Origin of the sequence: Streptomyces sp. NPDC026673 (genome assembly GCF_040638135.1) — a bacterium.
Lineage (GTDB): Bacteria > Actinomycetota > Actinomycetes > Streptomycetales > Streptomycetaceae > Actinacidiphila.
Genome location: NZ_JBEZXR010000039.1, coordinates 1 through 81,852, shown reverse-complemented (window position 1 = coordinate 81,852; position 81,852 = coordinate 1). Strand labels below are relative to the sequence as shown.

The following is an 81,852-nucleotide window of genomic DNA, read 5'->3' as shown; positions in this document are numbered from 1 at the left end:
ACAACAAATACACGTAAGTGTCCAGAACGCCCACCCCTACGACCCCGCCCCCTCCGTCTCGTAGCGCGCCTGATCCCCGGAGGGGGGTCAAAGGGCGGTCCGGGGCTGGCGCACGTGCCCAACTCACCCCCACCGGGTCAGGCACCCCGGGGGTACCGCCCAGCGGTAGCTGGGGGACGCAGGGGGCGAGGAAGCGGTCCGGGGTTGCCGCGAGTGCGCAACCGAAGCTCACCGGGTCAGGCGGACCCATGGGGGTGCCGCCCAGTGGTAACTGGGGAAGTGCGGAGTGAGGGAGCGGTTCGGGGTTGCAGCGAGTGCCCTGCTGAACCCCCTCTGGCCGTCGTGCGCGTCAACGACCGGAGGGGGTGTGGCGGGCTGCTCCCCCTGGCCGAAGGCTGGGGGGGACGAGCGGTGCGCGCGGCGCCCAACGATGTAGGGCAGCGCCGCGAGCGCCGAGGTGGGGGTACCCCCGGCCGGAGGCTGGGGGCGTACCCCGGCGCGGCACCGACCCCGAGACGAGCCCAGCGCAGGCCCGCACCGACCGCGCCGGATGGGGGCACCCCCGGCCGAAGGCTGGGGGAGGGCGGGCGGGCGGGGAAACCCCAACATCAACCACGACGCACCCGCACACGACAACCGGGCCCGCACAGACGCACCCCGGGCACCCGCTACGCGGAGGCCGTGCGGACCCGCAGGGCGCGACGCAGGTCGTCGAGCTGGTCGGCGAGGCGGCGCCGCAGCGCGGGACTGGGGGCGGGGTCGCCCGAGCGCAGGCACTCCTCGCCCAGTTCCAGGACCTCGGACTCCACGACGGGCACGGGGAAGGCCCAGCGGCCGGCGGCGTCGGCGAGGGCGGGGCCGCGGCGGGCGGCGACCGCGACGGCGGCCGGGAAGTAGCGGGGCACGTACTCCCGGACGAGGTCCAGCTGTTCGGGCTGCCAGAAGCCCTGGGCGGTGGCGGTGAAGAGGTAGTTGGACAGCGTGTCGCCCTCGAACATCCGCGCCCAGGCGGCCTGCTTCGCCTCGGGGTCGGGCAGCGCGGCCCGGCAGCGGGCGGCGCCCTCCTGGCCGGTGGCGCTCGGGTCGCGGTCCAGTTCGGCGGCGACGTCCTCGGCCGTGGCCGCGCCCAGGACGCTGAGCCGGGTGAGGATCTGCCAGCGCAGCTCGGGGTCGAGCGCGGGACCTCCGGGCAGGGTCCCCTCGGTGAACCAGCCGCGCAGGGCGGCGGGGTCGGCGGTGGCGGCGATCAGCTCGCGGGCCGCGGCCAGCCGCAGTCCCGGGTCCTCCCGGTTCAGCAGGTCGCGGGCGAGGTCCTCCAGGGTGGCGAGGGCGCCGGGGCGCTCGGCCGCGGGGAGGTAGCGGTCGGCGATCTGCCCGCGGGCGAAGCCGAGCACGCCCTGCACGACGGCGATGTCGGTCTCGTGCGGCAGGTGCGCGCGGGCCACGTCGAGGTAGGCGGCGGGCGGGAGTTCACCGTCCCGGACGAGGTCGCGGGCGGCGTTCCACACCAGGGCGCGGCTGAGCGGGTCCGGCAGTCCGCGCAGCGCGGCGACCAGGGTGTCCCAGGACCGCGCGTCGAAGCGGATCTTGGCGTACGTGAGGTCCTGGTCGTTGAGCAGCACCAGGTCGGGGCGCGGGCCCGGGCGGGCGCCGGAGGCCTCGCCGTTCGCGGGCACGTCGGTCTCGAAGCGCTCGCGCAGCACCAGCTGGGCCGGGTCGGTGTCGGCACGGTCGTACGCGGCGACGGAGATGCGGTGCGGGCGGCCGCCCTCGTGCGTCACGTCGAGCCGCCAGCCGCCGTCGGCCGCCACCGGAACGGGGGTGAGCGTGTCGACGCCGGTCGTGCGCAGCCAGCGGTCCGCCCAGCCGTGGACGTCGCGGTCGGTGGCGCGGGAGAGGGAGTCGATGAAGTCGGCGAGCGCGGCGTTGCCGAAGCGGTGCCGTGCGAAGTGGTCGTTGATCCCGGCGAGGAAGTCCTTGCGGCCGAGCCAGGTGACCAGCTGGCGCAGCGCGGACGCGCCCTTGGCGTAGGAGATGCCGTCGAAGTTGAGCAGCGCCGAGTCGGTGTCGGGGACGGCCTCCGGGGCCGGCGCGACGGGGTGGGTGGAGGGGCGCTGGTCGGCGTCGTAGCCCCAGCCCTTGCGCGCGACGGCGAAGTCGGTCCACGTGCCGGTGAAGCGGGTGGCCTCGGAGAGCACCTGGTAGCCCATGTACTCGGCGAAGGACTCGTTCAGCCAGATGTCGTCCCACCAGCGCAGGGTGACGAGGTCGCCGAACCACATGTGGGCCATCTCGTGGGCCACGACCATGCCGCGGGTCTGCCGCTCGGTGTCGGTGACGGCGGAGCGGAAGACCATCTCGTCGCGGAAGGTGACCAGGCCGGGGTTCTCCATCGCGCCCGCGTTGAACTCGGGGACGAAGGCCTGGTCGTAGGAGTCGAAGGGGTACGGCTCCTCGAACAGCTCGTGGTAGCGGTCGTAGCAGCGCCGGGTGATGTCGAAGAGCTCCTCGACGTCGGCGTCCAGGTACGGGGCGAGGGAGCGGCGGCAGTGCAGGCCGAAGGGCAGGCCCGCGTGCTCGGTGCGGACCGAGTGCCAGGGTCCGGCGGCGACGGCGAGCAGGTAGGTGCTGATCGGCGGGGTCGCCGCGACGCGCCAGCGGCCCTCGGCCTCCCCGGTGCGCTCGGCCACGCCGTTGCCGAGGACGGTCCACGCGGGCGGCGCGGTGACGGTGACCTCGAAGACGGCCTTCAGGTCGGGCTGGTCGAAGGCCGCGATGACGCGCTGCACGTCGTCCAGGAAGAGCTGGGTGTACAGATACGTCTCGCCGTCCGCCGGGTCCGTGAAGCGGTGCATGCCCTCACCGGTGCGGGAGTACCGCATGTCCGCCTCGACCCGCAGCTCGTGCGGGCCGGCCGCGAGCCCGGTGAGCGGCAGCCGGTTGCCGTCCAGGGCGGCCGGGTCCAGCGGCCGCCCGTCCAGCACGGCGCTGTGGAGGGCGGCTGGTTTCAGCTCGACGAAGGTGTCGCCGTCGGCGAGGGCGGTGAACCCGATGACGGTGGTCGAGCCGAACACCTCGTCGCCGCGGGTGAGGTCCAGGTCGACGGCATAGTGCCGGACGGCGATCTGCCGGGCGCGGGTCTCGGCCTCGGCACGTGTGAGAGCAGGCATGCCGTCATGCTCCCTCATGCCCCGTCCCCGGCGCACGGGGGTTCCCCGCGGTCCCCGATCGCGCGGACCGGGCGTAGGGGCCGCCGGGCGTCCGGTCCCGGCGGGCCGTCAGGTGAAGATGCCGCGCGGGAGGGTCATCGACACGAGCCAGGACGGCAGGTCCACCGTCTCGTTGATCTTCAGGTCGCCCGCCACGCTGCAGAGCGTGTAGGCCTCGTGCAGGCTCAGTCCCTGGTCGCCGGCGAGCCAGTCGACCATGTCCCGGACCGCGTTCTTCGCGTTCTCCATCAGATCCGGTCCGGTGCCGGTCGTCTGGTAGTAGCCCTGCGCGAGCATCTCGTCGGTCATGGCCAGCTGGGTCGGGTCGGCGGCGGGCACGACGGCCCGGGGACCGGCGATCACGGTGTCCGGGATCACGCCGAACCGCACCGTGACGGCCATGAGCGTCTCGATGGCCGTCCCGGTCACCTCTCCGTCGCCCTGCGCCATGTGCCCGTCCCCGGCGGAGAACAGCGCGCCCTCGGCGTAGACCGGGATCTGGATCCGCGTTCCCTTGACGAGCTGCCGGATGTCGGTGTTGCCGCCCATTCCGCCGCTGACATCGGGCGGGAAGGTGCGGTACATGCCCTTGCGCAGGGGTGCGACGCCCATGATCCCCATGAAGGGCGCGACGGGGATGCGGGCCTGCCGGCCGGTGTCGGCGCCGGTGAACGTGGCGAATCCGGTGGTCTGGCCGCGCTCGAAGCCGAACAACTGGATGAACGGGGCACCGCTGTTGTAGGGCTGGTCCTCCGGCAGTGCGCCGGCGGCCGGTCCGGGAGTGGGGTCGCTGAACTGGGAGGCCTCGCTCCAGGGGGCGAGCGGGGCGAGCAGTTCGGGGCGCAGGGATCCGAAGAGGCCCAGGGCCGGACTGACGACGACATAGCCGAAGTCCACGAGGGGGGCGACGTCCAGGACCTCGACCTCGAGGATGTCGCCCGGCTTGGCGCCCTCCACCTCGATGGCGCCGGTGAGCGGATGAACCTTCCCCAGGTCGATGGTCAGGGTCGCCTCGGGAGTCATCGTCCGGGCCGCGGCGCCGATGTCCAGGGCGTCGCGGCACAGCAGTTGGACGACCTCCCCCGGCCGTACCGTGGTCACCGGGGACAGGTCCCGGTTCCACCGGTTGTGCAGTACGCGGCCGAACCCGTCCACGACCTTGTCCCCGTCCGGTCCCGTCGTCACGTCCGGGCTGCCGGAGCCGGCGACGTCCATGCCGCCGACCGCTCCGCCGCCCGCGGCCAGTGCCGACAGCGCGGCCGCGGCCGGTCCCGCGGAGGCCTGCTGCACCAGGCTGCCGGCGCCTGCGGTACCAGAATGCACGAAACACATCGCGGCCTCCCGTGGCCCTGCGTTCCGGGTGCCCGAGGCGACCCGGCCGACGGGGCATGACCCGGGGTCCGCCGGACGACGCCCGCGGCGGTGGCGCACCAAATGCCGCGGCGGCGAGAGCGCTCGGCGCCGTCGTCCGATGCGGGGACAGCCCCGCTCTTCACGATCCTCCGCCGGAAATACCGCGGCAACCGGGACGGCGGCGCGGCTCAGAAGGCGCGGACGGCGGTCGCGTGCACGACCAGCATCCCGCCGGGCCGGCCGCGGTCGCGGTGGCCGCCGTGCCCCCGTTCTCCGCCGCAGGTGACGAGCCGCAGGGCGGGCGCGTCGCCGTCCGTGCGCAGGGCCGCGGCGGGGAGGGAGTGCCGGGGGACCTCCTCGACCCGCGTGACCGTGAAGCGGGCGCGGCTGCCGTCGCGGCGGGTGACGACGACGGTGTCGGCGGGGCGCACCGCGTCGAGGTCGCGGAAGACCGCGCGGCCGCGCCGGCCGTCGCCGTGGCCGACGATCACGGAGGTGCCGGTGTCGCCCGGCGCGGCGCTGCGGTCGTACCAGCCGGCGTAGCCGCCCTGCTCGGCCGCGGGCGTCTGGAGGGTGCCGTCGTCGGTGAGCCCGAGGTCGACGACGCGGGCGTGGACGCCGGCGCTGGGGATGTCGATGCGCACGGGGGTGTGCGCGGCCGGGTCGGAGGCGCGGGCGGAGGTGCTGCCGTGGACGATGGCCGCCGCGCTGCCCTGCCCCGCGCGGGTGACCGCCCAGGTCGCGGCGGCGGCCACGGCGAGGAGGACGAGGGCGAGGACGTTGATGCGGCGGTGCGTCATCCTCATCCCCCGCTCACCCGGCTCACCTCGGGCGGACGGCGTAGAGGACGCCGCCGACGCCCGCCACCAGCAGGAGCGCGCCGGTCACGGCCGGGCCGGGAAGGCCGGCGGCCCCGTGGACACCGGCCGCCCGGGCCGCGACGACCGCGAGGATCGTCGCGAGCGCCGCACAGCAGACGGCGACGGCGGCGATCCGGGCGGAGGCGGTCCTGACGGTTGCTGCGGGGGCGGCACAGGCGGCGGACATGGGGCGGGGTCCTTCGGGCGGGGACGGTACGGACGCGGTGGCCGGCCGCCGGGCGACGGGCGGGCCGGCCACGGGTCCACGCTACGGAGCGCGGGGGCCTGCCCGCCTCCCCCGACCGTCCGGTTCCGTATCAGCCGAAAGTATGGTCCCGGCCGTGGATCTTGCGTCCAGAGGAGGACGCCGGGCAGGCTCGGCGGATGATCGCCACTCTGCAGTGCACCGTGATCGACTGCCCGGACCCGACGGCGCTCGCCACCTTCTACCGGGGGATCCTCGGCTGGGAGCTGGACGCCGAGGACCCCTCCTGGGTGACCCTGACGGCCCCGAACGGCACCCGGATCGCCTTCCAGGAGGTGCCCTTCCACCGGCCGCCGCGCTGGCCCGACCCGGAGCACCCCCAGCAGTTCCACCTCGACTTCGACGTCCCCACCCGCGCCGACGTGGAGCGGGCCCACGAGGAGGTCGTCGCACTCGGCGCGTCCTTCCTGCACGACAGCGGCGGGCAGCGCAGCGGCTTCCGGGTCTTCGCCGATCCGGCCGGGCATCCGTTCTGCCTCTGCTACGGGCAGACCCTCGGACCCGCCGGCGCGCAGTGAACGGCGGGCCGGAACGCCCGGCGACAACGGCGTGGGGCGACGCGTAGGCTCGAAGCGTCGGACCCGCTGGGGGGAGGCGCCGTGACCGAGCCGTCGGCCAGCCCGATCGAGCACGGCTTCCCGCACCTGGAGAAGGTGCGGGCCGCCCTGACCGCGCTCTACCGGCGGCTGTCCTACGACACGGTGAGCCGCTTCCCGGCGAGCGTGCGCCCGGAGGCGGTGGCGTTCCCCGCCGACGAGGACCTGCACCTGGGCGCCCAGCGCGTGGCCCGGGCGATCGTGCAGCACTTCCGGCTGCCGGAGGCCCGCATGGTGGTCAGCTTCCGGGACATGGTCCACGCGGGCAACGTCGAACTGGCCGCCGGACCCGAGTACTTCGTGGAGCTGCACGCGCGCTTCCGGGACGACCGGCGCGATGTGGGCGCGGTGCTGGCGCACGAGGTCATGCACGTGTATCTGCACCGGCTCGGCCTGGAGTACCCGGGGGTGCGGGAGAACGAGATCCTCACCGACACCGCCGCGGCCTACCTGGGCGCGGGCTGGCTGCTGCTGGACTCCTACCGGGAGGAACCGGCGCTGCGCGGCGAGCGGCTGACCATGGCCGCGTCCAAGCTGGGCTACCTCACCCCGGAGGAGTTCGGCTACGTACTGGCCAAGCGCGCACAGGCCTTCGGCGACGACATCGAGCCGTGGCTCACCAGCCCCCGGGCCCGGGAGGCGTACCGGGCCGGGCTGCTGGTCGCCGAGGCCGATCTGCGCCATCCGCCGATGGTCGGCTGCGGCTGGGCGGGCCGCCGCCGCTACGCCCACGACCGGCGGCGCGGCACCGCGTACCCGGCCGCCGGCTACGCCTTCGAGGGCGGCGACCCCCAGCGGGTCTCCTTCCCCTGCCCCACGTGCCACCAGCGGATCCGGGTGCCGGTGCGGGGCCGGGTGAGGGCACGGTGCGGGCTGTGCCGCACCGTGCTGGAGTGCGACACGTGATCAGCCGGTGGCAGGGGCGACCTCGCGCAGGAAGTCCAGCAGCGCGGCGTTGACCTCGGCCGGGCGTTCCTGCTGCGTCCAGTGGCCGCACCCGGGCAGCACGACCGGTTCGCGCAGCGTCGGGTGGAGCTGCCGCAGCGCCGGGATCAGCTCGCACATCCCCGGGAAGCCGTACACGATGTCGCGGTCGCCGGTCACGTACAGGGCGGGGACCGCGAGGGCGGCGCCGGCCCAGGGCGCGGTCAGCCGCCAGTTGCGGTCGAGGTTGCGGTACCAGTTGAGCCCGCCGGTGAAGCCGGCGTCGGTGTACTCGGCGGCGAAGGTGTCGAGGTCCTCCTCGGTGAGCCAGTCCGGCAGTTCCTCGGGCTCGCCGACGAGGTCGAGGAAACCGCCGCCGGGTGGGACGAGGGGCTGGGCCGGAACCGGGTCGTTGGCCGGGTTGTCGCCGCAGGCTCCGTACAGGAAGCGGCGGAAGGTGGTGCGCGGGTCGGCGGCGAACTCGGCGTCGGCGACCCCGGGGCGTTCGAAGTAGTTCCAGTAGAACCGCCCGTCGTACAGCTCCCGCATGGACCGCAGGGGCGGTGTGTCGCCGCTGCGCGGGGTAGGCGGGACGCTGAGACCCGCGACGGCGCGCACGACGTCGGGCCGCAGCAGCGCGCTGTGCCAGGCGACCGGGGCGCCCCAGTCGTGGCCGACGACGACGGCGCCGCTCTCGCCAAGGGCGTGCACCAGTCCGATGACGTCGCCGACGAGATCGAGGACGGTGTACGCGTCGACGGCCGCGGGCCGCTCGCTGCGGGCGTAGCCGCGCTGGTCGGGGGCGACCACGCGGTAGCCCGCGGCGGCGAGCGGCGCGAACTGGTGCCGCCAGGAGTACCAGCACTCGGGGAAGCCGTGCAGCAGCAGGACGAGCGGGCCCTCGCCCTCCTCGGCGATGTGGAGCCGGATTCCGTTCGTCTCGACGGTGCGGTGTTCGACCATGGCGGTCAGGCTATGCGGGGCGTTCGGCGGGACGGCCGGGGCAGCGCGCGGATCACGCCGAACGGAGTACGGCCCGCGCGGATGGCGGGGCGTTGCGGGCGCTTTGACGGGCCGTCACGGCGGGCCCGGCCGCGAAGGAGCGGGCCGTTCGGAGCGCGCCGGAAGGCGCCGGGGCGTCGGGGGTGCCGGGCCGCCGGACTGCCGGGTCGCCGGGACCCGTCACGGGGTGACGATCGGGAAGTCCTGGTCCGCGCCGTCCAGCAGTCCGACGAGGGTCGCGACCACCTTCAGGTCGCCCTCGTGCTCGACGCCCTCGAAGCGGCCGCCCGCCAGCAGCCGGTGCAGCTCGGGCCGGGTGAGGGTGAGCGTCAGGTCGGCGTGCCGGACCCCGGGGCGCCCGTCCTGGGTGGAGAAGTAGGTCAGCGCGCCGTTGGAGAGGGTCAGGTGCCAGGTGCGGTGCTCGTCGGTGAGGCGCCAGTCGATGGTCAGGTGGGTGTCCCAGGCCTTGGGGCCGTTGACGCGGATGGCGAGGGAGTCGATGAGCTGGTCGACGGTGAGGGCCGCCGTCAGCTCGGCGTTGGCGATCACGACCGGGGTCCTGGTGACGCCCTGCCGCAGCTCCTGTGCGCCCATCAGGTAGAAGTTGCGCCAGGGCCCGTTCTCGCAGCCGTGCCCCAGGCGCTCGTAGAGGACGGCCAGTTCCTCCGCCGCGGGGGCGTGCCCCGGGTCGGCGAAGACGGCGTGGTTGAGCAGGGTGACGGCGAAGCGCAGGTCGCCGGCGTCGGCGTACTCCCTGGCCTTGGCGACGGTCGCGTCGGTGCCGCCGAGGCAGTCCACGTAGCGGCGGGCCTCGTCGGCCGGGGGGTGCTGCCACAGATGGGCCGGGTTGCCGTCGAACCAGCCCATGTAGCGCTGGTAGACGGCCTTCACGTTGTGGCTGAGGGAACCGTAGTAGCCGCGGTTGGAGTTGAGCCGTTCCAGGGCCGGGGGCAGGCTCAGCTCCTCGGCGATCTCGCTGCCGGTGAGGCCCCGGTTGATCAGCCGCAGGGTCTGGTCGTGGAGGTAGGCGTACAGGTCGCGCTGGTGCGACAGCAGCCGGTGGATGGCCTCCCGGCCCCAGGTGGGCCAGTGGTGCGAGGCGATCACGACGTCGGAGGCGTTGCCGAAGAGGACGAGGGACTCGTTGAGGTAGTGCGCCCACAACCGGGCGTCGCGGACCTGCGCGCCGCGCAGGGTCAGGACGTTGTGCATGGTGTGGGTGGCGTTCTCGGCCATGCACAGGACGCGCTTGGCCGGGAAGTGGAAGTTCATCTCGGCGGGGGCCTCGGCCCCCGGGGTGAGCTGGAAGATGATGCGGACCCCGTCGATCGTCTCGTCCTGGCCGGTGCGGGTGACGTGGACGGTGGGCGGGATCAGGGTCACGCTGCCGGTGGAGGCGGTCTGGCCGAGGCCGCAGCCGATCTGCCCGGCCGGGCCCTTGGGCAGCTCGGAGCCGTACATGTAGACGGAGCGGCGGGTCATCGCGGCCCCGGCGTCGACGTTCTCGCTGGCGGCGTGGTCCAGGAAGCCGGACGGGGCGAGGACGGGGACCGGGTCGTGCCCGTGCGGCAGCACGCCGCGGGCGCCGCCGAAGTGGTCGACGTGCGAGTGGCTGTAGATGAGGGCGGTGACGGGGCGGTTCCCGCGGTGCTCGCGGTAGAGGGCGAGGGCGGCGGCCGCGCACTCGGCGGAGCGCAGGGGGTCGATCACGACGACTCCGCGGTCCCCCTCGACGAGGGTCATGTTCGACAGGTCCAGGCCGCGCACCTGGTAGATCCCTTCGACGACCTCGAACAGGCCCTGCTTGGCGGCGAGCCGGCTCTGCCGCCACAGGCCGGGGTGCGCCGTGTCGGGGCAGGGGCCGTGCAGGAAGGAATACGCGTCGCCGTCCCAGACCACCCGGCCGGTGCCATCGGTGACGCGGCCGGGGGTCAGGGCACCGAGGAAACCGCGTTCGGCGTCGGCGAAGTCCGTCGTGTCCTCGGATGCGCCGGGTGCGAGAGCCGTCATGACGACACAATGTCAGCGTTTAGCCCGTATTGTCACGTTCATGTGCGCCACCAGCGGCGCAGTACCTCCTCCGCGCGTTTGCCGTGCGGGCTGTACGCGAGCCGGGCCGGGGTCTCCCCGCTGTCCGGCCAGTCGTCCCACATCCACCAGCACACCCCCGCCCACCAGCGCTCCCCGTCGAGGGCGGTGAGCAGCGCCTGGTACGCGGCCGCCTGCTCGGCCTCCGCGGGCTGCCGGCTGACGGTCCAGGAGTACGGCGCCGTGGTCGCCCCGCGCTGGCTGACATAGCCGGCCTCGGTGAACAGGATGCGGCGGTGGTGCCGGGCGGAGTAGGCCGCCAGCTCCCGGGTGATGGGCCGCCAGGCGGCCCCCAGCCGGCGGGCGTCGGCGGTCGGGCGCTCGGCCAGCGGCCAGTAGGCGTCGACGCCGATCAGGTCGAGGGCGTCCCAGAAGGGGATCCGTTCGTACTCGTCGTAGTTGGCGGCGTAGACCAGCGGGCCGGCGTAGGCCTCCCGGACGGCCCGGATCACCGCACGCCAGCGGCCGCCGTCCCGCGACGTGCCGGCCAGTTCGGTGCCGACGGAGAACCGCTCGACGCCGAGCCCGTCCGCCAGTTCCGCGTAGTGGGCGATGAAGCGGGTGTACGCGGCGAACCACGCGTCGCGGTCGGCGGGCCTGATGCCGGCCCGGTCGCCGCCGCCGGTGAGGTCGACATGCGGTTTGAGCAGCACCTTCAGTCCGGCGGCATGGGCCCTGCGGATGATCCGCCGCAGGCTCGCGTCGCTCGCGGTCTCCTCGGTGGTGCGCATCGAGGCGTCGTGGACGCCGGATTGGTACCAGGTGGGAGTCAGGGACACCCATCGTGCGCCGGTGGCGGCGATGCCGCGCAGATAGCGCCCGGCGGCGGGGCTGTCGTAGTCGCCCGCGGACCAGGAGGGCAGCGCGATGCCGTGGATCCGCTCGTCCGCCGCGGCCCCGGGCCGGTCGCCGGGGCGGCCGTCCGGGCGGTCCGCGGGCCGGGCACCGGTGGTGGTGCACCCCGCGGTCAGGGCGAGGACCGCCGCCGCGACGGTCGCGGCGGCGGTCCTCCCGAACAGGGTCATCCGGCGGTCGCGGGGCTGACGAAGGTGTAGCCCAGGGCGCGGATGCCCTCGACCGTCTCCTTGAGCGGCTGGACCGGGTAGTAGGGGTGGTAGAAGAAGCTGGCGAAGCCGTCGCGGACGGCGAGGTTCGCCTTGGCCGAGGCGATCAGGTCGGCGGGCAGCCGCGCCGGGTGGTTGTTGTAGGCCTCGGGCTCGTAGTTGCCGATGTTCTCGGGCAGCACCTTGGTGCCGTACACGTCCTTGACGACGTAGGGGAAGAACTGCCCGATGAAGCGGTTGGGGTCGTTCGTGCCGCCGCCGAGGGTGCCGGAGAAGTACAGCGAACGCTCCAGGCGCGCGGTGTAGTTCTGGGCGAAGACCTTGTAGTCGGTCGCCGAGGCCGCGTAGTGCGGGGTGGTCCAGAGCTTGGGCACCGGCAGACCCGCGAGGGCGAACTGGGTGAGGCTGAGGGTGACCCGGGACTGCGCCCACAGGGCGGAGTCGCCGGCGACCGGGCCGTCGTAGACCACGTTGTCGGAGGCGTCGACATGGGCCCGGTAGAACTCGAAGTCGTCGCCGGTCACGCCGTTGTAGGGATTGGCGGTGGTGCCGTTCTGGTGGGTGTAGCCGTGGTTCATCAGCACGGCGCCGTGCTGGAGCATGTACTTCAGCGTGGAGACCAGCTGGGGGCGCTGCGCCAGGGTGACGGTCTGCGCCCGGCCGTTGTTGTAGGTGCCCTTGGGGTCGGTGTAGACGGGGATGACGTTGATGCCGTAGGGGATCTGCTCCGCGGCGAGGTAGTCCGCGATGGCGCGCAGCTCGGCGGGGTCGGAGTTGGGGCTGATGTCCTCCAGCCGCAGCATGGCCCGGTGCCGCTCGGCGGTGGCGGGGGCGAGCGAGTCGAAGAGCAGGTCCTCGAAGGCGATGATCCGGTCGCTCTCGGAGACGTAGGCGAAGGGGATCTCACCGATGTAAGTGAGGTTGGCCGAGCGCACGGCCCACGGGAAGTCGGTGCCGGTGCTGGTGTCGCGGGCGGTGGCCAGCTGCGTCACGGCCGGGTAGCCGGGCCCCGTCGCGATGTTGGGGCGCAGCACGCCGCCGTCCTGTCCGGCGGGGATCTTCCGGGTGAGGGTCTGGTTCTTGTACGTCACCTGCGTGACGGTGCCGACGCCGCCGTTCGCCTCGAAGTACGACGTGGTCGGGTCCCAGCCGTACTTGGCCTGGAACTGGGCGGTCCCGGTCGCGTTCGCCAGCGACCAGATGTTGTCGGCGAGCCAGGTGACCGGGCGCGTGGTGGTGACCACGTCCTGGTAGAAGGCGGCGGGGATGGCGTCGGGGACGGCACCGCCGTAGTAGGTGGAGCCGATGTAGAAGGTGGCCGTGTACTGGTCGACCATGCCCGCGGTGTACTGCGAGACGGGCTTGGCGGTCACCGTGCCGAAGTGGCCGCCGAGGTTGGCGGCGGCCATGGCGTACAGCTCGCCGAGGTGCCCGTAGGGGCCCGCGGTGTCGTACAGGACGAGCGCCTTGGTGCCGGCGTCGGCGGCCGCCGCGGCCCGTTCGGGCCCCGCGGCCAGTGGGGCGCGCGCGCCCGCCAGGTCGCGGCCGGCCCGGGGCTGGGTGGCCCCGCGGGCCGGTCCCTTGGCGCGCCGTTCGCGGTCGGCGGCGCGCTGGGCCTTGGCCCAGCCCGTGAAGTCGACCTTGCCGAGGCCCGCGCGGCCGCCCGGGAGCCCGCCGTGGTGGCGGTGGTGGTCGCCCTTGGCGGCCGGACCGCGCCCGGCGGCACCGCCGGGCGCGGCGGACAGGAATGCGGCCCCCAATAGGGCCGCGATGAGCATGACGATGACGGAGGCCCGGGACGTGCCCGGCCCCCCGATGCGGGATTGCATGATTCCCCCCATTGCACCGGTACGGAAGAGATCGCCGATTGTTCAGAGCGACAATGCCGGCTGTCAACACGATCATCGGATCCACTTCTCGTTCGATTATTCATTCCGCAACGGAAACCGATGCCCTCGGAAGGGTGAATTTCTCTTTCGCCGCACGGCCGCGAGCTGCGGCGATACGGCGCACGCCCCGCGCACGAGCGCACGCGCCACCTCCAGGGCGATGATCATCAAAAAGTATCTGCTAACTTCCTGCCCTGAAGTTCCGGGGCACTTTCACACCGGAACGCATTGGGGGGACTCACTCATGTACGGAAGGCCCGCGCTGGGCACAATGCTGCCGTTGGCCGGTATGGCCACGGCTTCGAGGGCTGTTCCTGGCATTCCGTTCGCCAGGGGTTTACAAATAGCGGCAGGGATGGGCTTTCTGCTGTATTGCTTGATCGCATTCGGTCTGATCGCGACGAGACTCTGGCTCCGCCGGCCCTCGGCCCGTGCGGCGGCGGCAGCCGGCCGCCCCTCCGGAGGCGGCTCGTGACCGGCCGGTTCGCGTTGTGGGCCGCGACCGCGCTGATCGTGATGGCCGGAACCTACAACACCGCGCTGTTCCTGCTCTCCCGGCGGCACATCCGCCGGGTGCGCCAGCCGGGCCGGCAGCGCTTCTACGTCTTCCTGCTCGCCTGCCTCAACGAGGAGAAGGTCCTCGCGGAGAGCCTGGCCCGGATCACCTCACTGCCCGCCGACAGCTTCATGGCACTGGTCATCGACGACGCCTCCGACGACCGTACGACCGAGGTCGCCCGGGCCGCCGACAGCTCGCGGGTCTGGCTCTACCGGCGCCGGCTCCCCGACGCCCGGCGCGGCAAGGGCGCGGCGCTCAACGCGGGCGTGCGCCATCTGCGGGCCGCCGGACTGCTCGGCCACCGCGCGCCCGAGGACGTCGTCATCTGCGTCGTCGACGCCGACGGCCGGCTCGACCCGCACACCCTCCAGGCCGTCGACCCGTACTTCGACGACCCGGCCACCGGCGCGGTCCAGATCGGCGTCCGCATGTACAACCGTCACCTGGGCCTGCTGGCCCGGCTGCAGGACATGGAATTCGTCGTCTACGGCGACGTCTTCCAGAGCGCCCGGCGCTTCCTGGGCAGCGTCGGCATGGGCGGCAACGGGCAGTTCATGCGGCTGTCCGCGCTCGACACGCTCGGCGGCGACGGCCCGTGGAGCGACAGCCTGACCGAGGACCTCGATCTCGGGGTCCGGCTGATCGCCCGCGGCTGGCGCAACCAGTACTGCACCACCGCCGCCGTCTCCCAGCAGGCCGTGCTCGACGTGCGGCGGCTGGTGCGCCAGCGCTCCCGCTGGTTCCAGGGCCATCTGCAGTCGGCGGGCCTGGTACCGCTGATCCTGCGCGAGGTGGCCACCCGGCCCGCACTCGACCTGCTCTACCACCTGTCCAGCCCGGTGCTGATCCTGCTCACCTCGCTGCTGCCGCTGTCCTTCCTGATCGCCGTCGCCGGCACCGTCGTCGCCTCGTTCCAGGAGGGCCGGCCGCTGGTCTCGCCGATGTGGCTGCTCGGCCCGTATCTGCTCTCCTTCACCGCGGCCTACGTCTACGGCTTCGTCTACGCCAGGCGCGAGCGCACGCTCGGGCTGGTGCGCTCCGTCCTGGTGGCGCACGCCTTCATCCTCTACGGCTACATCTGGTTCGCCGCCGGGTGGTGGGGCCTGTGGCGGATGCTCACCGGCAAGCGCACCTGGCTGAAGACCGCGCGCACCTGACGGCCCGTACTCCTTCCCGTCCCGATCACCGGCACCACCGTCCCAGGGGGAACCATGTCCGCCCACCCGTCCCAATCACCCGGAACGACGGGCACGATCCGCGCGATGCTCGTCCTCGGCACCCGGCCGGAGGTGATCAAACTCGCCCCCGTGGCCCGTGCGATGGCGGCCTCGAAGCTGTTCGAGCCGATCGTGGTCACCACCGGGCAGCACCGCGAGATGCTCCACCAGATGCTGGAGCTGCTCCAGGTGCCGGCCACGGCCGGGCTCGAGGTGATGCGCGAGCGCCAGCGGCTCTCGGAGCTGACGGCCCGTCTGGTGGAGGGACTGGGCGAGGTCATCAGGAACGACCGCCCCGACCTGGTGATCGTCCAGGGCGACACCACCACCGCGCTGGCCGGGGCACTGGCCGCCTTCTACGAGCGCGTCCCGGTCGCCCACGTCGAGGCGGGGCTGCGCACCGGCGTCCTCGACAACCCCTTCCCCGAGGAGCTCAACCGCCGGCTGATCGGGCGGATCGCCCGCTGGCACTTCGCCCCCACCCCGCGGGCCGCCGCGCACCTGCTCGCCGAGGGCACCCCCGACACACAGGTGTTCACCACCGGCAACACGGTCATCGACAACCTGCTGTGGGTGCTCGGCGAGGGCGTGGGCCGCAGCGCCTTCCCCGGCAGCGGACGCCGCCGGGTGCTGCTCACCCTGCACCGCCGGGAGAACCAGGGCGAGCGGATGCGCGCCATGGGCCGCGCGCTGCGCCGCCTCGGCCAGCGCGGGGACGTGGAGATCCTGCTGCCGCTGCACAAGAGCCCGGCGGTGCGCGACGCGCTGCTGCCCGAACTGACCGGCCACCACGCCGTCCATGTCGTCGAGCCGCTGGGCTACCCGGACTTCGCCGCCACCCTCGCCGACTGCGAGCTCGTCCTCACCGATTCCGGAGGCATCCAGGAGGAGGCGCCCAGTCTGGGCAAGCCCGCGCTGGTGCTGCGGACGACGACCGAGCGGCCGGAGGCAGTCGAGGTGGGCGCGGCCCGGCTGATCGGCACCGATCCCGAGGCGATCCTGACGGCCGCGGGCCGGCTGCTGGACGACCCCGCCGAGTACCACCGCATGGCGACGGCGGGCAATCCGTTCGGCGACGGGCGCGCGGCCGAACGCGTGCTCGCGCAGCTCGCCGAGGACTTCGGGGAGGACGTGCCCACCCCGCTCTCCTCCGCGGTCCCGCCGCCCCGCACCCCGGAGCCCTCCCCCGCGGCATGACCACCGTCCTGGGCTCCACCCCGCCCCGGCCCCTCCGCCCCCCGCGGCGGAGGGGCCCGCGGCGCGCGGGTCCGGTACTCGCCCTCCTGCTGCTGGTGGGCGCCGTGGTGTACGCGGGCGGGGAGCGCGGCGGGGCCGGGCCGGGCTGGACGGACGGCACGGTGCACGGCCGCTGGCTGTCGGTGTACGACGGCTACGGCGACAACCGCGGGGACGCCACGACGCTGCGGCTCTCCCCCGGCACCGCGTCCCGCCCGGACGTCACCCACGCGGGGCTGGTGGTCTCCACCGAGAAGTACGGGGACATGGTGTACACGGCCCGGATGCGCACACACCGCCAGTTGCGCACCCCCCGCCCCAATCCCTGGGAGGTGCCGTGGCTGGTCTGGGCGTACACCGACCCGGAGCACTTCTCCTACGTCGCCCTCAAGCCCAACGGCTGGGAGCTGGGCAAGCGCGATCCGGCCTACCCGGGCGGCCAGCGCTTCCTGGCCACCGGGCCGACGCCGTTCCCCACCGGGCACTGGTACCGGGTCGAGGTGGAGCAGCGCGGCCCCGGCGTCACGATCAGGGTCGACGGGCGCTTCCTGACCTCGTTCACCGACACCGAACGCCCCTACACGCGGGGCAGTGTGGGCGCCTACACCGAGGACGCGGCGGTGGAATTCAGGGAGTTGACAGTGCGACGCCCGCCCCCGGTCGGGTGAGGGCGGGCGTCGCGTTCCGTACGCCCTTGTACGGGACGTCCTGGGGGTGATGCCGGTCCGTCAGACCGTCAGCGGGCGGTCGGTCGGGCGGATCGGGGCCGGCAGGATGCTGCTGCCGGTGAGGTAGCGGTCCACCGCGCGGGCCGCGGAACGGCCCTCGGCGATGGCCCACACGATCAACGACTGTCCGCGGCCGGCGTCACCGGCGACGAAGACGCCGTCCACGTTGGTGGCGAACTCCTTGTCCCGGGCGACGTTGCCCCGGGCGTCCAGCTCCAGGCCGAGCTGTCCGACCAGGCCGTTCTCCTGGTCGGTGCCGGTGAAGCCCATGGCGAGGGTGACCAGTTCGGCCGGGAAGACCTTCTCGGTGCCCGGCTGCGGGACGAACTTCCCGTCCTGGAACTCGACCTCGACCAGGTGCAGCGCCTTGACGTTGCCCTCCTCGTCGCCCTCGAACCTCACGGTGTTGACGGCGTAGACGCGCTCGCCGCCCTCCTCGTGGGCCGAGGTGACCTTGTAGGTCATCGGCATGGTCGGCCAGGGCTGGTGGGCCGGGCGGTCGTCGGACGGCCGCGGCATGATCTCCAGCTGGGTGACCGAGCGGGCGCCCTGGCGGTGGGCGGTGCCGACGCAGTCGGCACCGGTGTCGCCGCCGCCGATGACGACCACGTGCTTGCCCTCGGCCGAGACCGGCGGGGTCACGAAGTCGCCCTCCTGCACCTTGTTGGCCAGCGGCAGGTACTCCATGGCCTGGTAGACGCCCTTGAGGTCGCGTCCCTCGACCGGCAGGTCGCGCCACTGGGTGGCGCCCGCGGCGATGACCACGGCGTCGTACCGCTTGCGCAGCTTGGCGCCGTCCAGGTCGCGGCCGATCTCCACGCCGGTGCGGAACTTGGTGCCCTCCGCGCGCATCTGCTCGATGCGGCGGTTGATGTGCCGCTTCTCCATCTTGAACTCGGGGATGCCGTAGCGCAGCAGCCCGCCGATGCGGTCGGCCCGCTCGTACACCGCGACCGTGTGGCCCGCCCGGGTCAGCTGCTGGGCGGCGGCGAGGCCCGCCGGGCCGGAGCCGATGACGGCGACGGTCTTGCCGGAGAGCCGGTCCGGGGGCTGCGGGGTGACGTCGCCGCTGTCCCAGGCCTTGTCGATGATGGTGACCTCGACGTTCTTGATGGTCACCGCGGGCTGGTTGATGCCCAGCACGCAGGCGGACTCGCAGGGCGCCGGGCAGAGGCGGCCGGTGAACTCCGGGAAGTTGTTGGTCGCGTGCAGGCGCTCGCTGGCGGCCTTCCAGTCCTCACGGTAGGCGTAGTCGTTCCACTCGGGGATCAGGTTCCCCAGCGGGCAGCCGTTGTGACAGAAGGGGATGCCGCAGTCCATGCAGCGTCCGGCCTGCTTGGTGATGATCGGCAGCAGTCCGCCCGGAACGTAGACCTCGTTCCAGTCCTGCTTGCGCTCCTCGACCGGACGGGTCGGAGCGGTCTCGCGGGGCGTGGTGAGGAAGCCCTTCGGGTCAGCCATTTGCCGCCTCCATCATCTTCGCGACGGTCTCGGACTCGGAGAGCCCGGCTTGCTCGGCGGCGTTCTTGGCGGCGAGCACTGCCTTGTAGTCCCTCGGCATGACCTTGCCGAAGCGGGTGAGGGTGTGGCCCCAGTCGGCGAGCAGGCGCTCGGCGACGGTGGAGCCGGTCTCCTCCTGGTGGCGGCGCACCACGTCGTGCAGCCACTTGATGTCGTCGGCGTCCAGCTCCTCGACGTTCACCATGCCGGTGTTCACGTTGTCCGGGTCGAGGTCGAGGACGTACGCGATGCCGCCGGACATGCCGGCCGCGAAGTTGCGGCCGGTCGGGCCCAGGACGACCGCGCGGCCGCCGGTCATGTACTCGCAGCCGTGGTCGCCCACACCCTCGGACACGACGGTGGCACCGGAGTTGCGGACGCAGAAGCGCTCGCCGGTGGTACCGCGCAGGAAGAGCTCGCCGCCGGTGGCGCCGTACGCGATGGTGTTGCCGGCGATGGTCGAGTACTCGGCCAGGTGGTCGGCGCCCCGGTCGGGACGGATGATCACGCGGCCGCCGGACAGGCCCTTGCCGACGTAGTCGTTGGCGTCGCCCTCCAGGCGGAGCGTGATGCCCTTGGGGAGGAAGGCGCCGAAGGACTGGCCCGCGGAGCCGGTCAGGGTGATGTCCACGGTGTCCTCGGGGAGCCCGGCGCCGCCGTACTTCTTGGTCACCTCGTGGCCCAGCATGGTGCCGACCGTGCGGTTGACGTTGCGGACCTTGATCTGGGCGCGGACCGGGTCGCCGTTCTCGAGGGCGTCCTTGGCGAGCGCGATCAGCTCGTTGTCCAGCGCCTTGCCCAGACCGTGGTCCTGGTCGGTGGTGCGGTGCAGGGCCGCGCCCTCGGGCAGGTCGGGCACGTGGAAGAGCGGGGCCAGGTCCAGGCCCTGGGCCTTCCAGTGGTCGACCGCGGCCGTGGTGTCGATCAGCTCGGCGTGGCCGACGGCCTCCTCGATCGAGCGGAAGCCCAGCTCGGCCAGGAGCTCGCGGACCTCCTGCGCGATGAACTCGAAGAAGTTCACCACGTACTCGGCCTTGCCGGAGAAGCGGTCGCGCAGCACCGGGTTCTGGGTGGCGATGCCGACCGGACAGGTGTCCAGGTGGCACACCCGCATCATCACGCAGCCGGAGACCACCAGCGGGGCGGTCGCGAAGCCGAACTCCTCGGCGCCCAGCAGGGCGGCGATGACGACGTCGCGGCCGGTCTTCAGCTGGCCGTCGGTCTGCACGACGATGCGGTCGCGCAGGCCGTTGAGGAGCAGCGTCTGCTGCGTCTCGGCCAGGCCCAGCTCCCAGGGGCCGCCCGCGTGCTTCAGCGACGTCAGCGGGGAGGCGCCGGTGCCGCCGTCGTGGCCGGAGATCAGCACGACGTCCGCGTGGGCCTTGGAGACGCCCGCCGCGACCGTGCCGACGCCGACCTCGGAGACCAGCTTCACGTGGATGCGGGCCTGCGGGTTGGCGTTCTTCAGGTCGTGGATCAGCTGCGCCAGGTCCTCGATGGAGTAGATGTCGTGGTGCGGCGGCGGCGAGATCAGGCCGACGCCGGGCGTGCTGTGCCGGGTCTTGGCCACCCACGGGTAGACCTTGTGGCCGGGCAGCTGCCCGCCCTCGCCGGGCTTGGCGCCCTGGGCCATCTTGATCTGGATGTCGTCCGCGTTGACCAGGTACTCGGAGGTCACGCCGAAGCGGCCGGAGGCGACCTGCTTGATCGCGGAGCGGCGGGCCGGGTCGTACAGGCGGTCCGGGTCCTCGCCGCCCTCGCCGGTGTTGGACTTGCCACCGAGCTGGTTCATGGCGATCGCGAGCGTCTCGTGCGCCTCGCGGGAGATGGAGCCGTACGACATGGCGCCGGTGGAGAAGCGCTTGACGATCTCGGAGACAGGCTCGACCTCGTCGACCGGGATGGGGGCGCGCTCGCCGTCCTTGAACGCGAACATGCCGCGCAGCGTCATCAGGCGCTCGGACTGCTCGTTCACCCGGTCCGTGTACTGCTTGAAGATGTCGTAGCGGCGGGAGCGGGTGGCGTGCTGCAGCCGGAAGACCGTCTCCGGGTCGAACAGGTGCGGCTCGCCCTCGCGGCGCCACTGGTACTCGCCGCCGATCTCCAGCCGGCGGTGCGCCGGGGCGATGCCGGAGGCGGGGTAGGCCTTGGCGTGCCGGGCGGCGACCTCCTTGGCGACCACGTCCAGGCCGGCGCCGCCGATCTTGGTCGTGGTGCCGTGGAAGTAGGTGTCGACGAAGTCGGTGTCCAGGCCGATGGCCTCGAAGACCTGCGCGCCGCGGTAGGAGGCGACGGTGGAGATGCCCATCTTGGACATCACCTTCAGCACGCCCTTGCCCAGCGCCTTGATCAGGTTCTTGATGGCCGCCTCGGGCTCCAGACCCTGGAGGAAGGTGCCCGCGCGCAGCAGGTCCTCCACCGACTCCATCGCCAGGTACGGGTTGACCGCCGCGGCGCCGTAGCCGATGAGCAGCGCGACGTGGTGCACCTCGCGGACGTCGCCCGCCTCGACCAGCAGGCCCACCTGGGTGCGCTGCTTGGTGCGGATGAGGTGGTGGTGGACGGCGGAGGTGAGCAGCAGCGACGGGATCGGCGCGTGCTCGGCGTCCGAGTGCCGGTCGGAGAGCACGATCAGGCGCGCGCCGTCCTCTATGGCGGCGTCGGCCTCGGCGCAGATCTCGGTGAGCCGCGCGGCCAGTGCCTCGCCGCCGCCGGAGACCCGGTACAGGCCGGAGAGCGTCGCGGCCTTCAGGCCGGGCAGGTCGCCGTCGGCGTTGATGTGGATGAGCTTGGCGAGCTCGTCGTTGTCGATCACCGGGAACGGCAGGGTGATGTTGCGGCAGGACGCCGGGGAGGGCTCCAGCAGGTTGCCGGACGGGCCGACGGCGCTGATCAGCGAGGTGACCAGCTCCTCCCGGATGGCGTCCAGCGGCGGGTTGGTGACCTGCGCGAACAGCTGGGTGAAGTAGTCGAAGAGCAGCCGGGGCCGCTCGGACAGCGCCGCGATCGGCGAGTCGGTGCCCATGGAGCCCAGCGGCTCGCCGCCGGTCTTGGCCATGGGCGCCAGGATGATCCGCAGCTCCTCCTCGGTGTAGCCGAAGGTCTGCTGGCGGCGGGTGACCGAGGCGTGGGTGTGCACGATGTGCTCGCGCTCGGGCAGGTCGTTGAGGTGGATCAGGCCCGCGTCCAGCCATTCCGCGTACGGGTGCTCGGCGGCGAGCTGCGCCTTGATCTCGTCGTCCTCGATGATCCGGTGGCGGACGGTGTCGACCAGGAACATCTTCCCGGGCTGCAGCCGGCCCTTGCGGACCACCTTGTCCGCGGCGATGTCGTCCAGCACGCCGGACTCGGAGGCGAGGACGACCAGCCCGTCGTCGGTGACCCAGTAGCGTCCGGGGCGCAGTCCGTTGCGGTCCAGGACCGCGCCGACGACGGAGCCGTCGGTGAAGGTCACGCAGGCCGGGCCGTCCCAGGGCTCCATCAGGGTGGAGTGGTACCGGTAGAAGGCGCGCCGGGCCGGGTCCATCGAGTCGTGGTTCTCCCACGCCTCCGGGATCATCATCAGCACGCTGTGCGGCAGCGAGCGGCCACCCAGGTGGAGCAGTTCCAGCACCTCGTCGAAGGTCGCCGTGTCGGAGGCGTCCGGGGTGCAGACCGGGAAGATCCGCTCCAGGTCCCCGCCGAAGAGCTCCGAGGCGAGCTGGGACTCGCGGGCGCGCATCCAGTTGCGGTTGCCCTTGACGGTGTTGATCTCACCGTTGTGGGCGACGAACCGGTACGGGTGGGCCAGCGGCCAGCTGGGGAAGGTGTTGGTGGAGAAACGGGAGTGCACCAGGGCGATCGCGGTGGCGATGCGCTCGTCGGACAGGTCCGGGAAGAAGGGCTCGAGCTGGCCGGTGGTCAGCATGCCCTTGTAGACGAGCGTCCGCGCCGACAGCGACGGGAAGTAGACGTCCGCCTCGCGCTCGGCGCGCTTGCGCAGCACGAAGGCCGGGCGGTCGAGGTCGATCCCGGACCGCACCCCCTCGGCGTCCGTGACGAAGAGCTGGGCGAAGTACGGCATCGTGGAGCGCGCGGTGGCACCGAGGATGTCCGGGCCGATCGGCACCTCGCGCCAGCCGAGGACGGTGAGCTTCTCCTCGGCGGCCAGCCGCTCGATGGACTCGACGGCCTTGCGGCGGTCCTCGTCCTCGACCGGCAGGAAGGCGGTGCCGACCGCGTAGTGGCCGGCGGCGGGGAGCTCGAAGCCGGCGACCGCCCTCAGGAACGCGTCCGGGACCTGCATCAGGATGCCCGCACCGTCGCCGGAGTCCGGTTCGGAGCCGGTGGCCCCGCGGTGCTCCAGGTTGCGCAGTACGGACAGGGCCTGCTCCACGAGCGCGTGGTCCGCCTCACCGGTGAGGGTGGCCACGAAGCCGACACCGCAGGCGTCGTGCTCGTTGCGGGGGTCGTACATCCCCTGGGGGGCGGGACGCCCGTCCATGTGGGCCCAACCGGAACCGGAACCGGAGCCGGTGGCCTGGGGGTGCGTGGACGCGGAACGCATCGGCTCTCCCGTCGTCGTCATCTGGCATATGACATGCGCACTAGGGACGACGTTGGCCCTCTGCGATTTCGTGCAGGTTACATGATGGCCCGATGGCCGAAAAGTGGATAGCTGGTTCCATCATGTGGACTGAACAGCGCTACGAGCAGGCAGTATGGACCAGCATCGCTCACGTGAGACGTAGGCGACACTGCCCACGGCGCCACAGACTGATGCCCTGTGTCGGCCGCGCTGAAACGAGCGGGTAACAAGTGGCTTGTGGCCCTTACCCGGATCAACCGATGGCGGTGCCGAACAGCGCGCCCAGAACGAAGGTAACCCCGGCGGCGGCTCCGCCCAAGACGAGCTGCCGAAGTCCGCTGAACCACCAGCTGCGCGCCGTCACACGCGCAACAGCGGCACCGCAGAGGAAAAGACCGATCAGCGCGACGATCACCGCGGGCCAGACCACGGTTGCGCCGAACAGGTAGGGAAGCACCGGCAGCAGCGCGCCGACGGCGAAGGACAGGAACGAGGAACCGGCCGCGACCAGCGGCGACGGCAGGTCCGTCGGATCGACTCCGAGCTCCTCGCGGGCGTGGATCTCCAGGGCCTGCTCCGGATCCTTCGACATCTGCCGGGCGACCTCGACGGCCAGCTCCGGCTCGACGCCCCGGGCGACGTACAGCGCGGCCAGTTCGCGCAGCTCGTCCTTCGGGTTGCGGCGCAGCTCCAGCCGCTCGACGTCCAGCTCCGCCTGCACCAGCTCGCGCTGGGAGGCCACGGAGGTGTACTCACCCGCGGCCATCGAGAAGGCGCCCGCGGCGAGTCCCGCCAAACCGGTGATCACGATGGTGGAGGGGGCGACATTGCCGCCGGCGACGCCGGTCATGAGCGCGAGGTTCGACACGAGGCCGTCCATCGCCCCGAACACGGCCGGCCGCAGCCAGCCGCCGCTCACATCACGGTGCGTGTGGTGCGCCACGTGGTACGGCGCGGCCCGCTCGTCCTCCACGGCTGACGGCATGGTCCACGTGCTCCTTCCCCCGGGGCGGCACACCCCGTGTCCCTCCCTCGAACGCCTCGACCGTACGCTCGAATTCCCTGCGTTTCCAGCAAGGAAAGCCTGCCCTACCTGCGAAAACACGTCGGCCCGCACAACGCCGCGGCCGCCGTCACCGGGGTGGTGAACGGCGGCCGCGGGCTGCGCGTCGAGCGCGTCAGAGGTTCTTGGCGGGTTTGGCCTCGGCGTCGACGGAGACGCCCTCGTCCTCGTCCTCGTCGCGGTCCAGGTCCGGCTCCGGTTCCTCGGCCTCGGCGTCCGCGGCCTTGACGTCCGGGGCCTTGGCCTCCTTGGCGTCCGCGGCCTTGGCGTCTTCGCTCTTGGCGTCCGCGCTCTTCTTCGCGTCCCCGTCCCCGGTGTCCGGATCGGCCTTCGCGGCGGTCTCACCGGCCGTGACGGCCGCCGGCTCGACGATCTCCTCGCGGCCGGGCCGCAGCCTCGCCGAGACGACGATGTAGGCCACGGCGGCGACGAAGACCAGGATCGACGTCCAGTCGTTGAGACGGAGGCCGAGGACGTGGTGGGCGTCGTCGACGCGCAGGTACTCGATCCAGAAGCGCCCGACGGTGTACGCCGCGACATAGAGCGCGAAGGCCCGGCCGTGGCCCAGCTTGAACCGCCGGTCGGCCCAGATGACCAGCAGGGCGACCCCGACGCACCACAGCGACTCGTACAGGAAGGTCGGGTGGTACGTCGCCACGTCCAGGCTGTCCGCCGGCCGGTGGGCGCTGTCGATCTTCAGGGCCCACGGGAGGTCGGTCGGCCGTCCGTACAGCTCCTGGTTGAACCAGTTGCCCCAGCGGCCGATGGCCTGGGCGAAGGCGATACCTGGCGCCACGGCGTCGGCGTACGCGGGCAGCGGGATGCCGCGGCGCCGGCAGGCGATCCAGGCGCCGAGGGCACCGAGGGCGATGGCGCCCCAGATGCCGAGGCCGCCCTCCCAGATCTTGAACGCGTTGACCCAGTCCTTGCCCTCGCCGAAGTAGAGCTCGTAACTGGTGATCACGTGGTAGAGGCGGCCGCCGACCAGGCCGAAGGGCACGGCCCACACGGCGATGTCCGCGACCGTGGTCTTCAGTCCGCCGCGGGCGACCCATCGCCTGCCGCCGAGCCACACGGCCACGAAGACACCGATGATGATGCAGAAGGCATAGCCGCGCAGAGGAATGGGGCCGAGGTGGATGACCCCGCGCGACGGGCTGGGGATGAATGCGATGAGTTCCATGGCACTGCCGACGCTACCGTGCCGGGCGGGTGCGGCGGGCACCCGCCCGGCAACGGCTGGATAACGGGCGGCGGCTCAGCCGGTCGGCGAGCCGGCCGGGGATCCTCCCGGGGACGCGGAACCGCTCGGCTGCCCCGGCGAGCCCGAGGCGCTCGGCGGAGTGGCGCCCTGGGTGGCGGTGCCCGGCTTCTTGCCCTTGTTGGCCTCGGTGACCAACTGCTTCAGCCGGTCCGCGGTCAGATTCGGCTGCCCCTTCGCGAGGAGGTTGTCACTGCCGTTGAGCAGGAAGGTGGGCGTGGAGTTGAAGCCGGCGGCGCCGAAGGCCTCGTTGTTGGCGTTCACCCAGTCGTCGTACGTCCCGTCCTTCACACAGGCCGTGAACGCGGGCGTCTTCAGCCCCGGCACCTTGCCCGCCAGCTCCAGCAGGTAGGCCTTGTCGGCGAACCGGTCGTCGTTCTCCTGCGGCTGGTTCGAGTACAGGACGTCGTGGTACTCGCGGAACTTGCCCTCGTCCTGCGCGCAGGCGGCGGCGTTCGCGGCGTGGAGCGAGCCGTTGCCCCCCAGGTTGCCGTCGATCAGCCGGACGAGGTGGTAGTCGACCTTGAGCTGGCCCTGGTCCTGGAGGCTGTGGATGGTGTCGCGGAGCTCGTGCTCGTAGGCCGCGCAGGCAGGGCAGCGGAAGTCCTCGTACACGGTCAGCGTGGACGGGGCGTCGCTCGCGCCGTTCGGGAGGGCCAGCTTGTCCTTGCCGGTCGCGCCCACCGGGGCGACGGACGGGGCGCCGGAACCGCCTCCGCTGTTGGACACCACGACCCCGATGACGGCGCCGATCGCCAGGACCCCGATCACGGAGCCCGCGACGATCAGCGTCCTCTTGCGCTTGTTGCGGCGCTGATCCTGTTCGCGCTGCTCCTGCAGACGATCCCGGGCGGTGCGCTTTCCTTCACGGTTCTTCTCGCTCACACCCAGGCACAACGAACCGGGGGCACGCTCGCGCGTACCCCCGGCCCAAGTTTCCCCCGGAAGAGTGACCGGGAGAGTGAACCGCCGCTACCGCCGGACGCCCTCGGCGAGATCCGCCGCCAGCGCGCGCACCCCGGCGAGGCCCCGCTCGAGGTCGGGAGCGTCCAGCAGGCGCTTGACGAAGGCGGAACCGACGATCACGCCGTCCGCGAAGCGCGCCACCTCGGCCGCCTGGGCGGCGTTGGAGACGCCCAGGCCGACGCAGACCGGCAGTTCGGTGGTCGCGCGGGTGCGCCGCACGAGGTCGGCCGCCTCGGCGCCGACGCTCTCCCGGGTGCCGGTGACGCCCATCAGCGAGGCCGCGTAGACGAAGCCGGAGCCCGCCGCCGTGATCTTCGCCAGCCGCTCGTCCCGGCTGCTCGGGGCGACCACGAAGACGGTGGCCAGCCCGTGCTGCTCGGCGGCCTTCCGCCACACCTCGGCCTCCTCCACCGGCAGGTCCGGCAGGATGCAGCCCGCGCCGCCCGCCTCGGCCAGCTCGGCGGCGAAGCGCTCGGTGCCGTAGCGGTCGACCGGGTTCCAGTACGTCATGACCAGGATCGGCTTCCCGGTCGCGGCGTGCGCCTCCCGCACCGTGCGCAGCACGTCCTTGATCCGCACCCCGCCGCGCAGCGCGATGTCGTCCGCGGTCTGGATCACCGGGCCGTCCAGCACGGGGTCGCTGTGCGGCAGGCCGATCTCGACGACGTCGGCGCCGCCCTCCAGCGCCGCCTTGGCCGCCTCGATGCCGCCCTCCACGGTCGGGAAGCCCGCCGGGAGGTAGGCCACCAGGGCGGCACGCCCCTCGGCCTTGGCCGCGGCCAGGGTCCGGTCCAGCAGTTCGATCCGCCCGCTCACCGCTGTGCTCCTTCAGCCTCGTCGTACAGCCCGAAGTAGCGGGCGGCGGTGTCCATGTCCTTGTCGCCGCGCCCGGAGAGGTTGACCAGGATCAGGCCGTCCTCGCCGAGCTCCCGGCCGACTCCCAGCGCGCCCGCCAGCGCGTGGGCGCTCTCGATGGCCGGGATGATGCCCTCGGTGCGGGAGAGCAGGCGCAGCGCCCGCATCGCCTCGTCGTCGGTGACCGGGCGGTACTCGGCGCGGCCGGTGTCCTTGAGGTAGGCGTGCTCGGGACCGATGCCGGGGTAGTCCAGGCCGGCCGAGATCGAGTACGGCTCGGTGATCTGGCCCTCGTCGTCCTGCAGGACGTAGGAGCGGGAACCGTGCAGGATGCCGGGCTCGCCGACGGTGAGCGTCGCCGCGTGCTCGCCGGATTCCACCCCGTGGCCGGCCGCCTCCAGGCCCACCAGCCGTACGCCCTCGTCGGGGATGAAGGCGTGGAACAGGCCGATCGCGTTGGACCCGCCGCCGACACAGGCGGCGACCACGTCGGGCAGCCGGCCGGCCCGCTCCAGGATCTGGCGGCGGGCCTCCACGCCGATGACGCGGTGGAAGTCGCGCACCATCGCCGGGAAGGGGTGCGGGCCGGCGACCGTGCCGAAGAGGTAGTGGGTGCGGTCCACGTTGGCGACCCAGTCGCGGAACGCCTCGTTGATCGCGTCCTTCAGGGTGCGGCTGCCGGACTTCACGGGGATGACCTCGGCGCCCAGGATGCGCATACGGGCGACGTTGAGCGCCTGGCGCTCGGTGTCGACCTCGCCCATGTAGATGGTGCACTCCAGGCCGAACAGGGCGCAGGCGGTGGCCGTGGCCACGCCGTGCTGGCCGGCGCCGGTCTCGGCGATGACCCGGGTCTTGCCCATCCGCTTGGTGAGCAGCGCCTGGCCCAGCACGTTGTTGATCTTGTGCGAGCCGGTGTGGTTGAGGTCCTCCCGCTTGAGGAAGACCCGCGCCCCGCCGGCGTGCTCCGCGAACCGCGGCACCTCGGTGAGCGGGCTGGGGCGGCCGGTGTAGTGCACCAGCAGGTCGTTGAGCTCCGCGGCGAAGGCGGGGTCGGACTTCGCCTTGTCGTACTCCACGGCGACCTCGTCCACGGCGGCGACCAGCGCCTCCGGGATGAACTTGCCGCCGAACCGGCCGAAGTAGCCCTCGGCGCTGGGCACCCGGCCCTCGGGGTCGGGGATGAAGAAGTCTTCGGACATGACGTTCTCGGCTCCTTCGGGGGCGCGCGTCTGCGGCCCCCAGGGTTTCGCGTACCAATGGTCACGTTACGGCGCCGGCGGCGCGCTCGGCGCCGCCCGCGGCATGCGCGCACGTCATCGGCCGGGGGATCGCGTCGGGCGGGAGCGCCGGCAGGACGCCGGCGGGCACACCCGTGCCCCGATCAGGAGGACGGCGCGGCCGTCAGCGCCATCGGCGCCCGTTGATCTGACCCGGTTCGCAGCCGATGTGGTACCGCACGCGGCGCCCGAGGATGCGCCGCGCGGGCGCGCGGCAGCCACGGGGACGGCAGCCCCGGGCCAGTCGCGCGTACGTCGTCATGGTGCCGGTCAGCCCCGCCCGTGGCGCAGCGCGGGGTGCGCGCCGGCGGCGACGAGGTCGGCCACGGCGGCCTTGGGGTCGCGGCCGGTCACCAGGGACTCGCCGACCAGGACGGCGTCGGCGCCGTCGTTGGCATAGGCGATGAGGTCGTGCGGGCCGCGGACGCCGGACTCGGCCACCTTGACGATGTGGTCGGGGATCTCCGGGGCGACGCGGGCGAAGGTGCCGCGGTCGACCTCGAGGGTCTTGAGGTTGCGCGCGTTGACGCCGATGATGCGGGCGCCCGCGTCGACGGCCCGCTCGACCTCCTCCTCGTCGTGCACCTCGACCAGCGGGGTGAGCCCGATGGACTCGGCCCGCTCGATCAGGGAGACCAGCGCGTCCTGCTCCAGCGCCGCGACGATCAGCAGGGCCAGGTCGGCGCCGTAGGCGCGGGCCTCCCAGAGCTGGTAGGCGGTGACGATGAAGTCCTTGCGGAGCACGGGGATGTCGACCCTGCCGCGGACGGCCTCGAGGTCGGCGAGCGAGCCTCCGAAGCGGCGCTGCTCGGTGAGGACCGAGATGACGGCGGCGCCGCCCGCCTCGTAGTCCGCGGCGAGGCCGGCGGGGTCGGCGATGGCGGCCAGGGCGCCCTTGGAGGGGCTGGACCGCTTGACCTCGCAGATGACCTTGACGCTGTCCCCCCGCAGGGCCGCCACGCCGTCCTTGGCGTCACGCGCCTTCGCAGCCCGCTCCTTGAGCTCGTCGAGGGAGACCCGGGCCTGCCGCTCGGCGAGGTCCTCGCGGACTCCGTCGATGATCTCGTCGAGCACACTCACGCGAGAGGACCCCTTCCGAAAGCGAAACGATCAAGCCAGTGAGATGTTCCACCAGCACTGCGATGGTAACCGCCGGGGGGCGGAGGACCTGCATCCGGCGGGGCGCAGGCCCGACGGACGGACACTCCGGACGCCCCTCCGGCGCCGGTCAGGGTGCCAACGGGGCCCCGAACGAAAGGTTCCGGACGACGGTGAAGAGCAGCACCGCGCCCGCGATCACCCACCAGTGGACGGCCCGCAGCCGGATCTCGAAGGACCTGCCGCGCAGCGCCCGTGTCAGCCAGACGGTCCACAGCACCGCGAAGAGCGCGTAGCCCGCCACGGCCAGCGCGTTGAGGCCGAGCGCCGCGCCGAAGTCGCCGTGCACGACCGCGTAGGCGCTGCGCAGCCCGCCGCAGCCCGGGCAGTACAGGCCCGTGTAGTGCAGCAGGGGACAGACCGGGTAGTGCCCGGCCTCGTTCGGGTCGAAGGTGCCGACGTACGCGAAGGCAGCGGCGACGCCGCCGAGGACGCCCAGCGGGGCGGCGAGGGCACTCGGCTTCGGCCTGGCGGTGGTCTCGGTCACGCGGCGATTGTCCCGCGCCGCGCCCGCCGGGGACACCCGGGGTGGCCGGAAAGCGCGGGAGCCGCCGCCGGCGTGCGTGCCGGGGCGGCTCCGGGGCCGGGTGCGGAGGTCAGCCGTGCTGCTTCTCCGGCATCGGCTTGCCGAGGCCCGCGGCGCGCATGCCGAGGCCGACCAGACCGCCCAGGCCGGCGACGGCCAGTCCGGCGAACATACCGATCGGCTCCGCCAGGACGACGAAGGCAGCCGCGACGCAGAAGCCGATGAAGGCGATGGTCACGCCGGTCCAGGCGGCAGGGGTGTGTCCGTGGCTGTTGCCCGCCATGAGTGCTCCCAAGTCGTTCTACAAAGGGTCGTCAGTTCGTTCGCCCGCGCGATGGCGCGCGTCACGCGCCATTGTCCCCCGTTCCGCTCACGCTCCGCGCGCGGGGGGTGGCCCGGCGCGTCAGGGCGCCTCGGTGGGGTCCTCACCGCGGTCCAGCGCCTTCCACAGGTCCTCGGGGCGCTCCTCGTCCGCACCGGGAGCCGTACGGCCGGGACGCGCCGCCTTCGGGGCGGTGCCGCGGTCGTACCGGCTCGACATGCCGGGCCAGGCCGGCGAGCGGAGCAGGGCGACGGCCCCGGCGAGCAGGACGAGCGCGCTTCCGGCCGCCGAGACCGCCGGCCAGGCGCTGGTGGAGTCGCCCGTGACGGTGGTGCGGGTCAGGCCGCTGGCGGTCGCCGCCGCGGCGTCCAGGGCCGTGGTGTCGCCGAGCGCGAGCAGTGCCGCCGCGAGGGCTCCGGCGCCGCACAGCGCCAGCAGCCCGGCGACGACCAGCCGCGCCGCGCCTCGTACGGCGAAGACCGCCACGAGCGCGGCGAGTCCCACCAGGGCGAGCGCGCCCGGCACCCCGGTGACCTGGTGTCCGGAGACCTCGACCGGCATCCCGCCGCCGGCGTACGGCGCGGTGCCCCGCTGCCAGGTCTTGCCCGCGGCGATCAGCACCACGGCGGCGCCGAGCACACCGCTCGACAGGGCGAGGACGAGGCCGCGGCGGCCGCCCGCCGCTCGGGCGGCGGGCTTCTCCTCGGGTTCGGCGGTGGTCCGGGGCTGGGGTACGGCGCTGCTCACCCCACCACTATCCCCCCTGCGTCGGGCCCGTCCGCCTCCGGGGCGCCCTCCGCCGCCCCGGCGGCGGACCGCCGCCTCGGCTCACTCGCCGCGGGACTCGCGCATCCGGCCCGCCGTGGCGACGGCACGGAGCACCGCGGCGGCCTTGTTGCGGCACTCGGTGTCCTCGCTGACCGGGTCGGAGTCGGCGACGATGCCGGCGCCCGCCTGCACGTACGCGGTCCCGTCGCGCAGCACGGCGGTGCGGATGGCGATGGCGGTGTCGGAGTCGCCGGCGAAGTCCAGATAGCCCACCGCGCCCCCGTACAGGCCGCGGCGGGTCGGTTCCAGCTCGTCGATGATCTGCATCGCGCGGGGCTTGGGGGCGCCCGACAGGGTGCCCGCCGGGAAGCAGGCGGTGAGCACGTCGAAGGCGGTGCGCCCGGCGCCGAGGCTGCCGGTGACGGTGGAGACGATGTGCATGACGTGGCTGTAGCGCTCGATCGACATGAAGTCGACGACCTCGACGCTGCCGGGCTCGCAGACCCTGCCGAGGTCGTTGCGGCCCAGGTCGACGAGCATCAGGTGCTCGGCGCGCTCCTTGGGGTCGGCCAGCAGTTCGTCGGCGAGCGCCTGGTCCTCCCGGGGGGTCCCGCCGCGGGGCCGGGTGCCGGCGATGGGGTGCACCATGGCGCGGCCGTCCTCGACCTTCACCAGCGCCTCGGGGCTGGAGCCGACGACGTCGAAGCCGTCGAAGCGCAGCAGGTACATGTACGGGGACGGATTGGTCGCCCGCAGCACGCGGTACACGTCGAGCGCGCTCGCCGGGCAGGGCGTCTCGAACCGCTGCGAGGGCACCACCTGGAAGGCGTCGCCGGCCCGGATGTACTCCTTGGTGCGCTCCACCGCCGCCTGGTAGGCGGCGCCGCCGAAGCGGGAGGTGACCTCCTCCGGGAGGCGGGAGGGCGGCAGTTGGGCCGGCGCGGAGTCGACGGGGCGGGCCAGGTCGGCGGTCATGGCGTCGAGCCGGCCCACGGCCTCGGCGTACGCCTCGTCGACGCCGGTGTCGAGGTCGTTGTGGTTGATCGCGTTGGCGATCAGCAGTACCGAGCCGTCCCAGTGGTCGAGTACGGCCAGGTCGGAGGTGAGCAGCATCGTGAGCTCGGGCAGCCGCAGGTCGTCGCGGGCGTGGTCGCCGATGCGCTCCAGGCGGCGTACGACGTCGTAGCCGAGGTAGCCCACCATGCCGCCGGTGAAGGGCGGCAGGCCCGCGTCGTCGTGCAGGTCGCGGGGCGTGTGCAGGGCCTCGATCGTGGCCCGCAGCGCCTCCAGCGGGTCGCCCCCGGTCGGCACGCCGACCGGGGGCGTGCCGAGCCAGTGGGCCTGGCCGTCGCGCTCGGTCAGGGTGGCGGCGCTGCGGACGCCGACGAAGGAGTAGCGGGACCACGAGCGGCCGTTCTCCGCCGACTCCAGCAGGAAGGTGCCCGGGCGCTCGGCGGCGAGTTTCCGGTACAGCCCGACCGGGGTGTCCCCGTCGGCCAGCAACTTCCTGCTGACCGGGATGACACGGCGGTCCTGCGCCAGCTTGCGGAAGGTGTCGAGGTCGGGGGTGACGGTGCCCGTGGTCATGGTCCGCAGCCTAGTGCCCGGGGGCGGCCGGTTCAGGCCAGTGGCAGGGTGCCCGCGTCGAAGCAGGTGCGGTCGCCGGTGTGGCAGGCGGCGCCCACCTGGTCGACCTTGACGAGGATCGTGTCGCCGTCGCAGTCCAGCGCCACGGACTTCACGTGCTGGACGTGCCCGGAGGTGTCGCCCTTGACCCAGTACTCCTGGCGGCTGCGGCTCCAGTAGGTGCAGCGGCCGGTGGTGAGGGTGCGGTGCAGCGCCTCGTCGTCCATCCAACCGAGCATGAGGACTTCGCCGGTGTCGTACTGCTGCGCGACGGCGGGGACGAGCCCGTCGGCGGTGCGCTTGAGGCGGGCGGCGACGGCTGGGTCGAGCGGGGATTCCATACCCCCATTCTGCCCGGTCCGGGCGGTGCGACTTCGGCTCCTGCCCTCACTCCGCTCACCCGTATGGGGCATGCTTCGTCCATGAGTTTTCCTCCGCCGTCGCCGCCCGACGACCCGCGCTCCGGACAGGGCGGCGGTTTTGGGCCGCCCCCGGGGGGTTTCGGCCCGCCCCAGTACCAGCCCCCGTCACAGGCGCAGCCGCAGTACCAGCCGCAGCCGCCGTACCAGAACCAGCCGCAGTTCCCCGGGCCGCCGCAGCCGGGCGGCGGTTACGGCTACCCGCCCCCGCCCCAGCCGCCGCGCAGCGGTGGCGGCGCGAAGGTGGCCGCGATAGCCATCGGCGCGGTCGTGCTGATCGCGGTGGTCATCGGCGGCCTGGCGGTCACGCTGAGCGGCGGCGAGGACGACGACAAGGGCGCGAGCGGGTCGAGCACCAGCAGCAGCCCGAGGTCCTCGGCCCCCGGCACACCGGCCACGTCGGCCGGCTCGACGGAGCCGGACCCGTCGGAGACCTTCCGCAAGTACGTGGTGCTGGACCCCGGTCAGTGCTTCGACGATCCGGGACTGGACAGCAGCGTCACCGAGGTCACCACGGTCTCCTGCAACGGCCCGCACGACGCCGAGGTCATCGCCAACGAGACCATCACGGGCACCTTCGCCACCGAGGCGGAGCTCAAGGCCAAGGTCCTGAAGCTGTGCGAGGCGGACGCGGCCAAGCGCCTGAAGGACATCAAGGACAACCCCGGGTACTACTACTACGCGCTGTACCCGAAGCTCACGGGCTACCAGGTGCAGGGGAAGGACACCATCTCCTGCTCCCTGACCCTCAGCAACCGGGTGGACGGCAAGAAGCTGACCAAACCGCTGCCGTAGCTGCTGCCCACCGGCGGGGGCCGGACGTAGGCTGACGGCATGTCGACTCATGCCCAGCGTGAACGTCTGCTCCTCGCCGACCTGCTGGAGAGTGCCGGACCCGAGGCGCCAACCCTCTGCGAGGGGTGGACCACGCGCGATCTCGCCGCCCATGTCGTCGTGCGGGAGCGCCGTGGTGACGCCTCGGCCGGTCTGGTCATCCCGCTGCTCGCGGAACGGTCGGAACGGGTCCGCAAGGAGTTCGCGGACAAGCCCTACCAGGAACTCATCCGGCTCATCCGCACGGGCCCGCCACGGCTGTCGCCGTTCGCCCTCAAGCAGATCGACGAGGCGGCCAACACCGTCGAGTTCTACGTCCATTCCGAGGACGTGCGCCGTGCCCAGCCGGACTGGTCGCCGCGCGAGCTGGACCCCGTCTTCGCCGACCTGCTGTGGTCCCGGCTGGAGCGCTCCGCGCGCCTGCTGGGCCGCAAGGCCCCGGTGGGCCTGGTGCTGCGCCGCCCGGACGGCCAGACCGCGGTGGCGCACCGCGGCACGCCGGTCGTCACCGTCACCGGCGACCCCGCCGAGCTGCTGCTGTTCGCCTTCGGCCGGCAGGACTCGGCCCGGGTGGAGGCGGAGGGCGACAAGGATGCGGTGGCCCGGCTCTACGACGCCAGGCTCGGGATCACCGGCTGATCACCGCCGCGGGCGGCGGGCGAGTTCCGCCCGCCGCAACGCGGGAGCGGCGAGTCCCACCAGGGCGCCCGCGGCCGCGACCACCGCACTGGCGACGAAGACCGGCTGGGGGCCCCAGGCGCCGATGGCGGCACCGGTGAGCGGATAGCTCAACGGGGCGACGCCGAGGGAGAACAACGCGGCCACCGAGCTGACCCGGCCGAGGTAGGCGGGGTCGGTGAGGGTCTGCAGCAGGGCTCCGCACAGCGCGCCGCTGAGTCCCGCCACGAGGCCGGCGACGACCGCGACGGCGACCGCCCCCGGCAGCGCCGGGACGAAGGCGAACCCTGCCATCCCGACCGCCCCGAGCCCCAGGCAGCAGGACTGGGCCAGCCCGGCGCGCGGCAGCCGGCCGCGCACCGTCAGCAGCAGCGAGGCGGCGCCCGCGCCGGCGCCGAAGCCGCTGACGATCCAGCCGAGCCCGGCCGCGCCCCAGCCGCGATCGGCGGCGATGAGCGCGAGGCCGATGTTGAACGGCCCGGCGAAGCCGAGTTCGCCGACCGCGATGACGACCATCAGCGCGGTGAGCACGCGCCGGCCGCGGAGGTAGCGCAGGCCCTCCACCAGGTCCCCCCATGGGGTGCCGGCCGCGCGCGCGGCCCGGTCGTCGGGCGGCAGCGGCGCGACGCGGACGGCGAGCAGCAGCACGAGCGAGACCGCGAACAGCCCGCCCGCGAGGGCGAACGCGGTGGCGGCGCCGCCGGTCGCCACCGCCGTGCCGCCGAGCGAGGCGCCGGCCACATTGCCGACGCGCATCGCGATGCCCTTCATCCCGTGCAGACGGCCGAGTTGCTCCGGGCCGGTGATCCGCGGCGGCAGGGCGCCGACCGCGGGCAGGAACACCGCGTCCACGACCCCGAAGAACAGCGCGATCACGGCCAGCGCCCACAGCCCGGGGGTGGTGAGGGCGAGCAGCGCGGCCGCCGCGAACATCACCGCGCAGCGGGTCAGATCACTGCCGATGACGATGCGGCGCGGCCCGAACCGGTCGGCCAGCACTCCCCCGCCGAGCATCAGCACGGCGCGCGGCACGGCGCCGGCCGCGAGCACCAGACCGGCCCGCCCGGGGTCCCCGGCGCGGGTGGCGGCCCACGACAGGGCGAGGAACCACACCGCGTCGCCGACGAGCGAGGTGGTGAAGGCGGCCAGCCAGCGCAGGACGTTGGCGTCCCGGTGGGCCGGGGCACGGGAGGGGGAGACGGGCGGGGCGGTGGTACCGGGCGCCGTCATGCGGTCGCCTCCTTCGGGGTTCACGGCCGGTAGGGGAATCCGTACAGGTGCACCGCGACGTGCTCGCGGCCCTCGGTGTCGCCCGCCTCCTCGGCGGCCCGCGCGCGGTCGGTCCAGCGCTTGACCAGCTCGTCCAGCTCCTCGCCGAACCGCTGCGTCTCGTCGGCGGTGAGCCGGGGCAGGTACTCGGAGCTGAAGGAGGCGTCGGTCCACTCCTTGCCCCAGGCGAGCTGCTGGTCGAGGTAGGCGGAGTAGCGCGCGTACCGGGCGGCGAGGAGCTGCCGGGTCACCTCGCCCATGACGGCGGCGCCCTCGGGGCGGTCGGCGAAGTCCGAGCTGCGGAAGGTGAATCCGCGCTCCGAGCTCACCTTCCACCACCGCTCGCGGCCGTCCGAACTCTGCCCCGGGGCCTCGGTGATGAAGCCGTGCGCGGCGAGCTTGCGCAGGTGGTAACTGACCAGCGAGACCGCCTCGTCGACCTGGTCGGCCAACTGGGAGGCGGTCGCGGTGCGGGCGGCGAACAGGGCGCGGTAGAGCTCGATGCGCAGCGGGTGCGTGAAGACCTTGAGCGCGTCGAGGTCGGTGATCCTGCGGGGGTCCGCGGCGTTCTCTTCCGTCTCTTCCTCGGGCATACCCGGGAGGCTAGACAGGAAAGGAAATTTGCGCAAGATAAATTGCGCAACTGATCGTGCGCATCGGGGCTACGCTCTGCCGCCATGGACGCGAGCAGCGAAGAGACGAACATCGCGGCGGCGGGAATCGGGATACCGGTTCCGCGCCAGGGCGAGACCTGGGCGGTGGGGGCGGTCGTCCTCGACGCGGACGGCAGGGCCTTCGCCCAGCGCCGCTCCCCCGGCCGCCGGCTCTTCCCGGACTGCTGGGACATCGTCGGCGGCCATGTGGAGCCGGGCGAGACCCTCCTCGGAGCCCTCGCCCGCGAAGTGGAGGTGGGGTTCCCCATGCCGAAGGCCAGGGGAGAGACCGGCTGGCGGCTGCGCGCGGTGCGGCGGCTGATCGGGGTGTCCACCTGGGAGGGCGACGACGGCCAAGGCCTGCGCCACGAGGCGGACTTCGTGGTCGACGTCGACGGGGACCTCGCGCGTCCGCGCCTGGAGCCGGGCAAGCACACCGCGTACGACTGGTTCGGCCCCGCGGATCTCGAACGGCTGAAGGAGAACCGAGCGCCGGGTGAGACGCTGGTGCACGACGTGATCGCCGCAGCGCTCGACCTCCGTGGGTGACGTGTGCCGTACCTGAAGTTGCTCCGCCGGCCCCATGTGGGCCGGCTGCTGTCCGGTTCGCTCGTCGGACGGCTGCCCACCGCCATGGCGGCCCTGGCCATCGCGCTGACGCTGCGCGCGGCGGGCGCCGACTACCGGCTGGTCGGTGCCGCCGGGGGCGTCTACGCGGTGTCCGGGGCGATCGGCGGGCCGCTCCTCGGACGGTGGGTGGACCGGCTGGGCCAGCCGCGCGTGCTCCTCGTCTCGTCCCTGGTCTCGGCCGCCGGTTTCGCGGCGCTGGCCGCCGCACCGGGCAGCACGGTCGTGGCCGTGCTCGGCCCGGCCGTCGCCGGGGCGGCTTCGCCTCCGCTGGAGCCGTGCCTGCGGGCGCTGTGGCCCGACCTCGTCGAGCCGTCCGAACTGGAGTCGGCGTACGCCGTGGACGCGGGCGCGCAGGAACTGGTCTTCATCGGCGGCCCGCTGCTCGTCGGCGGGCTGGCCGTGGCCGGCCCGCCCCGGCTGGCGCTGCTGGCCGCGGCCGTCCTCGGGGTCGTGGGCGCGATCTCGGTGGCGACCTCCGCGCCCTCACGCGCCTGGGCCTCCGCGACCCGTTCCGTCCACTGGCTGGGGCCGCTGCGCAGCCGGGCGCTGGTGGTGCTGCTGTGCGCCCTGACCGGCTGCGGCTGGGCGCTGGGCACGTTCAACGTCTTCGCCGTCGCCTACGCCGAACGCCACCCGCTGCCCGGCGGCGCGGGCACCCTGCTGGCGCTCAACTCCACCGGGGCACTGATCGGCGCCCTGCTGATCGCCGCCCTGCCCTGGCGGGCGGACGCGGCCACCAAGGCGGCCGTCACCGGCGCCGGGATGGCCCTCACCTTCTGGCCCTTCACCCTGGTCCCCGGCCCGCTGCCGATGGCCCTGGTCGCCCTGCTCAGCGGGGTGTTCTTCGCGCCGCTGCTCACCGTGGTCTTCCGCCTCACCGGCGAACTCGCCCCGGCGGGCACCGTCACCGAGGCCTTCGCCTGGCTGGTCACGCTCGTCACCACGGGTATCGCGGGCGGCTCCGCCGTCAGCGGCCTGATCCTCGCCGACGGCTCCCTCCCCGCGGCCGCCGTCAGCGCGGCGAGCGGCGTCACCCTCTCCGCCCTCACCCTGGGCGCCGCCCGCCCCCTTCTGGCCCGCGACCACATCGCCGCCCAGCCCGTCGGCTGAACCGGCACGGGCCCTACGCGCAGCCCGGCGGCTTGCTCTCGGCCGGGACGAACTGCAGCGTGGGCATCCCGGCCGTGTCGAAGTTGGCGGTGTCCGGGCCGATCAGGGTCATGTACCCGGCGAGGGTCTGGGTGTGGGGTGCGGCCGGTTCCCCCTCGACCTGCGGGGCGCCGTTGAACACGGTGTCCAGGACCCACCAGCGGCCGCCGAAGTGCGCCCACTTGATCCCGCAGTGGGTGTACATGTCGTAGGGATACGGCGTGTGCTCCTTGGGGTGCTTCGGCCCTTGCCGCCACCCGTCGGCGTCGACGGTCCGGGCGGGCAGCGTGGGGTTGCTCTCCCCGCGGGCCAGGTCCTCGTACGAGCAACCGGAGAGCAACAGCCCCGCGCCGAGGAGCAGGACGGCGGCTTGACGTGATGGCTTCATGTGCCTCGGACGTCGCGGGAGTGCTTTCCGTTCCCTCCGGCGCCCTGGCCGCCGCCCGCCCCCTTCTGGCCCGCGACCACGTCGCCGCCCAGGCGGCCGGTTGGGCGCGGTTGGGGCGTGTCGCCGAACGGGCTCCCCCAGCTGACGCTGGGAGGTGCCCCCAGGTGCGGTGCATCCTACGGCGAAAAGCCGTCCCCGTAGTGGGCTGCTCGGACGAGTCGACAACTCCCCCCGGCCGAAGGTCGGGGGGAGGGCAGTTGACGACACGACCCAGGCCGGGCCGCCGCCGTCACCCGGCCCTAGCGCACCGGGTGACCGGCGTCCCGCAGGGTCCGCTTGACCTCGCCGATGCGCAGGTCGCCGAAGTGGAAGACGGAGGCGGCCAGGACGGCGTCGGCGCCCGCGCCGATCGCCGGCGGGAAGTCGGTCAGGCGGCCCGCGCCGCCGGAGGCGATGACGGGGACGGTGACGTGCTTGCGGACGGCGGCGATCATCTCCGTGTCGTAGCCGTCCTTCGTGCCGTCGGCGTCCATCGAGTTGAGCAGGATCTCGCCGGCGCCCAGCTCCGCCGCGCGGTGCGCCCACTCCACGGCGTCGATTCCGGTGCCCTGGCGGCCGCCGTGCGTGGTGACCTCGAACCCGGACGGGGTCCCGGCGTCCGTGCGCCGGGCGTCCACGGACAGCACCAGCACCTGCCGGCCGAACCGCTCGGCGATCTCGCGGAGCAGTTCGGGCCGGGCGATCGCCGCGGTGTTGACGCCCACCTTGTCGGCCCCGGCGCGCAGCAGCTTGTCGACGTCCTCGGCGGACCGCACGCCGCCGCCGACGGTGAGCGGGATGAAGACCTGCTCGGCGGTGCGCCGCACCACGTCGTAGGTCGTCTCGCGGTTGCCGGACGAGGCGGTGATGTCGAGGAAGGTCAGCTCGTCGGCGCCCTCGGCGTCGTACAGCTTGGCCATCTCGACGGGGTCCCCGGCGTCCCGCAGGTTCCGGAAGTTGACGCCCTTGACGACCCGGCCGTTGTCCACGTCCAGGCAGGGGATGACTCGGACCGCCAGGGTCATTGCTCTCGGGCTCCTCGGAATGCTTCCAGTTCGACTTCGACCAGGACACGGGAGTCCACGAAACCGGAGACCACGACCACCGTGGCGGCCGGACGTACGGCGTCGAAGAACTCCTTGTGGGCCCGGCCCACCGCGTCCACGTCGCGGGTGTGGGTGAGGTACATGCGGGTACGGACGACGGACTCGGCGCCCAGGCCGAACTCCTCGAGGACGGCGAGGGCGTTGGTGAAGGCCACCTTGGCCTGCTCGTACGGGTCCCCCTCGCCGTGCAGCACGGCGCCGACGAACGGCATCGTGCCCGCGACATGGACCCGGTCCCCCGCCGCGACACCGCGCGCGAAGCCGAACTGCTCCTCCCAGGGGCTGCTGGACTGCACACGCTGCACGGCCGGGGTTTGGGTCATCGGGACACAGCCTCCAAAGCCTCTTCCAAGGTGAACGCCTTGGCGTAGAGGGCCTTACCCACGATGGCGCCTTCGACGCCCTCGGGAACCAGGCCGGCGATGGCCCGCAGGTCGTCGAGGGAGGAGACGCCGCCGGAGGCGACGACCGGCCGGTCGGTCGCCGCGCACACGTTCCGCAGCAGCTCCAGGTTGGGGCCCTGGAGGGTGCCGTCCTTGTTGATGTCGGTGACGACGTAGCGGGCGCAGCCCTCGGAGTCGAGGCGGGCCAGCGTCTCGTAGAGATCGCCGCCGTCGCGGGTCCAGCCGCGGCCGCGCAGGGTGGTGCCGCGGACGTCCAGGCCGACCGCGATCCGGTCGCCGTGCTCGGCGATGACCTTGGCGACCCACTCCGGGGCCTCCAGGGCGGCGGTGCCGAGGTTGACCCGGGTGCAGCCGGTCGCGAGCGCCGCGGCCAGCGTCTCGTCGTCGCGGATGCCGCCGGAGAGCTCGACCTTGATGTCCATGGAGCGGGCGACCTCGGCGATCTGCGCGCGGTTGTCCCCCGTGCCGAAGGCGGCGTCCAGGTCCACCAGGTGCAGCCATTCCGCGCCGGCCTGCTGCCAGGCCAGGGCCGCGGCCATCGGGTCGCCGTAGGACGTCTCGGAGCCGGACTCGCCGTGGACGAGGCGGACGGCCTGGCCGTCGCGGACGTCGACGGCGGGAAGGAGTTCGAGGCGGTGCGTCGTGCTCATAACGGCGTACGTCCTAGTCCTTGAGGGTGTCGAGCCAGTTGGCCAGCAACTGGGCGCCGGCGTCGCCGGACTTCTCGGGGTGGAACTGGGTGGCCCACAGCGGGCCGTTCTCCACCGCGGCGACGAAGGGCTCCCCGTGCGTGGCCCAGGTGACCTTCGGGGCCCGGATGGTGGGGTTGGCGGTCTCCAGCTCCCAGGTGCGTACCGCGTACGAGTGCACGAAGTAGAAGCGGGCGTCGGCCTCCAGGCCCGCGAACATCTGCGAGTCGTCGGGCGCCTTGACGGTGTTCCAGCCCATGTGCGGCACGATCGGCGCGCGCAGCGGCTCGACGGTGCCGGGCCACTCGTCGCAGCCCTCCGTGGTGACGCCGTGCTCGACGCCCTTCTCGAAGAGGATCTGCATGCCCACGCAGATCCCCATCACGGGCCTGCCGCCGGCCAGCCGGCGGCCGATGATCCACTCACCGCGCACCGCCTTCAGCCCGGCCATGCAGGCCGCGAAGGCGCCGACGCCGGGGACGAGCAGTCCTTCGGCGTTCATCGCCTTGTCGAAGTCGGCGGTGATCTCGACGTCCGCGCCGGCCCGGGCGAGCGCGCGCTCGGCGGAACGGACGTTGCCGAAGCCGTAGTCGAGGACCACGACCTTCTTGGCGGCCTTGCTCATCTGCGGAAACCCCCTACAGCCGCAGCAGGCCGGCCGCCAGCGACATGGCGGAGCCGATACCGAGCAGCACGACGACGCTCTTGGGCATCTTCTGCTTCCAGAAGGAGTACACCCCGCCGGCCAGGAAGAGGCCGAGCAGGATGAAGAGGACCGCGGCCTTGCTCATCAGAGGGCGCCCTTCGTCGACGGGAGGATGCCCGCGGCGCGCGGATCGCGCTCGGAGGCGTAGCGCAGGGCCCGGGCCAGCGCCTTGAACTGGCACTCCACGATGTGGTGGGCGTTGCGCCCGTACGGGACGTGGACGTGCAGGGCGATCTGCGCCTGGGCGACGAAGGACTCCAGGATGTGCCGGGTCATCGTCGTGTCGTAGGAGCCGATCATCGGCGCCATGTTCTCCGGCTCGGTGTGCACCAGGTAGGGGCGGCCGGAGAGGTCCACGGTGACCTGGGCGAGGGACTCGTCCAGCGGGACGGTGCAGTTGCCGAAGCGGTAGATGCCCACCTTGTCGCCGAGCGCCTGCTTGAAGGCGGCGCCCAGCGCGAGGGCGGTGTCCTCGATGGTGTGGTGGGTGTCGATGTGCAGGTCGCCCTCGGTCTTGACCGTGAGGTCGAAGAGGCCGTGGCGGCCCAGCTGGTCGAGCATGTGGTCGTAGAAGCCGACTCCGGTGGAGATCTCGGTCCTGCCGGTGCCGTCGAGATCGAGCTCGACGACGACGGACGTCTCCTTGGTCGTGCGCTCCACGCGGCCGACGCGGGTCATGTGGTCAGTGCTCCTTCTTCAGCTCGCGTACCGCTTCGAGGAACGCGTCGTTCTCGGCCGGGGTGCCCGCGGTGACCCGCAGCCAGCCCGGTACGCCGTTGTCGCGGACGAGGACGCCGCGGTCGAGGATCGCCTGCCACACGCGGTGGCTGTCCTCGAAGCGGCCGAACTGCACGAAGTTGGCGTCCGAGTCGGTGACCTCGTAGCCGATCGCCCGCAGCTCGTCGACCAGGCGGTCCCGCTCGGCCTTCAGCTGTTCGACGTACGCCAGCAGCGTATCGGTGTGCTCCAGGGCGGCGAGCGCGGTGGCCTGGGTGACGGCGGACAGGTGGTACGGCAGGCGCACCAGCTGGACGGCGTCCACGACCGCCGGGTGGGCGGCGAGGTAGCCCAGCCGCAGGCCGGCGGCGCCGAAGGCCTTGGACATGGTGCGGCTGATCACCATGTTGGGGCGGCCCTCGATCAGCGGCAGCAGGGACGGGCCGTGGCTGAACTCGCCGTACGCCTCGTCGACGACCACCAGGGAAGGCCGGGCGCCCTGGGCGGCCTCGTAGAGGGCGAGGACGGTGTCGGCGGCCACCGCGGTGCCCGTGGGGTTGTTGGGCGAGGTGATGAAGACCACGTTCGGCCGGTGCTCGGCGATGGCCCGCTCGGCGGCGGCCACGTCGATCGTGAAGTCCTCCTCGCGGGGGCCGGAGATCCAGCCGGTGCCGGTGCCGCGGGAGATCAGGCCGTGCATGGAGTACGAGGGCTCGAAGCCGATCGCGGTGCGGCCGGGGCCGCCGAAGGTCTGCAGCAGCTGTTGGATGACCTCGTTGGAGCCGTTGGCCGCCCACACGTTGGCCAGGCCCACCGCGTGGCCCGCGGTGCGGGTGAGGTACTTCGCCAGTTCGGTGCGGAGCTCCACCGCGTCCCGGTCGGGATAGCGGTTGAGGTCGCGGGCGGCCGCGCGGACCCGCTCGGCGATCCGCTCGACCAGCGCCTCGGGCAGCGGGTACGGGTTCTCGTTGGTGTTCAGGCGTACGGGGACGTCGAGTTGGGGCGCTCCGTACGGGGACTTGCCGCGCAGTTCGTCCCGGATGGGCAGATCGTCGATGCCGGTCACGAACCCGGTACCGTCCAATCGAATCGGGCGCGGACCGCGGCGCCGTGCGCGGGCAGGTCCTCGGCGTCGGCCAGGGTCACCACGTGCGGGGCGATCTCGGCGAGCGCCTCGCGGGTGTAGTCCACGACGTGGATGCCGCGCAGGAAGGACTGCACGGACAGGCCCGAGGAGTGGCAGGCGCAGCCGCCGGTGGGCAGCACGTGGTTGGAGCCGGCCGCGTAGTCGCCCAGCGAGACCGGGGCGTAGGCGCCGACGAAGACCGCGCCCGCGTTGCGCACCCGGGCGGCGACCTCGGCCGCGTTCTCGGTCTGGATCTCCAGGTGCTCGGCCGCGTAGGCGTCCACCACCTGCAGCCCCTGCTCGATCCCGTCGACGAGGACGATGCCGGACTGGCGGCCGGACAGCGCGGGGACGATCCGGTCCTCGACGTGCTTGGTGGCGGCGATCTGCGTCTGGAGCTCCTTCTCCACCGCCTCGGCGAGGTCGACGGAGTCGGTGACCAGGACGGCGGCGGCCAGCGGGTCGTGCTCGGCCTGGCTGATCAGGTCGGCGGCGACGTGCACCGGGTCGGCGGTGGCGTCGGCGAGGACGGCGATCTCGGTGGGACCGGCCTCCGCGTCGATGCCGATGCGGCCCTTGAGCAGGCGTTTGGCGGCGGCGACCCAGATGTTGCCGGGGCCGGTGACCATGCTCACCGGACGGCACTCCTCGGTGCCGTAGGCGAACATCGCGACGGCCTGGGCGCCGCCCGCGGCATACACCTCGTCCACGCCGAGCAGGGCGCACGCGGCGAGGATCGTCGGGTGCGGGAGCCCGCCGAACTCCTTCTGCGGGGGCGAGGCGACGGCCATCGAACCGACCTTGGCCTCCTGCGCGGGCACCACGTTCATCACCACGGAGGACGGGTAGACCGAGCGGCCGCCGGGCACGTACAGGCCCACGCGCTCCACCGGAACCCAGCGCTCGGTGACCGTGCCGCCCGGCACGACCTGCGTGGTGTGGTCGGTGCGGCGCTGCTCGCCGTGGACGAGCCGGGCGCGGCGGATCGACTCCTCCAGCGCGGCCCGCACCTTCGGGTCCAGCTCCTCCAGGGCGCGGGTCAGCGCCTCGGCCGGCACGCGCACCCGGTCGATGGTGACGCCGTCGAACTTCTCCGCGTAGTCGATCAGTGCCGCGGTGCCGCGATGCCTCACGTCCTCGCAGATCGGGCGCACCTTCTCCAGCGCGGCCTCGACGTCGAGCTCGGCACGGGGCAGCAGATCGCGGTCGATGCCGTCCGCAGGGAAGGCGTCACCGCGCAGATCGATTCGGGAGATCACCCTCCCAAGTGTAGAGAACCGCCCTCACGGCCTCCGTCGAGTATCAGTCCGTGATACGCGTACGGCCCCCGTCCCGTGATCTCCCCGGCTAGCGTTTCCGTCGTCGTTGCCAGCCACGGGAGGGGATCCGGTGACCGAGCCGTCGGCCGTCGCGCCGCCGCACGACTGGACCGCGGTGGAGCAGGGCCTGTGGGAGGCCTTCCGCCTCGGCGAGCTGTACGACCTGCGGACGGGGATACCGGAGCGCGACGACCCGGCCGCCGACCGCTTCTGGGGCCCGGACCGGACCGTACGGGCCGAGGTGATCGCCAAGCTGCTGCTCGACGGGCCGCAGGCCGCCTCGGGCCGCGTGTCGTGCGTGAAGCTCTCCGGGGCGCAGATCAGCGGGCAGCTCAACCTCTCCGGCGGCACGGTCGTGCCCTATGTGGAGCTGCACGACTGCCGCTTCGAGCAGCAGGTGCTGCTCGCGGAGTGCAACTTCACGACCCTGCGCATGGTGCGCTGCGCCATACCGCGGCTGGAGGCGGCGCGCCTGCACACCTCCGGTGACCTGCATCTCCCGCAGTGCACCATCGAGGGCGGGATACGGCTCACCGACGCCCACATCGGCACGGACCTGCTGCTCAACCAGATCACCCTGCGCAAGGACCGGCACGGCCGCGCGCTGGCGGCCGACGGGCTGAGCGTCGCCCAGGACGTCGAGGCCGAGCTGATCGAGGCGACCGGTGAGATCAGCCTGCGCAGCGCCCGCATCGGCGGCCGGCTCAGCCTGCGCGGCAGCCGGCTGCACAACCCGTACGGCCGCTACGCGCTCAACGCGGCCCGGGTCACCGTCGAGCACACCCTCTACCTCAGCGCGGGCTATGTCGGCACCGGCGGCTCCGGCGGCGGCACCCCGCCGCTGGGCGTGCGCACCCGGCGCTTCAGCTCGGACGGCGGGGTACGGCTGGACGACGGCCGGTTCGGCAACGCGGTGATCATCCACCAGGCGCGGTTCCGGCTCACCGGCGGGCAGCAGCTGTCGCTGCGCCGGATCCAGACGCCGGAGTTGCGGCTCACCCTCGACCAGCCGCCGACCGGGACGATCTCGCTGGCCGGCGCCCGCGTGGGCAATCTCACCGACAGCCGCACCTGCTGGCCGGACGCCGGCGGTCTGGACCTGACCGGCTTCGCCTACGGCTCCCTCAGCCCCGAGGGCCCCTTCCCGCTGCGCGCCCGCATCGCCTGGCTCGCGGCGGCCACCCCGGAGTACAGCCCGGAGCCGTACGAGCACCTGTCGGCCGCGCTGCGCGCGAGCGGGGAGGACGCCGACGCCCGCGAGGTGCTGCTGGCCAAGCAGCGACGGCGGCGCGAGACGCTCCCGCTCGCGGGGAAACTGTGGGGCTATCTGCAGGACGTGACCGTCGGCTACGGCTACCGCCCGGGCCGGGCCGCCATATGGATGGCGCTGCTCTGGGCGTTCGGGGCGGTCGTCTTCCAGCTCCACGGCCGGCCGGATCCCGTCGACAGCGGCGCGTTCCCCCACTGGAGCCCCTCCCTCTTCGCCCTCGACCTGCTCCTGCCGGTCATCAACCTCGGCCAGGACAACGCCTGGCGCCTGACCGGCGACGCCCAGTGGGCCGCCGCGGTCCTCACCATGCTGGGCTGGATCCTCGCCACCACGGTCGCCGCCGGCGCCTCCCGCCTCCTCCGCCGCGGCTGACGCCCTCACGGACGAGAGCGCCGCCGCTGTGTGCGGGTCGCCCGCGACGGGCGCGGTCGGTGCCGTGGGTGGGCCGGGGGTACGTGGCCTCCGATCCGCCGCCCCTGGCGTCACCGCGCCCCGGAGGTCACCGCGCCCGCTCGACCGACGCCCGGCGCCCGACGACGACCGGGCGGGGCCCCGCGGTCGCACACCACGAATCCCGGGCAGCCCGGCGGACGACCCGGGCGCCGCCGTACAGCGCCGCGCCGTGCCCGCCCGGCATCCCGGGAAGCCGCACCGGCGGGAGGCGAAACCGGGCGGCACGGGACGAGGCCGACGCTGGGTGGGCGCCGCAGGCCCTAGGCTTGCTGACCGTGACCGCTCGTCTTCCGCTCTTCCCGCTCGGCTCCGTGCTCTTCCCCGGGCTCGTGCTGCCGCTGAACGTCTTCGAGGAGCGGTACCGCGCCCTCTTCCGCGATCTGCTGGCCCTGCCGGAGGACGCACCGCGCCGGTTCGGCGTCGTGGCGATCCGGGACGGTCACGAGGTGGCCCCCGCGGGCGCCGACCAGGCCACGGCCGGTCTCGCGCCGGATCTGTCCGGCGCGCTGTACACGCTGGGCTGTACGGCCGACGCGGCGACGATCGGGGAGCGCGAGAACGGCGGCTTCGACGTCGTGGCGACCGGCACGACGCGCTTCCGGCTGCTGTCGGTGGACGCCTCGGGGCCGTACCTGGTCGGTGAGGTCGAGGAGGTGCCGGAGGAGCCCGGCACCGGGTCCGGTGCGCTGGCGGCCGGAGTGGCCCGGGCCTTCCGGACCTACCAGAAGCGGCTGGCCGGGGCCCGGGAGCGGAGCCTGGCCGGGAACCAGGAGCTGCCGGACGACCCGACCGTGCTGTCGTACCTGGTGGCGGCCGCGACCGTCGCCGACACACCCGCCAAGCAGCACCTGCTGGAGGCTCCGGACACGGCGGCCCGCCTGGAGCGCGAGCTGCGGCTGCTGCGCCGCGAGGCCGCGGTCATCGACAAGCTCCAGACCCTGCCCGCCGTGGACCTGACCCGTCAGGTCCCCAGCCCGAACTGACGTATCCTCACAGCGCCATGGCCAAGAAGAAGCAGTCATCGTCGGGCGGAACGCCCGCCACCGTCGCCCTGGAGAAGGCGGGCGCCGCCTTCACCGTGCACGCCTACGCCCATGACCCCGCCTCGGAGCTCGGCTACGGGGAGGAGGCGGCGCAGGCGCTGGGCACCTCCCCCGACCGCGTCTTCAAGACCCTGGTCGCCGAGGTCGACGGGGCGCTGACCGTCGCCGTCGTCCCCGTCGTGGGATCGCTCGACCTCAAGGCGCTCGCCTCCGCGGCCGGCGGGAAGCGCGCGGGCATGGCGGACCCGGCCGCCGCCGAGCGGACCACCGGCTACGTGCGGGGCGGCATCTCGCCGCTGGGGCAGCGCAAGCGGCTGCGGACCGTCGTGGACGCCTCCGCGCTGGAGCACCCCACGGTGTTCGTCTCGGCGGGCAAACGCGGACTGGAGGTGGAGCTCGCGCCGCGGGACCTGGTGGGGCTCACCGACGCCGTCGTCGCGCCGATCGGGCGCGCCTGACCCCTGGACGGCGGGGCCTCGCGGGCGCACGCTGCCCGGAGGCACACCCGGCCCAGGGGAGGTCCCATGTCCAAGCGCACGCGCAAGCGGAAGTGGCGGATCAAGAAGCGCAGGGCCAATCACGGCAGGCGCCCGGCCTGACCTCCGGGCCCCGCTCAGGCACCCGGGAGCGGTGGCGGTGGCGGTGCGTCCCAGCGCGGGACGGAGTGCTCCTCGTCGCGCGGGCCGAAGGCCGTGGTCAGCAGGAGATGGGTGAGGACGGCCCCTATGGGCCAGGCCAGGAGGGCGCCCTTGGCCTGCAGCGCGAGGGGGCCGTCGAAGACCGTCTTCACGCCGACCGCCCTGGCGTGCGCGATCAGGTCCCCGGTGGGACCGAGCCACACGCCCAGCCGCCAGGCAAGAACCGAACCCAGCACCGCGCCGGCGGCCATGCCGAGGACGATTCCCACGCCCCCGCGCCGGTGCCGCCAGAACACGACGGCGCCGGTCAGGACACCGATGGCCAGCGCCAGCAGGACGAAGGTGCCGTCGGCCCCGACGGCCTGCTCCCCCTCGGTGTCCTTGAGGTAGACCGCCTTGCCGTCGGAGACGAGCGGGATCCGCGGCGCGAGCCACAGCCACAGCAACCCGAGCACCACGCCCGCCACGGCCACGAGCAGTGCGGTCAGCGCGCCGCTCTTGAGCTCCCGGACGGGGTCCATGCGCTTCTCCTGCTCCGGGAACGGCGGCAGCGGCGCGGGCGGCCAGTGATCATGAGGGGTCAGGGGTGCGGTCACCCTGCCATCGTGCCAGGTCCGTCCGCGGCATGCGCCACCGGCACCTGACCGGCACCGAGCCCTCGGGTCACCGGCAGGCCGCCCGGCGGTACGCCCAGGTGGCCACCGCCAGCGAGGCCAGGCCCACGGCCGCGCACACCGAGAGGTCGGCGGTGACCGCCAGCCAGTCGGGCCGGGCGTCGAAGCTGCGGATGAACGCCTCGACACCGTAGGTCGACGGCAGCAGGTCCCGTACGAAGCCGATCGGCGCGGGGAGGTTCTCCGCCGGCAGCACGCCCAGCAGCAGCGCCGCGGACATGCCGAGCTGACCGGCCAGCGTGGCCAGCTCCTGGCGCGGCGCCAGCAGCCCGAGCGCCGCGCCCAGCCCGGACAGCGCCGCCCCCGCCAGCGGGATGACCGCGGCGAGGATCCACAGATGGGCGAACGGCAACTGGAACAGCGCGCAGCCGATCCCCGCCGTCACCAGCGTCCCGGGCACGGTGAAGGACGCGTAGGCGCCCGCGGCGCCGAGCACCACGGCCGCCGGGGGCACCGGCAGGGTCGCGTAGTGGTCCAGGCCGCCCGAGGCGCGCAGCTGCCCGAAGTACTGGGCGAGCAGGTTGAGCGCCACGAAGGCCACGACCAGCACGCTCGATCCGGCGACCACCGCGCGCGCGGCCGGGCCGCCGTCGACGACCCCGCGCATCATGATCATGATGCCGACCGACTGGAAGGTCGCCACGAACAGCAGTGGGATCCGGGCGACCTTCGCCCGGGACAGCTGCGCCCGGTACACCGCCGCCATCGAGGGCAGCAGCCGGGCGCGCGGCGCCAGCTCCGCGGCCGGCTCGCCGAGGGGGGCGACGGGCGCCGCCGGTGCCGCCGTACGGGTGTCCGCTCCCGCGGAGATGATCGTCACTGCGCGCCGCCCCGCTGCGCGGTGCCGCGCACGTCCAGGTTCCCGTTCACGTTCCGGTCCACGTCCAGGGTCACGGCTCCGCCGTTGCCGCCGTTCACGCCTTGACCAACCCCTTCCGCCGGCCGCCGAGCGCCAGGTAGACATCCTCCAGGCTGGGCGCCGTCAGGGTGAAATCGTCGAGCGCGGCGAAGGCCGGCCCGCCGGTGAGCTCGGCGACCACGGTACGGGCCCGCTGCTGGGGCAGTCGCAGCGTCCAGCGGCGCCCGGTGATCGCCGCGTCGGCCCGGAGGGCCGCCACCTCGGGCAGGGTCGTCGGCGGCTCGTCCCGCCACACCAGGTCCAGCCGGACGTCGTCGGCCACCAGCGCCTTCAGCCCGGCCGGGGTGTCACAGGCGATGACCCGGCCGTCGTCGATGACGGCGACCCGGTCCAGCACCGTCTCCGCCTCGATCACGTTGTGGGTGACCAGCAGCACCGTGGTGCCGCGCTCGGCGCGCCGCCGGTCGACGGCCGCCCACACCGCGCGCCGGGCGACCGGGTCCATGGCGGTGGTCGGCTCGTCCAGCACGAGCACCGGCCGCTCCCCCACCAGTGCGGCGGCGAAGCAGGCCAGCCGCCGCTCCCCGCCCGACAGCTTCTTCAGCGGCCGCCCGGCCAGGGCGGTCAGATCCAGCTCCTCCAGGACGGCGTCCCGCTCGGCGCGCGCGGCCCTGGCGTCCAGTCCGCGCAGCCGGCCGGTGGTCTCGGCGGCGAGGGCGACGGTCAGCTCGTCCAGCGCGCTCGACTCCTGGCCGAGGTAGCCGACCAGCCGCGCCGCGCGCTCCGGGTGCCGCACGAGGTCGTGCCCGAGCATCTGGACGGTGCCCGCGTCGGGGCGCAGCAGCCCCGTCAACTGGCGCACCAGGGTGGTCTTCCCGGCGCCGTTGGGGCCGAGCAGCCCGAAGATCTCGCCGCCCCGGACGTCCAGGTCGATGCCGTCGTTGGCCCGCACCGGCGGGGTCGCGGCTGCGCGCCGCCCCCGCCCGGCCGGATAGGTCTTCACCAGCCCGCGCACGGTCACCACCCTCGCCGTCCGCGCGGTGGCGCCCTGTTCCGTGCCCGTACTCACGAGGATCGAGACTACGCTCCATCCCGCCCCGGACGTGCCTCAGGGTCCGGTCCGGGCGCGCTCACTCCCCCGCTGGGGCCCTCGCGACGACCGCGCGGGCGTCGATCTCGCGCCAGAAGCCCGCCCGGATGGCGTAGCGGTCGTGCTCGTCGATCTGGTCGTCCTTGTGGGCCAGCAGGCCGAACCGGGCGGCGTAGCGCAGCAGCTCACCGTCGATGCGGTGCGGGACCCGCGGGTACTCGGCGGAGAGCAATTGCAGATGGGACGTCTCGGTGAGCCGGCCGATCCAGCGCCGGGCGAAGACCTGGCCGACCTCGTACGGGTCGCCGCTGACGGCGGTGATGTCCTCCTCGCGGTCCGCCCAGCGCTGTTCGGCGCTGGTGAGCTGGGCCAGCGTCGGCAGGCCCGGGTCGGCGGACTCGGTGCCGCCGACCAGTCCCCGGTCGGAGGACCAGCGCAGGGTGGCGCCGGTGGCGGACGGGGACGAGGGGTGCGGCGCGGAGTGGCCGCGGTGGACGATGCCGGCGACGTCCTTGGGGGTGGGCATCACACTTTTGCCGGCCGCGGCCGCGGGAGCTCCGGTGACCGGGCCGGCGCCGTTCCGCTCCGCGGTGACGAGCGAGGGCGTGGCGGCGGGGGGCTCCGCGGGCTGGTCGGCCACGGGCTGCGGCTTGGCCGCCTGGGCGGGCTCGGGCAGGGGCGCGGAGAGGATGGCGGCGATCTCGGGGCGCGGGGTGAGCGGCGCGCAGACGCCGGCGGGCTCGCGCACCTGAATGGCCCTGGTGATCCACTCCCGGTCCAGGACGCGGCGTTCGTCGGCCTCGGCGACCAGGTCCTCGGACTGGTTGAAGTCGCCGTCGGCGGCCTGCACGGCCCACAGGTGGACGGCGACGCCGTGCTCCTTCGCCGACATCATGCCGGGCAGCAGGTCGCCGTCGCCGGTGACCAGGACGACGTCGGAGCAGGCGCGGTTGCGGGCCAGCTCGGAGAGCTCGGCGTGCATGGCCGCGTCGACGCCCTTCTGGGCCCAGCGGCCGTCGGTCCGGGTCAGCGCGCCGAGGCGGACGGTCACCCGGGGCATCACCCGAAGCCTCCTGTGCTCCGGTTGGGGGACGCGGTCCGGGGCGCCGTCGAACCAGTAGATCCGCAGCAGCGGCTGGCCCGTCTCCTTCTCGGCGCGCTCCCGCAGACCGGCGACGATCTCGGTGTGGTCGACCGTGATCCGGGACCGGGAGGGCTCTCCGGCGAGGAGGCTCGCGGCGGCGCCGAGCAGGTAACCGGCGTCCACGAGGACGACGCAGCGGTCCATCGGTCTCACCCTCTTCTCCGAAAGTCCTGCCGTCCGTCCCCCCGGTAACACTGTTGCCCCGAGTCTGCCCGAACACCGGGGCGTTGTGACCGGTTACGCGATCACCGGCGCGCCACACTCTGCAACTGCCCGAAATGCGAGCTTCGTACTCCCGTGCAAGCCTGAGTGCGGCCCATCATCCGAGATTTCCCCCAAGGAGGAATCGTGGGCAAGAACAAGAACCGGGGCGAACGTACCGGCCAGCACCATGACCGCAGCGCCGCGACCACCGAAGAGCACGCGAAGAGCGCTGCCGGACGCGAGCAGATGGCGATGACGGCCCCGGGCGCCGAACCGCACGTGTCGCAGAAGCGGCAGAAGAAGTTCGGCCACAACTAGCGCGCGGGCGCCGGTCGCTCATGAACGAGGGTGGCACCCCGGACGGGGTGCCACCCTCGACGTTCATCTGCCCCCGGTACGGAGGGTGATCAGCCGGCCTGCTGCTGTGCGGAGGCGAGACAGGCGGGGCCCAGGAGGGCCTTGAGGTCACCGAAGAGTGCCGGGTCGGGAGTGACGCGGTGCCGGTCGAGTCGCAGCAACGTCGTCTTGCGGGCGCCCTGCAGTCGCACCCGGACCTCGGTGCTCCCCTTGTGACTGGCGAGGACCTCGCCGAGGCGGGCGACCAGCGGCGGGGTCACCTTGACCGTCGGGATGGAGATGGTCACCGGGGCGTTCGTCCCGGCGTCCGTGAGGTCGGGGACCATCAGCTCCATCGCCACCAGGCGCGGGACGTCCTCGCGCTTGTCGAGCCGTCCCTTGACGAAGACGACGGCGTCCTCGACGAGCTGGGTCGAGATCAACTGGTACGTGGCCGGGAAGAACATGCAGTCGATGGAGCCGCCCAGGTCCTCGACGGTGGCGATGGCCCACGCGTTGCCCTGCTTGGTCATCTTGCGCTGAAGGCCGGAGATGATGCCGCCGATGGTGACGATCGAGCCGTCCGAGTAGTCGCCCGCGAGGGCCGAGACGGACGCGTCCGCCTTGTCGTTGAGGACGTGCTCGATGCCGAAGAGCGGGTGGTCGGAGACGTACAGGCCGAGCATCTCGCGCTCCTGCGCGAGGAGGTACGTCTTGTCCCACTCGAGGTCGGAGAACGTGACGTCGAGGCCGAAGCCCGGCTCGTCGCCCGCGGCCTCGTCGCCCATGCCGCCGAAGAGGTCGAACTGCCCCTCGGCCTCCTTGCGCTTGACCGCGACCACGTTGTCGATCATCGGCTCGTAGTGCTCGGTGAGGCCCTTGCGGGTGTGCCCCATCTCGTCGTACGCGCCGGCCTTGATGAGCGATTCGACGGTCCGCTTGTTGCAGACCACCGCCTCGACCTTGTCCAGGAAGTCGGGGAAGGAGGTGTACTTCCCCTTGGCCTTGCGGCAGCGGATGATCGATTCGACCACGTTCTGGCCGACGTTGCGGACGGCGGTGAGGCCGAACAGGATGACGTCGTCGCCCTGCGCGGTGAAGTTCGAGTCCGACTCGTTCACGTTCGGCGGGAGCACCTTGATGCCCATGCGGCGGCACTCGTTGAGGTAGATCGCCGACTTGTCCTTGTCGTCGCGCACCGAGGTGAGCAGCGCCGCCATGTACTCGGCCGGGTAGTTGGCCTTGAGGTAGGCGGTCCAGTACGAGACCAGGCCGTAGGCGGCGGAGTGCGCCTTGTTGAAGGCGTAGCCGGCGAACGGCACCAGGACGTCCCAGAGCGCCTGGATCGACTCGTCGCTGTAGCCGTTCTTCCGGGCGCCCTCCTGGAAGATGGTGAAGTTCTTCGCCAGTTCCTCGGGCTTCTTCTTTCCCATGACGCGGCGGAGGATGTCGGCCTCGCCGAGGGAGTACCCGGCGATGATCTGCGCGGCCTTCTGCACCTGCTCCTGGTACACGATCAGGCCGTAGGTGACGTCGAGGACCTCCTTGAGGGGCGCCTCGAGCTCCGCGTGGATCGGGGTGATCTCCTGCTGCTTGTTCTTCCGCAGCGCGTAGTTGATGTGCGAGTTCATGCCCATCGGGCCCGGCCGGTAGAGGGCCGAGACGGCGGAGATGTCCTCGAAGTTGTCGGGCTTCATCATGCGCAGCAGGGAGCGCATGGGGCCGCCGTCGAACTGGAAGACGCCGAGGGTGTCGCCCCGGCCCAGCAGCTCGAAGGTCTTGGGGTCGTCGAAGGGCAGGGCCAGCAGCTCGATGTCGACGCCCTTGTTGGCCTTCACCAGCTTGACGGCGTCGTCCATGATCGTCAGGTTGCGCAGGCCCAGGAAGTCCATCTTCAGCAGGCCGAGCGACTCACAGCTCGGATAGTCCCACTGCGTGATGGTGACGCCGTCGGAGTGCCGCACCCAGACCGGGGCGTGGTCGACGATCGGCTCGCTGGACATGATCACGCCGGCGGCGTGCACGCCCATCTGCCGGACGAGGCCCTCGACGCCGCGGGCGAGGTCGATGACCTTCTTGGCGTCCGGCTCGTTCTCGTACATCCCGCGGATCTCGCCCGCCTCGCCGTAGCGCGGGTGCGTGGGATCGATGATGCCGTTCAGCGGGATGCCCTTGCCGAGGACGTCGGCGGGCATCGCCTTGGTGAGCCGGTCGCCGACCGCGTACGGGTAGCCCAGGACGCGGGCCGAGTCCTTGATCGCGTTCTTGGCCTTGATGGTGCCGTAGGTGCCGATCATGGCGACCTTGTCGGCGCCGTACTTCTCCGTGACGTACCGGATCACCTCGGCGCGCCGGCGCTCGTCGAAGTCGATGTCGACATCGGGCATGGAGATGCGCTCGGGGTTGAGGAAGCGCTCGAAGATCAGGCCGTGGTCGATCGGGTCGAGGTCGGTGATGCCCATGGCGTACGCGACGATCGAACCGGCCGCGGAGCCTCGTCCGGGGCCGACGGCGATGCCGTTGTTCTTGGCCCACATGATGAAGTCGGCGACCACGAGGAAGTAGCCGGGGAACCCCATCTGGATGATGGTGTCCATCTCGTACTCGACCTGCTTCATCCGGTCGTCCGGGATGCCCCCGGGGTAGCGGCGCTGCATGCCGCGCATGGTCTCCTCGCGGAACCAGGTGATCTCGGTGTACCCCTCGGGGACCTCGAAGCGCGGCATCAGGTTGCGCGCCTGGAACATGCCGTCGGTGTCCACCTGCTGCGCGACGAGCAGCGTGGTGTTGCGGCAGCCCTCCTGCCAGGCGTCGGAGGAGTCGATGCCGAGCATCTCGTCCGTCGTCTTCAGGTAGTAGCCGGTGCCGTCGAAGCGGAAGCGGTCCGGGTCGGAGACGTTCTTGCCGGTCTGGATGCACAGCAGCGCGTCGTGGGCCTCGGCCTCGCTCGCGTAGGTGTAGTGCGAGTCGTTGGTGACGACCGGGGGGATGCCGAGCTTCTTGCCGATCTCCAGCAGCCCGTCGCGGACCCGGCGCTCGATCTCGATGCCGTGGTCCATCAGCTCCAGGAAGTACCGCTCCTTGCCGAAGATGTCCTGGTACTCGGCGGCGGCCTTCACCGCCTCGTCGAACTGGCCGAGGCGGAGCCTGGTCTGCACCTCGCCCGAGGGGCAGCCGGTGGAGGCCATCAGGCCCTCCGACCACTGGGCGATGGTCTCCTTGTCCATGCGCGGGTACTTGGTGAGCCAGCCCTCGGCGTAGGCGTCGGAGGAGAGCCGGAAGAGGTTGTGCAGACCCGTCGCGTTCGCCGCCCAGATCGTCTTGTGCAGATACGAACCGGAGGCCGAGACGTCGTCCCGCTTCTGGTGCGGCTGGCCCCAGGTGACCTTCCGCTTGTTCCGCCGGGACTCCGGCGCCACGTACGCCTCGATCCCGATGATCGGCGTGATCCCGGCGCCCTTGGCCTGATGGAAGAAGTCGTACGCCCCGTGCAGGTTGCCGTGGTCGGTCATGGCGATATGCGTCATGCCCATCTCACCGCAGGCCTTGAACATGTCCTTGAGCCGCGCCGCTCCGTCGAGGAGGGAGTACTGGGTGTGGACATGCAGGTGGGTGAACGGCGTGGTCACGGGAAGCGACACCTCCGGCATCGGTCGTCATCTGGCGGCGTTGGAATCCTACGCCGGGGGTCCGACAGCCGATGCCATTCCCCGCGCGCCCGGCCGCGGGCGGCCGGGCGTCCGCGACCGGCCGGCCCCGTGTCCGGCCGGGCGCGGACGGTGAGCGTCAGCTCGCCCGGTAGGCGGTCCAGGAGCTCTTCATACGGCTCACCTGGCCGGCGGTGAACTGGTACATGCAGGAGTCGTAGGTGTAGTCCATGAAGTTGTGGATCGGGTCCGCCCCGCTCGCCGTGCAGGTGTCTCGGCCGGTCGGGCAGGCGGTGGCGGCGGTCTTCTCGGCGGGCGTGTCGGAGACGTAGTCGCCGTTGGCGCCGCAGCCGCCCTGGAAGGTGTGGTACAGGCCCATCCAGTGGCCGACCTCGTGGGTGGCGGTGTCGCCCTGGTTGTAGTTGGTGGCGGAGCCGCCCGGGACGGACGCGTCGAGGATGACGACGCCGTCGTCCTTGGGGTTGCCGGCGTACCAGCTCGGGAAGGTGGCCCAGCCGAGCAGGTCGTCCTGGAGGTTGGCCGAGTAGATGTTCAGCGCGCTCGCGCCGCCCTTGCGGAGGCTGGTCTTCATCAAGGTCTCGGCCGAGGAGCCCTCGGTCAGGTTGTACCAGGCGGCCTTGTCGGTGTAGTCCGTCGCGACCAGCGAGAACTGGAAGCCGGAGTCGACGTTGCCGGTGCCCTGGCCGGCGTAGGCCGCGTTGAGCACGGATATCTGGCCGGCGATGGCGGCGGCGCTGAGCTTGCCGGTGCTGCCGCTGTGGATGACGTGCCAGTAGACCGGGATGGTCGTCGTCGCGGCGGCGGCAGCGGCGGCCCGGGAGCCCTTGCTCTCGGCCTTGATCTTCGCCACGCGCTTCTTCAGGTCCGCGTCCATCGCCTTGGCGGTGGCGTCGCTGATGGCGTTGGGCTCGTGGGCGGTGGAGCCCTTCATCTTGCGGGCCGCGGCGTCGCCGCTGTCCGCGCACTGCTCGGCGGGGGTTCTCGCGTGCGCGGAGGCGCTGCTCACGGTGGCCGTCGCGCCGGTGAGGGGAAGCAGGGCCAGGGTTCCGGCCACGGCGGCGAGACCGACGAGACGGCGGGAACGGGGGGTGCGTGACATGTGGGGGCACTCCTCGTGGGACGTACGGGAGGAATTTCCTCCTCGCCGCCCGGAGGTTATGTGTCCATGCCAGAACCGGTGCAGCCCTCTTCCGGCCCATTGCCGGACAGAGGGTAATCCCTAGACAACGAAGGACCCTTGAGGGTCCGCGCCCGCCGGGGCAACACCCTCGAAACACGGAGCGGGCGGTGTGTCCGGATTCGGACCCGGGACACCCCACCGCCCGCCCCGCGCCGACCTGCCCCCGCACGGCGCGGGGGGTTGGCCGGAAATCGACGATCGGAGGCTCAGCGTACCGGCGAGTAGACCCGCTCGACCTTCTGCGTGCCGGACCGGGTGCGGTACGAACGCTCCCAGGTGGAACCGGTGTTCGGGTCGGTCCGGTCGGAGAGCGCGTAGTAGTCCATCTGCGCCCGCTCGCCGGTGACGTCCAGTACGCCGTAGCCGTGGGAGTCCATGTCCAGCCACTTCACATGGCGGTTGGCGGCCTGGATCGCGGCCTCCGCGACCGTGGAGACCGTGTTCGGGGCGACCTTGAGGATGTCGTCCAGGTTGTCGGAGGTGACCGAGGTGACCACGAACTCGGTCGCGGCGGAGGCCGAGAGCGGATAGGTGGCCGCCTTCACCGGTACGTCGTTCGCCCAGGCCATGTGGATGTCCCCGGTCAGGAAGACGGTGTTCCCGATGGCGTTGTCCCGCAGATGGGCCAGGAGTTCGCGGCGGTCGTCGGTGTAGCCGTCCCACTGGTCGACGTTGACCGCCAGGCCCTCGGCGGGCAGGCCGAGCAGCTTCGCCAGCGGCGCCAGCAGGTGGTCGGGCAGCGCGCCGAAGGCCACCGGCGAGATCATCACCGAGTTGCCGATCAGCCGCCAGGTGGTGTCCGAGGCCTTCAGGCCGGCCTTCAGCCAGTCCAGTTGGGCCCGGCCGGTGAGCGTGCGGTCCGGGTCGTCCACCGAGCCGCTGCCGATCGCGGCCTGCCGCGAGCGGAAGGAGCGCAGGTCCAGCAGGGACAGGTCGGCCAGCCTGCCGAAGCGCAGGCGCCGGTAGGTGGTGCCGGCGATCGAGGGGCGTACCGGCATCCACTCGAAGTAGGCCTGCTTGGCGGCGGCCACGCGGGCCGCCCAGGCGCCCTCCGCGCCCTCGGTGTGGTTCTCGGCGCCGCCGGACCAGGCGTCGTTGGCGAACTCGTGGTCGTCCCAGATCGCCACGACCGGGGCCGCGGCGTGCAGCGCCTGCAGGTCGGCGTCGGTCTTGTAGCGGCCGTGGCGGGTGCGGTAGTCGGCGAGCGTGACGATCTCGTGGGCGGGCGCGTGCGGGCGGACCACGGTGCCGCGGGCCGCGTAGCCGCCGGAGGCGTACTCGTAGAGGTAGTCGCCCAGGTGCAGCCAGGCGTCCAGGTCGCCGCGCGCGGCCAGGTGCCGGTACGAGGCGAAGTACCCGGCCTCCCAGTTGGCGCAGGAGACCACCCCGAAGCGCAGCCGGTCGGCGGTGGCGTTCTCGGCGGGCGCGGTGCGGGTACGGCCGGCCGGCGAGGTCACACCGCCGGCGGTGAAGCGGTACCAGTAGTCGGTGGCGGGCTGCAGGCCGCGCACATCGGCCTTGACGGTGTGGTCGGCGTCCGCGGTCGCGGTCGCCGTGCCGGTCGCCACGACGGAGGTGAACGCCTTGTCCCTGGCGACGGCCCAGCCCACCTCGGTCGCGGGGCCGAGCCCGGAACCCGGGACGGCCTCGGGGGCGGGCGTCACCCGGGTCCACAGCAGGACGCCGTCGGGCAGCGGGTCGCCGGAGGCCACACCGTGCAGGAAGACGGGGGCCGCGGCGGCGGACGCGGGGGCGGCGGTGCCGGCCAGCGGTATGAGCGCGGCGCCGGTCACGACGGCGCCGGCCTTGACGACCGCGCGGCGGCTCGGTGTTCTCGATGGGGTCTGTGAGGGTGCAGAGGTATCGGTCACGGGGCGTCAGATTACGCGCCGGTAACCCCTTTCCGGGACCGAATGCACAAGAGTTCGGAACGACTTCGCCCTCCGGTCCCCGGCAGGACGCCGGGGACCGGAGGGCGAGGCGGGCCGAGGGCCAGTGCTATCCCTTGCCGATGATCTGGTCGACCGCTGCGGTGAACTGGTCGGCGGTCATCGCCTGCACGTTGTCGATGGGCTTGTCGTCGAGCTTCACGGTCGGCGTCGCGCTGATGCCGTCGGCGGTGAACTGCTTGTCCATGGTCAGCGCCCACTTGTCGTAGGTGCCGTTGCGGACCGCGTTCTCGAAGGTCTTGTTGCCCTTGAGCGCGTCGACCTTCTGCGCCAGCTCGATCAGCTTGTCGGCGCTGCCGAAGTCGTCCTTGGTCTCCTCGGGGTGGACGTCCTTGGAGTAGAGCAGCGTGTGGTACTGGACGAACGCGTCCTTGCTGACGTTCAGCGCGGCGCCCAGCGCGCTCAGCGCCTTCTTCGAGCCCTGCCCCTGGGCGAGACGGTCGTCGAGGAAGGCACCCATGGTGTACGAGATCTTGTACTTGCCGTCCTTGGCGTCCTTCTGGACGGTCTCGCCGGAGGTCTGCTCGAACTGCGCGCAGACCGGGCAGCGCAGGTCCTCGTACACCTTCAGCGTGTGCTTGGCGTTCTCGTCGCCGATGACGATCGAGGTGCCGTTCTTGCCCGAGGAGTTGGCCGGCTTCACCAGCGGCTTGTCCGCCGCCTTCTCCCAGTAGGTGGGCGCGTTCATCTTGACGACGGCCACGGCTATCCCGGCGCCGAGGGCCAGCACGCCCAGGACGCTGCCGCCGACGACGAGCTGCCGCCGCAGCTTGTCCCGCTTCGCCTGGCGCTCGCGCTCGACGCGCAGCCGCTCGCGGGCGGCGGACTTGGCGGCCTGGCTGTTTCGCTTGCTCATGGTGGTGTGATCTCCGACTCGTGCGTACGTGGGTGAGGGGTGGTGCGCCCTGCTCAGCGGAAGCCGAGGCGGGCGGGCGGCCCTCGCCGTACGACGGAGTGCAGGAGCAGGGGCAGCGCCGGGACCGCCGCCAGGGGGCCGGCCGGACGGCGGCCGGCGGCGCCGCGCGGCTCGGCGGCCCTGAAGGCCGCCACCGCGACGAGCAGCGGCCGGAAGGCGGCGCGCAGCAGGCGGTGCAGGGCGTCCTCTCCGCCTCGCAGCCACCCGGCGGCGACCAGGCCGACGCAGACGTGCGCCAGGAGCAGCAGCCACGGCGAGGTCGTGGGGCCGGACACCCCCGGCGCCGTGGTGAGCGCGCCGCCGACGTCGCCGTGGCAGACCAGCGCCTCGTTGATCGAGCGCCACGAGCCGGTGACGGGCCCGCCGCCGGGCCCGTAGCAGGTGTGCTGGCCGGCGGTGAACAGCGTGTCGACGGCGAGTTCCAGCGGGACGAGCAGCCCGGCGATCAGCCAGTAGCCGCGCTCGCGGCGGCCGAGCGCGTACGCGACCGCGAAGACGGCCGCGAAGGCCCCCGCCGTGGTCGTCAGCGGCAGGGGCTCCCGCGAGAGCATGATGTGGGCGGTCGCGGACAGCGTGACGCACAGCGCGGCGAAGCATCCCGCGCGCAGTGCCCTCAGCCGTCCGTTCCCTTCCATGGCGCAGAGTGTGCCATGCCGGTGTGTAAGCAGTGCCTAAACCCGGGAACGACCGCCGCGACCGGCGCCCCGGTCAGAGCCCGGGGAACCGGCCGTTGCGGAACAGGTCCACGAAGATCTGGTGGTCGGCACGCGCCCTGGCCCCGTAGGAGTGGGCGAACTCCACCAGCATGTCGGCGAAGCCCTCCTCGTCCCGCGCGATGGCCGCGTCGATGGCGTCCTCCGTGGAGAACGGCACCAGGGAGTGCCCGCTCTCGTCGTCCGCCGCCGCGTGCATGCCGGCCGTGGCGCGGCCGAGGTCCGCGACGACGGCCTCTATCTGCTCCTGGTCGTCGATGTCCGACCAGTCCAGGTCCACCGCGTACGGCGACACCTCGGCGACCAGCTGGCCGACCCCGTCCAGCTCGGTCCAGCCCAGGTACGGGTCGGCGTGCGCCTGCAGCGCGCGCTGCGAGATCACGGTGCGGTGGCCTTCGTGGCGGAAGTAGCCGCGCACCGCGGGATCGGTGATGTGCCGGGAGACCGCCGGGGTCTGCCCCTGCTTCATGTAGATGACGACGTCGTTCTCCAGGGCGTCGGTGTGCCCCTCCAGGAGGATGTTGTACGAGGGCAGGCCCGCGCTGCCGATGCCCACGCCGCGGCGGCCCACGATGTCCTTGACCCGGTGGCTGTCCGGATTGATGCGGCTGGTCTCCGGAAGCGTGTCCAGGTACCCCTCGAAGGCGCGCAGCACCTTCTCCCGGGTGGCCGCGTCCAGCTCGACGGCGCCACCGCCCCCGGTGAAGCGGCGGTCCCAGGCGCGGATCTCGGTCATCGAGTCCAGCAGGCCGACGCGGGTCTCCGAGCGGGCGTGCCGCAGCGCGTCCAGCAGCGGGCCCCCGGCGGTGTCCAGGGTGAGCGGGGGGACGGCCTCGCCCTGGGCGAGCGCGCGGATGCGCTCGCGGTAGGCGGTGGCGTAGGTGCGCACCAGGCCGGAGATCACGTCGTCGGCCAGCGCCTTGCTGTAGCCGATCAGCGCTATGGAGGCGGCGAAGCGCTGCAGGTCCCAGGTGAAGGGGCCGACGTAGGCCTCGTCGAAGTCGTTGACGTTGAAGATCAGGCGGCCGTTGGCGTCCAGGTAGGTGCCGAAGTTCTCGGCGTGCAGGTCGCCGTGGATCCACACCCGGGAGGTGCGCTCGTCCAGGAACGAGCCGTCGTCCTTGGCGTCGGCCAGATCGGCGTAGTAGAGGCAGGCGGTGCCCCGGTAGAAGGCGAAAGCCGAGGCCGCCATCTTGCGGAACTTGACCCGGAACGCGGCCGGATCGGCGGCCAGCAGATCCCCGAACGCGGTGCCGAAGACCTCGAGGATCCGCTCGCCGCGCTCTTCGTCCGTCGTCATGCCTGTGGCCATCGGTGCCGTGCCTCCTGGGCTGGTCGGTGTCTGCCGGGTCAACCCAGGAGCGTACGCTCGCCCGCCCGGGCACGGACCCGGGTGGGACGTGATATTCACGTCACGGTCGACCCGCGTTCCACCGGGCACTTCCGGCCACGGCCGCGCGTTCTGGCTTCCGATGAACACCACCAGGGGGCGGGACACCGCGCGCCGCGGCAGGCGGCGCACCATATTCGGGCTGCTGCTGATCGGCGGCCTCGTGCTGGCCGCCATCGCGTGGCCCACGCTCTCCGCGCAGGTCCGTGCGGCGAACTGGCCGAAGCAGCAGCCCAGGGGGCCACAGCACATCACCGCCCGCATGGAGACCGTACGCGACGCCGTCGTCAAGGAGTTCGGCCCCCGCGGCCTCGCCGGCGCCCCCGGCTGCTACCGCGAGGAGGGCGGCATCGCCGGCGGCGGCGAACACCCCCTGGGCCGCGCCTGCGACTTCATGCTCATGCCCGCCGGCGAGAAGGCCTCGCCCAAGGCCGACGCCTTGGGCGAGGCCATCGTGGCATGGGTGCGGGAACATGCGGACGAATACGGCATTTGGTACGTCATTTACGAGCAGCACATTTGGTCGAGCCGACTTCCGCAGCAGGGCTGGAAGCTGATGGAGGACCGCGGGTCGATCACGCAGAACCACTTCGACCATGTGCACATATCGGTCTACTGAGCAGCTGCCTGGCTGAGCTGCGGCTCCGGACGGAACGGCCCGCTGACCAGCGCTGATGCCGTCACTGGTTGTCGACGTTGGTCACGCTGGTCCACCTTCCACGGCCCAGGGACGGCCCGGCGGCGGTGTTCAACTTGCAGGGCGACACCCGCTTTAGGAGTTCGTTCACAGTTACGTGCGCGCTGCCGCGCTGCAACTACGAGGGCACAAGGCAGGTCTCCTGATACCGCCAGGGTCCACGTGCGTACGGCTCTGTTGCCGTCATCTTCCGCCGTCAGGGGCCGTGAAGCACTGGCAACCCCAAGTGCCCGTGACCGACTGCGGAGCTTCGGCACCGGGGCTCCCTGGGATCCCGGCGAAGGACCGCGCCAGACGGGACTGATCCCTACTCGTCACTGAACTCCTCAGCGAGGATCTCCACCTCCTCGCTCGGACCGGTGATGGTCAGCCACTGCAACACGGAGCGGTTGCTGTGGTGATGCAGGAGATGACGGGCCTCGGCCGGCCAGGGGCCGTATTGAGGCAGTTTCCGCACGACAACCTCGGCCACGAAGCCGCCATCCGGGTCGGCCAGGCAGGCTTTCGCATGAACGATGCCCACAAGGCGCAAGGTCGCACCTGCGCTCTCCGAACTCAGCTCGATGCGAGCCTCGCTGGGCTGCAGATCGGTCCGAAGGACGAGCGACGTCAACCAGTAGAAGTGGCCACGCAACTGTTCCAGACTCACGGCTGAACACTATCCCGAGCGGTTCCCACAAGGCCGTGCTGCAGGAGCGGGGTCAACTTTCCTGGACCCCTCGAGAGTCAGCGTTCGCGGAGCATTGTTCACAGTAAGGCTTGGAAACCACTGCCTTGTAGGCCTGATGGTCAGGGCCGTCGAGGGTGCGCAGGTCATACCGGCTTTGGAGAGTCCGCAGCTCAGCCAGTCATCGCGACCGCGGCGTCCCGTCGTTGACCGTGGCTGACCGCCCGATGTGGCACGGCTGTGGCACGGAACAAGTCCTGCGCGACCCTCAGCGAGGATCGCACCTTCGCGTTCTCTGAGCCGGGCCGGCATCCGCGAATAATGTGGTCGCCCCTTGCACGAGACTGCCTCTACGCTCGCCGAAGCGGGATCGCGCGGTCCCGTAGGTTGCGGCGCCGTGGCAGAGCGGTCGATTGCGATCGTCGTAGGGGAAGGTCCCTCCTACGACGCTCCAGTGCGGGTCCGGGCGGTCCTTGCCCTACCTAGCGCGCGGGTTCGAATCCCGTCGGCGCCGCACCCGACCGTTCCCATCGGCGCGAGCAGACAGCGTCAGGCCCCGAGGCAGGCTTAAGTTCCGCTTCGTTGCTGATCCTTGACTGGTAAGTTCGCGCGCTCGCATCGTGATCCGGCCGGAGGTAGGGCTACCGAGCGATGCGAATAGCATCTTCGGTCGGCTTCGTTCGCGGTTGTCCAGTGCCGTTGATGTCACCTGGGGATGTCAGAGCTGTTTGCCGGCACCGGCCCTTCACACGCTGACCGGGAGCTCCCTGGCCCTCTGCCGGGCGCTGGTCCGCAGCTCGGTGAGGCGAGTGTGGAAAGCGTTGTGCGGGTCTAGACGCGTAAGGAGGTCCGCCCCGAGCGTCCATGGCTCGGGTGCTCCAGCGCACCTGGGCGTGCTCCGATATTTTATCGTCGAAGGCGTCTCCGAGCGGGGTTCGACAACAGGAGTGTCCCGATGATCACACTTGATGCCGCCGCACTGGCGGCACATGAATTCGGATCTCACAATTTCCCCAAAAGCGATGGATTGAAATGGGGATTTCTCTTTCGAGGGATTTCGAGCTCCGGCCTCTACCTGTTCCAGATCACCGTGAATCCGCCGGCTTCGAACGGAAGGCCAAGGTTCGGCGGTAGCCCCGGAGTCGTCGTCGACTCGAAGAGCGGGAATTGCCGATATGTACGTGGACACTCGGAATATGGAGATCTTCTGCACAAGATATCCGACAAAGCCCCGTAAGGGTCGGCGCTTCCGAATGGGGGCCTGCGATGGCCGACTGCACGAGGCGGCAGACCAGGGGCACTGCTTTAGCGGGAAACTTAGAACTCTTCCTCTTGCCATTCGATGCAGGCTGGAATACGGCCACCACTGCCGAGAAATTCCTTCACCGCCCGACGAACAAGCTCGATGGGAATTTCCGAGCCCGCCATAAACTCCCGAACGTGCCCGAGGAGCATATATTCTACTATTCCGCGATCTATCGAGCCTTTCGATACAAAATTGCCGTCATCCGCGAGGGTCAGTGCACCCACCTGGGCAACCCTGTCCACCCCAACCGCCAACTCGTGATCCCAATACCCCGATGGCAGCGTAGGGCGATCAAGCGAATAGACCACGGCGCAACTACGATCATGTCGCCCATTCAGCAAGGCGTCGATGAACGAATCCACGTCATTCGCACTGGCGAGTAGAGCGGGAGTTTTGATGTGCTCAGGCCGAAACTGCACCTCGAGCCCCCTGATCGTCATCCAATGCCTCCGAAAAGTTGATGTGTCATCTCACCTGTTCGCCCGCGTTTCCCTCAGCGCTGCCGTCAATGCCATCGTGCGGGCGGCTGACTCACGTGCATGCTTTCCAACTGTGTCGATGGGATCTTGGGCTGAGTACAGGGGTGTTCACTCGCGTTCATGGGCGACTCGCCACCGGTGTGGGGACGGCTTCGGGTCTCGCTTGAACGGCCGTGAACAGGGCCGAATGAGACGGGAAGTGAGACGGCCGCCCATGGCGATATGGCCGACCTCGCCACCATGTCACGGCCAGGCTGTCAGCATGGCTGACCTTGCACCTTGCCGGAATCTTCCCATCTGGTTGTCGGTCACGGGGGCCTGCGCGGCCGCGGCGTCCGTGCGCGTGCCAGGACGGCTTGCGTGTGACGTTTGCCCTCCGCGTATCTTCGCTCGTGGAAGCGGCATGATGCGTCTCGACTGCGGATGCCGATCTGTGTCGAGAGATGGAAAACCCTTTGCGGGTCGCGGTGTTGGCCCCGGGCCGGTGCGGGTTGCCGCGGACGCGTCCTCAGCCCCGTGGAGCCGAGATAAGACCGGCCGAGCCCGCCAGGCGGTCCGGGGTCCCGAAGGCCATCACGTCCCCCGCCGGCCGCGACCAGGACCCGCGCCCCAGAACTGTCCACCCCCGCATTCGGCCTGACGAGGTTTCTCACACGGCAAGCCGAAGCAGACGACCGTCGCATTCAGGCAACCGGGCCATGGACCCCTCGCGCGGGCACCCGGCAAGCCGTGATCAGGGCGCCGAGCGCGGGGGAAGCCCCGAGCGGAGTCTCCAGACTTCCGGGTCCCTTGGACCTGCCAGCAACTCGATCAGTTGGCCGACCCCTGCTTCGAACGCGGAACCCAGCGACGTGCGGTCGTCAACGGCCAGATCGCGGTCGTTGACGTAGTGGGTGTTGTGATCCTTGGCGCACCAGCAGGCCACGCTCACAGCGGTGCAGACGTTCAGCAAGCCTTCGCCGGTCCATTCGACATCGAGCTCAAGCTCCAGCCAGTCGGAGTCCTTGTCGTAGAGGGAGACCGCCGTGGACAGGATCTGGGGCACGCCGCGGACGTCTCCTCCGGGCCAGATGATGTGCTGGGGAAACCAATCCCACCTCGGCTCGTCCCCCGTCGACCGTTCGGCGTCGAGGACTGCGGCCGCGTGTCGCATGCGTATGTGGTCCGCGGACTCGGACTGGGGAAACAGTGTCGCCAGAGGCACGCTGTCGAAGGGCCCGCTCTGCATCGCCATGCACACAGTCTGAGGAAACAGAGCTGCCGGTGCGCCGGAACCTCTCGATCCGGAAGACGCGGGCCGGAACGCGCAACGCCACGTGTGTGCCGTGCCATCGTGGCGCCGCACTCTGCCGAGCGGTCGGCGCAGTCCTCGGCAGAGTCGCCTGCGGCCGGGCGGTTCCCTGGCTCCTGCCCAACAGGCAACCGGCCGCAGGGGCGTCAGCCACGCCCGTTCGCTGTCGGAGGCAACGCCTGACATCCGGCCATGAGCATGATCGGCGAGTACTTCCGCGTCACCGCGGCCCAGCTGGCCCGCGCCATCCAGGACCCCGACTGGGCGTTCGACTTCATCGAGGAGACGGAAGACGCTCAGGAGGAGTCCGATCCACCACCCGCCGAGGCCCGCCATTTCAGCACCGACAAGACGTGGGACTTGCTGGGCTTCCGCCTGCGGCGCGCCGGCTTCCCCGTCGATGTCGTCCACGGCGAGGAGGGGTTCGCCGAGACCGAGGACTGGGGGTACGGCCCGCCACGGTATCTGCCCGCGGAGCGCGTTCGCCGGGGAGCCGAGGCCCTCGCCCGCACGACGTACGACCGACTGCTCGTCGGCGTCGATCCCCAGGAGCTGAACCAGGCCGAGGTGTACCCCCTGGGATGGGACACCCCGGACTCGCTGGAGTGGGGACGCGACCACTACGCGGGGCTGACCCTGTTCTTCGAGGCCGCGGCCCGAGAGGGAGACGCGGTCATCGTCTGGCTCGACTGATCCCGCTCCCACCCGGCGGGAGGTCCGGACGGGACATACGCCCCGGGCCCTCGCCCGGAATCCGCCCCTGGCAGGCATCGCGGAACGGGAATCGAGGCCGTGCCCCCGAGCCGGGGAACCATCGAGGCTCGACGCGCCCTCCCCCACGCGACCCGATCCCGGCCACCTCATGGGCCGCCGGACGACACCGCCGGACGACTCCGCCGGACGCCGCCGCGGTCCGGGCGACCCGAGCCCTCGGCGCCGGGCGCCGGACTCCAGACGCCGGCCACACGACACCGCCCACGCCGCTTCCACAAAGAAGTGCTTGACGCGTCAATCAAAAAGGAAGATGCTTGACACGTCAACGACCAGGCGCCGCAAGGTACCGGTCCAGTCCTTACCCCAGGAGTGCCCCGTGTTCTTCGACAAGACCCGTGAGGCCGCATCCACCCAGGCCACCGCGCCCGCGTCGTCCGGACGCAAGAAGGTGATCGGCGTCATGACCGGCCTCGCCGTCGCCGTCGCCCTGGGCGCCGTGGCCGTCCCGGCCGCGGCGCAGAGCCCGGAACCGCGCATCGTGTCCTCCGGCCACGCGGCCCACCACCACTACCCGTCGCCGCTGCAGGTCACCTCGGCGTTCTACGCCAGTTACAACGGCGACCTGGCCGCCGGCTTCGACCGCTACATCTCCAAGGACCTGGTGCTCCACGGCTTCAACGGCCCGGAGAACCGTGCGGACTGGATCAAGGGCGACCTCGACATCAAGGCCGGGCTGACCGGTTTCAAGATGACCGTCCTGGACCAGATCGTGGAGGGCGACAAGGTCGTCACCCGGTGGAGCTTCGCCGGCCGCCACACCGGGACGGTCTTCGGCATCCCCGCCTCCGGCCGCGACGTCCAGCTCAGCGGCATCTCCATCGACCGCGTCATACACGGCCAGTCCGTCGAGCACTGGTCGGAGGGGAACTTCGGCGTGTTCCTGGACGAGCTCCGCGGCGAGACGCCTCCCGGCACCGTCCACCCCAGCGCCAAGTAGCGCCGCGCAGCCGGCCTCACCGGATCTCGGCGCGGGTTTCGGCCCACATCTGGCGACGGACCTCCCCCGGGTGCATCGCTCCCGGCACGCACCCGGGGGCCGGCTGCGGCATCACCACCCCACCCCCCCACACCGCACTGCCCAGGAGCACTGCCATGACCCCTCTTCTCGAGAACAAGATCGTGCTGATCACCGGCACCGGCGGGGGCATGGGCCGCGTCGCGGCCCAGGTGTTCGCCAGAGAAGGCGCGAAGGTCGTCGGAGCCGACATCCACCCCGACGGCAACGAGGAGACGACCGAGCTCGTCCGCCGCGCGGGCGGCGAGATGACGGGCATCGCGCCGATCGACCTCACCGACCCCGACCAGGCACGACGCCTCGTCGACGACGCCGTGGCCGCCTACGGCGGGCTCGACGTCGTCTACAACAACGCCGCCTCCCTTCGCTTCGGCCCACTGCCGGACTTCTCGGTCGAGGACTGGCACACCACCATCACCGGCGAACTCGACATCCCCTTCTTCGTCTCGGAATTCGCCTGGCCCCACCTGGTCCGCCGCGGCGGCGGCGTCATCATCAACGTCGCCTCCATGGCCGGCATGATCGCCGGCGCGAACCCCCCGATGGTCGGGCACACCGCGGCCAATGCCGGCGTCATCGGCATGACACGGCAACTCGCCCTCGAGGGTGCGCCCCACGGCATCCGCGCGGTGGCGATCAGCCCCGGCCCCGTCCTGACCCCCGCGAGTGACCGCGACCTCGGCGACAACCAGGCGATGCGGGACGCCATCATCAGCAAGACGCTCCTCAAGCGCTTCGCCCGGCCCGAGGAGATCGTCGAACTGGCCGCCTTCCTCGCCTCCGATCGGGCCTCGTACATCACCGGGGCCAACTACGCCGTCGACGGCGGCGCCAGTGCCTGGTGAGCCGGCCCATCCGGCCCCGCCCCGAAGCCCCGGGGTGGGGCCGCGGCCGTGTCCGGCCGTCAGGCGGGGTGTTCCGGGGAACGGCACCCTCAGGGACGCCGACGTCGCGGGGCATGCGGAACCCGCCCCGGGATCCGCTAGGTTGAACGCGTTCAAAGAGACGTTCGCCAGGGGGAAGGGGCGGCCATGGGGGCAGGGCCGGAGGTACAGGCGCGGATCGAGCGACGGCAGTTGGGGCTCTCGGTGGGGGCGGTGGCCGCGGCCGTCCCCGGGCTGCTGTTCGGGCTGGACAGCTACTACGGCGGGTTCTTCATCCTGACCATGCTGCCTCTGACGCTGCCACCGCTCCTGGGACGTTCACCACGCGTGTTCGCCCAGGCCTGCGTGATCATCGCACTGGCGTTGGTCACCTGGTCGGTCATGGGCGCCGTACCGGGGATGTACCTGTTCCTCCCTTCGGCGGCCCTCCTGCTGCTCGCCGCGGCCACCGGGCCCCGGCGGAGCACCGGCACGGCCCGGCTGCTGGGCTGGGCGGGGGTGCTGGTGCTCGCGGGGGTCGCGGCCGGCACCGCGGTCTGGTGCTGGACGCTGTACGACGGCTCCCCGCCCGCGGCCGCCCACGACGGCGCCCTGCGGACGCACAAGGGTCAGGGGCGGATCCAGCAGTAAAGGCGCCGGCCGCGCGCCCTCGCCCGGCCCGCGAGCCCGGCGAGCTCCTTGAGGAACGGCCCGAGGACGTCGGGGCCGTGGACGCCGTGGAGGCCCCCGGAGGAGCGGGACCACCCCATGGCGACGTCGTCCAGCAGGTCCGCGTCGAAGGCGGCGAGAGCGTCGCGGAAGCTGTCGGTGAGGGAGACCGCGACCACCTTGCCCTCACCGGCCACCCCCACCAGGGCGCCGCGGCGCGGGTCGGAGCGCACGTCCTCCGGGGCCCGGCCGGTGATGAGCACCTCCGCGGGGAGCAACTCCACCACCGGGTCGATGCCCCGGGTCACGTGCTGGTCGCCACTGCCGCCGTCGGCCTGGCGGAACACGCGGACCACGGCACGGGCGGCGTCCTTGTCGTCGGCGGCGGAGTAGTACCCGTAGAGAACACCCATGTCCCGGATGATCTCAGCGGCCACTGACAACGGCCCCCTCCCGCACGGGCGTTACGCGTCCCCCGCCTCCGCCGCGAGGTCCGCGAGGAAGTCCAGCGCGACCGCCCAGGCGCGCTCCGCCGCCTCCGCGTCGTAGTCGTCGAGGTCCGGGTCGGTGAACAGGTGGCCGGCACCGCGGTAGCGGTGGATCTCCACGTCGGCGCCCGCCTTGCGCATGCGCAGGTACCAGGCGTTCAGCCAGTCGTCCGGCTCGAAGGGGTCGGGTTCGGCCACGTGCAGCTGGACGGGGATGTCGGTGGCGGCGTCGTCGGCGATGTCGGAGGTGCCGTGCAGCAACAGGAGACCCCGGGCCTTGGCGTCGGCGAGGGCGAGGTTCTGCGCGATGGAGCCGCCCAGCGAGAACCCGGCGTAGACCAGGCCGCGGTCGGAGAGCGGTCCGGAGACGGTGACGGCGCGCATCAGCAGTTCGTCGCGGCCGATCTCGTCCTTGATCGCCATGCCCTCCTCGACGGTCTCCGCGGTGCGGCCCTCGTAGAGGTCGGGAACGTGCACCTCGTGGCCGGCCGCGCGCAGCCGGTCGGCGGCGGCGTGCACGGCCGGACGGAGCCCGTAGGCCGAGTGGAACAGCACGATGGTCATGCCCGAGGTCACAATTTCACTTCCCATGATCGGCGCACGGTCGGGTACGGGCTCCATCATGCCCGTTACCGTCGAAGACATGGATTCCGTCATACGGCCGCTCGGCGTGGTGGGCGGCTCCCTCATCGTGACGTTCGCCGTGGGCTGGGCCGCCGACCACGCGCTGCGCCGGGCCGACGCCCGGCATCCGGAGACCCCGCTGTGGGACCTGCTGCGCCGCGCCCGGCTGCCGCTCCAGCTGGTGATCTGCGGTTCGCTGCTGCGCGGCTCGTACGAGCAGGCGCACCTGGCCCGCGGCCACACCCGCGGCATCGGGCAGGTGCTGACGCTGGTGCTGATCGGAGCCTGCGCCTGGCTGGTCGTCAGGGTCGCGGCGGCCGTCGTGGAGGCGTCGTACTCGCGCTACGCCTCGGCGGCCCAGGACGCGGCACGCGTGCGACGGGTGCGGACGCAGGTGACGCTGATCCAGCGGGTGGTCTCGGCGGTCGTGGGCGTGGTGGCGGTGGCGGCCATGCTGCTGACCTTCCCGGCGATGCGCGGCTTCGGCGCCTCGATGCTGGCCTCCGCGGGCGTGATCGGCATCGTCGCCGGCATCGCCGCCCAGTCGACGCTGGGGAATCTCTTCGCGGGGCTGCAGATCGCCTTCGGGGACATGGTCCGGATCGGCGACGCCGTGGTCGTGGAGGGCGAGTGGGGGACGGTGGAGGAGATCACCCTCACCTACCTGGTGGTCCGCACCTGGGACGAGCGGCGGATCACCATGCCGGTCTCGTACTTCACGAGCAAGCCCTTCGAGAACTGGTCCCGCGGCAACGCCCGCATGACCGGCACCGTCTACTTCCACCTGGACCACGCCACTCCCGTCGACCTGATGCGCGCACACCTGCACGACGTCGTCAAGGAGTGCGAGCAGTGGGACGGGCGGGCCTGGGGCCTGGTGGTGACCGACACCACTCCCACGACGATCGAGGTGCGGGCCCTGGCCACGGCCAAGGACGCGGACGACATCTGGACGGTGCGCTGCGTGGTGCGGGAGCAGATGATCGACTGGCTGCGCCGCGAGCACCCGTACGCGCTGCCGCGCGTCAACACCGCCACCGCCCCCGGCCTGACCGAGGCCCCGGACCGGGAGCAGGCCACGCCCGGGGCCGAGGACATCGGACCGGGCCCCGGGTCCCGGTAGGCGGCGGGTCCCGACAAGCCCGCGTCCCGAGGCGGGCGCGAACCGCGTCCCGATGCGCGGCGGCCGCCTATCGGGACACGCGCAGGCTCCGCACGTCGAGCTGGCGCAGCACCCGGTCGACGATCTCGGGGTCGTAGCCCGGCTCGCTGCGGGCGGCGAGGACCTCGTGCCGCGCGGCGGAGAGCATGTCCCGCTGGACCCGCTCGACGGTCCTGATGCGGCGCACGCGGGCGGTGTGCCGTTCGCGCTTCTCGTCGTCGACGATGTCCGGGCAGATCCGGGCCCCGACGTCGAAGGCACGGCGGTGCAGGAGTTCGGAGACCTCCTCGGGGAAGTTCTCGGTCTCCTCGACCTCCTTCAGCCGCTGCTTGGCGGCGGCCATGGCGCGCAGCGCGAGCAGCATCTCCATGTCGTGCTCCACCTGGGTGTCGCTGCTCACCCCGAGCCGTTTGACGACCCAAGGGAGGGTGAGCCCCTGCAGCACGAGGGTGGTGAGGACGACGGAGAAGGCGATGAAGAGGATCTCGTCGCGCGCCGGGAAGGGTTCGCCCGTCTCCGTGGTGTGCGGGATGGCCAGCGCCAGGGCGACGGACGCCACGCCGCGCATGCCGGACCACCACATGACGACGGTCTCGCGCCAGGACATCGGGATGTCCTCGTCGAGGTCGCGCCGTTTGTGCAGCCGTCTGGTCACCGCGGAGGCGGGCATCAGATAGGCCAGCCGTACGAGGACGACGGCGCCGACGACGATCGCCGCGTGACCGACCATCGTCCCCCAGCGGCCCGCGCCGACGCCGAAGACGTTGTGCAGCTCCAGGCCGATCAGGCCGAAGGCGACGCCGGTCACGAGGGTGTCGACGACCTCCCAGAAGGTGGCGCCGACCAGGCGCCCGGTCACGTCGTCGGCGTCGCGGGCGTGTTCGGCGAGGAAGAGCGCGGTGGTGAGCACGGCCAGGACGCCGGAGCCGTGCGCCTCGTCGGCGATCGCGTAGGAGGCGAAGGGGACGAGCAGGGAGAGCCCGATCTGCAGGGTCGGATCGCCCACGACCCCCATCAGCTTGGAGGCCGTCCACCCCAGAACGACACCGACGCCGACCGCGACCACCGCCGACAGCAGCAGCTCGCCGAGCGCCTCCGGCCAGGAGAAGGAGCCCGTCACGGCCGCGGCGACGGCCACGTTGTAGACGACGATCGCGGTGACGTCGTTGAACAGCCCCTCGCCCTCCAGGGTCGACACCATGCGGCGGGGCAGTCCGAGGCGCCCGGCCACGGCGGTCGCGGCGACCGGGTCGGGCGGGGCGACCAGGGCGCCCAGCGCCAGGGCGGCGGCGATCGAGATACCGGGGACGACGGAGTTGGCGATGGCGCCCACCGCCGCGGTGGTGATCAGCACCAGGGCGACGGCCAGCAGGAAGATGGCCTTCTTGTTGGCGGCGAACTGCCGCCAGGACGTGCGCTGTACGGAGGCGTAGAGCAGCGGCGGCAGCACGAGCGGGAGGATGAGCTCGGGGTTGATCTGGACGTTCGGCACGAACGGCAGGAGGGCCAGCACGACCCCGAGCAGCGTCATCAGAACGGGCGACGGCAGCCCCATTCGGTCGCCCAGCGGCACCATCACGATGGCCGCGAGCATCAGGGCGAAGAACAGCGCGAGTTGATCCACACCCCTAGCGTGGCATGCCGACCGCTCCCGCCCCGGTCAGAGCACGCGCCTCATCGAGAGGTGCGGAATGCCCGCCTCCTCGTACTCCTCGCCGAAGGAGGTGTAGCCGAGCCGCTCGTAGAAGCCGACGGCGTGGGTCTGGGCGTGCAGTTCGACGGCGGACAGACCGCGCCGCCGGGCCTCGACCTCGATCTCGCGCACCAGGGCCGCGCCGATGCCCAGCCCGCGGGCCGCGCCGGTCACGGCGAGCCGCCCGAGGATCCCGGTGCCGTCGTCGCCGAGGAGCAGCCGGCAGGCGCCGAGGGCGCCGCCGGGGCCGGTGGCCAGGACGTGCACGGCGCCGGCGTCGTGGGCGTCGTACTCCAGCTCGGCGGGGACCTTCTGCTCGACGACGAAGACCTCGTGCCGTATCGCGTAGTACGCCTTCAGGTCGTCGGGGTCGGCGGCGACCCGCACCTCGTAGTCCTCAGGCACTGTCGGCCCGCACGGTGTCGAGGGCGTGCTGCAGGTCGTCCGGGTAGGTGCTCTCGAACTCCACCCAGCGGCCGTCCTCGGGGTGGGAGAAGCCCAGGCGCACGGCGTGCAGCCACTGGCGGGTGAGTTTCAGCCGTTTGGCGAGCGTGGGGTCCGCGCCGTAGGTCAGGTCGCCGACGCAGGGGTGGCGGTGGGCGGCCATGTGGACCCGGATCTGGTGGGTGCGGCCGGTCTCCAGCTTGATGTCGAGCAGGGAGGCCGCGCGGAACGCCTCGACGAGGTCGTAGTGCGTGACGCTGGGCTTGCCCTCCGCGGTCACGGCCCACTTGTAGTCGTGCTGGGGGTGGCGGCCGATCGGGGCGTCGATGGTGCCGCTGAGCGGGTCGGGGTGGCCCTGGACCAGCGCGTGGTAGCGCTTGTCCACGGTGCGCTCGCGGAACTGCTGCTTGAGGTCGCTGTAGGCGATCTCCGACTTGGCCACGGCCATCAGTCCGGAGGTGCCCACGTCGAGCCGGTGGACGATGCCCTGGCGCTCGGCCGCGCCCGAGGTGGAGATGCGGTAGCCGGCGGCGGCCAGACCGCCGATGACGGTGGTGCCGGTCCAGCCGGGGCTGGGGTGGGCGGCCACGCCGACGGGCTTGTCGATCACGACCACGTGGTCGTCGTCGTACACGATGCGCATGCCCGGCACGGGCTCGGCGACGATCTCCACCGGGCGCGGCGGCGCGGGCATCTCGACCTCCAGCCAGGCGCCGCCCGAGACCCGGTCGGACTTCCCGGCCGCGCTGCCGTCGATCGTCACCTTCCCGGCGGCGGCCAGCTCGGCCGCCTTGGTCCGCGAGAAACCGAACATACGGGCGATGGCGGCGTCGACACGCTCGCCCTCGAGGCCGTCGGGGACAGGGAGGGATCGAACTTCGGCAGGCATACTCACCTGATCGAGTATGCCGGATGCGCGGCGCCTCCTCGGCCGGTCGGCCCCGGGTCAGTCCTTGTGCACGGTTCCGTCCGGGTCCAGACCCCGGAACGACAGCAGGACGATCAGGATGCCGCCGCAGACGATCGCGGAGTCCGCCAGGTTGAACACCGCGAAGTGGGTCGGCGCGATGAAGTCGACCACATGCCCCTGCAGGAAGCCGGGAGCGCGGAACACCCGGTCGGTGAGGTTGCCGAAGGCGCCCCCGAGCAGCAGGCCCAGCGCGATCGCCCACGGCACGCTGTGCAGCTTGCGCGCGATCCGGGCGATCACGACGACGACGGTGACCGCGATCACCGTGAACACGATGGTCATGCCCTGGCCGAACCCGAAGGCCGCCCCGGCGTTGCGCACCGCCTCGAGGCGCAGGTAGTGACCGATCACGTCGATGGGCTCGTGCCCCTCGAGGCTGGTCACCACCCAGATCTTGGAGACGAGGTCGAGGACGTACGCCAGCGTCGCCACCCCGAGGAGCACGGCGATCCGCCGCGGTCCCTTGCCGGTGACCTCCTCCGTACCGTCGGTCGGCTGCTCCGCCGTCTCCGCCGCGGTCTCCTGTGCCTTCGCCATGTGAGTCCTTCAGCCCTGATCGCCGCCAGGCCGGATCCTGACGCTGACGAGGTTACGGCACATGCGTCCGAACAGCGGGGCTGCGGGGGTGCGGGCCCCGCGATTCCCGGTGCCCGCGATCAGTGGCGCTCCTGCCGCTGCTTGCAGTCCACGCAGAGCGTCGCGCGCGGGAAGGCCTGCATCCGCGCCTTGCCGATGGGCTTGCCGCAGGACTCGCAGCGCCCGTACGTACCGGAGTCGAGCCGCTCCAGCGCGTGCTCGGTCTGCGCGAGCATCTCGCGGGCGTTGGCGGTGAGCGCCATCTCGTGCTCGCGCGTGATGTTCTTGGTGCCGGTGTCCGCCTGGTCGTCGCCGGCCCCGTCGCCCGAGTCGCGCAGCAGCCCGGTGATGGCGTTCTCCGAGGTCGAGATCTCGGCGCGGAGCCGGTCCATCTCGGCCAGCAGCTCGTCGCGCGCCGCCTCCACCTCCTCCTCGGACCACGGCTCCTCGTCCGGCCGTACGACCAGGTCGCCCGCCGTGACGGCACCGGCCGCCTCCGCGAGGCGGGCCGTGGGGACGGCGGAGGCCGACGCCCCCGCGGCGGCCGCACCGGCCGCCGTCGTCTTCTTCGCTGCCACCTTCTTGGCTCCCGTCTTCGCGGACTTCGCGGTCTTCGCGGTCTTCGTGCTCTTGGCCGCCGCCCGGGCGGTGGTGCCGCCGGTCTTCGCGGCCTTCGCCGGCGTGGCCGCCTTCGCGGTCTTCGCGGCCTTGCCGGCCGGTGCGGCCTTCTTCGCGGGTGCGGCCGTCCTGGCCGCGGCCGGCGCCTTCGCGGGCTTCTCCGCCGCCGTCACCGTCTTCTTGGCGGGGGGCGCGGTCTTCCTCGTCGTACGTCCCGTGGTCTTCCGCGTGGACGCCGCCTTCGTCGTCGTCTCCTCCGCCACGGCCGCCTTCTTTCCTGCGGCCTTGGCCGCGGTCTTCCCCGCGGCGGGCGCCGCGGCTTTCCTCGCGGCGGGTGCCGCCTTGCGTACGACAGCCTTCTTCGCGGGCGCCTTCTTCCCGGCCGGGGCCTTCTGGGGGGCGGGGGCCTTCTTCGCTGCGGGCGCCGCGGTGGCCCCCCTTGCGGGGACCTTCTTCCCGGGCAGCGCCGACTTCCCCGGTGCCGCCTTCTTCGCGGGGGCCCTCTTGCGGGCGGCCGCTCCCTCATCGGCCGTGGCGGAGGTCCTGCGGGCGGGCGAGGCGGCCTTGGCGGGGCGCTTGGCCGCCGTCTTCCCGGGGGTGGGCGCGGCTTTCCTGCGGGCCGTGGAGGCGGCCCCGGGTGCCGTCTTCTTCGCCGTCGTCTTCTTCGTGACGGTGGTCTTCTTCCCCACCATGGCCGCGGCCCCTTCACATATCGTGATCTTGCTCGCGAATCGTGCCGGAACGATAAATCGGCTCCGGACCCGCGGCAACGGGGCACGCCGCCTGATCCGCCTGCCGGGCCCGGTCGGGAGGCAGGTCTGCATCCGTTGTGCCCAGCTCTCCACGAGGTATTCCGGTACCAACGGGTAACAGGGTGCGGACCGGGCCATTCGGGTCACACCCGCCGCCCGCCGAAACCCGGCCGACACGGCACCCCGCGGCCCCTTACACTGGGCGGAGCGAAAGGCGTGGAAGGGGACGAGTAGCGCCGTACGCAGCCCATAGCGACCCGGGGACGGTGGAAGCCCGGGGGTGTGCGCGACGTGAAGATCACCCCGGAGCCGCCGGAAGAAAGCCCGCGAGGGCGAGTAGACCCGGCAGCGCGACCCCAATGAGGGGGTTGCGGCGCGAACCCGTACGGGTCCGGCCGCGGCCAAGGAGGGTGGTACCGCGGGAGCACGCACAGCACGCGCTCTCGTCCCTCCGACGGAATACGCACGCGAACGTGTCCGCCGGAGGCAGATCCGATGACGCAGTACCGCCAGGTCCCCGCCCAGGTCGACCTGCCCGCGCTGGAGCACGACGTGCTCGCGTTCTGGCAGGAGAACAAGGTCTTCGCCCGCTCCCTGGAGCAGACCGAGGGCAAGCCCGAGTGGGTCTTCTACGAGGGGCCGCCCACCGCCAACGGCATGCCCGGCGCGCACCACATCGAGGCACGCGTCTTCAAGGACGTGTTCCCGCGCTTCAAGACCATGCAGGGCCACCACGTGACCCGCAAGGCCGGCTGGGACTGCCACGGCCTCCCGGTCGAGCTGGCCGTCGAGAAGGAGCTGGGCTTCTCCGGCAAGAAGGACATCGAGGCGTACGGCATCGCCGAGTTCAACGCCAAGTGCCGCGAGTCCGTCACCCGGCACACCGACGCCTTCGCCGAGCTGACCACCCGCATGGGGTACTGGGTGGACCTCGACGACGCCTACCGGACGATGGACCCGGAGTACATCGAGTCCGTCTGGTGGTCGCTGAAGCAGATCTTCGACAAGGGCCTGCTGGTCCAGGACCACCGCGTCGCGCCCTGGTGCCCGCGTTGCGGCACCGGCCTGTCCGACCACGAGCTGGCGCAGGGCTACGAGACCGTCGTCGACCCCTCGGTCTACGTCCGTTTCCCGCTCACCTCCGGCCCGCTCGCCGGCGAGGCGGCGCTCCTGGTGTGGACGACCACCCCGTGGACGCTGGTGTCCAACACCGCGGTCGCCGCCCACCCCGACGTCACCTACGTCGTCGCCACCGACGGCGCGGAGAAGCTGGTCGTCGCCGAGCCGCTGCTCGGCAAGGCGCTGGGCGAGGGCTGGGAGCCCACCGGGCAGAGCTTCACCGGCCGCGAGATGGAGCGCTGGACGTACGACCGGCCCTTCGGCCTGGTCGAGATGGAAGGCGCCCACTTCGTCGTCAACGCCGAGTACGTGACGACCGAGGACGGCACCGGCCTGGTCCACCAGGCGCCCGCCTTCGGTGAGGACGACCTCAAGACCTGCCGCGCCTACGGCCTCCCCGTCGTCAACCCGGTGCGCCCCGACGGCACTTTCGAGGAGGGCCTGGAGCTCGTCGGCGGCCAGTTCTTCAAGAAGGCCGACGAGGCGCTCGTCGACGACCTTCAGGCGCGCGGCCTGCTCTTCCGGCACCTGCCGTACGAGCACAGCTACCCGCACTGCTGGCGCTGCCACACCGCGCTGCTCTACTACGCGCAGCCGTCCTGGTACATCCGCACGACCGCGGTCAAGGACGCCCTGCTCCGCGAGAACGAGCGCACCAACTGGTACCCGGAGGCGGTCAAGCACGGCCGTTTCGGCGACTGGCTCAACAACAACATCGACTGGGCGCTCTCCCGCAACCGCTACTGGGGCACGCCGCTGCCCATCTGGCGCTGCGAGGAGGACCACCTCACCTGCGTGGGCTCCCTGTCCGAGCTGTCGGAGCTGACCGGCACCGACCAGACCGGCCTCGACCCGCACCGCCCCTTCATCGACGACGTCACCTTCGCGTGCCCGCAGTGCTCCGCCACGGCCGTGCGCGTGCCCGAGGTCATCGACGCCTGGTACGACTCGGGCTCCATGCCGTTCGCGCAGTGGGGCTACCCGTACCGGAACAAGGAGCGCTTCGAGGGCACCTACCCGGCGCAGTTCATCTCCGAGGCGATCGACCAGACCCGCGGCTGGTTCTACACGCTGATGGCGGTCGGCACCCTGGTCTTCGACCGGAACGCGTACGAGAACGTGGTCTGCCTGGGCCACATCCTCGCCGAGGACGGCCGGAAGATGTCCAAGCACCTGGGCAACATCCTCCAGCCCATCCCGCTCATGGACCAGCACGGCGCCGACGCGGTGCGCTGGTTCATGGCGGCCGGCGGCTCGCCCTGGGCCGCCCGCCGGGTCGGCCACGGAACGATCCAGGAGGTCGTCCGCAAGACCCTTCTGACGTACTGGAACACGGTGGCCTTCCAGGCGCTGTACGCCCGTACCTCCGACTGGGCCCCGAGCGGGGCCGACCCGGCCCCGGCCGAGCGCCCGCTGCTGGACCGCTGGCTGCTCGGCGAACTGGGCGCGCTGGTACGGGACGTCACCGACGCCCTGGAGTCCTACGACACCCAGCGCGCGGGCAAGCTGCTCTCGTCCTTCGTCGACGACCTGTCCAACTGGTACGTGCGCCGTTCCCGCCGCCGCTTCTGGCAGGGCGACAAGGCGGCGCTGCGCACCCTGCACGACGTCGTCGAGACGGTGACCCGGCTGATGGCGCCGCTGGTCCCCTTCATCACCGAGCGCGTCTGGCAGGACCTGGTCGTCCCGGTCACCCCGGGCGCCCCGGAGTCGGTGCACCTGGCGAGCTGGCCGGCGGTGGACGAGGCGCTGGTCGACCCCGTCCTGTCCGACCAGATGGCCCTCGTACGCCGCCTGGTGGAGCTCGGCCGCGCCACGCGTGCCGAGTCCGGGGTCAAGACCCGCCAGCCCCTTTCGCGGGCCCTGGTGGCCGCCTCCGGCTTCGACGCCCTGGGCGAGGAGCTGCGGGCGCAGATCGCCGAGGAGCTCAACGTCGCCTCCCTGGCGTCCCTCAGCGCGGTCGGCGGCTCCCTGGTGGACACCACCGCCAAGGCCAACTTCCGCGCGCTCGGCAAGCGCTTCGGCAAGGGCGTCCAGGCCGTCGCCAAGGCCGTCGCCGAGTGCGACGCGGCGGCGCTCTCGCTGGCGCTCCGCGAGGGCAACGCGTCGGTGCTGGTGGACGGCGAGCCGGTCGCCCTGTCGGCGGAGGAAGTGATCATCACGGAGACCCCGCGCGAGGGCTGGTCCGTCGCGTCCGACTCCGGCGCGACCGTGGCGCTCGACCTGGAGATCACCCCGGAGCTGCGCCGGGCGGGCCTGGCCCGCGACGTCATCCGGCTCGTCCAGGAGGCCCGCAAGAACAGCGGCCTGGACGTCGCGGACCGCATCGCGCTGCGCTGGGCCGCGGCGGACGCGGAGCTCGCCGCGGCGCTGGAGGAGCACGCGCGGCTCGTCGCGGACGAGGTCCTCGCGACGGACTTCGCCTCCGGCGGGCCCGAGGAGGGGTACGGCCCGGCCTTCGCGGACGAGGCGCTCGGGCTCACGTTCCACCTCCGCAAGCGGTAGCCCCTACGGGGCGGTTCGCCGCGACGCCCCCCGCCCACGGGTTCCGTGGGCGGGGGGCGTCGTCGTCTGCGGCGCCGTTGTGGTTGCTGTTGGGGGTTTCCCCGCCCGCCCGCCCTCCCCCAACCTTCGGCCGGGGGTGCCCCCATCCGGCGCGGTCGGTGCGGGCTTGCGCTCTGTTGGCGTGGGGTCGGTGCCGCGCCGGCGCACTCCCCCAGCCTCCGGCCGGGGGTACCCCCACCTCGGCGCTCGCGGCGCTGCCCCACAACATTCGGCACCGCGCGCACCGCTCGTCTCCCCCAGCCTTCGGCCAGGGGGAGCACCCCGCCACACCCCCTCCGGTCGTGTGGGCGCACGACGACCGGAGGAGGGGTCAGCAAGGCACTCGCGGCAACCCCGAACCGCTTTCTCACCCCCTGCATCCCCAGCTACCACTGGGCGGCGGCACCCCATGAGGCGCCTGACCCGGTGGGGGTGAGTCGGGTGCTTGCGGCGACCGCGGACCGCTTTCTTACCCCCCTCCGGGGATCAGGCGCGCTACGAGACGGAGGGGGCGGGGTCGTAGGGGTGGGCGTTCTGGACACTTACGTGTATTTGTTGTGCGGCAC

Annotated in this window: 73 protein-coding genes and 1 tRNA gene; 22 read left to right on the top strand and 52 right to left on the bottom strand. The window is 72.1% G+C overall.

The genetic code is table 11. From position 1 onward, the window contains the following. Nucleotides 1-668 precede the first annotated feature (668 nt). The 4 genes from pepN to AB0F62_RS25145 form a co-directional block, all read right to left on the bottom strand. The gene (pepN, locus tag AB0F62_RS25160; protein WP_361803272.1) at nucleotides 669-3,170 is read right to left on the bottom strand and encodes an aminopeptidase N; all 2,502 of its coding nucleotides are present in this window, start codon (nucleotides 3,168-3,170) and stop codon (nucleotides 669-671) included. 108 nt (nucleotides 3,171-3,278) lie between these two features. Next, the gene (locus AB0F62_RS25155; RefSeq protein ID WP_361803269.1) at nucleotides 3,279-4,532 is read right to left on the bottom strand and encodes an acetamidase/formamidase family protein; all 1,254 of its coding nucleotides are present in this window, start codon (nucleotides 4,530-4,532) and stop codon (nucleotides 3,279-3,281) included. A 218-nt stretch (nucleotides 4,533-4,750) separates the two neighbouring features. Further along, a complete protein-coding gene (locus AB0F62_RS25150) occupies nucleotides 4,751-5,368 on the bottom strand; it encodes a sortase (protein ID WP_361803266.1) in 618 nt (205 codons plus the stop codon). A 16-nt stretch (nucleotides 5,369-5,384) separates the two neighbouring features. After that, nucleotides 5,385-5,609, bottom strand: a complete 225-nt coding sequence (locus AB0F62_RS25145; protein ID WP_361803263.1) for a hypothetical protein — start codon at nucleotides 5,607-5,609, stop codon at nucleotides 5,385-5,387. Nucleotides 5,610-5,806: 197 nt separating this feature from the next. On the opposite strand from AB0F62_RS25145, the gene AB0F62_RS25140 reads away from it, so the two are divergent. Both AB0F62_RS25140 and AB0F62_RS25135 read left to right on the top strand, forming a co-directional pair. Next, nucleotides 5,807-6,205 (top strand): VOC family protein, encoded by a 399-nt coding sequence (locus AB0F62_RS25140; protein WP_361803260.1) that lies wholly within the window; start codon nucleotides 5,807-5,809, stop codon nucleotides 6,203-6,205. Between the two features lie 81 nt (nucleotides 6,206-6,286). Beyond that, nucleotides 6,287-7,189, top strand: a complete 903-nt coding sequence (locus AB0F62_RS25135; protein WP_361803257.1) for a hypothetical protein — start codon at nucleotides 6,287-6,289, stop codon at nucleotides 7,187-7,189. On the opposite strand, the gene AB0F62_RS25130 is transcribed toward AB0F62_RS25135, so the two are convergent. From AB0F62_RS25130 to AB0F62_RS25115, 4 genes are all read right to left on the bottom strand, one after another. Continuing rightward, the gene (locus AB0F62_RS25130) at nucleotides 7,190-8,170 is read right to left on the bottom strand and encodes an alpha/beta hydrolase (RefSeq protein WP_361803254.1); all 981 of its coding nucleotides are present in this window, start codon (nucleotides 8,168-8,170) and stop codon (nucleotides 7,190-7,192) included. It lies immediately after the preceding gene. 219 nt (nucleotides 8,171-8,389) lie between these two features. Beyond that, nucleotides 8,390-10,219 (bottom strand): alkyl sulfatase dimerization domain-containing protein, encoded by a 1,830-nt coding sequence (locus tag AB0F62_RS25125; RefSeq protein ID WP_361803251.1) that lies wholly within the window; start codon nucleotides 10,217-10,219, stop codon nucleotides 8,390-8,392. Nucleotides 10,220-10,257: 38 nt separating this feature from the next. After that, the gene (locus AB0F62_RS25120) at nucleotides 10,258-11,322 is read right to left on the bottom strand and encodes a hypothetical protein (protein WP_361803248.1); all 1,065 of its coding nucleotides are present in this window, start codon (nucleotides 11,320-11,322) and stop codon (nucleotides 10,258-10,260) included. Further along, the gene (locus AB0F62_RS25115; protein ID WP_361803245.1) at nucleotides 11,319-13,190 is read right to left on the bottom strand and encodes a polysaccharide deacetylase family protein; all 1,872 of its coding nucleotides are present in this window, start codon (nucleotides 13,188-13,190) and stop codon (nucleotides 11,319-11,321) included. Before AB0F62_RS25115 ends, AB0F62_RS25120 begins: the two co-directional genes overlap by 4 nt. 531 nt (nucleotides 13,191-13,721) lie before the next feature. On the opposite strand from AB0F62_RS25115, the gene AB0F62_RS25110 reads away from it, so the two are divergent. The 3 genes from AB0F62_RS25110 to AB0F62_RS25100 are packed head-to-tail and all read left to right on the top strand — an operon-like array spanning nucleotide 13,722 to nucleotide 16,930. Next, the gene (locus AB0F62_RS25110) at nucleotides 13,722-14,966 is read left to right on the top strand and encodes a glycosyltransferase family 2 protein (RefSeq protein WP_361803242.1); all 1,245 of its coding nucleotides are present in this window, start codon (nucleotides 13,722-13,724) and stop codon (nucleotides 14,964-14,966) included. Between the two features lie 54 nt (nucleotides 14,967-15,020). Continuing rightward, nucleotides 15,021-16,223, top strand: a complete 1,203-nt coding sequence (wecB, locus tag AB0F62_RS25105; protein ID WP_361803239.1) for a UDP-N-acetylglucosamine 2-epimerase (non-hydrolyzing) — start codon at nucleotides 15,021-15,023, stop codon at nucleotides 16,221-16,223. Further along, the gene (locus tag AB0F62_RS25100; protein WP_361803236.1) at nucleotides 16,220-16,930 is read left to right on the top strand and encodes a family 16 glycoside hydrolase; all 711 of its coding nucleotides are present in this window, start codon (nucleotides 16,220-16,222) and stop codon (nucleotides 16,928-16,930) included. Before wecB ends, AB0F62_RS25100 begins: the two co-directional genes overlap by 4 nt. Nucleotides 16,931-16,990: 60 nt before the next feature. Here AB0F62_RS25100 and AB0F62_RS25095 read toward each other — a convergent pair whose 3' ends face one another. The 13 genes from AB0F62_RS25095 to hisI all read right to left on the bottom strand — a co-directional run bounded on the left by AB0F62_RS25095 (nucleotide 16,991) and on the right by hisI (nucleotide 33,223). Then, a complete protein-coding gene (locus AB0F62_RS25095; protein ID WP_361803233.1) occupies nucleotides 16,991-18,451 on the bottom strand; it encodes a glutamate synthase subunit beta in 1,461 nt (486 codons plus the stop codon). Next, nucleotides 18,444-23,036, bottom strand: a complete 4,593-nt coding sequence (gene gltB, locus AB0F62_RS25090; RefSeq protein ID WP_361803287.1) for a glutamate synthase large subunit — start codon at nucleotides 23,034-23,036, stop codon at nucleotides 18,444-18,446. The genes AB0F62_RS25095 and gltB overlap by 8 nt, the downstream gene beginning before the upstream one ends. Before the next feature lie 274 nt (nucleotides 23,037-23,310). Then, complete coding sequence (locus tag AB0F62_RS25085) at nucleotides 23,311-24,042, bottom strand: VIT1/CCC1 transporter family protein (protein WP_361803230.1); 732 nt, start codon at nucleotides 24,040-24,042, stop codon at nucleotides 23,311-23,313. 193 nt (nucleotides 24,043-24,235) lie between these two features. Continuing rightward, nucleotides 24,236-25,303 (bottom strand): prolipoprotein diacylglyceryl transferase, encoded by a 1,068-nt coding sequence (gene lgt / locus AB0F62_RS25080; protein WP_361803227.1) that lies wholly within the window; start codon nucleotides 25,301-25,303, stop codon nucleotides 24,236-24,238. Between the two features lie 75 nt (nucleotides 25,304-25,378). Beyond that, a complete protein-coding gene (locus AB0F62_RS25075) occupies nucleotides 25,379-26,266 on the bottom strand; it encodes a thioredoxin domain-containing protein (RefSeq protein WP_361803224.1) in 888 nt (295 codons plus the stop codon). Between the two features lie 87 nt (nucleotides 26,267-26,353). Further along, a complete protein-coding gene (gene trpA / locus AB0F62_RS25070; protein ID WP_361803221.1) occupies nucleotides 26,354-27,163 on the bottom strand; it encodes a tryptophan synthase subunit alpha in 810 nt (269 codons plus the stop codon). Then, the gene (gene trpB, locus AB0F62_RS25065; protein ID WP_361803212.1) at nucleotides 27,160-28,404 is read right to left on the bottom strand and encodes a tryptophan synthase subunit beta; all 1,245 of its coding nucleotides are present in this window, start codon (nucleotides 28,402-28,404) and stop codon (nucleotides 27,160-27,162) included. Before trpB ends, trpA begins: the two co-directional genes overlap by 4 nt. Before the next feature lie 348 nt (nucleotides 28,405-28,752). Continuing rightward, nucleotides 28,753-29,562: an indole-3-glycerol phosphate synthase TrpC gene (trpC, locus tag AB0F62_RS25060; protein ID WP_361803209.1), complete on the bottom strand. Its 810-nt coding sequence runs from the start codon at nucleotides 29,560-29,562 to the stop codon at nucleotides 28,753-28,755. A gap of 148 nt (nucleotides 29,563-29,710) precedes the next feature. Beyond that, nucleotides 29,711-30,127, bottom strand: coding sequence for a DUF2752 domain-containing protein (locus AB0F62_RS25055; RefSeq protein WP_361803206.1), 417 nt, complete (start codon nucleotides 30,125-30,127; stop codon nucleotides 29,711-29,713). Nucleotides 30,128-30,236: 109 nt separating this feature from the next. Beyond that, complete coding sequence (locus tag AB0F62_RS25050) at nucleotides 30,237-30,449, bottom strand: HGxxPAAW family protein (protein ID WP_361803203.1); 213 nt, start codon at nucleotides 30,447-30,449, stop codon at nucleotides 30,237-30,239. 120 nt (nucleotides 30,450-30,569) lie between these two features. Beyond that, a complete protein-coding gene (locus AB0F62_RS25045) occupies nucleotides 30,570-31,235 on the bottom strand; it encodes a TIGR02234 family membrane protein (RefSeq protein ID WP_361803200.1) in 666 nt (221 codons plus the stop codon). Nucleotides 31,236-31,316: 81 nt separating this feature from the next. Further along, the gene (locus tag AB0F62_RS25040; protein ID WP_361803197.1) at nucleotides 31,317-32,843 is read right to left on the bottom strand and encodes an anthranilate synthase component I; all 1,527 of its coding nucleotides are present in this window, start codon (nucleotides 32,841-32,843) and stop codon (nucleotides 31,317-31,319) included. Nucleotides 32,844-32,875: 32 nt separating this feature from the next. Further along, complete coding sequence (gene hisI / locus AB0F62_RS25035) at nucleotides 32,876-33,223, bottom strand: phosphoribosyl-AMP cyclohydrolase (RefSeq protein ID WP_361803194.1); 348 nt, start codon at nucleotides 33,221-33,223, stop codon at nucleotides 32,876-32,878. Between the two features lie 81 nt (nucleotides 33,224-33,304). Between hisI and AB0F62_RS25030 the strand changes: the two genes are divergently transcribed. Together AB0F62_RS25030 and AB0F62_RS25025 are read left to right on the top strand one after the other, a co-directional pair. Then, nucleotides 33,305-34,096 (top strand): hypothetical protein, encoded by a 792-nt coding sequence (locus tag AB0F62_RS25030; protein WP_361803191.1) that lies wholly within the window; start codon nucleotides 33,305-33,307, stop codon nucleotides 34,094-34,096. A 39-nt stretch (nucleotides 34,097-34,135) separates the two neighbouring features. After that, on the top strand, nucleotides 34,136-34,774 hold the full coding sequence (locus AB0F62_RS25025; protein ID WP_361803188.1) for a TIGR03085 family metal-binding protein: 639 nt from the start codon (nucleotides 34,136-34,138) through the stop codon (nucleotides 34,772-34,774). On the opposite strand, the gene AB0F62_RS25020 is transcribed toward AB0F62_RS25025, so the two are convergent. After that, a complete protein-coding gene (locus AB0F62_RS25020) occupies nucleotides 34,775-36,043 on the bottom strand; it encodes an MFS transporter (protein ID WP_361803185.1) in 1,269 nt (422 codons plus the stop codon). 20 nt (nucleotides 36,044-36,063) lie between these two features. Next, nucleotides 36,064-36,675 (bottom strand): helix-turn-helix domain-containing protein, encoded by a 612-nt coding sequence (locus AB0F62_RS25015; protein WP_361803182.1) that lies wholly within the window; start codon nucleotides 36,673-36,675, stop codon nucleotides 36,064-36,066. An 84-nt stretch (nucleotides 36,676-36,759) separates the two neighbouring features. Between AB0F62_RS25015 and AB0F62_RS25010 the strand changes: the two genes are divergently transcribed. Together AB0F62_RS25010 and AB0F62_RS25005 are read left to right on the top strand one after the other, a co-directional pair. Continuing rightward, entirely contained in the window at nucleotides 36,760-37,284 is a 525-nt protein-coding gene (locus tag AB0F62_RS25010) for an NUDIX domain-containing protein (RefSeq protein ID WP_361803179.1), read from the top strand. Nucleotides 37,285-37,287: 3 nt separating this feature from the next. Next, nucleotides 37,288-38,475 (top strand): MFS transporter, encoded by a 1,188-nt coding sequence (locus AB0F62_RS25005; protein WP_361803176.1) that lies wholly within the window; start codon nucleotides 37,288-37,290, stop codon nucleotides 38,473-38,475. Nucleotides 38,476-38,488: 13 nt separating this feature from the next. On the opposite strand, the gene AB0F62_RS25000 is transcribed toward AB0F62_RS25005, so the two are convergent. From AB0F62_RS25000 to hisD, 9 genes are all read right to left on the bottom strand, one after another. Then, nucleotides 38,489-38,902, bottom strand: a complete 414-nt coding sequence (locus AB0F62_RS25000; RefSeq protein WP_361803173.1) for a hypothetical protein — start codon at nucleotides 38,900-38,902, stop codon at nucleotides 38,489-38,491. Nucleotides 38,903-39,201: 299 nt separating this feature from the next. Then, nucleotides 39,202-39,966 (bottom strand): imidazole glycerol phosphate synthase subunit HisF, encoded by a 765-nt coding sequence (hisF, locus tag AB0F62_RS24995; RefSeq protein ID WP_361803170.1) that lies wholly within the window; start codon nucleotides 39,964-39,966, stop codon nucleotides 39,202-39,204. Then, nucleotides 39,963-40,370 carry a RidA family protein gene (locus tag AB0F62_RS24990; protein ID WP_361803167.1) on the bottom strand — a complete coding sequence of 136 codons (408 nt, stop codon included), beginning with the start codon at nucleotides 40,368-40,370 and terminating at the stop codon, nucleotides 39,963-39,965. The genes hisF and AB0F62_RS24990 overlap by 4 nt, the downstream gene beginning before the upstream one ends. Further along, entirely contained in the window at nucleotides 40,367-41,101 is a 735-nt protein-coding gene (gene priA / locus AB0F62_RS24985) for a bifunctional 1-(5-phosphoribosyl)-5-((5-phosphoribosylamino)methylideneamino)imidazole-4-carboxamide isomerase/phosphoribosylanthranilate isomerase PriA (RefSeq protein ID WP_361803164.1), read from the bottom strand. The genes AB0F62_RS24990 and priA overlap by 4 nt, the downstream gene beginning before the upstream one ends. Nucleotides 41,102-41,114: 13 nt before the next feature. Next, complete coding sequence (gene hisH, locus AB0F62_RS24980) at nucleotides 41,115-41,765, bottom strand: imidazole glycerol phosphate synthase subunit HisH (RefSeq protein ID WP_361803161.1); 651 nt, start codon at nucleotides 41,763-41,765, stop codon at nucleotides 41,115-41,117. A 13-nt stretch (nucleotides 41,766-41,778) separates the two neighbouring features. Then, a complete protein-coding gene (locus AB0F62_RS24975; protein WP_361803158.1) occupies nucleotides 41,779-41,931 on the bottom strand; it encodes a hypothetical protein in 153 nt (50 codons plus the stop codon). Next, nucleotides 41,931-42,524: an imidazoleglycerol-phosphate dehydratase HisB gene (gene hisB, locus AB0F62_RS24970; protein WP_319661088.1), complete on the bottom strand. Its 594-nt coding sequence runs from the start codon at nucleotides 42,522-42,524 to the stop codon at nucleotides 41,931-41,933. Before hisB ends, AB0F62_RS24975 begins: the two co-directional genes overlap by 1 nt. Nucleotides 42,525-42,528: 4 nt before the next feature. After that, a complete protein-coding gene (locus AB0F62_RS24965) occupies nucleotides 42,529-43,629 on the bottom strand; it encodes a histidinol-phosphate transaminase (protein ID WP_361803154.1) in 1,101 nt (366 codons plus the stop codon). Further along, nucleotides 43,626-44,948: a histidinol dehydrogenase gene (gene hisD / locus AB0F62_RS24960; RefSeq protein ID WP_361803151.1), complete on the bottom strand. Its 1,323-nt coding sequence runs from the start codon at nucleotides 44,946-44,948 to the stop codon at nucleotides 43,626-43,628. The genes AB0F62_RS24965 and hisD overlap by 4 nt, the downstream gene beginning before the upstream one ends. Nucleotides 44,949-45,078: 130 nt before the next feature. Here hisD and AB0F62_RS24955 point away from each other — a divergent pair, with 130 nt between their 5' ends. The 3 genes from AB0F62_RS24955 to ybaK all read left to right on the top strand — a co-directional run bounded on the left by AB0F62_RS24955 (nucleotide 45,079) and on the right by ybaK (nucleotide 48,232). Continuing rightward, nucleotides 45,079-46,650: an oxidoreductase gene (locus AB0F62_RS24955; RefSeq protein ID WP_361803148.1), complete on the top strand. Its 1,572-nt coding sequence runs from the start codon at nucleotides 45,079-45,081 to the stop codon at nucleotides 46,648-46,650. A gap of 356 nt (nucleotides 46,651-47,006) precedes the next feature. Next, nucleotides 47,007-47,714 carry an LON peptidase substrate-binding domain-containing protein gene (locus AB0F62_RS24950; RefSeq protein ID WP_361803145.1) on the top strand — a complete coding sequence of 236 codons (708 nt, stop codon included), beginning with the start codon at nucleotides 47,007-47,009 and terminating at the stop codon, nucleotides 47,712-47,714. A 17-nt stretch (nucleotides 47,715-47,731) separates the two neighbouring features. Then, nucleotides 47,732-48,232 (top strand): Cys-tRNA(Pro) deacylase, encoded by a 501-nt coding sequence (gene ybaK, locus AB0F62_RS24945; protein WP_361803142.1) that lies wholly within the window; start codon nucleotides 47,732-47,734, stop codon nucleotides 48,230-48,232. A 155-nt stretch (nucleotides 48,233-48,387) separates the two neighbouring features. Here ybaK and AB0F62_RS24940 read toward each other — a convergent pair whose 3' ends face one another. Next, a complete protein-coding gene (locus AB0F62_RS24940; protein ID WP_361803284.1) occupies nucleotides 48,388-48,963 on the bottom strand; it encodes an ABC transporter permease in 576 nt (191 codons plus the stop codon). A gap of 112 nt (nucleotides 48,964-49,075) precedes the next feature. Next, nucleotides 49,076-49,792 carry an ABC transporter permease gene (locus AB0F62_RS24935; protein ID WP_361803281.1) on the bottom strand — a complete coding sequence of 239 codons (717 nt, stop codon included), beginning with the start codon at nucleotides 49,790-49,792 and terminating at the stop codon, nucleotides 49,076-49,078. Between the two features lie 113 nt (nucleotides 49,793-49,905). Between AB0F62_RS24935 and AB0F62_RS24930 the strand changes: the two genes are divergently transcribed. Then, a complete protein-coding gene (locus tag AB0F62_RS24930) occupies nucleotides 49,906-50,046 on the top strand; it encodes a chaplin family protein (protein ID WP_361803278.1) in 141 nt (46 codons plus the stop codon). Here AB0F62_RS24930 and AB0F62_RS24925 read toward each other — a convergent pair. After that, on the bottom strand, nucleotides 50,001-51,014 hold the full coding sequence (locus tag AB0F62_RS24925) for an ABC transporter ATP-binding protein (protein WP_361803139.1): 1,014 nt from the start codon (nucleotides 51,012-51,014) through the stop codon (nucleotides 50,001-50,003). The two genes, AB0F62_RS24930 and AB0F62_RS24925, sit on opposite strands and share 46 nt — an antisense overlap. A 61-nt stretch (nucleotides 51,015-51,075) precedes the next feature. Beyond that, complete coding sequence (locus tag AB0F62_RS24920) at nucleotides 51,076-52,323, bottom strand: NYN domain-containing protein (RefSeq protein ID WP_361803136.1); 1,248 nt, start codon at nucleotides 52,321-52,323, stop codon at nucleotides 51,076-51,078. A 204-nt stretch (nucleotides 52,324-52,527) separates the two neighbouring features. On the opposite strand from AB0F62_RS24920, the gene AB0F62_RS24915 reads away from it, so the two are divergent. After that, nucleotides 52,528-52,701 carry a hypothetical protein gene (locus tag AB0F62_RS24915; RefSeq protein ID WP_361803133.1) on the top strand — a complete coding sequence of 58 codons (174 nt, stop codon included), beginning with the start codon at nucleotides 52,528-52,530 and terminating at the stop codon, nucleotides 52,699-52,701. Between the two features lie 89 nt (nucleotides 52,702-52,790). On the opposite strand, the gene dnaE is transcribed toward AB0F62_RS24915, so the two are convergent. The 6 genes from dnaE to AB0F62_RS24885 all read right to left on the bottom strand — a co-directional run bounded on the left by dnaE (nucleotide 52,791) and on the right by AB0F62_RS24885 (nucleotide 62,457). Then, a complete protein-coding gene (gene dnaE, locus AB0F62_RS24910) occupies nucleotides 52,791-56,369 on the bottom strand; it encodes a DNA polymerase III subunit alpha (RefSeq protein WP_361803130.1) in 3,579 nt (1,192 codons plus the stop codon). Between the two features lie 136 nt (nucleotides 56,370-56,505). Beyond that, a complete protein-coding gene (locus AB0F62_RS24905) occupies nucleotides 56,506-57,486 on the bottom strand; it encodes a zinc metalloprotease (protein ID WP_361803127.1) in 981 nt (326 codons plus the stop codon). 287 nt (nucleotides 57,487-57,773) lie between these two features. Continuing rightward, nucleotides 57,774-59,438 (bottom strand): alkaline phosphatase D family protein, encoded by a 1,665-nt coding sequence (locus AB0F62_RS24900; protein ID WP_361803124.1) that lies wholly within the window; start codon nucleotides 59,436-59,438, stop codon nucleotides 57,774-57,776. Nucleotides 59,439-59,565: 127 nt separating this feature from the next. Beyond that, nucleotides 59,566-60,372 (bottom strand): DsbA family protein, encoded by an 807-nt coding sequence (locus AB0F62_RS24895; RefSeq protein WP_361803121.1) that lies wholly within the window; start codon nucleotides 60,370-60,372, stop codon nucleotides 59,566-59,568. Nucleotides 60,373-60,425: 53 nt separating this feature from the next. Continuing rightward, nucleotides 60,426-61,067, bottom strand: coding sequence for a hypothetical protein (locus AB0F62_RS24890; protein WP_361803118.1), 642 nt, complete (start codon nucleotides 61,065-61,067; stop codon nucleotides 60,426-60,428). 73 nt (nucleotides 61,068-61,140) lie between these two features. Next, nucleotides 61,141-62,457 carry a DUF2252 domain-containing protein gene (locus AB0F62_RS24885; protein WP_361803115.1) on the bottom strand — a complete coding sequence of 439 codons (1,317 nt, stop codon included), beginning with the start codon at nucleotides 62,455-62,457 and terminating at the stop codon, nucleotides 61,141-61,143. A 160-nt stretch (nucleotides 62,458-62,617) separates the two neighbouring features. Between AB0F62_RS24885 and AB0F62_RS24880 the strand changes: the two genes are divergently transcribed. After that, the gene (locus AB0F62_RS24880) at nucleotides 62,618-63,154 is read left to right on the top strand and encodes a hypothetical protein (RefSeq protein ID WP_361803112.1); all 537 of its coding nucleotides are present in this window, start codon (nucleotides 62,618-62,620) and stop codon (nucleotides 63,152-63,154) included. A gap of 385 nt (nucleotides 63,155-63,539) precedes the next feature. Here the strand turns inward: AB0F62_RS24880 and AB0F62_RS24875 are convergent, their stop codons facing one another. Continuing rightward, nucleotides 63,540-63,881 (bottom strand): hypothetical protein, encoded by a 342-nt coding sequence (locus AB0F62_RS24875; RefSeq protein WP_361803109.1) that lies wholly within the window; start codon nucleotides 63,879-63,881, stop codon nucleotides 63,540-63,542. 409 nt (nucleotides 63,882-64,290) lie between these two features. On the opposite strand from AB0F62_RS24875, the gene AB0F62_RS24870 reads away from it, so the two are divergent. Beyond that, nucleotides 64,291-64,413: transfer RNA gene (locus tag AB0F62_RS24870), tRNA-OTHER, on the top strand. Nucleotides 64,414-65,216: 803 nt separating this feature from the next. Here the strand turns inward: AB0F62_RS24870 and AB0F62_RS24865 are convergent. Beyond that, nucleotides 65,217-65,645 (bottom strand): Imm1 family immunity protein, encoded by a 429-nt coding sequence (locus tag AB0F62_RS24865; RefSeq protein ID WP_361803106.1) that lies wholly within the window; start codon nucleotides 65,643-65,645, stop codon nucleotides 65,217-65,219. Nucleotides 65,646-66,417: 772 nt separating this feature from the next. After that, entirely contained in the window at nucleotides 66,418-66,918 is a 501-nt protein-coding gene (locus AB0F62_RS24860; protein WP_361803103.1) for a hypothetical protein, read from the bottom strand. 249 nt (nucleotides 66,919-67,167) lie between these two features. Between AB0F62_RS24860 and AB0F62_RS24855 the strand changes: the two genes are divergently transcribed. The 4 genes from AB0F62_RS24855 (at nucleotide 67,168) to AB0F62_RS24840 (ending at nucleotide 70,278) form a co-directional block, all read left to right on the top strand. Continuing rightward, nucleotides 67,168-67,668, top strand: coding sequence for a YfbM family protein (locus AB0F62_RS24855; RefSeq protein WP_361803100.1), 501 nt, complete (start codon nucleotides 67,168-67,170; stop codon nucleotides 67,666-67,668). Nucleotides 67,669-68,065: 397 nt separating this feature from the next. Next, nucleotides 68,066-68,686 carry an ester cyclase gene (locus tag AB0F62_RS24850; RefSeq protein ID WP_361803097.1) on the top strand — a complete coding sequence of 207 codons (621 nt, stop codon included), beginning with the start codon at nucleotides 68,066-68,068 and terminating at the stop codon, nucleotides 68,684-68,686. 155 nt (nucleotides 68,687-68,841) lie between these two features. Continuing rightward, nucleotides 68,842-69,609, top strand: a complete 768-nt coding sequence (locus AB0F62_RS24845) for an SDR family NAD(P)-dependent oxidoreductase (protein ID WP_361803094.1) — start codon at nucleotides 68,842-68,844, stop codon at nucleotides 69,607-69,609. A 186-nt stretch (nucleotides 69,610-69,795) separates the two neighbouring features. After that, the gene (locus AB0F62_RS24840) at nucleotides 69,796-70,278 is read left to right on the top strand and encodes a hypothetical protein (protein WP_361803091.1); all 483 of its coding nucleotides are present in this window, start codon (nucleotides 69,796-69,798) and stop codon (nucleotides 70,276-70,278) included. On the opposite strand, the gene AB0F62_RS24835 is transcribed toward AB0F62_RS24840, so the two are convergent. Both AB0F62_RS24835 and AB0F62_RS24830 read right to left on the bottom strand, forming a co-directional pair. After that, on the bottom strand, nucleotides 70,257-70,709 hold the full coding sequence (locus tag AB0F62_RS24835; RefSeq protein WP_361803088.1) for a hypothetical protein: 453 nt from the start codon (nucleotides 70,707-70,709) through the stop codon (nucleotides 70,257-70,259). The two genes, AB0F62_RS24840 and AB0F62_RS24835, sit on opposite strands and share 22 nt — an antisense overlap. A 51-nt stretch (nucleotides 70,710-70,760) precedes the next feature. Continuing rightward, nucleotides 70,761-71,348, bottom strand: coding sequence for a dienelactone hydrolase family protein (locus AB0F62_RS24830; protein WP_361803275.1), 588 nt, complete (start codon nucleotides 71,346-71,348; stop codon nucleotides 70,761-70,763). Nucleotides 71,349-71,427: 79 nt separating this feature from the next. Between AB0F62_RS24830 and AB0F62_RS24825 the strand changes: the two genes are divergently transcribed. Then, entirely contained in the window at nucleotides 71,428-72,531 is a 1,104-nt protein-coding gene (locus tag AB0F62_RS24825) for a mechanosensitive ion channel domain-containing protein (RefSeq protein WP_361803085.1), read from the top strand. Between the two features lie 67 nt (nucleotides 72,532-72,598). Here AB0F62_RS24825 and AB0F62_RS24820 read toward each other — a convergent pair whose 3' ends face one another. The 5 genes from AB0F62_RS24820 to AB0F62_RS24800 form a co-directional block, all read right to left on the bottom strand. Next, nucleotides 72,599-74,194: a Na+/H+ antiporter gene (locus AB0F62_RS24820; RefSeq protein WP_361803082.1), complete on the bottom strand. Its 1,596-nt coding sequence runs from the start codon at nucleotides 74,192-74,194 to the stop codon at nucleotides 72,599-72,601. Nucleotides 74,195-74,230: 36 nt separating this feature from the next. Continuing rightward, nucleotides 74,231-74,668 carry a GNAT family N-acetyltransferase gene (locus AB0F62_RS24815; RefSeq protein WP_361803079.1) on the bottom strand — a complete coding sequence of 146 codons (438 nt, stop codon included), beginning with the start codon at nucleotides 74,666-74,668 and terminating at the stop codon, nucleotides 74,231-74,233. Further along, complete coding sequence (locus AB0F62_RS24810; protein ID WP_361803076.1) at nucleotides 74,661-75,602, bottom strand: RluA family pseudouridine synthase; 942 nt, start codon at nucleotides 75,600-75,602, stop codon at nucleotides 74,661-74,663. Before AB0F62_RS24810 ends, AB0F62_RS24815 begins: the two co-directional genes overlap by 8 nt. 51 nt (nucleotides 75,603-75,653) lie before the next feature. Then, complete coding sequence (lspA, locus tag AB0F62_RS24805; RefSeq protein ID WP_361803073.1) at nucleotides 75,654-76,214, bottom strand: signal peptidase II; 561 nt, start codon at nucleotides 76,212-76,214, stop codon at nucleotides 75,654-75,656. 119 nt (nucleotides 76,215-76,333) lie between these two features. Then, a complete protein-coding gene (locus AB0F62_RS24800; protein ID WP_361803070.1) occupies nucleotides 76,334-77,563 on the bottom strand; it encodes a TraR/DksA family transcriptional regulator in 1,230 nt (409 codons plus the stop codon). Nucleotides 77,564-78,118: 555 nt separating this feature from the next. Here AB0F62_RS24800 and ileS point away from each other — a divergent pair. After that, on the top strand, nucleotides 78,119-81,247 hold the full coding sequence (gene ileS / locus AB0F62_RS24795; RefSeq protein WP_361803067.1) for an isoleucine--tRNA ligase: 3,129 nt from the start codon (nucleotides 78,119-78,121) through the stop codon (nucleotides 81,245-81,247). Nucleotides 81,248-81,852 lie beyond the last annotated feature (605 nt).

Coding starts and splice junctions, on each gene's coding strand:
- pepN (WP_361803272.1), bottom strand. CDS start 3,170: ATGCCTGCTCTCACACGTGCCGAGGCCGAGACCCGCGCCCGGCAGATC.
- AB0F62_RS25150 (WP_361803266.1), bottom strand. CDS start 5,368: ATGAGGATGACGCACCGCCGCATCAACGTCCTCGCCCTCGTCCTCCTC.
- AB0F62_RS25145 (WP_361803263.1), bottom strand. CDS start 5,609: ATGTCCGCCGCCTGTGCCGCCCCCGCAGCAACCGTCAGGACCGCCTCC.
- AB0F62_RS25140 (WP_361803260.1), top strand. CDS start 5,807: ATGATCGCCACTCTGCAGTGCACCGTGATCGACTGCCCGGACCCGACG.
- AB0F62_RS25130 (WP_361803254.1), bottom strand. CDS start 8,170: ATGGTCGAACACCGCACCGTCGAGACGAACGGAATCCGGCTCCACATC.
- AB0F62_RS25125 (WP_361803251.1), bottom strand. CDS start 10,219: ATGACGGCTCTCGCACCCGGCGCATCCGAGGACACGACGGACTTCGCC.
- AB0F62_RS25120 (WP_361803248.1), bottom strand. CDS start 11,322: ATGACCCTGTTCGGGAGGACCGCCGCCGCGACCGTCGCGGCGGCGGTC.
- AB0F62_RS25115 (WP_361803245.1), bottom strand. CDS start 13,190: ATGCAATCCCGCATCGGGGGGCCGGGCACGTCCCGGGCCTCCGTCATC.
- wecB (WP_361803239.1), top strand. CDS start 15,021: ATGTCCGCCCACCCGTCCCAATCACCCGGAACGACGGGCACGATCCGC.
- AB0F62_RS25100 (WP_361803236.1), top strand. CDS start 16,220: ATGACCACCGTCCTGGGCTCCACCCCGCCCCGGCCCCTCCGCCCCCCG.
- AB0F62_RS25095 (WP_361803233.1), bottom strand. CDS start 18,451: ATGGCTGACCCGAAGGGCTTCCTCACCACGCCCCGCGAGACCGCTCCG.
- gltB (WP_361803287.1), bottom strand. CDS start 23,036: ATGCGTTCCGCGTCCACGCACCCCCAGGCCACCGGCTCCGGTTCCGGT.
- AB0F62_RS25085 (WP_361803230.1), bottom strand. CDS start 24,042: ATGCCGTCAGCCGTGGAGGACGAGCGGGCCGCGCCGTACCACGTGGCG.
- lgt (WP_361803227.1), bottom strand. CDS start 25,303: ATGGAACTCATCGCATTCATCCCCAGCCCGTCGCGCGGGGTCATCCAC.
- trpB (WP_361803212.1), bottom strand. CDS start 28,404: ATGTCCGAAGACTTCTTCATCCCCGACCCCGAGGGCCGGGTGCCCAGC.
- AB0F62_RS25050 (WP_361803203.1), bottom strand. CDS start 30,449: ATGGCGGGCAACAGCCACGGACACACCCCTGCCGCCTGGACCGGCGTG.
- AB0F62_RS25040 (WP_361803197.1), bottom strand. CDS start 32,843: ATGACCACGGGCACCGTCACCCCCGACCTCGACACCTTCCGCAAGCTG.
- hisI (WP_361803194.1), bottom strand. CDS start 33,223: ATGGAATCCCCGCTCGACCCAGCCGTCGCCGCCCGCCTCAAGCGCACC.
- AB0F62_RS25030 (WP_361803191.1), top strand. CDS start 33,305: ATGAGTTTTCCTCCGCCGTCGCCGCCCGACGACCCGCGCTCCGGACAG.
- AB0F62_RS25025 (WP_361803188.1), top strand. CDS start 34,136: ATGTCGACTCATGCCCAGCGTGAACGTCTGCTCCTCGCCGACCTGCTG.
- AB0F62_RS25020 (WP_361803185.1), bottom strand. CDS start 36,043: ATGACGGCGCCCGGTACCACCGCCCCGCCCGTCTCCCCCTCCCGTGCC.
- AB0F62_RS25015 (WP_361803182.1), bottom strand. CDS start 36,675: ATGCCCGAGGAAGAGACGGAAGAGAACGCCGCGGACCCCCGCAGGATC.
- AB0F62_RS25010 (WP_361803179.1), top strand. CDS start 36,760: ATGGACGCGAGCAGCGAAGAGACGAACATCGCGGCGGCGGGAATCGGG.
- AB0F62_RS25000 (WP_361803173.1), bottom strand. CDS start 38,902: ATGAAGCCATCACGTCAAGCCGCCGTCCTGCTCCTCGGCGCGGGGCTG.
- hisF (WP_361803170.1), bottom strand. CDS start 39,966: ATGACCCTGGCGGTCCGAGTCATCCCCTGCCTGGACGTGGACAACGGC.
- AB0F62_RS24990 (WP_361803167.1), bottom strand. CDS start 40,370: ATGACCCAAACCCCGGCCGTGCAGCGTGTGCAGTCCAGCAGCCCCTGG.
- priA (WP_361803164.1), bottom strand. CDS start 41,101: ATGAGCACGACGCACCGCCTCGAACTCCTTCCCGCCGTCGACGTCCGC.
- hisH (WP_361803161.1), bottom strand. CDS start 41,765: ATGAGCAAGGCCGCCAAGAAGGTCGTGGTCCTCGACTACGGCTTCGGC.
- AB0F62_RS24975 (WP_361803158.1), bottom strand. CDS start 41,931: ATGAGCAAGGCCGCGGTCCTCTTCATCCTGCTCGGCCTCTTCCTGGCC.
- hisB (WP_319661088.1), bottom strand. CDS start 42,524: ATGACCCGCGTCGGCCGCGTGGAGCGCACGACCAAGGAGACGTCCGTC.
- ybaK (WP_361803142.1), top strand. CDS start 47,732: ATGGCCAAGAAGAAGCAGTCATCGTCGGGCGGAACGCCCGCCACCGTC.
- AB0F62_RS24935 (WP_361803281.1), bottom strand. CDS start 49,792: ATGGCGGCGGTGTACCGGGCGCAGCTGTCCCGGGCGAAGGTCGCCCGG.
- AB0F62_RS24920 (WP_361803136.1), bottom strand. CDS start 52,323: ATGGACCGCTGCGTCGTCCTCGTGGACGCCGGTTACCTGCTCGGCGCC.
- dnaE (WP_361803130.1), bottom strand. CDS start 56,369: ATGCCGGAGGTGTCGCTTCCCGTGACCACGCCGTTCACCCACCTGCAT.
- AB0F62_RS24905 (WP_361803127.1), bottom strand. CDS start 57,486: ATGTCACGCACCCCCCGTTCCCGCCGTCTCGTCGGTCTCGCCGCCGTG.
- AB0F62_RS24895 (WP_361803121.1), bottom strand. CDS start 60,372: ATGAGCAAGCGAAACAGCCAGGCCGCCAAGTCCGCCGCCCGCGAGCGG.
- AB0F62_RS24890 (WP_361803118.1), bottom strand. CDS start 61,067: ATGGAAGGGAACGGACGGCTGAGGGCACTGCGCGCGGGATGCTTCGCC.
- AB0F62_RS24885 (WP_361803115.1), bottom strand. CDS start 62,457: ATGGCCACAGGCATGACGACGGACGAAGAGCGCGGCGAGCGGATCCTC.
- AB0F62_RS24880 (WP_361803112.1), top strand. CDS start 62,618: ATGAACACCACCAGGGGGCGGGACACCGCGCGCCGCGGCAGGCGGCGC.
- AB0F62_RS24865 (WP_361803106.1), bottom strand. CDS start 65,645: ATGACGATCAGGGGGCTCGAGGTGCAGTTTCGGCCTGAGCACATCAAA.
- AB0F62_RS24860 (WP_361803103.1), bottom strand. CDS start 66,918: ATGGCGATGCAGAGCGGGCCCTTCGACAGCGTGCCTCTGGCGACACTG.
- AB0F62_RS24855 (WP_361803100.1), top strand. CDS start 67,168: ATGAGCATGATCGGCGAGTACTTCCGCGTCACCGCGGCCCAGCTGGCC.
- AB0F62_RS24845 (WP_361803094.1), top strand. CDS start 68,842: ATGACCCCTCTTCTCGAGAACAAGATCGTGCTGATCACCGGCACCGGC.
- AB0F62_RS24840 (WP_361803091.1), top strand. CDS start 69,796: ATGGGGGCAGGGCCGGAGGTACAGGCGCGGATCGAGCGACGGCAGTTG.
- AB0F62_RS24835 (WP_361803088.1), bottom strand. CDS start 70,709: ATGGGTGTTCTCTACGGGTACTACTCCGCCGCCGACGACAAGGACGCC.
- AB0F62_RS24830 (WP_361803275.1), bottom strand. CDS start 71,348: ATGACCATCGTGCTGTTCCACTCGGCCTACGGGCTCCGTCCGGCCGTG.
- AB0F62_RS24825 (WP_361803085.1), top strand. CDS start 71,428: ATGGATTCCGTCATACGGCCGCTCGGCGTGGTGGGCGGCTCCCTCATC.
- lspA (WP_361803073.1), bottom strand. CDS start 76,214: ATGGCGAAGGCACAGGAGACCGCGGCGGAGACGGCGGAGCAGCCGACC.
- AB0F62_RS24800 (WP_361803070.1), bottom strand. CDS start 77,563: ATGGTGGGGAAGAAGACCACCGTCACGAAGAAGACGACGGCGAAGAAG.
- ileS (WP_361803067.1), top strand. CDS start 78,119: ATGACGCAGTACCGCCAGGTCCCCGCCCAGGTCGACCTGCCCGCGCTG.